The sequence below is a fragment of the Treponema succinifaciens DSM 2489 genome, from assembly GCF_000195275.1.
GTDB lineage: Bacteria > Spirochaetota > Spirochaetia > Treponematales > Treponemataceae > Treponema_D > Treponema_D succinifaciens.
On the sequence record NC_015385.1, the window covers coordinates 1132501 to 1247843 of the forward strand.

Annotated in this window: 105 protein-coding genes, 2 rRNA genes and 1 other RNA gene (2 of these 108 only partly in view); 50 read left to right on the forward strand and 58 right to left on the reverse strand. The window is 38.6% G+C overall.

Going from position 1 to position 115343, the window contains the following annotated elements:
- Together TRESU_RS05415 and rrf are read left to right on the forward strand one after the other, a co-directional pair.
- Nucleotides 1-1706: ribosomal RNA gene (locus tag TRESU_RS05415) — 23S ribosomal RNA — on the forward strand; it begins 1241 nt to the left of the window's first position.
- A gap of 46 nt (nucleotides 1707-1752) precedes the next feature.
- A 5S ribosomal RNA gene (rrf, locus tag TRESU_RS05420) occupies nucleotides 1753-1862 on the forward strand.
- Nucleotides 1863-1979: 117 nt separating this feature from the next.
- On the opposite strand, the gene TRESU_RS05425 is transcribed toward rrf, so the two are convergent.
- Together TRESU_RS05425 and lnt are read right to left on the reverse strand one after the other, a co-directional pair.
- On the reverse strand, nucleotides 1980-2516 hold the full coding sequence (locus TRESU_RS05425) for a hypothetical protein (RefSeq protein WP_013701273.1): 537 nt from the start codon (nucleotides 2514-2516) through the stop codon (nucleotides 1980-1982).
- Complete coding sequence (gene lnt / locus TRESU_RS05430) at nucleotides 2513-4330, reverse strand: apolipoprotein N-acyltransferase (protein WP_013701274.1); 1818 nt, start codon at nucleotides 4328-4330, stop codon at nucleotides 2513-2515. Before lnt ends, TRESU_RS05425 begins: the two co-directional genes overlap by 4 nt.
- A gap of 12 nt (nucleotides 4331-4342) precedes the next feature.
- On the opposite strand from lnt, the gene TRESU_RS05435 reads away from it, so the two are divergent.
- From TRESU_RS05435 to TRESU_RS05450, 4 genes are read left to right on the forward strand one after another with little or no spacing between them, the layout of a single operon-like run.
- Nucleotides 4343-5557, forward strand: a complete 1215-nt coding sequence (locus TRESU_RS05435) for a galactokinase (RefSeq protein WP_013701275.1) — start codon at nucleotides 4343-4345, stop codon at nucleotides 5555-5557.
- A complete protein-coding gene (surE, locus tag TRESU_RS05440; RefSeq protein ID WP_013701276.1) occupies nucleotides 5554-6360 on the forward strand; it encodes a 5'/3'-nucleotidase SurE in 807 nt (268 codons plus the stop codon). The genes TRESU_RS05435 and surE overlap by 4 nt, the downstream gene beginning before the upstream one ends.
- Before the next feature lie 11 nt (nucleotides 6361-6371).
- Entirely contained in the window at nucleotides 6372-7070 is a 699-nt protein-coding gene (locus tag TRESU_RS05445; protein WP_013701277.1) for a tetratricopeptide repeat protein, read from the forward strand.
- On the forward strand, nucleotides 7070-9118 hold the full coding sequence (locus tag TRESU_RS05450) for a hypothetical protein (RefSeq protein WP_013701278.1): 2049 nt from the start codon (nucleotides 7070-7072) through the stop codon (nucleotides 9116-9118). Before TRESU_RS05445 ends, TRESU_RS05450 begins: the two co-directional genes overlap by 1 nt.
- Here TRESU_RS05450 and dinB read toward each other — a convergent pair.
- Nucleotides 9069-10286 (reverse strand): DNA polymerase IV, encoded by a 1218-nt coding sequence (gene dinB, locus TRESU_RS05455; RefSeq protein ID WP_013701279.1) that lies wholly within the window; start codon nucleotides 10284-10286, stop codon nucleotides 9069-9071. The genes TRESU_RS05450 and dinB overlap by 50 nt on opposite strands.
- Nucleotides 10276-12267, reverse strand: coding sequence for a hypothetical protein (locus TRESU_RS05460; protein ID WP_013701280.1), 1992 nt, complete (start codon nucleotides 12265-12267; stop codon nucleotides 10276-10278). The genes dinB and TRESU_RS05460 overlap by 11 nt, the downstream gene beginning before the upstream one ends.
- 346 nt (nucleotides 12268-12613) lie before the next feature.
- Here TRESU_RS05460 and TRESU_RS05465 point away from each other — a divergent pair, with 346 nt between their 5' ends.
- Genes TRESU_RS05465 through ligA form a run of 4 tightly spaced genes read left to right on the forward strand, consistent with a single transcriptional unit; the run spans nucleotide 12614 to nucleotide 17125 of the window.
- Nucleotides 12614-13780, forward strand: a complete 1167-nt coding sequence (locus tag TRESU_RS05465; protein WP_013701281.1) for a DUF8084 family protein — start codon at nucleotides 12614-12616, stop codon at nucleotides 13778-13780.
- A 3-nt stretch (nucleotides 13781-13783) separates the two neighbouring features.
- The gene (locus tag TRESU_RS05470) at nucleotides 13784-14410 is read left to right on the forward strand and encodes a hypothetical protein (protein ID WP_013701282.1); all 627 of its coding nucleotides are present in this window, start codon (nucleotides 13784-13786) and stop codon (nucleotides 14408-14410) included.
- Nucleotides 14411-14433: 23 nt separating this feature from the next.
- Nucleotides 14434-15165 (forward strand): tRNA (guanosine(46)-N7)-methyltransferase TrmB, encoded by a 732-nt coding sequence (trmB, locus tag TRESU_RS05475; protein ID WP_013701283.1) that lies wholly within the window; start codon nucleotides 14434-14436, stop codon nucleotides 15163-15165.
- A 4-nt stretch (nucleotides 15166-15169) separates the two neighbouring features.
- Nucleotides 15170-17125: an NAD-dependent DNA ligase LigA gene (gene ligA, locus TRESU_RS05480; RefSeq protein WP_013701284.1), complete on the forward strand. Its 1956-nt coding sequence runs from the start codon at nucleotides 15170-15172 to the stop codon at nucleotides 17123-17125.
- On the opposite strand, the gene TRESU_RS05485 is transcribed toward ligA, so the two are convergent.
- Genes TRESU_RS05485 through TRESU_RS05495 form a run of 3 tightly spaced genes read right to left on the reverse strand, consistent with a single transcriptional unit; the run spans nucleotide 17122 to nucleotide 21622 of the window.
- The gene (locus tag TRESU_RS05485) at nucleotides 17122-18102 is read right to left on the reverse strand and encodes a M23 family metallopeptidase (RefSeq protein WP_013701285.1); all 981 of its coding nucleotides are present in this window, start codon (nucleotides 18100-18102) and stop codon (nucleotides 17122-17124) included. The two genes, ligA and TRESU_RS05485, sit on opposite strands and share 4 nt — an antisense overlap.
- A gap of 29 nt (nucleotides 18103-18131) precedes the next feature.
- A complete protein-coding gene (recJ, locus tag TRESU_RS05490; RefSeq protein WP_013701286.1) occupies nucleotides 18132-20297 on the reverse strand; it encodes a single-stranded-DNA-specific exonuclease RecJ in 2166 nt (721 codons plus the stop codon).
- Nucleotides 20297-21622: a thymidine phosphorylase gene (locus TRESU_RS05495; protein ID WP_013701287.1), complete on the reverse strand. Its 1326-nt coding sequence runs from the start codon at nucleotides 21620-21622 to the stop codon at nucleotides 20297-20299. Before TRESU_RS05495 ends, recJ begins: the two co-directional genes overlap by 1 nt.
- A gap of 353 nt (nucleotides 21623-21975) precedes the next feature.
- Here TRESU_RS05495 and TRESU_RS05500 point away from each other — a divergent pair, with 353 nt between their 5' ends.
- Complete coding sequence (locus tag TRESU_RS05500) at nucleotides 21976-22698, forward strand: DNA-binding domain-containing protein (protein ID WP_013701288.1); 723 nt, start codon at nucleotides 21976-21978, stop codon at nucleotides 22696-22698.
- A gap of 96 nt (nucleotides 22699-22794) precedes the next feature.
- On the opposite strand, the gene recO is transcribed toward TRESU_RS05500, so the two are convergent.
- Entirely contained in the window at nucleotides 22795-23568 is a 774-nt protein-coding gene (recO, locus tag TRESU_RS05505) for a DNA repair protein RecO (protein WP_081454764.1), read from the reverse strand.
- Between the two features lie 24 nt (nucleotides 23569-23592).
- On the opposite strand from recO, the gene TRESU_RS05510 reads away from it, so the two are divergent.
- Nucleotides 23593-23832 (forward strand): hypothetical protein, encoded by a 240-nt coding sequence (locus tag TRESU_RS05510; protein ID WP_041611996.1) that lies wholly within the window; start codon nucleotides 23593-23595, stop codon nucleotides 23830-23832.
- A 286-nt stretch (nucleotides 23833-24118) separates the two neighbouring features.
- On the opposite strand, the gene TRESU_RS05520 is transcribed toward TRESU_RS05510, so the two are convergent.
- The 20 genes from TRESU_RS05520 to TRESU_RS14910 all read right to left on the reverse strand — a co-directional run bounded on the left by TRESU_RS05520 (nucleotide 24119) and on the right by TRESU_RS14910 (nucleotide 43172).
- Nucleotides 24119-25276 (reverse strand): ISAs1 family transposase, encoded by a 1158-nt coding sequence (locus TRESU_RS05520; protein ID WP_245535669.1) that lies wholly within the window; start codon nucleotides 25274-25276, stop codon nucleotides 24119-24121.
- Nucleotides 25277-25375: 99 nt separating this feature from the next.
- Nucleotides 25376-26290, reverse strand: a complete 915-nt coding sequence (locus TRESU_RS05525; RefSeq protein ID WP_013701291.1) for a hypothetical protein — start codon at nucleotides 26288-26290, stop codon at nucleotides 25376-25378.
- Nucleotides 26291-26299: 9 nt separating this feature from the next.
- Nucleotides 26300-26929, reverse strand: a complete 630-nt coding sequence (locus tag TRESU_RS05530; RefSeq protein WP_013701292.1) for a TM1812 family CRISPR-associated protein — start codon at nucleotides 26927-26929, stop codon at nucleotides 26300-26302.
- 12 nt (nucleotides 26930-26941) lie between these two features.
- Complete coding sequence (locus tag TRESU_RS05535; RefSeq protein ID WP_013701293.1) at nucleotides 26942-27355, reverse strand: hypothetical protein; 414 nt, start codon at nucleotides 27353-27355, stop codon at nucleotides 26942-26944.
- A gap of 82 nt (nucleotides 27356-27437) precedes the next feature.
- Complete coding sequence (locus TRESU_RS05540) at nucleotides 27438-30809, reverse strand: type I restriction endonuclease subunit R (protein ID WP_013701294.1); 3372 nt, start codon at nucleotides 30807-30809, stop codon at nucleotides 27438-27440.
- Between the two features lie 18 nt (nucleotides 30810-30827).
- On the reverse strand, nucleotides 30828-31031 hold the full coding sequence (locus tag TRESU_RS05545; protein WP_013701295.1) for a DUF3791 domain-containing protein: 204 nt from the start codon (nucleotides 31029-31031) through the stop codon (nucleotides 30828-30830).
- A gap of 155 nt (nucleotides 31032-31186) precedes the next feature.
- The gene (locus TRESU_RS05550; RefSeq protein WP_013701296.1) at nucleotides 31187-31477 is read right to left on the reverse strand and encodes a hypothetical protein; all 291 of its coding nucleotides are present in this window, start codon (nucleotides 31475-31477) and stop codon (nucleotides 31187-31189) included.
- Complete coding sequence (locus tag TRESU_RS05555; RefSeq protein ID WP_013701297.1) at nucleotides 31450-32028, reverse strand: restriction endonuclease subunit S; 579 nt, start codon at nucleotides 32026-32028, stop codon at nucleotides 31450-31452. Before TRESU_RS05555 ends, TRESU_RS05550 begins: the two co-directional genes overlap by 28 nt.
- Nucleotides 32029-32031: 3 nt before the next feature.
- A complete protein-coding gene (xerA, locus tag TRESU_RS05560) occupies nucleotides 32032-33024 on the reverse strand; it encodes a site-specific tyrosine recombinase/integron integrase (protein WP_013701298.1) in 993 nt (330 codons plus the stop codon).
- A 46-nt stretch (nucleotides 33025-33070) separates the two neighbouring features.
- Complete coding sequence (locus TRESU_RS05565; RefSeq protein ID WP_013701299.1) at nucleotides 33071-33709, reverse strand: restriction endonuclease subunit S; 639 nt, start codon at nucleotides 33707-33709, stop codon at nucleotides 33071-33073.
- On the reverse strand, nucleotides 33706-34704 hold the full coding sequence (xerA, locus tag TRESU_RS05570; protein WP_013701300.1) for a site-specific tyrosine recombinase/integron integrase: 999 nt from the start codon (nucleotides 34702-34704) through the stop codon (nucleotides 33706-33708). Before xerA (TRESU_RS05570) ends, TRESU_RS05565 begins: the two co-directional genes overlap by 4 nt.
- Nucleotides 34705-34750: 46 nt before the next feature.
- The gene (locus TRESU_RS05575) at nucleotides 34751-35764 is read right to left on the reverse strand and encodes a restriction endonuclease subunit S (protein ID WP_013701301.1); all 1014 of its coding nucleotides are present in this window, start codon (nucleotides 35762-35764) and stop codon (nucleotides 34751-34753) included.
- On the reverse strand, nucleotides 35761-37182 hold the full coding sequence (locus TRESU_RS05580) for an ATP-binding protein (protein WP_013701302.1): 1422 nt from the start codon (nucleotides 37180-37182) through the stop codon (nucleotides 35761-35763). The genes TRESU_RS05575 and TRESU_RS05580 overlap by 4 nt, the downstream gene beginning before the upstream one ends.
- A 3-nt stretch (nucleotides 37183-37185) precedes the next feature.
- Complete coding sequence (locus TRESU_RS05585) at nucleotides 37186-38712, reverse strand: type I restriction-modification system subunit M (RefSeq protein WP_013701303.1); 1527 nt, start codon at nucleotides 38710-38712, stop codon at nucleotides 37186-37188.
- 45 nt (nucleotides 38713-38757) lie between these two features.
- Entirely contained in the window at nucleotides 38758-39162 is a 405-nt protein-coding gene (locus TRESU_RS05590; RefSeq protein ID WP_013701304.1) for a hypothetical protein, read from the reverse strand.
- Between the two features lie 372 nt (nucleotides 39163-39534).
- The gene (locus tag TRESU_RS05600) at nucleotides 39535-40896 is read right to left on the reverse strand and encodes a DNA recombination protein RmuC (RefSeq protein ID WP_013701305.1); all 1362 of its coding nucleotides are present in this window, start codon (nucleotides 40894-40896) and stop codon (nucleotides 39535-39537) included.
- A 92-nt stretch (nucleotides 40897-40988) separates the two neighbouring features.
- The gene (locus tag TRESU_RS05605) at nucleotides 40989-41447 is read right to left on the reverse strand and encodes a P-loop NTPase family protein (protein WP_013701306.1); all 459 of its coding nucleotides are present in this window, start codon (nucleotides 41445-41447) and stop codon (nucleotides 40989-40991) included.
- Nucleotides 41448-41491: 44 nt separating this feature from the next.
- Nucleotides 41492-41731 (reverse strand): hypothetical protein, encoded by a 240-nt coding sequence (locus tag TRESU_RS05610; protein ID WP_041611999.1) that lies wholly within the window; start codon nucleotides 41729-41731, stop codon nucleotides 41492-41494.
- Nucleotides 41732-42153: 422 nt separating this feature from the next.
- Nucleotides 42154-42345, reverse strand: coding sequence for a hypothetical protein (locus tag TRESU_RS05615; protein WP_013701307.1), 192 nt, complete (start codon nucleotides 42343-42345; stop codon nucleotides 42154-42156).
- Nucleotides 42346-43016: 671 nt separating this feature from the next.
- Nucleotides 43017-43172 carry a type II toxin -antitoxin system TacA 1-like antitoxin gene (locus tag TRESU_RS14910; RefSeq protein WP_013701308.1) on the reverse strand — a complete coding sequence of 52 codons (156 nt, stop codon included), beginning with the start codon at nucleotides 43170-43172 and terminating at the stop codon, nucleotides 43017-43019.
- Between the two features lie 138 nt (nucleotides 43173-43310).
- On the opposite strand from TRESU_RS14910, the gene TRESU_RS05620 reads away from it, so the two are divergent.
- Nucleotides 43311-43799 carry a restriction endonuclease subunit S gene (locus TRESU_RS05620; RefSeq protein ID WP_013701309.1) on the forward strand — a complete coding sequence of 163 codons (489 nt, stop codon included), beginning with the start codon at nucleotides 43311-43313 and terminating at the stop codon, nucleotides 43797-43799.
- On the opposite strand, the gene TRESU_RS05625 is transcribed toward TRESU_RS05620, so the two are convergent.
- From TRESU_RS05625 to TRESU_RS05635, 3 genes are read right to left on the reverse strand one after another with little or no spacing between them, the layout of a single operon-like run.
- Complete coding sequence (locus TRESU_RS05625) at nucleotides 43770-44327, reverse strand: restriction endonuclease subunit S (RefSeq protein ID WP_013701310.1); 558 nt, start codon at nucleotides 44325-44327, stop codon at nucleotides 43770-43772. The genes TRESU_RS05620 and TRESU_RS05625 overlap by 30 nt on opposite strands.
- A gap of 27 nt (nucleotides 44328-44354) precedes the next feature.
- The gene (locus tag TRESU_RS05630; RefSeq protein ID WP_013701311.1) at nucleotides 44355-44825 is read right to left on the reverse strand and encodes a hypothetical protein; all 471 of its coding nucleotides are present in this window, start codon (nucleotides 44823-44825) and stop codon (nucleotides 44355-44357) included.
- Nucleotides 44815-45966 carry an AAA family ATPase gene (locus tag TRESU_RS05635; RefSeq protein WP_013701312.1) on the reverse strand — a complete coding sequence of 384 codons (1152 nt, stop codon included), beginning with the start codon at nucleotides 45964-45966 and terminating at the stop codon, nucleotides 44815-44817. Before TRESU_RS05635 ends, TRESU_RS05630 begins: the two co-directional genes overlap by 11 nt.
- 101 nt (nucleotides 45967-46067) lie before the next feature.
- On the opposite strand from TRESU_RS05635, the gene TRESU_RS05640 reads away from it, so the two are divergent.
- Nucleotides 46068-46889 carry a tyrosine-type recombinase/integrase gene (locus TRESU_RS05640; protein ID WP_013701313.1) on the forward strand — a complete coding sequence of 274 codons (822 nt, stop codon included), beginning with the start codon at nucleotides 46068-46070 and terminating at the stop codon, nucleotides 46887-46889.
- A gap of 44 nt (nucleotides 46890-46933) precedes the next feature.
- Here the strand turns inward: TRESU_RS05640 and TRESU_RS05645 are convergent, their stop codons facing one another.
- The 6 genes from TRESU_RS05645 to TRESU_RS05675 all read right to left on the reverse strand — a co-directional run bounded on the left by TRESU_RS05645 (nucleotide 46934) and on the right by TRESU_RS05675 (nucleotide 54665).
- Nucleotides 46934-47152: a hypothetical protein gene (locus TRESU_RS05645; protein WP_013701314.1), complete on the reverse strand. Its 219-nt coding sequence runs from the start codon at nucleotides 47150-47152 to the stop codon at nucleotides 46934-46936.
- The gene (locus TRESU_RS05650; protein ID WP_013701315.1) at nucleotides 47145-48152 is read right to left on the reverse strand and encodes an SDH family Clp fold serine proteinase; all 1008 of its coding nucleotides are present in this window, start codon (nucleotides 48150-48152) and stop codon (nucleotides 47145-47147) included. The genes TRESU_RS05645 and TRESU_RS05650 overlap by 8 nt, the downstream gene beginning before the upstream one ends.
- Before the next feature lie 64 nt (nucleotides 48153-48216).
- Entirely contained in the window at nucleotides 48217-49689 is a 1473-nt protein-coding gene (locus tag TRESU_RS05655) for a restriction endonuclease subunit S (RefSeq protein ID WP_013701316.1), read from the reverse strand.
- Nucleotides 49690-49693: 4 nt separating this feature from the next.
- Nucleotides 49694-51136: a type I restriction-modification system subunit M gene (locus tag TRESU_RS05660; RefSeq protein ID WP_013701317.1), complete on the reverse strand. Its 1443-nt coding sequence runs from the start codon at nucleotides 51134-51136 to the stop codon at nucleotides 49694-49696.
- Between the two features lie 2 nt (nucleotides 51137-51138).
- The gene (locus TRESU_RS05665; protein WP_013701318.1) at nucleotides 51139-53946 is read right to left on the reverse strand and encodes a type I restriction endonuclease subunit R; all 2808 of its coding nucleotides are present in this window, start codon (nucleotides 53944-53946) and stop codon (nucleotides 51139-51141) included.
- A 533-nt stretch (nucleotides 53947-54479) separates the two neighbouring features.
- Nucleotides 54480-54665, reverse strand: a complete 186-nt coding sequence (locus TRESU_RS05675) for a hypothetical protein (RefSeq protein WP_041612002.1) — start codon at nucleotides 54663-54665, stop codon at nucleotides 54480-54482.
- On the opposite strand from TRESU_RS05675, the gene TRESU_RS14680 reads away from it, so the two are divergent.
- Nucleotides 54645-55085, forward strand: coding sequence for a formylglycine-generating enzyme family protein (locus TRESU_RS14680; RefSeq protein ID WP_245535726.1), 441 nt, complete (start codon nucleotides 54645-54647; stop codon nucleotides 55083-55085). The two genes, TRESU_RS05675 and TRESU_RS14680, sit on opposite strands and share 21 nt — an antisense overlap.
- Nucleotides 55086-55273: 188 nt before the next feature.
- On the opposite strand, the gene TRESU_RS05685 is transcribed toward TRESU_RS14680, so the two are convergent.
- The 3 genes from TRESU_RS05685 to TRESU_RS05690 form a co-directional block, all read right to left on the reverse strand.
- Nucleotides 55274-56458 carry a HipA domain-containing protein gene (locus TRESU_RS05685; protein ID WP_013701319.1) on the reverse strand — a complete coding sequence of 395 codons (1185 nt, stop codon included), beginning with the start codon at nucleotides 56456-56458 and terminating at the stop codon, nucleotides 55274-55276.
- Between the two features lie 64 nt (nucleotides 56459-56522).
- Nucleotides 56523-56714, reverse strand: coding sequence for a PD-(D/E)XK nuclease domain-containing protein (locus TRESU_RS15540; RefSeq protein ID WP_245535727.1), 192 nt, complete (start codon nucleotides 56712-56714; stop codon nucleotides 56523-56525).
- Nucleotides 56623-58071: an ATP-binding protein gene (locus TRESU_RS05690; RefSeq protein ID WP_052299540.1), complete on the reverse strand. Its 1449-nt coding sequence runs from the start codon at nucleotides 58069-58071 to the stop codon at nucleotides 56623-56625. The genes TRESU_RS15540 and TRESU_RS05690 overlap by 92 nt, the downstream gene beginning before the upstream one ends.
- A gap of 195 nt (nucleotides 58072-58266) precedes the next feature.
- On the opposite strand from TRESU_RS05690, the gene flgB reads away from it, so the two are divergent.
- The 8 genes from flgB (at nucleotide 58267) to fliJ (ending at nucleotide 65463) form a co-directional block, all read left to right on the forward strand.
- Nucleotides 58267-58686: a flagellar basal body rod protein FlgB gene (gene flgB / locus TRESU_RS05695; protein WP_013701320.1), complete on the forward strand. Its 420-nt coding sequence runs from the start codon at nucleotides 58267-58269 to the stop codon at nucleotides 58684-58686.
- Nucleotides 58687-58718: 32 nt separating this feature from the next.
- Nucleotides 58719-59180 carry a flagellar basal body rod protein FlgC gene (flgC, locus tag TRESU_RS05700; RefSeq protein WP_013701321.1) on the forward strand — a complete coding sequence of 154 codons (462 nt, stop codon included), beginning with the start codon at nucleotides 58719-58721 and terminating at the stop codon, nucleotides 59178-59180.
- A gap of 29 nt (nucleotides 59181-59209) precedes the next feature.
- Nucleotides 59210-59560 (forward strand): flagellar hook-basal body complex protein FliE, encoded by a 351-nt coding sequence (gene fliE / locus TRESU_RS05705; RefSeq protein ID WP_013701322.1) that lies wholly within the window; start codon nucleotides 59210-59212, stop codon nucleotides 59558-59560.
- A gap of 258 nt (nucleotides 59561-59818) precedes the next feature.
- Entirely contained in the window at nucleotides 59819-61525 is a 1707-nt protein-coding gene (fliF, locus tag TRESU_RS05710) for a flagellar basal-body MS-ring/collar protein FliF (RefSeq protein ID WP_013701323.1), read from the forward strand.
- 3 nt (nucleotides 61526-61528) lie between these two features.
- Complete coding sequence (gene fliG / locus TRESU_RS05715; RefSeq protein ID WP_013701324.1) at nucleotides 61529-62587, forward strand: flagellar motor switch protein FliG; 1059 nt, start codon at nucleotides 61529-61531, stop codon at nucleotides 62585-62587.
- Between the two features lie 20 nt (nucleotides 62588-62607).
- Nucleotides 62608-63540: a flagellar assembly protein FliH gene (gene fliH / locus TRESU_RS05720; protein ID WP_013701325.1), complete on the forward strand. Its 933-nt coding sequence runs from the start codon at nucleotides 62608-62610 to the stop codon at nucleotides 63538-63540.
- Between the two features lie 133 nt (nucleotides 63541-63673).
- On the forward strand, nucleotides 63674-65023 hold the full coding sequence (locus TRESU_RS05725; RefSeq protein WP_013701326.1) for a FliI/YscN family ATPase: 1350 nt from the start codon (nucleotides 63674-63676) through the stop codon (nucleotides 65021-65023).
- A gap of 11 nt (nucleotides 65024-65034) precedes the next feature.
- Complete coding sequence (gene fliJ, locus TRESU_RS05730) at nucleotides 65035-65463, forward strand: flagellar export protein FliJ (RefSeq protein ID WP_148228265.1); 429 nt, start codon at nucleotides 65035-65037, stop codon at nucleotides 65461-65463.
- Here the strand turns inward: fliJ and TRESU_RS05735 are convergent.
- The 3 genes from TRESU_RS05735 to TRESU_RS05745 all read right to left on the reverse strand — a co-directional run bounded on the left by TRESU_RS05735 (nucleotide 65460) and on the right by TRESU_RS05745 (nucleotide 70255).
- The gene (locus tag TRESU_RS05735; RefSeq protein WP_013701328.1) at nucleotides 65460-67112 is read right to left on the reverse strand and encodes a nucleoside kinase; all 1653 of its coding nucleotides are present in this window, start codon (nucleotides 67110-67112) and stop codon (nucleotides 65460-65462) included. The two genes, fliJ and TRESU_RS05735, sit on opposite strands and share 4 nt — an antisense overlap.
- 117 nt (nucleotides 67113-67229) lie before the next feature.
- Nucleotides 67230-67643 (reverse strand): ParB N-terminal domain-containing protein, encoded by a 414-nt coding sequence (locus TRESU_RS05740; protein ID WP_013701329.1) that lies wholly within the window; start codon nucleotides 67641-67643, stop codon nucleotides 67230-67232.
- A 29-nt stretch (nucleotides 67644-67672) separates the two neighbouring features.
- Nucleotides 67673-70255, reverse strand: coding sequence for a penicillin-binding protein 1A (locus TRESU_RS05745; RefSeq protein WP_013701330.1), 2583 nt, complete (start codon nucleotides 70253-70255; stop codon nucleotides 67673-67675).
- A gap of 222 nt (nucleotides 70256-70477) precedes the next feature.
- Here TRESU_RS05745 and ribD point away from each other — a divergent pair, with 222 nt between their 5' ends.
- The 4 genes from ribD to ribH are packed head-to-tail and all read left to right on the forward strand — an operon-like array spanning nucleotide 70478 to nucleotide 73968.
- The gene (gene ribD, locus TRESU_RS05750) at nucleotides 70478-71650 is read left to right on the forward strand and encodes a bifunctional diaminohydroxyphosphoribosylaminopyrimidine deaminase/5-amino-6-(5-phosphoribosylamino)uracil reductase RibD (protein ID WP_013701331.1); all 1173 of its coding nucleotides are present in this window, start codon (nucleotides 70478-70480) and stop codon (nucleotides 71648-71650) included.
- Between the two features lie 2 nt (nucleotides 71651-71652).
- On the forward strand, nucleotides 71653-72264 hold the full coding sequence (locus TRESU_RS05755; RefSeq protein WP_013701332.1) for a riboflavin synthase: 612 nt from the start codon (nucleotides 71653-71655) through the stop codon (nucleotides 72262-72264).
- Nucleotides 72254-73468, forward strand: coding sequence for a bifunctional 3,4-dihydroxy-2-butanone-4-phosphate synthase/GTP cyclohydrolase II (locus TRESU_RS05760; protein ID WP_013701333.1), 1215 nt, complete (start codon nucleotides 72254-72256; stop codon nucleotides 73466-73468). The genes TRESU_RS05755 and TRESU_RS05760 overlap by 11 nt, the downstream gene beginning before the upstream one ends.
- 29 nt (nucleotides 73469-73497) lie before the next feature.
- The gene (gene ribH, locus TRESU_RS05765) at nucleotides 73498-73968 is read left to right on the forward strand and encodes a 6,7-dimethyl-8-ribityllumazine synthase (protein WP_013701334.1); all 471 of its coding nucleotides are present in this window, start codon (nucleotides 73498-73500) and stop codon (nucleotides 73966-73968) included.
- A 178-nt stretch (nucleotides 73969-74146) separates the two neighbouring features.
- On the opposite strand, the gene hisS is transcribed toward ribH, so the two are convergent.
- On the reverse strand, nucleotides 74147-75448 hold the full coding sequence (hisS, locus tag TRESU_RS05770; RefSeq protein ID WP_013701335.1) for a histidine--tRNA ligase: 1302 nt from the start codon (nucleotides 75446-75448) through the stop codon (nucleotides 74147-74149).
- Between the two features lie 144 nt (nucleotides 75449-75592).
- Between hisS and TRESU_RS05775 the strand changes: the two genes are divergently transcribed.
- Nucleotides 75593-76405 (forward strand): type III pantothenate kinase, encoded by an 813-nt coding sequence (locus TRESU_RS05775; protein WP_245535716.1) that lies wholly within the window; start codon nucleotides 75593-75595, stop codon nucleotides 76403-76405.
- 11 nt (nucleotides 76406-76416) lie between these two features.
- On the opposite strand, the gene TRESU_RS05780 is transcribed toward TRESU_RS05775, so the two are convergent.
- Entirely contained in the window at nucleotides 76417-77574 is a 1158-nt protein-coding gene (locus tag TRESU_RS05780) for an N-acetylneuraminate synthase family protein (RefSeq protein ID WP_013701337.1), read from the reverse strand.
- A 560-nt stretch (nucleotides 77575-78134) separates the two neighbouring features.
- Between TRESU_RS05780 and ileS the strand changes: the two genes are divergently transcribed.
- From ileS to TRESU_RS05795, 3 genes are read left to right on the forward strand one after another with little or no spacing between them, the layout of a single operon-like run.
- The gene (gene ileS / locus TRESU_RS05785; protein ID WP_013701338.1) at nucleotides 78135-81317 is read left to right on the forward strand and encodes an isoleucine--tRNA ligase; all 3183 of its coding nucleotides are present in this window, start codon (nucleotides 78135-78137) and stop codon (nucleotides 81315-81317) included.
- A gap of 30 nt (nucleotides 81318-81347) precedes the next feature.
- On the forward strand, nucleotides 81348-82286 hold the full coding sequence (locus TRESU_RS05790) for a hypothetical protein (protein ID WP_013701339.1): 939 nt from the start codon (nucleotides 81348-81350) through the stop codon (nucleotides 82284-82286).
- Nucleotides 82283-82891 (forward strand): tetratricopeptide repeat protein, encoded by a 609-nt coding sequence (locus tag TRESU_RS05795; protein ID WP_013701340.1) that lies wholly within the window; start codon nucleotides 82283-82285, stop codon nucleotides 82889-82891. The genes TRESU_RS05790 and TRESU_RS05795 overlap by 4 nt, the downstream gene beginning before the upstream one ends.
- A gap of 6 nt (nucleotides 82892-82897) precedes the next feature.
- Here the strand turns inward: TRESU_RS05795 and TRESU_RS05800 are convergent, their stop codons facing one another.
- The 4 genes from TRESU_RS05800 to TRESU_RS05815 all read right to left on the reverse strand — a co-directional run bounded on the left by TRESU_RS05800 (nucleotide 82898) and on the right by TRESU_RS05815 (nucleotide 90349).
- Complete coding sequence (locus TRESU_RS05800; RefSeq protein ID WP_013701341.1) at nucleotides 82898-84241, reverse strand: hypothetical protein; 1344 nt, start codon at nucleotides 84239-84241, stop codon at nucleotides 82898-82900.
- 5 nt (nucleotides 84242-84246) lie between these two features.
- Nucleotides 84247-85734, reverse strand: coding sequence for a 6-hydroxymethylpterin diphosphokinase MptE-like protein (locus TRESU_RS05805; protein ID WP_013701342.1), 1488 nt, complete (start codon nucleotides 85732-85734; stop codon nucleotides 84247-84249).
- Nucleotides 85731-87236: a 6-hydroxymethylpterin diphosphokinase MptE-like protein gene (locus TRESU_RS05810; RefSeq protein WP_013701343.1), complete on the reverse strand. Its 1506-nt coding sequence runs from the start codon at nucleotides 87234-87236 to the stop codon at nucleotides 85731-85733. Before TRESU_RS05810 ends, TRESU_RS05805 begins: the two co-directional genes overlap by 4 nt.
- A gap of 89 nt (nucleotides 87237-87325) precedes the next feature.
- A complete protein-coding gene (locus tag TRESU_RS05815) occupies nucleotides 87326-90349 on the reverse strand; it encodes a midas domain-containing protein (protein ID WP_013701344.1) in 3024 nt (1007 codons plus the stop codon).
- 168 nt (nucleotides 90350-90517) lie between these two features.
- On the opposite strand from TRESU_RS05815, the gene TRESU_RS05820 reads away from it, so the two are divergent.
- Nucleotides 90518-91009 (forward strand): FtsB family cell division protein, encoded by a 492-nt coding sequence (locus tag TRESU_RS05820; RefSeq protein WP_041612005.1) that lies wholly within the window; start codon nucleotides 90518-90520, stop codon nucleotides 91007-91009.
- A complete protein-coding gene (locus TRESU_RS05825) occupies nucleotides 90996-91577 on the forward strand; it encodes an L-threonylcarbamoyladenylate synthase (protein WP_013701346.1) in 582 nt (193 codons plus the stop codon). Before TRESU_RS05820 ends, TRESU_RS05825 begins: the two co-directional genes overlap by 14 nt.
- Here the strand turns inward: TRESU_RS05825 and TRESU_RS05830 are convergent.
- Both TRESU_RS05830 and smpB read right to left on the reverse strand, forming a co-directional pair.
- A complete protein-coding gene (locus TRESU_RS05830) occupies nucleotides 91567-92406 on the reverse strand; it encodes a TP0183 family DNA metabolism protein (protein WP_013701347.1) in 840 nt (279 codons plus the stop codon). The two genes, TRESU_RS05825 and TRESU_RS05830, sit on opposite strands and share 11 nt — an antisense overlap.
- A gap of 12 nt (nucleotides 92407-92418) precedes the next feature.
- Nucleotides 92419-92883, reverse strand: coding sequence for an SsrA-binding protein SmpB (gene smpB / locus TRESU_RS05835; protein WP_013701348.1), 465 nt, complete (start codon nucleotides 92881-92883; stop codon nucleotides 92419-92421).
- A gap of 325 nt (nucleotides 92884-93208) precedes the next feature.
- Here smpB and lepB point away from each other — a divergent pair, with 325 nt between their 5' ends.
- From lepB to TRESU_RS05910, 15 genes are all read left to right on the forward strand, one after another.
- Nucleotides 93209-93904 (forward strand): signal peptidase I, encoded by a 696-nt coding sequence (gene lepB / locus TRESU_RS14200; protein ID WP_169309746.1) that lies wholly within the window; start codon nucleotides 93209-93211, stop codon nucleotides 93902-93904.
- A gap of 6 nt (nucleotides 93905-93910) precedes the next feature.
- Nucleotides 93911-95083, forward strand: coding sequence for a radical SAM family heme chaperone HemW (hemW, locus tag TRESU_RS05845; protein WP_013701350.1), 1173 nt, complete (start codon nucleotides 93911-93913; stop codon nucleotides 95081-95083).
- A gap of 284 nt (nucleotides 95084-95367) precedes the next feature.
- On the forward strand, nucleotides 95368-97287 hold the full coding sequence (gene dxs / locus TRESU_RS05850; RefSeq protein WP_013701351.1) for a 1-deoxy-D-xylulose-5-phosphate synthase: 1920 nt from the start codon (nucleotides 95368-95370) through the stop codon (nucleotides 97285-97287).
- Entirely contained in the window at nucleotides 97284-98114 is an 831-nt protein-coding gene (gene folP, locus TRESU_RS05855; protein ID WP_013701352.1) for a dihydropteroate synthase, read from the forward strand. Before dxs ends, folP begins: the two co-directional genes overlap by 4 nt.
- A complete protein-coding gene (gene cdaA / locus TRESU_RS05860) occupies nucleotides 98101-98928 on the forward strand; it encodes a diadenylate cyclase CdaA (protein WP_013701353.1) in 828 nt (275 codons plus the stop codon). The genes folP and cdaA overlap by 14 nt, the downstream gene beginning before the upstream one ends.
- Nucleotides 98894-99934 carry a CdaR family protein gene (locus TRESU_RS05865; RefSeq protein WP_013701354.1) on the forward strand — a complete coding sequence of 347 codons (1041 nt, stop codon included), beginning with the start codon at nucleotides 98894-98896 and terminating at the stop codon, nucleotides 99932-99934. The genes cdaA and TRESU_RS05865 overlap by 35 nt, the downstream gene beginning before the upstream one ends.
- Before the next feature lie 8 nt (nucleotides 99935-99942).
- Nucleotides 99943-100326: a holo-ACP synthase gene (acpS, locus tag TRESU_RS05870; protein WP_013701355.1), complete on the forward strand. Its 384-nt coding sequence runs from the start codon at nucleotides 99943-99945 to the stop codon at nucleotides 100324-100326.
- Between the two features lie 28 nt (nucleotides 100327-100354).
- Nucleotides 100355-101263, forward strand: coding sequence for a DUF2225 domain-containing protein (locus tag TRESU_RS05875; RefSeq protein WP_013701356.1), 909 nt, complete (start codon nucleotides 100355-100357; stop codon nucleotides 101261-101263).
- Nucleotides 101256-102041 (forward strand): tRNA pseudouridine(38-40) synthase TruA, encoded by a 786-nt coding sequence (gene truA, locus TRESU_RS05880; protein WP_013701357.1) that lies wholly within the window; start codon nucleotides 101256-101258, stop codon nucleotides 102039-102041. Before TRESU_RS05875 ends, truA begins: the two co-directional genes overlap by 8 nt.
- Nucleotides 102042-102091: 50 nt before the next feature.
- Nucleotides 102092-103306: an LIC_12708 family protein gene (locus TRESU_RS05885; RefSeq protein ID WP_013701358.1), complete on the forward strand. Its 1215-nt coding sequence runs from the start codon at nucleotides 102092-102094 to the stop codon at nucleotides 103304-103306.
- Nucleotides 103307-103321: 15 nt separating this feature from the next.
- Nucleotides 103322-103888, forward strand: coding sequence for a hypothetical protein (locus tag TRESU_RS05890; protein ID WP_013701359.1), 567 nt, complete (start codon nucleotides 103322-103324; stop codon nucleotides 103886-103888).
- A gap of 54 nt (nucleotides 103889-103942) precedes the next feature.
- Nucleotides 103943-104383 (forward strand): hypothetical protein, encoded by a 441-nt coding sequence (locus TRESU_RS05895; RefSeq protein WP_013701360.1) that lies wholly within the window; start codon nucleotides 103943-103945, stop codon nucleotides 104381-104383.
- 8 nt (nucleotides 104384-104391) lie between these two features.
- The gene (locus TRESU_RS05900; RefSeq protein ID WP_013701361.1) at nucleotides 104392-104811 is read left to right on the forward strand and encodes a (deoxy)nucleoside triphosphate pyrophosphohydrolase; all 420 of its coding nucleotides are present in this window, start codon (nucleotides 104392-104394) and stop codon (nucleotides 104809-104811) included.
- Nucleotides 104808-105194, forward strand: coding sequence for a hypothetical protein (locus TRESU_RS05905; protein WP_013701362.1), 387 nt, complete (start codon nucleotides 104808-104810; stop codon nucleotides 105192-105194). Before TRESU_RS05900 ends, TRESU_RS05905 begins: the two co-directional genes overlap by 4 nt.
- On the forward strand, nucleotides 105181-105510 hold the full coding sequence (locus TRESU_RS05910; protein WP_013701363.1) for a helix-turn-helix domain-containing protein: 330 nt from the start codon (nucleotides 105181-105183) through the stop codon (nucleotides 105508-105510). The genes TRESU_RS05905 and TRESU_RS05910 overlap by 14 nt, the downstream gene beginning before the upstream one ends.
- A 39-nt stretch (nucleotides 105511-105549) precedes the next feature.
- On the opposite strand, the gene ssrA is transcribed toward TRESU_RS05910, so the two are convergent.
- The 7 genes from ssrA to TRESU_RS05940 all read right to left on the reverse strand — a co-directional run bounded on the left by ssrA (nucleotide 105550) and on the right by TRESU_RS05940 (nucleotide 111826).
- Nucleotides 105550-105917, reverse strand: a transfer-messenger RNA (tmRNA) gene (gene ssrA, locus TRESU_RS14685).
- 51 nt (nucleotides 105918-105968) lie between these two features.
- Entirely contained in the window at nucleotides 105969-106520 is a 552-nt protein-coding gene (locus tag TRESU_RS05915; protein ID WP_013701364.1) for an ATP-binding protein, read from the reverse strand.
- A gap of 11 nt (nucleotides 106521-106531) precedes the next feature.
- On the reverse strand, nucleotides 106532-106870 hold the full coding sequence (locus TRESU_RS05920; protein ID WP_013701365.1) for an anti-sigma factor antagonist: 339 nt from the start codon (nucleotides 106868-106870) through the stop codon (nucleotides 106532-106534).
- A 29-nt stretch (nucleotides 106871-106899) separates the two neighbouring features.
- Nucleotides 106900-108627, reverse strand: a complete 1728-nt coding sequence (locus TRESU_RS05925; protein WP_148228269.1) for a GAF domain-containing SpoIIE family protein phosphatase — start codon at nucleotides 108625-108627, stop codon at nucleotides 106900-106902.
- Between the two features lie 163 nt (nucleotides 108628-108790).
- Nucleotides 108791-109711 (reverse strand): hypothetical protein, encoded by a 921-nt coding sequence (locus tag TRESU_RS05930; protein ID WP_013701367.1) that lies wholly within the window; start codon nucleotides 109709-109711, stop codon nucleotides 108791-108793.
- Complete coding sequence (locus tag TRESU_RS05935) at nucleotides 109686-110456, reverse strand: metallophosphoesterase family protein (RefSeq protein WP_013701368.1); 771 nt, start codon at nucleotides 110454-110456, stop codon at nucleotides 109686-109688. The genes TRESU_RS05930 and TRESU_RS05935 overlap by 26 nt, the downstream gene beginning before the upstream one ends.
- A complete protein-coding gene (locus TRESU_RS05940) occupies nucleotides 110453-111826 on the reverse strand; it encodes a tetratricopeptide repeat protein (RefSeq protein ID WP_013701369.1) in 1374 nt (457 codons plus the stop codon). The genes TRESU_RS05935 and TRESU_RS05940 overlap by 4 nt, the downstream gene beginning before the upstream one ends.
- Before the next feature lie 133 nt (nucleotides 111827-111959).
- Here TRESU_RS05940 and TRESU_RS14205 point away from each other — a divergent pair, with 133 nt between their 5' ends.
- Nucleotides 111960-113057, forward strand: coding sequence for a tetratricopeptide repeat protein (locus TRESU_RS14205; protein ID WP_013701370.1), 1098 nt, complete (start codon nucleotides 111960-111962; stop codon nucleotides 113055-113057).
- Nucleotides 113032-115343: the 5' portion of a tetratricopeptide repeat protein gene (locus TRESU_RS05950; RefSeq protein WP_013701371.1), read on the forward strand. Its footprint extends 1093 nt past the window's final position; the window shows 2312 of its 3405 coding nt (coding positions 1-2312); it begins with the start codon at nucleotides 113032-113034; its stop codon lies off the right edge, out of view. Before TRESU_RS14205 ends, TRESU_RS05950 begins: the two co-directional genes overlap by 26 nt.

The following is a 115343-nucleotide window of genomic DNA, read 5'->3' on the forward strand; positions in this document are numbered from 1 at the left end:
AGGGGAGCATTCCGCTGACCCATGAAGGCGCGCCCGCGAGGGGCGCTGGAGGAGGCGGAAGAGAGAATGCAGGCATAAGTAACGAAAAGACGGGTGCGATCCCCGTCCGCCGGAAGCCCGAGGTTTCCAGGGTAAAGGCAATCTGCCCTGGGTAAGCCGGCCCCTAAGGCGAGGGCGAAAGCCGTAGCCGATGGGAAATCGGTCCATAGTCCGATGCTTCCCCATGTTTCGAGGGCAGGACGCATGAGGCGAGGCCAGGCCGGAGAACGGTAGTTCCGGCCGGAGCGGCGAGGCGTCGAGGGCGGCAGGCAAATCCACCGCCCGAGCCGAGCCGTGAGCGAGCGGAGAGAAAGTCGAAGCGAAGCTGGCGCAGCCATGGTGCCGGGAAATACTGTCTAAGGCCAGGCATGGGGGAACCGTACCGCAAACCGACACAGGTGGGCAGGATGAGAAATCCGAGGCGCACGAGCGACCTCGCGTTAAGGAACTCGGCAAAATGCGCACGTAACTTCGGGAGAAGTGCGGCTCATGTTAGAGATGATAATGAGCGGCAGAAAGCAGGCCCAGGCGACTGTTTATCAAAAACACAGCCATCTGCGAACCAGCGATGGGACGTATAGGTGGTGACACCTGCCCGGTGCCGGAAGGTTAAGGGGAGCGGTCAGCCGCAAGGCGAAGCTGCGAACCGAAGCCCCGGTAAACGGCGGCCGTAACTATAACGGTCCTAAGGTAGCGAAATTCCTTGTCGGGTAAGTTCCGACCCGCATGAATGGTGTAACGATTCTGGGCGCTGTCTCAACGCGAGACTCGGTGAAATTTATGTTCCGGTAAAGAAGCCGGATACCCGCAATTAGACGGAAAGACCCCGTGAACCTTCACCGCAGCTTAGCGCTGGGACCCTATTCGGCATGTGTAGGATAGCTGGGAGCCTGCGAGGCGTGGCCGTCAGGCTGCGCGGAGGCGCCGGTGAAATACCAGCCCTGCCGGATGGGGTTTCTAACCCGGCCCCTTGAGCGGGGGCGGGGACAGGGCTAGGCGGGCGGTTTGACTGGGGCGGTCGCCTCCCAAACAGTAACGGAGGCGCGCGAAGGTCCCCTCACTCCGGTTGGGAATCGGAGCGCGAGTGTAAAGGCACAAGGGGGCTTGACTGCGAGGCAGACATGCCGGGCAGGTGCGAAAGCAGGTCTTAGTGATCTGGCGGTTCCGAGTGGAAGGGCCGTCACTTAACGGACAAAAGGTACTCCGGGGATAACAGGCTGATTTTCCCCAAGAGTTCACATCGACGGGAAAGTTTGGCACCTCGATGTCGGCTCATCGCATCCTGGGGCTGGAGCAGGTCCCAAGGGTTTGGCTGTTCGCCAATCAAAGCGGTACGTGAGCTGGGTTCAGAACGTCGCGAGACAGTTCGGTCCCTATCTGTTGCGGGCGTTGGACGCCTGAGTGGGGCTGCCTTTAGTACGAGAGGACCGAGGCGGACAGACCTCTGGCGTGCCGGTTATCCTGCCAAGGGTAGGCGCCGGGTAGCTAAGTCTGGAAGGGATAACCGCTGAAAGCATCTAAGCGGGAAGCCCGCCACGAGACTAGGCGTCCCTAGGGACGTGATCCCCCTGAAGGCCCCCGGGAGAATACCGGGTCGATAGGCCGCAGGTGCAGGCGCGGCGACGCGCACAGCCGAGCGGTACTAATAGGCCGTGAGGCTTGGCCATATTACCGTTTCCTCTGGACACCGCGTCCGTTTTCCTTTGTCTATACGCCGGCCGCCATGGCGGGGAGGACATGCCCGTTCCCATCCCGAACACGGAAGCCAAGCTCCCCTGCGCCGATGATACTGCCCATGGCGGGAAAGTAGGTAGCGGCCGGCTTTTATCTTATATATGCTTTCATGCCCCTCCGGAAGGGGCTTCTTTTTTTTCCCACGCAGTGTCTTGCATGGAAATCCCGTGTCGGACAGAAATGGCATCTTTGAACTGCTGTTCTTGTTATTTAAGTTTCTTTATGAGTTCTTCGATTTCTTTTTCAGTTTCTTTTGGTGGGAATAGAAGTGTGGCTAGTTTTGGACGGATTGCTATTGAGAAGATAATGATTCCAATGCATTTAAAAATGTCGGCGGACAAAAAATAAATCCAGTTAAGATTTTTATAGAATAAACTTTCAAAAAAATAGTAAATGCTGAATCCTGCAATGCATCCAAAAAATACTTTGAAAAATATTTGGGCTGAGAATTTTTTTTCAATTATAGATGGAGAGCCGGAAACAAACCCTGAAATAAATGTGCTTGTGAATATTGCTGTGAAATTTCCTACTTGTTCTAAAGAAAATCCGCTGAAAATAAATTGTGTGATTATAAAAATTCCTGCGCTGCCTGCTCCTTGGATTCCTCCCAAAATACAGCCTGAAAGAACTGCCGACGCAATTTGAATGTTCAGTTCTGGAAAAAATCCGCAGATAAAAATAATGGCGGCAAAGAAAATTGTTGTGCTTCCGCGGATAATTTTTAACTTTGCAATGGTTTTCATTTTAATTTCCTTATGGCTTTTTTCAGAAATTTTCTTATTTTCTTTTTGTTTATGAAAGAGATGTCTTTTACTGCGGAAAAAATTATGTATGAAAATACTGCGAAAATCAAAATGTGTGCAAACCAGTTTCCCAAAACTGAAAAAATTGTAATTTGCCGTTTGTAAATCGGAACGGAAATTCCCATGGAACTTTCTGTGAACAAAGGCAAGTCATATAGAATTTTTCCAGAGGGATTGACTGCTACGGAATATCCTGAATTTGCGCAGCGCAAAAGTGTTGTTCTGTATTCGATTGCAAGATAACTTGAAGCGATAAAGTGCTGCATTTCCGCGGAATTTGTTTTGCTCCAAGAGTCATTTGTGATGTTTATAAAAATTTCGCTTCCGAGCTTGAAAAGATTTGTGCAAACTGACGGAAATGAATCCTCAAAGCAAATCGGCGTGGAAAACTTCAAAAATGAAATTGGATTTTCCTGATTGTTTTCTGAAAATTTTATTCTTTCCTTTTGAATTGAATTTCCGTTTCCATCAAGCTTTATTTCCGCGAATTTTTCTCTGTTGAAGTCGAGCGGCGTTTCAAAGTCCTGATTTTCCTTTAGCGGAATTTTGAATAGCGCATATTGAAATCCTGGCACTAGGCTTGAATAAAATCCGACAACATTTCGCATAAAAAAAATCATTACTGGATTTTCCGCATAAGGAACTCGCTCTGCAAATGGAACAAGCTGAATTTTGCTGTAGAATCCTGAAAAAATTCCGTTTTTGTCAAAAAGAATCGCGCTGTTTGTTCTTTTTCTTTTTTTTCGATCTAATGAAACTCCGCCGCCGATTAAGAATGGAGTTTGCGTGCTGGCTATAAATTCCTTTAGGCTTTCATCTTCTGGAAAATGAGAGTAATAATTTGCTGCTTTTGGGAAATTTTTTGAAAGGACACCTTCGCTCCAAATTACAAGATCTGTTTCTTTTCCTTGCTCCGAAAGCTGCCTTATTCCTTTTTTTGTAAGTTTTTTTGAAATTTCAATTGACTTTTTGTCTCCGCCTTCCCATGGGTCTATGTTTTGCTGTACGATTACTGCGTTTAAAAGTTTTTCAGGCCAGCGTGGAATTGAAATTTGAATTATTCCATAAATTCCGCAGAGAGCAAAAACTGCTAGTGTGAATTTTGCGGCTTGCGCAAGCTGTTTGTTTATATTTTGGGCTTGCGTTTTGTCTAAGAAATATTCACGGCTCATTATTGTTTCCGCGGTGAGTGAAGAAAAAAGCGCGTATATAAAAGTTATTCCCCAAACGCCAGTTATATCGGCAATTTGTGTAAAAATTTTCCATTTGTAGGCCGCCATAAAAAGCGTCCCCCAAGGATAGCCGAGTGCGCCGGTCGATTTTATGTATTCATATAAAACCCAGCAGGCGCAAAACCATAGCATTCTTTTGAAAATTTGATACGGGCAAAGTCCGGCTTGTTCTTGAAGTTTTGCTTTTTTTGAAATTTTGCTTGGAAAGACGTGCATTATGATTCCGCAGAATCCGCCTTGAAATGCAGTTCCCAATGCGCTAGCTCCGAGTGTAAAAGCCGCAAATCCGTGGAAATTCGCCAGCCAATAACTTGAAAGCAAGTGAACGGTAAGTGTCTGCAGAAAAAAAAGCCAGAAAGTCTGTTTGTATGATTTTGATTTGTAGACTGCAATGTACAAGGGCGAAAGGCAAAAGAGCGCGGTCAGCGGAGAACCAAACGGAAGAATTTCATTTGAAATTGAAATAGATTCAGTTGCTCCAGAAAAGATTGCACAAAAAACTTGTAAAAACAGCTGATTCATTGTATTATTTTAATGTCATATATAGAAAAAATCAACACAAACGGGAAGGGAATCATGGAAAAAGTCAGAGAAGCGCACCGCAAAGAATATGGAGTGGAGCCGGACGTTATTGCGGTTGCTCCGGGCAGGTTCCATTTGGCTGGAGAACATACTTGGTTCTTCAAAGATAAAACTTTGTCCATGGCAGTCAATCTTCCTGTTTATGTTTCTGCGTCTTTAAGAGAAGACACTTCATTTAAATTTTATTTTGTTCAGCTTGAAGACGAAAAGCACACAAATCTTTCTTCGCTGAAATTAAAAAAAGAAGACAAATGGGCGAATTCAATAAAATCTATTTTGTATGGATTTTATAGCGGCGGATTTGAATTAAAGGGAATCGACTTTACTATTTATTCTGAAATTCTTCCTTCTGCCGGATTTGGAATAACAACCGCTGTAAAAGTTGCCTCTTGCTGGGCTATACGAGAACTTTGCGGCTTGAAGTGCAGTCAGGATCAGATTCTTCAGGTTATAGAACGGGCGAATAAAAATTTTCTTGGAACAGCAAATCATTCTGCGGACAGTTTTGCTGCGATTTTTTCAAAGGAAAATAATTTAGTTTTGACCGATTATGCGAAAAAATCCTGCGAGCTGGTTCCTTTCAACTTTAAAGAAAAGACAGTTTTGTTGACTGATGCTCTTGTTCCTAGAATTGTAACTTGGAACGAAGACAGCCTTATGCAGCCGGAAAATGTTTTGCTTTTAGGCGAGCTTAAGGAACGAAAGGCAAATGTTTTGGGCGGCTGGCAGTATGAGGAAGACAAGGCTGAAGTCAATGAAGTTCTAAGTGTTGTTTCAGAAGATACAAAGCGCCGGCTTTTATGCGTTATGAATGAGCATAAGTGTGTTCTTGACTGCGTTAATGCCATTCAGAAGTATGATTTTTCTTCTTTTGCGCGCTCTGTCAACCGGAGCCATCAGAATATGCGCGATTACGATATTTCCTGCCCTGAAATCGACTGGATTTTAAAAAGAGTCCATGAACTTGACGAAAATCCCGACGACTTAAGAAATCCTGTAAACTGCGGCCGAATAACAGGAAAAGGCTTTGGACGCGGAATCTATACAATCTTAAGAAACAGCGATGTTGGAAAATACAAGGAAAAACTGGAGGAATACGAAAAAATATTCGGCTTTTCCCCAAAATGCTATTCTGTAAAACCTGCAAATGGAGTCCGCCTTATATGAATATTCTGCTTACTAATGACGATGGAATTAATGCTGAAGGCTTAAATGTTCTTTCTGCGGCTCTTTCAAAAAAGCACAATGTTTTTATAGTTGCTCCAAAATTCAACAAATCTGGGGCTTCAAGCCAGATGAATGTTGCTGTTCCTTTGGAGCTAAAAAAGGTTGATAAAGAAAATTGCCGCCTTTCTTATCATTTGGAAGGTTCTCCTGTGGACTGTGTGCTTTCCGGGCTTAACGGAAGCTATATTTCAGAAAAAATTGATGTTATTGTTTCTGGTATAAATGACGGTCCGAATCTTGGAACTGATATTGTTTATTCTGGAACTTGCGGTGCGGCGCGTCAGGCTTGTCTTGCAGGAATTCCAGGAATCGCTCTTAGCATTGATTCAGATTCAAAAGATGAATCAGACAAAAACGGCTCTTTATATTTTGAAAATCTTGCCGACTTTGCCTGTAAAAATCTTGAAAAGCTTGTTTCTCTCTGCGGAAATCTTACAGTTTTAAATTCGGCGCATAAATATTACAGAAATTTTGTAAACGTAAATGCTCCTGCAATGAAAAATTACAAGGGAGCAAAACTTACCGTTCCTTGCATAAGGCGTTATTGGGAAACTGTGGAGCTTTGCGAATGTGAAAACGGTTGTCTGACTTCAAAATGCGGCGGCGACTATTATGTTCATTCTTACGGTGATGATTCAGCTGATTTCAAAGCCTGCGAGGAAGGTTTTGTTTCAGTCAGCGTTGTTGAAACCGAACCTAGCTATGCTGATATATCTTCTATAAAATTCGATTTTAATTTATAAAAGGCGGAAAAATGGCAGAAGAAAACTATATGAAAGAAGGAATCTCTTTATATAAAAAAGGAAATTATCCTGCTGCTTTGACATATTTTCTTTCACTTCCTGATGATTGCGGAGCGGATTCTGTGGAGCTTGCCTATTATTTGGGGCTTTGCTATTCAAAGTTAAAGCGTTACGATGATGCCTTGCTTTACCTTGAGCAGGTTGTTACGGCTTCTTATGATAAAGACAATAATCCGAATCAGGACAGAGTTTTGCAGTGCCGCTATCTTTTGGCAGTTATTTATTGCCTTAGCGGAAGAAAAAAACTTGCTGATTTTGAATTGAATAAACTTTTGGACACTGGATATAAGCCTGCTTCTGTTTATGCTTCTCTTGCTTACGTTGCATGGGAACAGGGAAAAGTTGATTTAAGCCTTGACTATTATGAAAAAGCGCTTGAAGACGACAGCGAAAATCCCACTGCTTTAAATGGATTGGGCTATGTTCTTGCTTGCGAAGGCGAGGATTTAACAAAAGCGTTAAGCTGCTGCAAAAAAGCACTGGATATTTTGCCGGAAAGCGCGGCATGTCTTGATAGCCTTGGCTGGGTTTATTACAAAATGGGACTTTATTCAGAATCAAAAAAGTTTTTAAATCGCGCTATGAAAGCCGACAGTTCAAATCCTATAATAGTGGAGCACCTTCAGGAAGTTAAGAAGGCGGAAGAATAATGAAAAAAATAATTTTTGTTTTTATAGCTTTTATATTTTCAGCCTTTGCGCAGACAAATCTCCAAGACACAGCTAGCACCGGAAATTTACGTTCTGCAAATTCTGGTTTTGCGGAAGAAGAATTCAGGCGTGGAGTTCAAAGCTATTACAGAGGCTCTTTTAATGAAAGTATTCTTGAATTTGAAAAGGCTCTTTCATATTTGCCTGGCGAACCTTTAGTTCTTGACTGGCTTGGAAAAGCATATTACCGCGCGGGAATAGAAGGAGCTGCGCTTCAGCAATGGAATTATGCCAAGGAAGCTGGTTATGGAGGACTTCTTATTCAGAATAGAATTGAAATTGTAAGTGACAGACGTGTTACCGACTATGACTATGGATTTACCCAGCGTTTTACGGAATCAGGCTCTTATCCAAATGTAAACGGAAGCAATCTCATTTACAGCCAGCCAGTTTCTTCCCTTTCAAATCATGATGGAAGTATCTGGGTTGTTTCCTATGGCACGAACGAGTTGCTTCAGTTTGACGTGAACGGAACTGTGGTAAGACGAAACAAAGGACCGATAAATGGATTTGACCGTCCAATGGATGTAATTCGCTTAAAGAACGGAAACTTGGCAGTTTCAGAAAGCGCGGGAGACAGAATTTCAATTCTTTCTGAAAACGGTTCGTTTATAAAATACTTTGGCGCGCGTGGCAGAGGGCAAGGACAGCTTGTGGGACCTCAGTATCTTGCAGAAGATGACTTTGGAAACATTTATGCCACGGATTTTGGAAATGCCCGTGTTGTTGTTTTTGATGCAGAAGGAAACGGGCTTTTGCATTTCGGTGAAAAAACTGAAGGCTTTGACGGTTTCAAGTCCCCAACTGGAATTGCGGTTTGCGGCGGAAGAATTTTTGTCGCGGACAGCGTGAAAGGCGGAATCTATGAATTTGACAAGGCCGGAAATTTCCTTGGAGTTCTTGTAAATGACGGAACTTTTTCGCGTCCTGAAAGTTTAAAGCAATGGGGCAGCGATTATCTTTTGCTTACAGACAGAAACAAAGTTTATGCGGTTGAGCTTTCTTCCGGGGCTGTTTTTGAAAATGCCATTACAGGAAAAGGAAAAAGCCTGATTACAAGCGCAGTTTCAGACCGGAATGGAAATATAATTGTAACTGATTTTAAGGCAAATGAAATTTATGTAATGTCAAAAATGACAGAACTTGTGGGTGGTTTTTTTGTTCAGTTTGAGCGTGTGATTTCTGATAATTTCCCGGAAGTTATTGTTGAAGTCCGTGTGGAAAATAGAAAGCGTCAGCCTGTTGTTGGCTTAAAACAGCAAAATTTTCTTATAACTGAAGGAAAAAAGCCAGTTGAAGATTTTGTGCTTTTGGGCGAGGCGAATAATAATGACTTTGCAGACATTGCAATTCTCATAGACCGTTCACTTTCAATGAAGAAATACGAAGAACAGCTTTCTGGTGCGGTTCGGGAGCTTGCCGCTTCAATGGACGGAAAAGGGCAAGTGTCGATTATTTCAGCTGGAAAAGTTCCTGTTACAGAATTTTCAGGAAATCCGTCTCAGCTTTCTGATTTTTCAGCAAAGGCTTTGAAGAATTCTTACACAGAAAATCCTGCGCTGGATCTTGCGGTACGACTTTCTGCAAACGGACTTGTCAACGCTGAAAAAAAGCGCGGAATAATTTATCTTTCGGCTGGAGATTCAGAAAATACATTTACGCAGTACGCGCTTTCTGATTTAACAGCTTATCTTAATAACAATGCGATTTCTTTTAGCACAGTTCTTTTGTCTCAAGCTTCTCCGTCGGAAGAAATTTCGTACATAACAAGAAACACAAACGGAACTTCCTACTATATATATCGTCCGGAAGGCTTGGGAACTGTCATAAAAGATATTGTTGACATTCCGTCTGGTTTGTATCAGTTTAGGTACACATCTTCTTTTGCGACCGAATATGGAAGAAAATATTTGCCTGTAGAAATTGAAACTTATCTTCTTAATCGTTCAGGTCGCGACGAAACAGGTTATTTTGCTCCGCTTCAGTAGATAAAAGTCGGGCTTTTCTGACTTTAAGCGAAGGATTTTTTCTTTCCATTTCAAAAAGGGTTTTTTCCAGTTTTGCTTTTTTTGAGTTTCCAAAGTCGAAAAGTTCCGCTTGCGTTGGTTTTTCGCTGGTTTCTATTCCAGAAAGTCCAATGCCCAAAAGCCTGATTCCTTTTCCTTTTTCATATTTTCTATTGAAAATTCTTAGGCAGCGTTCAAGCAAATCATCTGCATTTGAAACTGGAATTTCTGAAGATTCTTGTGCAGTTATAGTGTAAAAATCTTCGTATCTTATTCGGATATTTACGGTTTTTGCCTTGACATTTTCTGTGTGCATTCTCCAGATTAATTGCGCGGAAAGTTCCATGAATGCAGTTTCGATTGCATATTCATTTGCCACATCGAATTCAAAAGTCCGCTCTACGCTTATTGAGTGGCTTTTTGCTTCTTCGCCAAATGTGATTTCTTTTCCGCCGCGGACCGCATTATATAAAAAAGAGCCCATTCCGTTTCCGAAGACAGTAGTCAGCAAAGAAATTGACTTGCCATGAATATCCGCAGGTGAAAATATTCCAGCGTTTTTTAGCCGTTCCCGTGTTTTTTTTCCTATGCCCCAGATTTTCTCTATAGGAAGTGAAAGAATGAATTTTTCTTCTTCGCCTTTTTTTATGAATGTAATTCCGTCCGGCTTTTTATATCCCGATGCGATTTTTGCGACATACATTGTGCTTGCAATTCCGACGCTTACTGTAAGTCCTGTTTGCTCTTTTACCTTTGCCTTTATTTTTTTTGCGATTTCCAAAGGCGGACCGAAAAGTTTTTCAGTTCCAGTAAGATCAATAAATGCTTCGTCAATTGACATTTGAATTACTGACGGCGAAAATTCCTTGAAAATGCTCATTATTTTATGTGAAACTTCCGCATAACGCTTGTGGTTTCCGCGCAGAAAAATTGCGTTCGGGCAAAGCTCAACTGCTTTTGCCAAAGGAAGGGCAGAATGCACACCGTATTTTCTAGCTTCATAAGATGCCGTTGAAACTACAGCTCTTCTGTCTCCTGGAATTCCGCCGACAATTACAGGTTTTCCTTTGTATTCTGGATGATCGTGCTGCTCAACCGAAGCGAAAAACGCATCTAGGTCAACATGAAGAAAAACTTTTTCAAATTTCATTTGCATTTTTTCCTTCGTTTTTGATTTTTTCAGTAAAATGAAAAATTTGTCCATTTGCGTTCATCATAAAGAGCTCAATTTCCGCTTCTAGCTTAAGTTCATTTTCTGACATAAATAAAATTTTCAGTTCGTTTTCCGGGGCGTCGGGAATTTCAATAGAAACCTTGTTTTCCGAAATAAAATTGTAGTCAAAGTTGCATTCATAAAAGGGAAGTTCCTCTTTTGATTCAAAAGTTGCAAGGCATCTTAGTATTTTAAATCCACTTTCTGGAACGATTTGCAGTTTGTTTTCAAAAATATCGAATTTTGCTTTTCTTGACCGCAAAAATTTCGCCGGATGAATTTCTACATTTTCTGTGATTTGCGTTTGTTTTTTTTGATGAGCTGGAAAATTTCCCTGCACAAATTTTGCGGCTGCAAAAAATACTGCGCATATAATTCCCGCTCCTGCAACCGAAACAAGAATTCCTTGTAACAATAAAATTTTTTTGCTTGACTTGAATTCCTTTATGTGCGAAACCAAAATTAGTTTTATCCACTGAAAAATAAAAGGTAAAATGGCAAATGAAAAAATCAGGTTTTCAAAAAAAGTTGTGTCGGTAAGATTTGAAATTTTTCTTTGATTGATGTCAACAAAAACCGATGCCGCAATCCAAAGCAATGGAATTGTCATAAGAAAAATGCACGGAATGATAAAAAAAAGAGACTTCCGTTTTCTAAAAAGAAAAACAATCATATATTCAATGATAAATATGAACATTAAAGACAAATCCAATGCTGAAAAAATAAAGACATTCAGCGCAGTCAAAATAATTCCATGGAATCTGTTTGCGGAAAGCGAAATTCTAAAGTTGAACAAGATTTGCACAAAAACAAGCAGAAACATTGCAAGCAGTGTTGGAAAAATTTTCAGCCCAAAGTAAAGTACTCCGTTTTCTGCTGTGAAAAAAAACAATTTCTGGAACAAAGTTAAAAATGCCGCTGTTATAATTAAATAAGCGGGAATTGAAAACCATGTTCTTGACATGTCTTTTAGAATCGCCTCATTTTTTCCTGTGTATGTAAATGAGTAAAAACATATAAAAAAAAGAACTGAAATTGTAAAAAAAAGATATATTGCTGTTAATTGCGCTTCATTAAGCCAAAGACCGTAAATTCCAAGTGGAATAAAATTGTAATGCTTGTTCCAAGTCTGGCTTCTTGCGGAAATAAGGTTGTCCTGAATATCAGAAAGTATATTTGCGTCCTTTTGCGCATGACCCAAAGGAATTTCTGCTGCAGGAATGTCATTTTTTAGGAAAGCGGAAAGCCTTCTGTTGTTTTTGTAGTATTGCGGCTTGTAGATGTACAGCATGGAAGTTTTTACTCCCATTGGCTTTTGGTTTTGAAGACATGATTTTTTGAGCGTTTGAACAATCCATTGCGGCGAAGTTGTTCCTGCTCCTTCAGTGAAAATGAAAGGAGGCGCGTTTTTTTCATTTCGGATTAAAATTGCGCAGGCTGATTCCGATGAAAAAATACTTTTTGCCAGCTCCTCTGTTGCTGTTTTTGAGGCTTGAACGGAAGGCAAAGGAAATGATTCATTCTCCGCGGTAAATGAAATTATGCAATTGTATGGAAGCTTTTTTTTGTAAGTAGAATCGATAAAATCGGCAATAAATTCCTTTTTTTCTAAGAAAAATTCTTGGCTAAAGACAAAAAATACATCTGTGATTCCACTTTTATTTGTGTCGTCTTCCTTGCTGTTTTTGTCAGCAGGAATTTCAACGAGAATATTTTTAGGAAAAATTCCAGCGTTTTGCGGAGCAATGTCTTGGATTCCAAATGAAATCTTGCTTTGTGTTAAAAAATCTTCTATTTTTTGTGTTGTGTAAATATTTAAGTTTGTTTCGATGTTTTCCTGCGAAAAAAGATTCTGCGTAAAAGTTGCTGCAAAAAAAAAGAGAAAACACATTGCTTTCAGCAGAAAATTTTTTCCCATAGACAAAGTTTACTTGAATTTTTAATTTTCTACAATATAATATATCTAATATGTCAAGGGCAAACGCATTATAAATAATTTAAGTAAAGTTTGCGCTAAGAAACGGTTCGTGAGGGCAAGAACACTCTGATTGTTGCGACCGCGTGAGCGGGCAATTCTATAGCTACTTTGCAATAATCAGCTATTGCGCGATTTTGAAACAGGAAAACGTGACCGGGAGCCAGTTTTATGCTGAATACATTTATAATATGTTTGCTCTGTATAATATGTTTGCAAGTTAGGCAGCAATGTTGTATACTGTAAGCATTGTTAAAGTCATGTAAAGCAAAGGAGCTTTATCAAACGAATGTGTGCTGAAAAGAAAAAATTTATTTTGGATTTGCCTTTGAAAATTATTCTTACGGAAGAAGGTACATCGCATTTTTTAAGTCATAAAAAGCAGCTGCTCAATCTAAAACTCGCAGACAACCGTTCGGCTCATGGTGTAAGCATGACATCTTTTTCGCCTGGCTCTCTGCAGGACATGATTCTTTTGGGCTATATTTCCAAGATGGAAATTTCCATGCCGGAATTTGTTTCACATCGCCAAGATGTTATGGATTTGTCCAAGCTAATTGTTTTTTCAATTTTGTACAAGCAGTTTGACAGTGAAATTTATTCGGCGATTATAAAATGTGAATGCATAAGACATCATAACAGGCAAAATCCTTCATCGCTTATTGATGAAAAAACTGTGATTCCGGAAAAACAGCTTAGAATGACTCTTTCAATGAAAGATTCTACAATTCAGGCTGCAAAAAAGACAATTCTTGAGCCGGTTTGGAAAAGCATAATGTCCAATTCAGAGTATAGCCCTGAAGAAAAAAATGTTTATCTTCTTATGACTGAAAAATTTTTGAACAGGCTCACTTTGATGAACTGGTACATAATTGTGAAATTTTATAAAACTGACGGTTTTAATGAAATGCTTTCAATTTTGCGCCAGCAGCTCGCTTCGTACATGACAAAATCAAAAGTTGCGGAGTATATTTCGGTAATGGTCATGGAACTTGCCTTGAACAGCGAAAACAACAATGTAAAAAAGGCTGCAAAATATCTTTATCAGGGAATTGATAATTCCGATACGCTCATATTTGACCCGAAAATCCGCTCGGAAATCGTAAAAGAACTTCAGCGCAAGCACGAGCTTGTTTTTCTTTCCTGGACTTTGGGCGGTGGCTCTATGTCAATTGGAAAACAGGGACTTTTGCAAATTACATTGTACAATAAAGACGATGAATTTCAGGAAGTAAAAGAAAACATCGAAAGCAAAATGTCCGCTAACCTTAACAAAAAATCGCTGATTGACTTTTACCGCCAGATGCCGGATGGTCAGGAAGGAACGGACTTGGGACTTTACTATTTGTCTTATCTGGAAGATGCCTGTAAAAAAGTCAATATTAAATTTGAATCAATTGTAAATCAGTCTTCATCCAGCGATCTTACCGTTATAAACTTGAAATTCAATTTTTAAGTTATGCGGAAAACTTCTCTGTTTGTTTTTATTTTTTCAGTTCTCTTTTTTTCGTGCTCACAAGACAGCGCGCAAATTGCTTCTGCGGAATCTTCTGTGATTTTTGATTATAGTCAAAATCCGCCTGATATGCGCCTTTCTGTTTTTGTAAATTCTGAAAGCGATGTTAGGCTTGCCTCGAAAATTAAAATCGTGAATAAAAATTCCGGGCTTGAATGGAACTGCGATGAGCTTGTAAAGTTTGAAGATAAAAACAAAAATTCATGGACAGGCTGCGCGAATATAGTCGCCGCTTTTGGAATGAAAATTCCTGCTGGAGAATATGTCTTGACTTATTTTGACATGGCTGGCGATGAAGATGAAATTTTATTTTCCATCGATTATCCTGAAAATGTTTTGACATTAAAGAGTGAAGATTTTCCAGACGGATTTGATTATTCAGAAAAAAAATCCGCCATTTATACAAAAGATGGAGTTTTGCTTTATTATGGAGAAGAAAAAAAAGAATGGGAAAATAGAAATACCGTTCTTGTTGACTATAAAGATGCGGGGTTCATTAGAACCTGCTATACTTTAAAAAATGACTCTGTAATTTGCCTTATGCCTCCAGAAAACTTGGAGCAGCAATAAAATATAAAACAGCGAGGAAACTGATGCCTAGTAACGACGCCGATGGGAATATTCCCACTGACAATTTAGAAGACCACAGTATTTTTAGACGCCCGGTGCGCACTTATGTGATCCGCGCTGGACGCATGACCGAAAATGAGAAGCGCAGCTATGAAGAACTTCATCATGTTTGGTGCATTCCTTTTGAGCATAGAACGCTTAATTTTACAGATATTTTTAACAACACAAATCCTGTTACAATGGAAATTGGATTTGGAATGGGACACGCTACTGCTCAGATTGCGCAGGACAATCCGAACATGAATTATATAGGAAGCGAAGTCCATGTTCCTGGAGTTGGTCGTCTTCTTGGTGAAATAAAAAAAAGACAGCTGAAAAATCTTTATTTGATTGAATATGATGCGCTTGAAATCCTTGAAACTATGATTCCTGACAATTCTCTTGCAGGCTTTCATATTTTCTTTCCTGACCCTTGGCCGAAGAAAAAACACCACAAACGCCGTTTGCTTCAGCGTCCGCGCACAGATCTGCTTGTTTCAAAATTGTCTCCCGGCGGATATATTTATTTTGCAACTGACTGGGAAGAATATGCTTTAAGCGCAGTTGAAGAACTTTCCTGCACAGAAGGTATTCATAATAAATATGAAAAATTCGCGCCTCATCAGGAATGGCGGCCAAGGACAAAATTTGAGCAGAAAGGGCTTGATGCCGGGCGTGAAATTTTCGAGCTTGTTTTTGTAAAAGATGAGGAATAGCCCGATGGAGCTTTTTGATGTTGAGGAATGCAAAAAGGCAAACGACGAAGCCTTAAAAAAATCCTCTGTAAAAAGAATTTCTGAGCTTGAAAAACTTATAGAAAAATACCAGGCTTCGTATTATAACGGCGAGGCTGAAATCTCTGATGCGGAATTTGACAAGCTTTGGGACGAATTAAAATCGCTGGACAGCGCAAATCCTATTCTCCATAAAGTTGGCGCAGATTCCGGGAATTTTCAAAAATCTCCTCATGTAATGCCGATGGGCAGCCAGGAAAAAGCCGCGACTCCAGAAGAATTTCTTGACTGGGCGAAAAAGCACGACTATTCAGAATATCTTGTTGAATATAAGCTTGACGGAGCCTCCCTTGAACTTCAGTATTCAGATGGAATTTTCTTGCGTGCCGTTACAAGAGGAGACGGAACTGTAGGGGACGTCATTACAGCAAATGCAAAAAAAATGCAGGGTGTTGTTCAGGAATTAAAAGAAAAGTTTACAGGCGGAATCCGAGGCGAAGTCATAATGACTCATCAGGTTCACGAGAAATTTTTTTCTGACAAAGCTAACTGCCGCAATGCCGCTAACGGACTTATGAAACGAAAAGACGGTGAGGGCAGCGAGAATCTTACATTGATAACTTACGATGTCTGGGCTTCCGAAGGTAAACAGCCGTTCAATGATGAAGAAGGCAAACTTGATTTTTTGCAAAGAAACGGATTTAATGTTGTTCCACTTAAAATTTGCAAAAGCACGCAGGAAGTTATAGATTACCGTTCTTCTGTCATGGAGCTTAGAAAAAATCTTGACTATGACATTGACGGACTTGTTGTAAAAGAGCGTGCTGTGGATCACGAAGATGCTTTGCGCGACAGGCCTGACCGCCAGATTGCCTTTAAATTCAGCCTTGAAGAAGCTGTTTCCATTGTAAGAAATATTGAATGGAATGAAACCGGCGCAACTTATACTCCAGTCGCAGTTTTTGATCCTGTTGACTTGAACGGAACGACTGTAAAAAGAGCGAGTCTTGTAAATCCGAACCTTATACGCGCATTAAATGTAAAAATCGGAAGCCACGTTGTTGTTGTAAAGCGCGGTGAAATAATTCCAAAAATCGTGAGCGTGCTTCCAGAGCAAGAAAATCTTCCGTCTGTAAAGATTCCTGAAAAATGCGCTTGCTGCGGAACTTCTCTTATTGACGAAGGAACAAGGCTTTTTTGTCCGAATAAAAACTGTGAAAAGCGAATTCTCCATCAGCTTTTAAAGTGGATAAATGTGATTGACATCCGCGACTTGGGAGAAACTTTAATCACCAGTCTTTTTGAAACAAAAAAAGTCCGGTCAATTTCAGATTTGTATTCTTTGACTGCCAGTGATTTAGTTCCGTACTTTTTGAATTCGGAAAGCATGGAAAAAGAAAAAAAATCGCTTGGCGCGGAAAAGGTTTTTGCTTCGATCCAGTCAAGAAGAAAAATTCCACTTGCAAAATTTATTGCCGGCTTTGACATTGAAGGAATAGGTGAAACTGTTGTTGAAACTTTGATTGCAGGCGGCTTCAATACTTTGCAGAAAATTTTCGATGCGAAAGAAGAAGAAATTGCAGGCGTCTATCGTTTTGCAGAAACTTTGGCGCATACTCTTGTTGAAGGAATTCAAGAAAACCGTGAAGAAATGCAAAGCCTTGTCTCAAGCGGAACAATTTCTGTTATTGAAGGAGCCGCACAGGGAAAACTTGCAGGCAAGTCGTTTTGTTTTACAGGCGAGCTTGTTTCCATGAAGCGGCAGGATGCTCAGAATCTTGTAAAACAGAATGGCGGAGCCGTGAAGTCTTCTGTTGTAAAAGGCTTGAGTTTTCTTGTTACAAACGACACTTCTTCCGGCTCTTCAAAAAACAAAAAAGCAATGGAGCTTGGAATTCCTGTCATAGATGAAAAAGAATTCCTTGCTCTAATTAAAGATTAGTTTTTTCCAGAGAATGCAAAGTCCCCGGTAAAAAAGTCAGGATTAACAGCTTCCATGTTCAGCCGCATTTCCCAGTGAAGATGCGGACCTGTCGCAAGCCCGGTTGAACCGCTAAATCCTATTACTTGTCCGGCTTTTACAGTGTCGCCTTCTTTTACTTTTAGCTGGCTCATGTGGTAGTAAAGGCTATAAAGTCCAGGCAAATGTTCTATAACAACACTCCAGCCTGTTGTAACGCGGGTTTCTGCAAGAACAACCTTTCCTTCCGCGCAAGCAGAAACTTCCGAGCCCTCAGGAATTCCAAAGTCAATTCCGTAGTGCAGTCCTGTCGTTGATTTTCCATTTGTGTATTTGTATTCCCTGCGGTCTGCAAAAAAAGCTGTCCGTCTTGTTGCGTTTGTAGGAAGCAAAAACGGTGTTGTCTGGTAAACTGCGGAAGGATTTGCGGTTTCAAGAATTCCATTGAGCTTTTTTATCTGCTCCATTCTTTTTAAGCTTGAGTCTGCTTTTATATTTGAATTCGACTCGTCAAGATCAATCACTTCTGAAACAAATTCTTTTTTCTCCAGAGTAAAAGGCAGCTCGAATTCCATTTTTTTTGCGCCGTCAGTGCTGTAGATAATTTTCAAAAAGCATTTTGTGTCTTCCGTCCACCAAGTTGAAAGCGGAATGCCTGCAAGAAATGTCCTGCTGCTTTTTGTGTTTTTTGAAACTGTGAAAAAAGTGCTTTCCCTGCTTAGTTTGCCTTCCGCAAAAAACTGCAAGAAAGCATTTGCATTTGAAAACTCAAGCTTTGAAGATTTTCCTTTTTTTGTCGACTGAGAAAAGGTCATTTTTACAAAAACCGCATCGCCCGGAAAAGCCTTGTCGTTGTATTCCGCGGAAATGCAATAATCATCTCCTGTAAAAAAAGCTTCCCTTGCAAAAATAAAAGCCGACATAAAAATCAACGCTGAAGCTAAAATCTTTTTTTTCATTTTTTACTCCCAAAATATTTTTAATTTTTTTACTGAACTGATTTTTCTATTCCTAAAAGCATAAGCTGAAGCGTTTCTGCTCCGTTAAAAACATTCCTCTCGATGTTGAAAATTATATTAATTTTGTCTCCCACATCAAAGTCCCTGTGAAGCCGTTCTCCTTCGTTCCAGAAGATGCAGGGCCATTTGTTTTTTCCGCAGTCAACAGTGATTTTCAGATGCTGCTTTTCTGCCTTGCCCATTACAAGTCCGGAAACTATAGGCAGATTTTTTGCTAAGAAAACAAGCTTGGGATTTTCGTTTCCAGTCGGCTCGAATCTATCTATTATTTTTTTCAAATCCGGTGTCATGTAGGACGGCGGAAGCTCTGCGTCAATTTGAATCTCGTCATTTTTGTCAGAAAGATTTATTGTGCCTGAAAGCTCTTTTGTACGCCTTTTAAATTCCTCGAACTTTTCCTTTTCAAAACTGAATCCTGCGGCAAAGTTGTGTCCGCCGTAGCTTACAAACAAATCTTTCAGCTGATCAAGAAAAGCAGTTACGTCATATCCGCGGCAGCTTCTCATTGAGCCTACAACAAGGTTTCCCACGTAAGTCATCGCCATTGCAGGAACTCCAAGAGAAGAAACCAAGCGGCCTGCAAGAATTCCTGAAACACCTTTGTTTATTTTTTCATCAATTACAAAGCTTAGTTTTCCGTTGAAGTCATTCACGGAATTTCTTGCCTGTGTTCCGGCAATCGCTTCTGCTTCCTGAGTAAAGGCTTTTCTTTTTGTGTTAAGCTCGATTATTTTTTTTGCAAGCTGCTCACGGTATGAATCGTCTTTTGCTGTAAAAAGCTCAATGGCAATTCCTGCCTGGCCAAGTCTGCCTGCGGCATTTAAATTTGGAATCAGCGTCCAGCAAATGTCAGTTGAAGTAATGCGCTTTCCAAGAAGACCAAGGTTTGACATAAGCTCCTTTAGTCCCGGATGGACATTGTTTTCATTTATTGAATTTATTCCGCTGCGCACAAAAAGCCTGTTTTCATTTCTCATCGGCATTATGTCCGCCAAAGCCGCCAAAGCCACAAGCTGCAAGTCGTGCTTTTCTTTTTCTGAATCAGATGGAAAGTTTTTCTTTAAATCCTGCTGGACATAAGTTACAAATATATTGTAGAATCCGCCGATTTCTGTAGGAGCGTGGTCGCCGTACTTTGCGATTTTTGACATTTCCTTTACTATGGAAAGCGGAAGATTTTTTAGTGAAGGGTAAAGTTTTGCGGCTTCTGTTCTTATGTCCGCAATGTTAAACTGCGCGCTGTTTCCGAATGTTAGGTTTAATAAGCGTTCAACGTTGGCTTTGTCCCAGCAAAGAATTATCTGACCTGACAAGTACTGTGGAATCTTCGTGTCGTAAATTGATTTTTCGCCCGGCAAAATATGATCAACAAGCCTTGAGACTGGAACTAGATTTCTAAGCTTTATGCATTCAATTGCAATCTGCCCGTTCTCTTCTTCATGCGCATTGAGCAAAGCCTCGTCTGCCTTGTACCATTTGCTCTTGCTGAATCTTAACGCCGAAACAACTTTGTACACGACCGCGCAGCCTGAAATCTCTTCAAACGGATAGCCTGAGTCTGAAAGCTTCGCATTTAAAATAATCGCAGGAGAGGGAATGTTTTCTTTTGGATTGTGATGATCCAATACAATTACATCGATTCCAAGATCCGCCGCGTGCTCAATTTCCGCATTGTTTGAAATTCCGCAGTCAACCGTGATAATAAGCGATCCGTTCTGCTTTGCAAAATCATCTACAGCCTGAATCGAAAGTCCGTAGGCGTCATCTCCTTCAGGAACCCTGTACTGAACATCGATTCCCAATGAGCAAAGCTCGTCGTAAAGAACAGTTGTCGCCGTTACTCCGTCAACATCCTTGTCGCCGAAAATCAAAACCTTTTCATGCTCTTCCTTCGGACTGTCTTTTTCTGGAACTGCGGCAAGAATTCTATCAACTGCATCTTCCATTGAGTTGAACAGAAATGGATTATGCTGAAACCTTAAGTCATCTTCCATAAAATAAAGAATGTCTTTTCCGCTGGTGATTCCGCGCCGTGCGAAAATACTTGCTGTAAGGCTGTCCAGTGAAAACTTGTTTTTTAGCTTTTCAACTTCTTCCTTTGAAATTGCTTTTTTTACCCACTTTGATGATGACACTATTTTATTTCCTTTAAAACCAATTTCTTTTCTTCTGGCTTTTCTTCGCAAAAATCCAAGGCCGCCTCAAGCTGCTGTTTTCCGCTTTCAAGAGCGTCCGGGCTTTTTCCGTAGACTTCAAGAAGCTTTTCACCTTTCTTTACAAAGTCGCCCTGCCGCCTGCAAAAGATTATTCCAGAGTCCGCGTCCACTTTGTCTGACGACTTGTTTCTGCCCACGCCAAGATTTATGCAGGCGATTCCTGTCTTGTACGCGTCAACTGTTAAAAATCCGTCTTGCTTTGCGAAGAGTTCCGACTTGAACTTGGAGCGGCGTTTTCCCTGTTCGCCTAGAAGCTTGTCTGGATTTCCGCCCTGAGCCTTTACGTTTTCAAGGAATTTGCTTAATGCCTTTCCGCTTTTTACAGCTTCCTTGCACTTGGCTATTCCGTCTTCTGTGTCTTTTGCCATTCCGCCGAAGACAGCCATTCTTGAGGCAAGCGCGTAAGTAAGCTCCATTACGTCGGCAGGGCCTTTTCCTTGCAGGCACTCAAGAGTTTCTTCTATTTCAAGATAGTTTCCCACTTTGAATCCAAGGGGAGAGTCCATTCTGGTTAGAAGCGCGCATGAGCTTTTTCCCATTGCCTGGGCTGTCTTTACAAGGAATGACGCAAGCTGCCCTGCATCCGACTCGCTTTTCATAAACGCGCCTTTTCCGCATTTTACATCAAAAACAAGGGCATCGCTTCCTTCCGCGACTTTTTTTGAAAGAATGCTTGCCGTAATAAGCGGAACACTTTCAACAGTTCCTGTAACATCCCGAAGAGCGTACATTTTCTTGTCAGCCGGAACAATCTTTTCTGTCTGTCCCATCATGGCAAAGCCTGTTTTTTCAATAATCGAAGCGAACTGCTCCTCGTTAAGATTTACGTTGTAGTCTTCTATTGACTCAAGCTTGTCTAAAGTTCCGCCTGTGTGTCCAAGGCCTCTGCCGCTCATCATGGGGATTTTTACGCCAAGAGACGCCACTATAGGAGCAAGCGGTAGGCTGATTTTGTCTCCCACGCCGCCAGTGGAATGCTTGTCCACAAAAGGCCCTTTAAGCCCCTTGAGTTTTTCAAGGTCGATTGTGTCGCCGGACCTGAGCATGCAGCCTGTTAAAATTCCTGTCTCCCCGAATGTCATTCCGCTGAAATAAACGGCCATAAGAAAAGCCGACATCTGGTAATCAGGAATTGAACCGTCAACATAGCCGTTTACAAGAAATTCTATTTCCTCTTGCGAAAGCTCCTGTCCTTTTTGGTTTCCAGTTCCACGCTTTTTAATGATTATGTCCGCCGCACGCATTTTGACCTCCGCTGTTAAGTGTTGTTTGCAGATATTATTATATCCAAAAAAGAAAAAAAAGTCATTTGCCCTGCCTCTGCACAACTACTTGGGCGTCTATGAAATTAAGTTAAAATTAAAGTAAAATTAAGTTAAAAACAAAATGAAATCAAGTTAAAATTAAAACGAAATTAACTTAAAATCGAAATAAAATAAAGTTAAAATCAAAATGAAATTAAGTTGATTTTAGGATTGTTTTAACTTGATTTCTGAGTATTTTTAACTTAATATTATATTGTAATAAAATTAATTTCACGATTTCACAAGCAGTGGAGAATGTCATTGCAGGCAGTATGTAAGAGAGTGGAGGCACTATGATCAGCGTAAAGACAGTAGCTAACAACACAGGACACGGCAAGACCGGGTTCTGCTTTCTAAGCACATCGGACACAGACGCAGGAATTGAGGAAATCGTAAAGGAAATGGTCAGGTATAATTCCACTCTTACCGAGGCGGACACCCGCGCGGCTCTTTCTGTTCTGGATGCGGTTGTGGAGCGGCTTCTTCAGGAAGGGTGCAAGGTGCGGCTTCCCTGGGTGGACTTGCAGCTTGCGGCTCACGGAACTGCCGAATCCATTTCAGAGAAGTTTTATAATAATAGGGGCGACAACAGGTTTGTCCTCAAGGCTTTGGTCAACAAGAAATTCGAGGCTAAGGCGGTGGAAAAAGTGTTCTACAAGACAAAGTCGTCCGTGGCGGAAATGGATCCTTCGATTTTCCAGGTCTTTTCAATCACTAAGGATGCTTCTTATTCTGGTGAGCGCGTTGTAAAGGCTGGAATGTGCTTTAGAATCTACGGAAAGAACCTTGGCTTTGACTTTGAGGATGAAAAGCAGGGCGTGTTCCTTGCATTGAAAGGCGACAGGAAAAAAGCCGTCAGAATCACAAGCTTTATAAGGCGCACTCAAAGGACAATCGACGCAATCCTGCCGCAGAACATGGAAAAAGGTGTCTATACGGTTTCGTTTGTAAAGAAAAACGGCGAAGGCTCATATCCAGTTGCAAACACAACTGATGAAATAGAAGTGATTGAGTAACTAGGCTGAATGACTTGTTGCCTTGTCATTGCCGCGTTTGACATGGCAATCTATGTACATGGATTCCTGAATTCGCACTGGGAATGACAGTTTGCGCTACAGTATTCCGATTCCGCTTTTTAAGGTTTCAAGCTGCATTCCGCAGGCCTTTTCTATCATGCTGTACAAAAGACGCTTCATGTTGTATACGGATTCCGAGGGAACAAGCAGTTTTCTTACTTGTCCGGGCGGAAGCTCGTTTATTGCGGTAAGGTAGGTGAGCGAGTCAAGGTCGATTCTAAAGTTCCCTTGTGTTCTGTTTTCCGGGGCGAAAGAAATGCAGTCGGCGCAGACAAATCCGTTTTGCCTTTCTATATAAGAGGCGTTATGCTCATGGCTTAAAAGTGAAGAGCCGCAGCCGCAGCAGGTTCTTGGTTCAGGCTGAAGCCCCAAAAGTCCAAGGTATCTCCAGACAAAGCGCAGAATTCCAAGCCGGGCTTCGTTTTCATCCACGCTGTCTATTCCGTCAAGAAAGGCGCACAGAAGGACAAAGGCTTTTTCCGTTTCTCCGGCGCACTTTGTCTTTAGCACAAGCTCGCAGGCAAATGATGCCGCCCAGGATTTTAAAAGGCTTGTCCTGAACGAAAGGTGGCAGTTTTGCGCGTCAAAGTCGGTTATTTTTATTGAATTGCGGGATTCGTCGCTGTATATATAGAGAATTCCTGAATAAAACGGCTGGACAAGGGATTTTAGGCGGCTTTTAGGTCCTCCGTAGAGCATTGCGTTGAAAATTCCGTTTTCCGCAGAAATTACTTTTACAAGCCTGTTGTTTTCCCCGGATTCTTTTAGTGAAAGGATTACAGATTTCATTCTCTTGTTCCGCTCTGCCATGCGCCTATAATATCAGCGCGGGAAATGCTTGGCAAGACTTGTGAAAATGCGACGGATTTTCTGCAAAATCAGGGCAAATGCATTATAGCCTACTTCAACTTCTACAACACGGCGAGGTTTCATCAGTCGCTGGATTACAATGTACCTGATGAAATACATGATCCAGAGCATTATTTTTGTAAACAGGTTTTTGCAACTAATATCATAAAAAAAAGCAGGATAGCATTGACTATTCAAATTTTCGACCTTTATTTGATGAGTTAAGTCTGTATTTATAATATTCTCAGGCTAAATTATGCCACATCCCGAGCATTCATATTGATATTCCGTACAACATCAAAAATCCTGTTCTGAGCTTCTTTTCCAAAGAGTGTGAAGAACTTCGGACAGTCGAATGGGGCACGGCCTTTCATGAGGGCATCCATATTAATTTCGCCTTGTTCAACTATGATGTTAATTAGGCGTTGAACAAATTCAATCTGCATGCTGTTCATGCAGGGCAAACGCATGTAAAAACACTTTCTGATAAAATTACAGAAAGTGTGAAATTTTAAAGGAGCCTTAAAACCGTTTGGCGGAACTGGCGGTTTTCCCGAAACCAGATCGTGCGCTTGCTTAAACTGTCCTGTTTTTTATTCTCCGGTTTTTCTGCTTGGCGTAAGATATTTAATGCAAGCCGGCGCATAACTGTCATGTTTTCCGGACTATGATCCTTTCGGTGCCTTTTGTAGTCCTCATTGAAAGTCATATCAAGACACCAGTGAAGGCGGTTTTCAATTCCCCAGTGTAGTCGAATTGATTTTTTCACAAGTTCAATGTTATCAAGTGAAGTTAGAAAAAACCTGATGTCTGTGGAAGTTTTTCCATTTACAGTCCGTTCTTCCCGTGCCATGGCAACAGCCTTAAGTCCCGGCCACTCATCTTTATTCTCCAGCCACGACAGGTTCGTGCAGAGGTAATACTGCCTGTTTTCAATTCGTCCATGGTCAGGATTACATTCCTTTTCGCTTTTTATAACTCCGTATTTTGCAAGCTCCTTTTCATCCATAGAGAAAAAGTCTTTTACGGCTTCGTGTGTCGTGCTTTGATTTCCTTTCAAAGAAAGAACATAGTCTGCTTTTTTTTCCTTAATTTTCTCGCAGATTTTTTTCTGGCAGCCCATTGCATCGATTGTGATTATCATTCCCCTTATATCAATCAGTTCCAGAAGCTCAGGAATTGCAGTGATTTCATTTGACTTTTCATCTGTCTTTACCTGCCCAAGAATGAGGGACAGTTCATCTGCCCATGCACTTACAATGTGAATTCCCTTTGCTCCCGTGACCTTGTTTGAGCCGCACATCGTCTTTCCGTCGATGGCAACAATTGTTCTGTCCGGTTCAATTTTTACTTTCTCGTAAATTCCATGAGCCCACTTTATAAAAACTTTCTCGATTTTATCTGCGTTCACATTTCTGAAAACCCGGAGAATTGTGTCGGCACTTGGCGGACCGAACTCAAACTTCACCAGCCCCTTGATGGACTCTTCCGCTTCCTCCGCCCATTCAGCTATGTGCTCAATGTCCTTGATGCCGCTTAGCAGCCCGAACAAAACCAGCAGGAAAATATCAGCCAGTTCAAACTTCCTGCACCTTTTTACTCTAAAATCGTCTATTTCTTCCAGACTTTCTCTTAAAAGCATAATTCCACCCAAGGGGAAGTTCACCATTTTGTGCATTTTTTAAATAGTAGTTTAGAGATTTAAAACAAAAAATTTTTACATGCGTTTGCCCTGATAAGATGGTAATTATATTCGAAGTTGACACTTTTACTGCTCTTTAAGTTTTTCAATAAACCTTGTCAGTTTTACACTTGCTGCAGATTTCGTAATTCCATATTTCTGGCCAATATCCTGCTGAGTAGGAAGTATGAAGTTGATGTTATTGAAAAAAGAGTCAATCATATCTTTACAGACAAATTGAGGCAGTTTCAGAGTCTCAATTACAGTTTCTGATACTGTATTTTTCTTAAAATCCGTAAGAAGTTCTCTTGTTAGTAATTCTGAAAGAATTGGCCGTGCGTCTTCCTTTTGTTTTAACCATAGAGCATCTATCGCTTTGAATTGTTCTTGCAACTGTTCAATAGAATTTTGTATTTCTGCAGTATCGCTTGATTTTGAAGAATCGAGATATTTATCAACAACACAATATTCTTCATCATTTTTAGATTGCATAAAAAGTGAAACAGACTGTTTAGGAAATAAATACTCTTCCAAATCTTTATGGTCAAAACCTAGATAGGAAACTGCATATTCTATAAACTCATTTTTATCTTCATTCCTAAAAGTAATGAATTGTTTATATGCTTTATTGATAGTTTTTCTTTTTCTGTCTTCCGTGTCCGAGATATGCATTCCCGATTTCAATTCAAATGACTCTGTGTCAACATTTCCTTTTAATACCTTTATAATAGAAGAATATGTTAATTTACAGAAATCTTCTGAGGCTTTATTAGAGTAATTATTTAGACAGTACACAACTTTCTTTACAATGAGATCAGACTGTTCTTTCATTTCATCAGAAATAGATTTTGTTTTTTGGATAATACGCCAGAACTGGATGACTATTTTATCTTTTGTCTGTTCTATCAAAGAATCATTATTATCTTGAGAAAGAGCTTCTTTGTATGTCTCAAATAATTTTGCAGCTTTTGCAAAATCATTATCCAGATGATTTATATCCATAATATATTTTTAGTCCTTTAATAAAGCTTCAACAGATGCAATTGCTTTTTCACCATTTGTACATTCAATTGTGTTTGTAAAACTATTCAACATATACAAAGGTGTATAATCACAGATTAATTGTGTTCCTTCTACGAGGATATTGTTCTTAAATTCAGCTTTCATATAAATTACATTACCAATTGAGCAATCAAAGAATTTTTCTCCAAATTGCATAGCTGTAAAAATTAATAATGGTAATGATTTGGGGCCGAAAGTAATATCTGCAGAAACTTCAATATCGGGTTCGAGGTTTTTAATTAATTTTAAATAGATTTCATTTAAGCCCTTTTTAGAAACTAGAAAATCTGAAGGGATGATTTCATATGTTATTTTTGCTCCAATTGAATTGCTGGTGTTAATTTCATTAAGTTCATCCATAAATAGTTGAGCATTCTTTGTTCCAGCTTTATCTCCTGCTCTTGTTTCAAGTAAAACTACTTTGATTTCATCATCTTTTTTCATTGTTCTTGCAAGAACAGAATTGATTGCATAATAAAGTTCTCCAGGATATTCAATGAAAGAATTCCCATCTACAGGGTAGTGCCTTTTTAGCATATCATCTGCCAGCATCAATGTTACAAAAACAATCTTTTTCATATTTCAAGCTCCTTAAGCAGCGTAATAGTCTACGTATTTTCTGTTTTTATAGGATTCATAAGCTGGATCCATGTTATAGGCATTTCTTAACGAATGCTTCTTGGCATATTTCTTAGATTCTTCTGAAACCCAATCTTCAACAAATATGTTATCAGCAATTTCAGCCATATACATTCTTTGTTCCTGAACTGTTTCACAGGTGTAATAATGAATCTTATGATTCAGTTCTCTTCCTGCTTCAAAAATAATGCTATTTATTTCTGTTACCGAAAGAATAGCATCCTTCTGATCATGTTTTACTCTAGGGCGTTCACGCGCCAGGCGGGCAGCTTCTTTGCCATTATTAGCTTTAAAGAATAAAGTACCTTTGTAGTAATTATTATTTCCAACATGTCCACATTTTGCAGTTACCATAAAGTATTTCATAATCAAATCTCCTTTTATCTTTCGTTCTTGATATAAAGAAGATGGTGATTCTTGCAAAAGTTGACAAAATTAATAAAAAAAATTATGTCGCAATTGCTCCATGTAAATAAGAAACAAATTCCGTAACTGGAACTACATTTCCATCAAACAGTTCCGTAAAGTCCATAGATTTAAATGGGTCATCTTTAATAAGATTCTTAACTTCAATATCACCATTCTGAAGAACAAATGTTACAATCTGATGCAAGAATTCTTCCTGTGCAGGATTAAAGTTGTACTTTGAAAGATATTCGCTCAAGAGTTTTGTTACCGCTTCTGGATTCATTCCAACAATTCGGCGGACAAAAACTCCAAAAGACGCTCCTTCTGAAATAGCATCATAATCTGCTTGTGTACCAAGTTCTTCACAAAGAATATGCTGCAAATCCTGAATGTCTTTTTCATTCAATGGCTCAATATTCTTGATTTTGTTTACGGCTTCACAATCTGTTGTTTCTGCCAGATAATCAATTACTCTCTGCTTATAGTTCTTAAACTGAGGATTAATATGTTTTCCGTCTTTTTCTATCACTTCATCTTTGAAATTCGTTTCTACAGCTTTCTTTTTAGGACCATCAAGATACTTAATCAAATCTCTAACCTCAGAACGAACCAGTTCCAGTTTAGAAACAGTAACTTCTGCCCAAAATTCTGTTGAAAGGAAAGTTTTTAGAATTTCAGACTTGGCTTTGATTTCAGGTATAGTCTGCATATCAAGCAGTTGGGAAATAATTGTAGTAACTTTCTGAAGAGGTTTACTATAATCTTCTTCTCCCACCAAATGAGAAAGTTCAATATTAAACATCCAGACATCAAATACTTTTGCGCTGGATTCCCCACCAATCGGGTCAATCAGAGGAGTTATAACTTTTTTGATTTCTGCAAGCATCAATGGCGTAACATAATCCCATGTCTTGCTGTCGGAATATTTATCAACTTCTTTTAAGTTATAGCGGACATTGATGTGGTTTTTATCAAGATTCTGAATCAGAGAAATAAGCTCACCTTTCCATTTCTGATAGAACTTAACGTGCTCTTCATTTTCTTGATGTTCACGTTTCTGAAGTTCATAAACCATATCCAGTTTAAGTTCAAAGATTTTCTGAGAAAGATTCAGGCCTCCACCAGTAATCTTGCCCTTGGGATTTATGTCAAAGAAATCAAAATTGTCGCAGAAGTCAAATATGTAGAATCCCTGTTTTTCTGGATAAGGCTGGAGTTCTGCATTTGTAATACCTTCTTTTCCTTTTCCAAAGAATTCTTTTGAAGGGCTGAATACATTAAAATCCTTGCAGACACGAGTTCCACGACCAATCATCTGCCAGAACTTAATTACAGAATATACTCTCTTAAAAAAAACAAGATTCAAAACCTCAGGAACATCAATTCCTGTATCAAGCATATCTACTGAAACAGCAATTATTGGTTCTTTTTCTGGCATCTTAAAATCATCAATAATTGTTCCGGCCTTACTTACACTGTAATCTACAAGCTGGCAGTAATCATCTCCTTTGTCTGGATATACGTCCTTAAAAGTTTTTACGATTTTTTCTGCATGATCATGGTCTACAGCAAAGATAATAGACTTTCCAAGTCTTTCGCCATTATCTACACGGAGCCCTTCATTCATTAATGTTTCAAGAACAAGTTTGATTGTTGGGATGTTGATAATATTTTTGTAGAACTCATTACCCTGTTTTTCTTTTAGATTATCAGGTAAAGATCCTTCTTCTGCAAAAACTTCATCATATTCTTTCTTTTCAGCATCTGATAGTTCAGAATACTTAGCACCATTTTTAAGGCGTGCTGTTGTCTTATCAATAGCGGCATAATCTACAAGGAAGCCTTCTTGAACAGCGGTAGGGTAATCATAACTGAATGTCGGGTGACCAACTTCAAGTCCAAACAAAGAATATGTATCTTCCTGACCTTCCTGGTCTTTTGGAGTTGCGGTAAGGCCTAGAACAAGTGAATCAAAATAGTGGAAGATAGCCTGATATTTGTTGTAGCAGGAACGGTGACATTCATCGATGATGATTAAATCAAATCTGCCAATTCCAAATGTTTTTTCATCTGTATCAAGAAGGTTAAGCATTGTAGGATAAGTGCTTAAAATAACATTCGCATCAAAATCACGCTGACTTCCACTTACTTCTGAAATTGCACAAAGAGTAGCATTAGGAAGGTATTTTGCAAAAGCTTTCTTTGCCTGGTCTACAAGTTCTGTTCTGTCTGCAAGGAACAAGACATTTTTTACCCAGTCGTTACGCATTAAAATATCAACAAGGGAAATTGCAAAACGTGTCTTTCCAGTTCCTGTTGCCATAACATTTAATGCTTTTCGTTTAAAGCCAGAATATGCAGTACAAACGGCGGTACAAGCATTCTGAATAAAATAGCGGTCAGAGATTTCTTGATTTACACGGGTATCTTCAATTCCACCAAGTTTACGGCGAACAATAAGTGAATGGAGTTCTTTTAATGAGTAATAACCAAATACACGGCGAGCAGATCCTCCAACTCCATCAACCATATAAATCTGATAACCATTAGTATAGAAAATAACAGGCATTATGCCAAACTTATCTTTTAATGCTTCTGCATAAATCTTTGCCTGTTTAGCACCTGTATCTACATCCTTACAAGTTCGTTTTGCTTCAATAACGGCAAGCGGTTTACCATTCGTATCGTAAAGAACATAATCTGCGTAACCAACTCCAGTTGGAAAATCACTTGAAACCGGAATATTTGTAAGTTTTGTTTCTATACAGGCAGTCTCTGGTTTAACTGCTTCCTTAATATCACAAACAGTCCAGCCGGCTTCACGAAGATCCATATCGATGAGAGCTGCACGAGTTTCTGCCTCTGTATAATCGATGCTTGAAGTCATCTTTGTGTCTGTTGCAATTTTTGCTTTCTGTTCTGTAGTAAATGGTGATTTTTTTACTTTGATAATTATTTTCTTTTTTGTTTTTTCTGCTTCAATAGCGTTTGGAACAGCATCCGTTACAGCTTCTTTATCAAATGGGAGATAAGAAGAAATGATACCAAGGAATTTTAATATTTCACAAACAGAGTCATAAAGAGAATGCAGACAGAGCATGGCCATACGATTATTTATAGGCTCTGCATGGCTTGCCATATTTCCAAGTTTTCTAACATTATGAACAGCAGCTAACTGTGGTTCATCGAGATATGCCTTAAACTTATAATCTTCAATAAGACCAAAAAGGTCTGACATTTCTGAATACTGACCGTACTTAGTAATATAAAACAGTTTGATGGCACATTCCAAACCATTGCGGGCAGAACGCACTGATGCATCAGGAAACTGACTGACAAAAACTTCTGCCTGGTTGCAATAATTGTAAAGGTCTCTTAATTCAGGATTTTGTTTTAAAAAATCAAAGTTCATGGCAATTCTCTTATCCAGTTATTTGGACTTGGCTTCAATAAGTTTATCTATATCTGCAAAAGCGTTTTCAATTGCTTCGGAGTGATACATTTCGTACATCCCGAATACGTAATCAGTCAGGTTTAATTCATCAAGTTGATGAAGAACCTTGTCAGCTGTTGTATTTTTATAGCGCGCATACTGTTCCATAAGGAACGTAAAGAATTCCATTTCTTTTGACATTTATTCACCTATAAAAAGTCAGGAACAAATCTTCAGATTTGAGAGTGACTTTTTATGTGCAGTTGTAACGAAGTGAAACTGCACCGTTATATATGAAAGTTTGCAACGCAAACTTTAAAAGATAAAAACTCACGACATCTTAGTGAATTTTTATCTTAATCTCTCCTTAGATACAACGAATTACGAGGTTCTCCTGTAACAAGTTCAGCTTCCCACATATCAAAAATTCCTGCAGGACTGAATTCCCACATTTCAAGTTCTGGATTGCAAAGCATCTGGTAGGTATTAGAAAACAAGAACTTTCTGTAGGAATCCATAATTGGATATCCATATTTATTGCTTATAAGCAGAGATACTTCATTATCATAAAACTGAAGAATGTATGGTATACAGTCAGATATTTGAGGATTTGAAACTTCTACATTGCTACCGTGGTATAAAAGCATATTTTTCTCCATGATGTCATTATAACATATTTTTTGATAAATTGTAGTTGTTGTTGCAATACAAATTTCGATTTGTCGATTTTCTGGACGAAGGCGGCGAATTGGTTTTGGAGGTCGAGAGGAACATCAATTATCTGTTCATCATGGAATTCATTACGATTTAATGTTGGAACTCCTACGCCAGATTTAAATCGCTTCAAATCAAAAAACTCTAAAAGAAATTTTAAATAACAAATATTATTTCCATGTGTATCATTAGAAAATAAGGTTGTATTTAATGGCCAAAAGGGAGTTTCACACATATAAACCTCACCGATTGTACCGGAGCGACCAGTAATAATTCCTTTATCCATTTTTGCTAAGTTATGATTGCCGAGAATACCATTAGAACCAAATACAGGTATTTTTCCTTTACTATCTCTATCTTGTACTGGTAAATCATAACCTCGCTGCATTGTAACAACATCTATTACTTTCTTAGTTGGAAAGTTTTTTGAATTGTAAATTGGATTCCCAAACATCTCGACAAATTCGGATTTGAAAATATTCATACTTTAACCAATGTATTTTTTATGAGAGACTTTGACATTTTGCTGGTCAACCATGGCATATTCCATAGTTGTATCAATTTTTTGATGACCTAGAAGCCTTTGAACCTGTTCTATAGGCATCCCCTTGTCTATGGCTTGGGTTGCCAGGGTTCTACGGAATTTATGAGGGTGCACCTTTTGGATATTCAGGCTTCGGCCAAGCTTACGGAGGGTTATTTCAACACCACTAATTTGTAATCTATTGTGCGGTTCAAGCAGGCTTACAAAAAGAGCTGGATTATTATCTTTGCGCTCGTTCAAATAGTTTAGAAGATGAATTTTTGTTCGCGCATCAAAATACACAGGTCGTTCTTTGGAACCTTTGCCAAATACAACACATTCACGGTTTACAAAATCTACATCCTGTTTATTTAGGGTTACAAGTTCACTTACTCGCATTCCTGTGGAGGCAAGCATATCTATAATTGCAAGATCGCGGGTTGTTTTGCAATTATCGCGAAGTAATACCAGCGTTTCATCAGAATAAGTCTCTTTTATTAGCTTTGCAGTTTTGATTTTATGAATACGGCGAACAGGACTTTTTAGAATATAGTTTTCATCCTCAAGCCAGGTAAAGAATGTGGAAAGAATGCGCCTAACATTATCAATTGTCATTCGGCTTGCATTGTTGATTTTTTGATAATCAGATAAGTATTTGCGTAAATCTTCGGTTTCTATTTGATTAAATGGCTTATGAAGTATGGTGATTGCTTTCTGCAAAGTAGACTTATAATATTTTATAGAACGTTCAGAACAACCTTCTACATGTTTAGCAGCAAGAAAATTCTCCAGTAAAGTTGAATTGTCATTTTTAACATTGCTAGTGCACTCATTATTAGTTGTAATGGTTACATCATAAAGACAATACGTAAGGACTTCATGCAATTTTTGATTTTGTGCATTATTCAGGCTTGCACACATTTGCTGTTCAATGTTTTTGATTAGTGTTTCTTTCATAATAGACTCCTTAAAGCCCATTATGAAAGAAAATTATTTAAAGTCCTTATGAGAAGTATTCTTGCATTTTGCTATCTAGTAGTTCCTGTAAGTCTGTAATCTGTTGTTTTACTACAAATTTCGATTTGTCGATTTGTTGGACGAAGGCGGCAAATTGATTTTGGAGGTCGAGAGGGGGAACAGGGAGGTGTAAATTTGCTAATATCTGTTGATTCAGATTTTGAATATTTGCACCTTTTCCTTTTAGCTGTTCCCTTGTTAAGTCGGTTTTCAAAAAGTGTAAAAGAAAATCTGTATTAAGATTGTCAGTGCTTTTCCGAAACCTTATACAAAAACCGCTGAAAAGAACTTTGCAATCATTCGGATACAGCGCAACACAACGACCTACAAGTTTTTTATTCCCATTTGAGCGCACAAATACAATATCATCATTCTGTAAATAATATTCGCTCGACGGTTCTTCATTTAATGAAATCGATGACAAAGTTTTACAATCTTGAATTTTGTAATTATCTTTGAAATCGCTGACATTTAGACAAAGTATATCTACTCCATTTTCACTCGGAGAGTAGTTCATCCCATTTTTGAAAGTTCCACAATCCCCTAACTTCTTAACTTTCCATTTACCACTTTCAACTGGATTCTCTCCAAACATCTCGACAAATTCGGATTTGAAAATATTCATACTTTAACCAATGTATTTTTATGAGAGACTTTGACATTTTGCTGGTCAACCATGGCATATTCCATAGTTGTATCAATTTTTTGATGACCTAGAAGCCTTTGAACCTGTTCTATAGGCATCCCCTTGTCTATGGCTTGGGTTGCCAGGGTTCTACGGAATTTATGAGGGTGCACCTTTTGGATATTCAGGCTTCGGCCAAGCTTACGGAGGGTTATTTCAACACCACTAATTTGTAATCTATTGTGCGGTTCAAGCAGGCTTACAAAAAGAGCTGGATTATTATCTTTGCGCTCGTTCAAATAGTTTAGAAGATGAATTTTTGTTCGCGCATCAAAATACACAGGTCGTTCTTTGGAACCTTTGCCAAATACAACACATTCACGGTTTACAAAATCTACATCCTGTTTATTTAGGGTTACAAGTTCACTTACTCGCATTCCTGTGGAGGCAAGCATATCTATAATTGCAAGATCGCGGGTTGTTTTGCAATTATCGCGAAGTAATACCAGCGTTTCATCAGAATAAGTCTCTTTTATTAGCTTTGCAGTTTTGATTTTATGAATACGGCGAACAGGACTTTTTAGAATATAGTTTTCATCCTCAAGCCAGGTAAAGAATGTGGAAAGAATGCGCCTAACATTATCAATTGTCATTCGGCTTGCATTGTTGATTTTTTGATAATCAGATAAGTATTTGCGTAAATCTTCGGTTTCTATTTGATTAAATGGCTTATGAAGTATGGTGATTGCTTTCTGCAAAGTAGACTTATAATATTTTATAGAACGTTCAGAACAACCTTCTACATGTTTAGCAGCAAGAAAATTCTCCAGTAAAGTTGAATTGTCATTTTTAACATTGCTAGTGCACTCATTATTAGTTGTAATGGTTACATCATAAAGACAATACGTAAGGACTTCATGCAATTTTTGATTTTGTGCATTATTCAGGCTTGCACACATTTGCTGTTCAATGTTTTTGATTAGTGTTTCTTTCATAATAGACTCCTTAAAGCCCATTATGAAAGAAAATTATTTAAAGTCCTTATGAGAAGTATTCTTGCATTTTGCTATCTAGTAGTTCCTGTAAGTCTGTAATCTGTTGTTTTACTACAAATTTCGATTTGTCGATTTTCTGGACGAAGGCGGCGAATTGGTTTTGGAGGTCGAGAGGAACATCAATTATCTGTTCATCATGGAATTCATTACGATTTAATGTTGGAACTCCTACGCCAGATTTAAATCGCTTCAAATCAAAAAACTCTAAAAGAAATTTTAAATAACAAATATTATTTCCATGTGTATCATTAGAAAATAAGGTTGTATTTAATGGCCAAAAGGGAGTTTCACACATATAAACCTCACCGATTGTACCGGAGCGACCAGTAATAATTCCTTTATCCATTTTTGCTAAGTTATGATTGCCGAGAATACCATTAGAACCAAATACAGGTATTTTTCCTTTACTATCTCTATCTTGTACTGGTAAATCATAACCTCGCTGCATTGTAACAACATCTATTACTTTCTTAGTTGGAAAGTTTTTTGAATTGTAAATTGGATTCCCAAACATCTCGACAAATTCGGATTTGACAGCTTCATCTAGCAAGGAAAGCTGCTGTTTTTTGTTGTCGATTGCGGATTGGATTTTGTCGAGTTCTGCGGCGATTTTTTGTTGTTCTGAAAAAGATTTTTCTGTAAATTGTATTTCTTTTAAAAATTTAAAATGCCTTGCATATCCTTGACTTTCAATCGGTTTTGCCAAGATGTTGTAGTAAACATACCTAGGATCAAAGTCTTTATTGATGACTTTCAAAAGTTTTACACCATCAGCACCTATATAACAAGGTTCATCTACATACTTTACAACTCTTGTGTGATCTCCAAAAATAATGTATGGATAGTCAGTTACAACGCCTTGTTCATCATTTGAAAAACCTACAGAATATTCTTTTCCCTGGTCAAATATTCTGTACTTGCCCGCATCAAGATAATCCGATTGAGGAATTTTTATTGCAGTTTTTGTTACATCAGAAAGAATTTCATTATATGATTTCATTCCACAGCTCCTTGTGCAATTTCCCAGTAACCGCCTTTATCTGCTCCGACACGACGAATAAAACCTTCCGCTTGCATTGCAGTTAGCATCTTTTTTATTGTTGTGTGTCCTATACCCAAAAGATTTTCCAATTTTGCTATGGTTGTATTTTTATCCTGTTCTATAGCATCATATATTCGTTGACATTTTTCTGGCCACTTTTCTGGCCACTTTTCTGGCCACTTTATTGTTTTCTCCCTGGTTTTCTCTTTATCGGACATTTTGGGAGATAAAGGGAAATTTTCTGCCTCTTGATGTTCATTCATAAGAGCCAGATATTTATCAGAAGCAAAACAGCGGGCTGTAACACCTCCTAGAGAAAGGTCAATTACAGGAAGTTTAGCGTTTTCTTCTTCACAATATCTTGTAATTTTGCTGAAGCCTCGGGCCCAGCTTTCAATCATACCGCACTTAAAGAATACATTTGCAAGGTTAGGATTGCATGGTTTTGAAACATGTTCCTTAAACAAATCTTCAATAGGAACTTCCTTTGGAAGCGCGCCGTCATTCCAGAGACGGATTTTATCTTTATAAATACGAATCTGAATTGGTGTTGTAGAAAGGTAGTCCTTATGAATTACTGCATTTAAAAGAAGTTCACGGAATGCTGCACGAGGAAAAAAGAAAGTTTCTTTTCTATATATATCATCATAAGAAATAAGTGCTTTCATGTATTTTGAATAAATAAGGTCCATACTCTTTTCTACCTGCAGAATAAGCGGACCGTGTATTTCATCCTGATATAAAATATCAGCATCGTTTTCAAAATATGCGACTTTAATATATGCACCTGTTACCCATTTTTCTGGATCTGGATAAAAAGCAAGCATACATGCTCTAGTCAAATAGTCACCTTCAGTAAGATGAAGATTCTGAATAAGAGTTTCGTTTGTTACATCAAGAGCCGAATCATCTAAACGTCCTGATTCCTTTGCCTTTTTTTTAAAAAGTTTGATAGCGTCATTTTCCAAATCATCAACTGTAATGTGTGGAACTGGAACAGAATCCCAGGTGCGGCCTTGTACAGATAGAATCATTTTATCAAGTTCAACGCCACTTACTTCCTGCATTGTTGAACCGGTTCGCCTGTAATATTTTCCGTGATAACTTACAGGGAATGGGTATTTTTCAGTGATGATTTCAAAATAATCCAAATCATTTTTATTAAGAAGATTTACAGTACAGATTAATCCCATTGTATTTCGAATTTTGTTTGGAATATCTTCGCTAAGTTTATGAGCGTCCTCAATACCGCAGACATTACCATTATCATCAATGCCAATATAAAGCTTTCCGCCTTCAGTATTTGCAAAAACGCAAATCCATTTGAGGTATTCATCACGCCATGTTTTTTTATATTCTATGTTCTGACTTTCCATCTGCTAGATTTCTCCCTGCAACTCTTTCATAACCTTGGCAAACTGCTTTTCCAGTTCATTAATCGAAGCAAAGATTTCTTTTACAGGACGGTATTCTTTCTTTTCAACTTCTTTTTTCTGATACTTGTTGAAAGAGAAAACATAATCGTTATCTACAATTTCCTGTTTATCTACAAGGAAAGATTTTTCATAATGAGTTCGTTCGGCTTCTTTGTCACGGTTGTTCCAGCGGTTGATGATGTCGGGAATGTCGTTTGCTTCGATTGCATCGCGTTTCTGGTCAAGGCTGTAGCCGTCGTTTTCCATATTGTACATCCAGACTTTGTCGGTTCCGCCTGCATTTGTTTTTGTAAAAATGAGAATGCCTGTCTGAACTCCAGAATATGGATAGAATACTCCGCCTGGCATAAAGATTACGCCTTCGAGTTTCTGATTTTCTACCAATTCCTTGCGGAGCTTTGTGTACGCCTTATCGTTTGTGTTGTTCAAAACTCCAACAGGAATAATGCTTACACAACGGCCTCCAGTTTTAAGAAGACGAAGGAAGAGGCTCAAAAAAAGAAGTTCTGTTTTCTTTGTTCCACCGCTAATCTGATTCAACGATTTAGCAACTGTGCTTGGATCAAGGCTTCCGCTGAAGGGTGGATTTGCAAGGATGAGTGTATGTGAATCTTTTTCCTCGTAATCTTCTCCCAAAGAATTGTTGTATTTGATTACAGGGTTTTCTACACCATGCAAGGTCATATTCATACAGCCGATTCGGAGCATGTCGGTGTCGGTGTCAAAACCTGTGAACATTTTATTGTGGAAGTGCTGGTTGTTTGTTTTGTTTGTAAGTTCTTTTGCGAAATGTTCCTTAATGTATTTTGCACTTTCACTAAGAAATCCCGCAGTTCCCATGGCAGGATCAATGATTGTGTCTGTAAGGCCAGGCTTTGCGATTTCTACCATCATGTCGATTATATGGCGGGGAGTGCGGAACTGGCCATTGTCGCCACTGGTTGCCATTTTTGAAAGCAGGTATTCATAACAGTCGCCCATAATGTCTGTCTTGTTGAATCCAAGGTCAGGATCACTTAAGGCTTCAATCATTTTTCCCAGGATATATGGATTTGAAATCGCAAATTCTGCTTTTTCCATGTACTTAGCGAAAGAAGTCACTTTGTCGCCGTGGAGGTTTTTGATGAAAGGAAAAACATTGTTTTTGAGGTTGTCAAACTTTTTACCGTTGTCGCCCCAGGTGCTAAAAACACTCCAGCGGAGATCTGCATAGGAACAGTTAATTTTATCTTCTTCGTCGATATAAAAGCCGTCCTTAAAAATCAGGTCGTAGTCTTCAAGATTAACTTCTACGCCTGCTGCAACAAGGCTGTTTATTTTTCGTTCTATTTTAATCTGGTTGTCATCCAGCATTTTTATAAAAATGAGATATGTTATCTGCTGAATATCAATCCAAGGGTTTGTCATCTGATTAGACCACATTGCATCCCAAAGATTGTCTAATTTATTCTTGATTTCACCAGTAATCATTGTTTTCTTCCTTTCTATAATAATTAATCCATTATAGCACAAAATTTATGGTTTTGCTCCCTTTTCATCCAGCTTAGCTGCGTATTCTTCTGGAACTCCTATTGCTTTTAATGTTATCCCATCCGATGAGAGTGCGGTTATTTTCGCAAGAATAGGAATATGTGTCGGCGGCAAAAAACAGGCCAGCTTAGGAAGAAGCATATTCATTTCAATTTCTGAACCTTCTTTCACATGGTAAGTTTTTTTATACCGTTCCCCTGTCCATTCATTTTCGATAGCAAGTATGACAGTAAAATCTTCGTCTGTAGGTCTTATGGATTCAAGATTGCAAAAATTGGCTTCTGTTTCTTCTTCCGGCAAAAAAGATAATTCTTCTCCAATTTTTGAGGTTTCTTCTTCAAGATATTCCGGTTCGATGTAATCCTGGATGTTTGATTTGTAATTCTTCATTTTCCTAAATGCTTCTATGCAACAAACTTATCAACTAAATAAGATTCAGAACTATAAAGATTCTCTACCCGAAGAGAAATATTCACTCCCTCATTAAGAAAACGAATTCCTTCCAGAGAATGGTCTTTCTGCTCTACAAGATCAGAAGAATAATATCTTCCCAAGTTAGACGCAAAATGATTCTGAAGCTCAGCATCATCCAAACAATAAATCTTTTTTTTCCTTGTAGTTTCTCATAGGTTTTATCTCCTTTATTTCGTTCTTGATATAAAGAAGATGGTGGATTTATGAAAAGTTGACAAAAAAAATAAGATAAGCAAAAAAGTTTTTTTTTCTGCTTATCTTGTGTTTTTATTATAATAGTATGAAATGTTATTCTTCTGTCAAATCATCAAGCAAGGCCTGTGTATCAGATTCTGCTTCTGCTGTTGGAAGTGCATCCACATTCTTAAGCTTCTTTTCTATAGCTCTTGAACGTACTTCTGCTTTACCAATTTCTGTAGATGCTGCATCAAGTTTCTTTTTTGTTGCTGCAAGTACATCACCAAACTTGCCGAACTCAGTCTTTACAGAACCAAGTAAATCCCAAACCTTAGACGTCTCCTTCTGGATGGCGAGTGTACGGAATCCCATCTGTAAACTATTCAGAAATGCTCCAAGTGTTGTAGGGCCGGCAATCGTAACTTTGTATTCATCCTGAATCTGCTGAAAAAGACCAGGAACGCGCATTACTTCGGCAAACAAACCTTCAAATGGCAGGAACATAAGGCCAAAGTCTGTAGTATACGGAACTTCGATATACTTTTCCTTTATATCCTTTGCCATCTTTTTAATATCTGTAACCAAAGACTTCTTCTGAGATTCAATCTCATCTTTGTCAGCATTATCATATGCAAGAGTAAGCTTATCCCAAACAGCAGCCGGATATTTGGAATCAATTGGCAAAAGCACAAATTCATCATCTGCAGTTTTAGATGGAATTTTTACCGCAAACTCAACAACCTTCTTAGAGTTGTTTGGATTTGGATGTGCATTCTTAACAAACTGCTCTGGCGAAAGCATCTGGCTAAGAAGTGCTTCAAGCTGAATTTCTCCCATGCCTCCGGCCGTCTTAACATTTGTAAGTGCACGCTTCAATCCACCAACATCACTTGCAAGATTCTGCATCTCGCCAAGTCCCTTCTGAACTGCTTCAAGCTGTTTGGTAACAATTTCAAATGAACCTGTAAGACGTTTCTCAAGAGTCGACTGAAGTTTTTCATCAACAGTAACACGCATTTCTTCAAGTTTCTTTTCATTACTTTCCTGAATATTTTTTAAGCTTGATTGAACAGTTTGCTGCTGATAATTCAAAGTATCTTGGGTTGTCTTTGTAAGCGTATCCAGCCGAGTAGACAAAGCCTCCATAAACTTAGTTAGGCTGTTTGTCATAGAATCCTGCGTATTTTTTGTCAGAGTATCGAACTTGCCATTAATAGAATCCTGGAAATTCATTAAAGTTTCTGTATTTTCTTTGCGTGATGCTGCAGTAGATTCTGAAGTCTCTTTACGATTTAATGCAAATTCATCTTTGAGATTTTTCTCATATATCTCAAGTTTTTTTTCATAAATACCAAGCTTATCAGAAATTATGCCAGAATCAGAGTTCTTGCTTTTCTTAATAAGAACGATAGACAATACAATGCCAACCAACACCAAAACTGTAATAACTGAAAGAAAAATAATTGTTCCCATATATCTGGAATCTCCTTGTAATTTTAATCTTAATTATAAGAAGCAGGTACATTTTATAAAAGTTGACAATTTTTATAAAAAAATTATCTCTCTCATCCTCTTTCTCTCTGCGGTTTCCTCTCCGTTTTGTAAATCAGATCTTCCATGCTGATATAACGACCAAGGGTATCTCGAACTGCTGCAGCTCCCAGATGTGTTTTTCCAGTTCCTTTGGCTCCGGTCATTAGAAGAACTCCTTCATTGCCTTCCTGACTTACAAAATTACACACCTTCTGATAAATGTTTTTTTCAGTTTCTGTCCGGCATTCAAAGTTGAAGAATGAACATTCTGCAAATCTTGGCGGAACGCCACTTGAATTACTTTTGTTCCAGTTTTTAATGTTACTCAGATTTGCGGCTATTTTTTCACGTAAACTTTTTCTTTCGTACTCAAAAATCTCTTTTTGTCTTCCCTCAAGTTTATCATCTGGGGAATATCCGCATTTTTCCAATGCAAATCTTTCATCTGTATCAAAACGGTTTAATTCATCAATTAAGTTTTGTTCTCTCATGTTGTACTCCGCGTGTTGTAAAAGTTTAAGGGGACCATTTGGCACTAGAAGGGCAGGTTCGCCAAAGTCTCTTCTGACACTTCATCACAGCCAGATTTCTGAACGGCCGTGAGCCGCCTTACGCTTTTTGTAATTGGAGCAGGCTTTTCAATCTCCCTTAAAGCCCACTGCATTGAATTAAAATCAGACCTGGGATTTGCTCCCTTATCTGCTTTCCACTCACTGTAAAGCTCAATGGCTTTATCAGTCTGTTCTTTTGTGTGATTTTTCAGAAGATCTTCCATCTCGTTATCAGAAAGAAAAACATTCTGATTGGCACCGTAAGGTTTCTTTTGCTTTTGGGAAGGTTTTGTGATTCCAGACGGAGGGGAAGTTTCAGCCTGTACAGATATTTGATTTAAGCCGGACAGTTTTGAAAAATCAATCTTAGCCTGTGCAAAAATCTTTCTGAGTTCAACTTCCTTGTTCTGTTTTCTGATTAGTTCAACTTTGATAAGGCTCAGGGCTTTCAGTTCCTTAATCCAGTTTTCAACTGTCCGTAAACTAACTCTATGGTTTGCAGCGAAGTAAGCATTCTTCTGACTGCAAAATCCATAGGTTTAAGTGAGAAACAAAACTTCCCCGTAGAAAAGCTTTGCTCCTGCTGACAGTTTTTGCTCAAACAGAACTTCCAGCGGAATCTGGATGAAAATAATCAGGCTTTCTTTCAGGCTGATTTAGCATCCGTCACTCCAAGCTGCTTTTTTGAAGAAGCAACGTTGTGCCGTTCGCTGGTTGAAACCGTATAAAACTGAACTCGTCCGTCATGGTAGGTAAATGTGATGGAACATTCGCCGTGCTGAATCTGGTGATTGTTTAATTCCTGAAGTGCCTGGATAAAAACATTGTCGCCTAACATGCAGCACCTCCCACTGGAATTTTAACCCCTCCAGTTGAACGATGTACAAGAATGTAAGCTTCCAGATCTTTTTGAGAACGAAAAGTCTTTTTGACAATCTGACTTTGGGGAGTTCTGAGTCTGGAATAAGACTGTCTAAAGTTGACATGCCAATGTGCAGGATTGCTACAACCTGCTGTCGTGTTAGAAGTGCATCAGCCGGAATTTCTGGTCAGATGCTTGGGGTATTGTTTTTTACCATAATTGATTCCCCGGGCAGGCAATCAATCGATAATTAAAATATAACGAAGGACAGATACTTTCGTCAAGTTTTGTGTTCCTTCGGTTGTCACTAGCTGAAGTTAACTGAAGCATAAAATAAAAGATTTTTGAAATATTTTTTTGAGAATGCATATTTATATTAAAAATTCATATATATCTGAATTTATATATTTACTGTGCACATTTTTCGTGAGGGGACGGAAGGATTTTTCATGAGGTTTAGGAAATTTTCTTCAAGACTCCCCGAAAATAACTGCAGGAGAGTAGTACGCAGATTTGCGTTTAAATGATTTTTGGACGATGGATTTTTAGAAGAGATTTGAAAGATGTTTCAAAGAACTTTGAGGGTAAATGAAAAAGGCTTCCAGTCTGCATCTAACAAACTGAAAGCCTCTTAAAATTATTTCAGATTATTTTGTTTTAATATCTTTATTGTCTTTGTCTTGCTTCTCTTGAGTTGAAGCCTTAAGCAACTCCTTTAAAGATTCATTTGGTTCTGAAGGATTCTCTAGTTCGGTCATTACAAGATCTCTGTCTTGATTTGATAGTTTTAAAGTTTCTGACATTTTCAATTCCTTTTACTTCTGAATCCAGACATAAGCCGTTGCCGAACTAGCACCAACCTTTTCAATAAGGCTTTCCTTTACTAAATCGGCCAGGGCTCTTTCTACCGTCTTTGTACTGATATCAGACCTTATGAGAAGGTGGATACTTCTGAATTAGATTGGAGCCTACCAAATAATTGGTGTCTATGTCATTTTGGAGATATTGCCACTGTAATAAATGGAAAGAATCAATCAAAAGTAGAAAATCCAGATGGCAAATATCCTATTTATGGTAGCGGCGGGATAATGGGAAGAGCTGATGATTTTATTTGTCCTGCAAACTGTACAATCATTGGAAGAAAAGGCTCAATAAATAATCCGATTTTTGTTGAAGAAAAGTTTTGGAATGTAGATACAGCCTTTGGCTTATGTCCTTCGGAAGCAGTATTACCTAAGTTCTTATATTACTTCTGTGAATATTTTGATTTTACAACACTTGATTCAAGTACAACTCTACCAAGTCTTACAAAAACAAATATTCAACAGATTGTTTTAGCATTGCCACCAATAGATGAACAGAAACGAATTTTAGACAAAATCGTAGAATTATTTGGAATACTAGATGAGATTGTTTTGAATTTGATCTAGTTGGTAAAATAATTCAGATACTTTATCAACAATACGAGCTTGCTCATGCATTGGAGGAATCGCAATAGGAGAATTTGCCATTTCCTTTAGATAAAATCCCATTTGTGCAGTTCCGGTAGAATGTTCAATAACATAGGTCTGAAAGAAATTGCTGTCAAAAAAGTATTTCAAGAATTGATTGTTTATATTTGTATTTAAAACGGTAACACTTCGTTGAAAGCATATATTATAATCTCCAGAGTAGATGCAACTTCTGCCAATTGTTCCAACTGAAGTAAAGAAGATGTCTCCTTTTTCGGCTTTAGTACGATTGTTTTCAATCTTAAAAACTTCTTTTGATAAATACCTTACATTTTCTAAATCATCAAGCCTGTCATAATTAATATTTCTTGAAGAAGCCATTATATATTCGGTTTGTTCTTCTACACTTTTCGGTGGATTATGGTCACCATCTACAAGTTTGTTGCAAATACTTGTTAATTTCACCCATCTCCAAGAATCAGGAATCTCAAACGGTTCATCTTCCACCTTCTCATAAGGTCTGCATTAAGAAGTTCACTTTTTTGAAATATAAAACTTATGATAAAGATCTAGAAAAACAATATAAAAGACATCAGGATATAAATTAAACTTAGAAACGTCAGTTTTATCTATCATAAACCCTATAAGTCTTTGATCTCCTTCTAGTCTAAAACGAGCCCATTTAACACCAGCTGGAACATGATTAGGATGATGAAATTCGGATTTCGATGGAAAATCTTCATAAATTTCTAATACATTTCCATCTTTATTTCCAATTCGTTCATTTTCCCAATGTATTCTATTCTCATTTGAGTACCATTTTAGTTTTTCAATTATTTTAGAAAATTGTTCAACTGTAAGCTCTGAAAATCTTTGTCCCTGTTCAGAATCTAAGTATTTAAAATTAAATGATATTAAACCTTTAATTGTCTTATATGAAGTTTCTACACTTTCTTTTGGGAAATTTGCAAGTTTATTTTCTTTCTTAGAATTGTTATGCTTCAATTTTAGGATATCCTCCCAATAAATGTCTTTTATAAGGAGCAGAAACAGATCTGTCATTTCTCAAAATATTTGTTTCTGGTTCATCAAGTCTATAACAAAAACTTTCCCCATTTTCTTTTTCAAACAAGTAAGTTCTGTATTTACCAAGTATATCTAGAACATCTGGATTTAAACTTGTAAATATCATCTGTGCATTATTTGGATTTGAGTCTCGTTTTATAAAAAGATTTATCAAATGCGGTAAAATATCTGGATGAAGATTAATATCAAATTCATCCAAAATGAGAACGCCGCCAGATTTTAAATTTTCATAGTAATATAATAAGTTTATATAAAGAGCCCTGGTTCCTGTGGATTCTGAATCAATTCCTAATTTACTATTTGAATTATCAACGTCGTGGAAGAAAATCGGGAAATAAATTTTTTTATTTTTTTCATCTTCTCTAAACGAAATTGTAATATCAGATATACCTGTATCAAACTTTTTTATTAATTGCTTGCTGAAGTTTAATGCTTCTGGGGTATGAAAATAAACTTCTGAAATTGCTGGTACATCTCGTCTAATTTCGTATCTAAGGCCTGTGTAAGTTACATTAATAGTATGCTTATTAAAGAAATTGAAGACAGGTTCAATTTCCTGTATTGCATATTGATGAAGAGTGCTTATAATTGAGGCGTTTTTTCTTAAGATAATCTTTGATTCATTATCATAAAGATGATTTACTGATACTTCATTATTATCACGCTGTAATAAAATCTCCTCAACTGTACTTTTAATCAAGAATAGAGTTTCTTTTATTACATGATCTTTTTGTAAAACTGCTTCATAACGATATTCAAGTTCATCAGAATCTGTAAATTCCACATAAAACTCTGAAGGTTCGTTGTTGTTAAAGAAAGTGTCATACAAAATAAATGATTCAGGTGTATAAATGAAGCTATTTTTTATAAAATCTGCAATAAATGCAAAAACCTTTAATGCACTCGTTTTGCCAGATGCATTCGCTCCTTCGAATCCAAGAATTAACGAATAGTCTCTATTATCTGACACATCCTCAGGAACATAACCGTTTAACCTTAAATTGATATCAAGCCAATCCTTAAAACACCAACAGTTTTTTGCTCCATATCCTAATAACATATAAATACCTCAAATATATTATCGACCATATTAATGAAATCTTTAGACATTTGTCAATAATTGACAAATGTCTAAAGAAAAATTATTAATTGGAGGCTTTTATGATAAAGCAAATTGATCAACAAACACCTTTTGAGCAGCATTTACGAAAGCAAAATCTTTCGGAAAATACTGTCACTTCTTATCTGTGGACAATTAAGTATTACACAGAAAATTATGAAGATTTTTCAAAAGAAAATCTTCTAGCTTATAAAGGCTGGCTTTTAGAATACTTCAAGCCTAAGACTGTAAATCTTAGAATTCAGGCTATCAACAAGTATCTTGCTTTTACAGGAAAAGATAAAATGCAGCTTAAACAGGTAAAAGTTCAGCAGAAGAACTTTTTGGAAAATGTAATAAGCAATGCAGATTACCAATACTTCAAAGCTCAGCTTAAAGCTGACGGAAACATTGAATGGTACTTTGTGGTTTGGTTTCTTGGTGCTACTGGTGCCCGTGTAAGTGAACTTACTCAAATCAAAGTTGAACACGTAAACATTGGCTGGTTTGATTTGTATTCTAAAGGTGGCAAACTTCGCCGATTATATATTCCAAAACTCCTGAGAGAAGAAGCTCAAGCATGGCTTAAATCTATAGACAGAACTTTTGGATATGTATTTCTTAATCGTTTTGGTGAACGTATTACTACACGCGGAATTGCTACACAGCTTAAAACTTATGCTGCAAAATATGGCATAAGCACTAAGGTCGTCTATCCTCATTCTTTCCGGCATCGTTACGCTAAGAATTTTCTGGAAAAATTCAATGACATTTCTCTGCTTGCCGATTTAATGGGGCATGAAAGTATAGAGACTACGCGTATTTATTTAAGACGTACAGCTAGTGAGCAGCAGGAAATTGTTGATCAGATTGTAACTTGGTAAATAAAAAAAGTGCCTCGCATTAATGAGGCACTTTTATAGTTCAATTAAAGCATTATACTTTGTTGTATTACCATATTTTCCACAGGAAGAATAGGTTGAGGTTGTGTATCGATAATTAAGTTTTCGACATATACAATATCTGAGCGAACGATATTGGATAAAGCAGTAGGAACCACTGTGGTATCAATGGTGATAGGTGCCATATCTGTTGTTTGTTTTGCTAAATGGCTTATACCATTTGATGTTTGTAAAGAATTAATCATAGTGTTTCCATCCTTCGAATATTCTTTGATCCTGAATTGCAATTTGTTGCACAGGATTCTGTGGCATAGGTGGTATACTAACACGTGCAAAACGACCTTCCGAAACAAAGCAGTCTGTGCCTCCAGGAAGACTTTCTACAAGGGTTCGTTTTATAGAATATGTCCGTGCCCCATCATTGCCTATATATGCATCAGGATTAAAAGGACTTCTTAATTCAAGTTCTTCTCGTATAGAAATATATGTTTTGTTTATTAATTCATATAAATCTTGAGAAGGCTTCTCTATGTTTAAACCAAGTTCATTTTTTGCTTCGCGTCTATTGATTGTATAATCATGGCTTCCAGATTCACTGCAAAGAAAAGATATTATTTTCTTTATTTTTTCTTCATCTGTAACCTGATTTACAAGCAATTTTCTTGCTAACATCTGAATTTGTCCAATAGCTCTATAAACTTCACCCAAAACTAGAGGATGAACTTTATCAGCCAATACATTAAATATATCGGCAAGAGCACGCTCATCTTTTAGATTTAATTCATGTTTTGCAAGTTCCAGAAAACCTTTAATTGCTTCAACACTTACTGGAACTCTAGCCTGTGGACCAGCATTTGGAATTGTTGGATTTAATGGAGTGTTTACACTTGGATCTATAGGGCCCAGTGTAGCTTGTTTTGTCATTATTATTCTATTTGCACCAAGACACATTAATGTACCTGTACTTCGAGCCTTTCCTGGAACAATAATCTCAAAATCATCACAAAATTGACGTATTAAATTAACGATATTCCAGCCTGCGAGAGTATTACCACCATTTGTAAATAGGAATAAAGATATTTTTGGAACAACACCTATTTTATCAAGATGCTCTGTAATATAATCAGTAGCATCATTTGCAATTTGGGTTTCCCATCCAGCTTTATCTCCTGTTATATAAACAAGGAGTTTTGAGTTCCTTTCTTTTTCTATAGCTTCGTAGAGAGCTTTTCTTTCATCAGTCATTTTTAAAATTATAACACAAAATAATCATTTAGTGTAATTTTTTTATTGACCAATTATTATAAGATCATAATTGATTATTTATAATGGTCAAATTTCCATAAAGACATTCAATTTTTTCTACTATTCTGTTTTGTTCGGAATAAGGAGGTAGTGGAACAACAGCAGACAATAAATCACTTGCTGATAATGAAATTATTCCGACACCTTTCCCGTTTAGTATACCTTGCTGTTTATAAATCATTATTACATATAAGAAAAAGCTATTATTTATATTTTTGTTTTTTGGTCTTAATCTTGATACATGATTCTGATAACAAATATCGTAATCATAATTCCAAATTGCAGCACGTCCGACATCACCGCCATTACAAAGAATTAAATCTCCTTTCTTGATTGTACATTTCTCAAGTTCATCATCGGTAAAATACATTTCACGAACTTCTGTAAAATCAAAGGAATTCCAATACAGGTTTGATGTTGTTATGTACTTTCGTAAAGTTCCTTTATTATTTGTTTTCTTTAATGCTTTACCAGTTGTATGAGTATATATTTCTCCTAATGTACACCATGACCATGATTCAGGAATATCAAAAAGAGCTTCATCTTCATCTATCTTCTTGTAGGGTCTGTTATCACTTGTCGCGATGCGTTTTAGAAGTTCTTCTGCAGGCTCGTCGTTTGGATCTTGTGGGACGAGTTTACCGTGGATTGCGAGGTCGAGGATTTTGGATTTTGTTTGCTTGATAATTGTTTGTAAGTCGGATTTTTCTTGATCTAAATGTTCAATTTGCTCAAAGATATTTTCAATTGATGTAACAATACTGTTTTGTTCATTCAGCGGTGGTAATGGGAAAATAGCAGATAATAAATCATTCGCAGACAAAGAAGTTATTCCTACACCTTTACCATTTAGCATACCTTGCTCTTTATAGAACATCAAAAGATAAAGATATAGACTATTATTTATGCCTTCAATTTTTGGTCTCAGTCTTGAAACATGGTTTTGATAGCAAATATCTTCATTATAATTCCAAATAGCAGCTCGTCCGACATCTCCTCCATTACAAAGAACTAAATCTCCTTTTTTGATTGTACATTTATCCAGTTCATCATCTGTAAAATACATTTCTCGAACTTCTGTAAAATCAAATTTATTCCAGTAAAGATTTGAAGTTGTTATATATTTTCGTAAAGAACCTTTATTGTTCGATTTCTTCAGGGCTTTTCCAGTTGTATGATAAAACAATTCTCCCAATCTACACCAAGCCCACCCATCCGGCACCTCAAACGGAATCTCATCTTCAATGTCTTTTACAGTACCATCAGCGAACTGCTCATAATGCCGTTTATCACTTCCTACAAAGATAAAAGAATCCTTTTTGTCAGCTTTTAGTTCGCCTTTTTTGATTTTCTCTGCTTTTTCAGCTCTGATTTTTTCAAGCAATACAGTTGCGCTTTCATCATTCGGATTCTGAGGTACAAGTTTTCCGTGAATAGCAAGGTCTAATACTTTCTGTCGTAATGCTTTTGTATTCATCTAATTATTCCTCAATTCCTGAAAGTAAACCTGCAAGCTGATTGATTGCGTTATTAATATTCTTTCCTTTCTCTTGGATTGTAGAGAATAATTCTTTAAGAGTTACATCTTCCAAATCGTCTTTATCTTTTATCCATGAAATATCAAGACTGGTTTTATCTCTTTCAAGTAATTCATCAACATTATATTTACGCCAGCGGCCTGTAGGATTTTCTTCACTCCAGGTCTCTTTTCTGTCTTCCATGTGTCCGGCACAATAGCAGCTTACAAAGTCATCAAGGTCGCTTCTTTTAAGAGGCTTTGTTGCAAGAGTATGTTTAATTCCAGTGCGGTAGTCATAGTACCAGGTTTCTTTCGTAGGAGTTCCTTTTTCAAAGAACAATACATTTGCCTTTACGCCGTTTGCATAGAAAATACCTGTAGGCAAACGAAGAATTGTATGAAGGTTAAAATCTTTAAGCAGCTTCTTGCGAAGTTTTTCACCAGCACCATCAGCAAAAAGGACATTATCAGGAAGAACGATTCCGGCACGTCCACCGTCTTTAAGCATCAGCATCATGTGCTGCAAAAAGTTCAGCTGGTTGTTGCTTGTTGTAACAATCAGATCATTACGCATTGTTGTAATATCAACGCTTCCTGCAGGACGGGCACCAAAAGGTGGATTTGCAAGAATTACATCTACAAGATGTTCAGGCTCATGCTCAAGACTGTCTTCACATTTAATTGGAGTTGTATCAGTTCCGATGTCGTGAAGGTAAAGATTCATAGAAGCAAGTGTTACTACAAGAGGTGTGATATCATTTCCGCGTAAAGCTTTTGTTTGTAAGAATTCAACTTTATCCTGTTCATCGCTCTGCTTACGCATAAAGTCGTAAGCTGCAAGCAGGAAACCGCCAGTACCACAGGCAGGATCTGCAACTGTTTCTGTAATCTGTGGCTGAATAACATCAACCATAGCATTAATCAATGGTCGTGGAGTAAAGTATTGTCCAGCACCAGATTTTTTATCCTGTCCGTTCTTTTCAAGAATACTTTCATAGATTGCGCCTTTGAGGTCGCCTTCCATACTGAACCAGTTTTCTTCATCAATCATTCCGATTAACTTTTTAAGAAGAGCCGGCTTTGAAATCTTATTCTGCGCTTCTGTAAAGATAGCTCCGATAAGTCCGTCTTTAGCCTGTAAGGTTTCAAGAATCTTTTCATACTTTGCAAGCTGGTCTGGTCCATCAAGTTCTACAATGTCTTTCCATTTGCTGCCTTCAGGAAGAGCACTTCCTAATCCATATGATTCTTTTTCAGAATCCATTTTAAGAAACAAAAGATATGTTAACTGAATAATATAATCTGTAAATCCAACGCCTGCTGCGGCTAAGACATCAGCCATGTTCCAAACTTTTTTAGTTAAAGTCTGTTCTGGTTTTGCCTGAGTCCTTTCCTTTTTTGCCATTTTTATGCTGCCTTTCCATAGAATAAGTATTTAGATATTGTCTGCATTTCATTATTTAATTTGTCAGCTCCAAAGATTGGAATAGCTTTTACAAATAAATCATGTTTTGCTTTGTTTAGTTCAATGTTTGTTATACAACCATTCTGCACAATATATTCTGCAATCTGCTGTACAATTTCAACCTGTTCTGGTTTAAACTTACGCCAAGCCTGTCCACAATAAAGATTGAAGTAACTTCCGAATCTTCGTTTAAGTGAAACAAGTTCGTTGTCGATTTTATAACCATATCTTACAAGCGGAATAAGATTTGTTAAAACTCCAAGTTCTGTTTCTTTATTCAACGGTTTTACTTTTCCAGATTCACCGTTTAAAGTCTGATAGCAAGTCCACAAGAATTCAGATTTGAATTGATTATTATATGCAAGAAGCTTCTTCTCCAAATCTTTGAGCATAGAATAAGTAATAGCAACTTTTTTCTGGTTGTAAAGAATTCTTAGAGCTTCAACTTCATCTTTGTTTTCTTCAAGATACTTTTCAAAACTGTCTATATATTGTTTAGACTGTTCTTTAGAGAATCCAGCAGAAATTAATTTATCAGTTTCTTCAACTGCAATTTTAATAAAGCCCGCATTAACTTCCAGAAGTTTCTTTCTTGCTTTTACATTATTAATCAAAGCAGAAATCAAAGCCTTTCTTTCAGTATTTGGATCATTAATGTCTTTATATTCTGGGAAGGCTTTATTATCCGGGTCAATTGCGGCATATATATCAAGACAAATCTGTTTAATAGCTGTTGTCTTAATAAGTTCATTTAATTCTATTAAATCTTCAGGCTCTGCTTTTTTATTTACGTTAGAAAGATAACCAGCAAGAAGATTTAAGTTTTCATTAGAAACTTCGCCGTGAGCAAGATGCTCAAGAAGGTCTTTTAATGAAAGTACTTTTTTACGTCCTTCTCCTCCGTTTGGAGTAGGCATAGACTTTTCGTGTTCAGTTACTCCAACAGCATCTATAAGATAATAGAAATCTTTTGAGTTTGCGTTTGTTGTAACATTTCTAAGTTTATCATCATCAATAGTTCTACAACCACGTCCTTTCATCTGTGTGTATAGAACTTCTGAATTAATATCACGCATGAAAACAAGAACTTCAAGCGGTCTTACATCCGTACCAGTTGCAACAAGAGTTACAGTAATTGCGATACGGAAGTCTTTGTTGTTTCTAAAGTCACTAATCAGCTGATTCGAGTTTCCAGATTTACAAGTAATGAGCTGAGCAAAATGTTCCGGTAACTTTTTATCAGGAAATTCATCTTTAAACACTTTTTCGATTGCTTTCAAAATATCCTGAGCATGACTTTCTTTCTTAGCAAAAAATAAAGTCTTAGGAATCATATACCAGTTCTTTTCTCTTTCTGGATATAATGATTCATATATTGCGTCTTTATATGCTCTAACTACAGTTTCAATTTGAGAAGGAACAACAACGCTTCTATCAAGTTCAGTCTTGGTGTAATCCTTATCATATTTCTGTTTTTGATTTTGGCCTTTACCAGTTAAGTTCGAAACTTTAGTTACTTTTTCTCCCTCGTTAAGAGTTCCACCAGCTTCAGAGATTTCAGTTTTAATTCTGTATACCCGTGGAGGTACGTTTACACCGTCAGCAATAGATTTTTCAAGAGTATAATTTACAATGCGGTTTTTATTAAAGAAAGCCATTGCTTCAGGAGTTGGGGTCGCAGTAAGTCCAATAATCTTTGCATTATTAAAATAAGTAAGAACTTGCTGCCAGTCTCCATAAATAGAACGGTGGCATTCATCAATAATAATTACATCGAAGAAGTCTGATGGCAAAAGAACATTGCCAGTAAGTTGAACCTGTTTTCCTGGAGTATCTTCATCGTGCTCCATTTCTTCGTCATCATCAGGCTCATCAACTTCTTGACCTGTAAGAGCCGCAAAAAGTCTTTGGATTGTAGAAATTACAACACTGGCATTTCCAATTTTTTCAACACTTCGTAGACGATGAACAATATATTCATCAGAAAAAGCATTTCCAGTTTCTGTTAATTTATAAGTACCAAATTCACCTTCTGCTTGTTTTCCCAAATTGTTACGGTCTACAAGGAAAAGAACTCGTTTTGCGCCCATATAATTCAAGAGGCGGTAAGCAGCTGTACAAGCTGTAAAAGTTTTTCCTGCTCCTGTTGCCAAAACAATGAGAGCTTTTTTAAGACCTTGCTTAAAAGAAATTTCCAAGTTTGTGATAGCTTCAAACTGACATTCTCGTAAACCTTTTGGTCCAACAGGTGGAAGAGCCGGAAGTTTTGCAAATTGTGATTTAATATCATCACCAGCAAGATTTACAATTTCTTTAGGAGTAAACATTTTCTTAATAACTTTATAACTTGGCTTTGCTTCGCGCATATCCTTAAAAAGAAGCAAATCTCCATTACAAAGGAATATAAAAGGAAGAGGAGTTTTCCAGGCTTGTACCCAATCGGGAAGTATATTTCCATAATTCTGAGCTTGTTCAGCAACTTCAAGACCAAGTTTGTTTTCTTCTCTTTTAGCTTCAAGAACTGCAATAGCCTTTCCATCAAGATACAAAATGTAGTCAGCTTCAAGATTACCTTTCATAAGATTTTCTTCAACAGCCTGAGCATTTACTGCATCAGGAGTAAAGTCATCTCTAGGAACAACAGTCCAACCGGAATCTTTCAACATCTGGTCAATTTTTACACGAGCTTTCTGTTCTGGTAAAAGTGAATCTAAATCATATGTACTATGGTGTATCTTGTATTCAGCCATAATAATCTTCCCGTCTTCACATAATTAAATATTATAGGAAGATTATAACACATTTTCGTGATTTTGTGGGAATTAATCCAAGCCGAACTTGGTCGTGCTCCAACGATGAAACGTTGGGCCAAGTCCAGAAGTGAAACGTCTGGTCAATCCAACAGAATGTTGGCAGGGATGCAACGGCTGGGCGGGGAACGGAGATACAGCAGAGTGAAACGGGCTGTTGAAAATCGTAAAGCGGGGAAAGGGAAACTTTTCGCTTTTAAGATTTTCAGGGATAGGGTGCGGGAAAGGTTGCCTTTCCTGAGGGGTAATCCAAAAGGGGCTTTTTTGCCCATGTGGCGAATGGAGGGGTGATAGATTTTTATCATCCCGTAGTGAGTTACGGTTTGATAGAACCGTACATATCGCTTGCAGCGACAAACACTAGGGGTTTCTTCAAAAAACGGCTGATTTTCAGAAAGCGAAACCTTTCGCTAACAAAAATACTTGCCGAAGAGACAGCATCGATTGCAGAATCTTTTCAACAGGTATAATATTTAGCGGCTCATATCATAGTCAAGGCTTCGCGGACGGGCCTTTTCCCTCTGGTAGTCCTTCCAGTTATGAACCCGATACTTCTTGTAGCTGGTTCCAAGAGTTATAAGCTCATCTCCGTCATGGTTTTCCCATTCGGCTAACTGAGTGCTTTTTTCAATGTACGCATCAGTCAGGCCCTTGTTCACAAATATCTTGGATACGAACCAGTATACACAAGAGATGGAAGTTCTGTTACTTGGAATGAAAATGCGAATGGATTCCGATTACCTACAGTTGAAGAATGGCAGTATGCGGCAAAAGGAGGTCAAAAATTTAAATACAGCGGCAGCGACAATCTGGACGAAGTAGGCTGGTGCTACGACAACAGTGGAAAAAAGCCACATCCTGTTGCGCAGAAAAACCCTAACATCTATGGCTTGTATGATATGAGCAGTAACGTATGTGAATGGTGCTGGGATTCCCTCGGCGGTAACGGACACTATACCTGTGGTGGCAGTTGGTACGACTACTCCGGCAGCTGCGAGGTGGGCAACGGGCGCTGGAACATTGCTTACGGCAGGGGCGACGGCCGAGGCTTCCGCATTGTCCGCTCTACAGGCAAGTAAAAACGAGATGTGGCTGTGCAGTACCGGTGTAGCGCAGGCGGCAAGCCGTAGCGGAGCAGGTACGTAACAGCTGCAATCGAGCAGAAGATTCCTGACCGAGTTTACTGCGTAAACATCGCAGTGTTGTAGCACGGGAATGACAAATTAGCAAATCTATCGATACAAATGAATGCTAGAGAATCTTTATTCTAATTTTCAAAAAGCCTTTCAGTCTCTTTTATCCTTGAATCCAGCGTTTTGCATAAGATTTCCGCGCGCTCCGGCTCAATGTACGGATTTTGTGATATGAGCTTTCCGAAGAATTCTGAAACGCCTTCGAGCCTCCCAAAGTCCAAATCCGAGCAGTATTCCTTGAACGGAATTCTTTTCATCTGTTCTTTCTGGTTTGGGGCGAACGGCTTTGCTTTTATTTTTAAGGATTCGCGTAGGTATGGATTTTTTAGGTTATAAAGGATTTCATCATGGAACATTGAAGTTCCGCTGTCGAACACTGGAGCAAGTCCAATCCACTCAAGAGTGTCGGGATTCCTTAAAAATCCGAAGTTGTTGTAGTGCCTGTCGGTGTTTGCAATTATAAAGTCAACCGTGAGCATTCGGCAGATTCCCTGCTTTAATTTTTCTGTATCCTTGAATCCGAACTCCCTGCAGCAGTTTATCAGATGGTTGAAATTTGAAGTGCTGTTGTTCTTTTTTAAAGTATTCACAATGTGCCAGGCCGGAACAAGCTCTGTCTGCGGCGACACAAAGTCTGGGAATGATGAGTAAAAAGTTCCATCGTTTTTTATGATTTTGTATTCAACGTGTTCAATTCCAAGCCTGCCGCAGATTTCTGATGCAAGAACCTCATTGAAAGGTTCCTGCTGCCAAAGGCTTCCGGCTTTTAGAAGAATCCGCTCTCCATTGTTTATGATCCATTTTTTCTTGAGCCAGCCGTTAGTTGTGTTGTCCGGGGAAACAAGGTTCAATGTGTCGGCGCTGTCTGAATTCAAAACCCCGAAGAGGGCTTTTCCTACGTCATCAGAAAAATTGTTCTGAAAGAAATTCACGTCTTTCCAGGACAGGCTGCTTTTTAAAGGCTTTGCCCAGTAGTGGTCAGAAAGACTGAGTCCGTAGCTTTTTTCTATAAGATAATCCGTAGTGACATTTCCAAGCTGCTCAAGGGCTGTGTCAAGATTCTGGCGGCTTGCAGGAATTGAGCGGCTTTTCCACCAGGAGCGGAACTGGCTTTTTAAGGTTTTTCCTTTTTCATTGTCCGGCGATATTCCGATTGGAAGATGCTCCCTGCTGATTATTTCAGAGACTTCGGAGATTTCCTCATCCTCGGTTGAGAACCTTAAAACCGGAATATCTTTGTGGCAGAGAATGTAGTTCATCGCTCCTCCACAATTTTCCATTCAACAAGGTTTCTTTCCTTTGTGGAAAAACTTGCGCCTATTTTTATAATCCGTTTTCCGCTTGCCCTGTAAGGCCCCCCCCGGCGTATTTTGCATCTTCAATCTGATTCAATGCCTCGTCTGCCGTTTTATCCCGCTTGAACTCAAAGATGAATACATTGTTTCCGTTCAAAAGCACGCAGTCCGCCCTGCCGAACGAGGATGTCTCCTCGACAGTTGACCACTGGCCCAGCAGCGTGAACACAAGGTAGAACACATTCTGGAAATTCTGCTCTATGACACTGTCCTGTTTTTCCTTCCTTGCGGTTGTGTAGGGAAGAGTCGCAAAAAGAGACTTGAACCTTGCCATTACGCTTTCTATGTCGCCTTTTTTTTATGTCGCGGGCAAAGGAGACAACATCAAGCCCTGTGGAGCGGTTGTTGTTCAGGATTGCCGGAGCAAGAGAGTTTATGAACGCGTACTTCACCTCGTTGTTCGGGTATTTTAAAAGATAAACGCCGAATTCCCTGTCGTAGCCTTTGATTGTAAGGTAGCCGGTCTGGTAGAAAAGCGGAACCGGGTTAGGGTTGTCGCTCCTGTAGTCCTGGAGCTCCTGCGCGGTGGCCTCCACGCCGTTTGAAAGATCCATGTAGTTCATCGTGCTTTCCTGAAGTTTTTTTATAAGGAAAGTCGGTGTTCCTGTTGCAAACCAATAAAACGAGAAGTCCTTTGAGTAAAGAGCGTTCAGAAGACTGAACGGATTATAGACACCGTCAGCCTCATGATGGAAGTGGTAGCCATCATACATCTGTTCAAGTTGGTTTACACATTCTTCTTTTGAAAGCCCGTTATTTTCAGCGAATGCTTCTATTTCAGGGGCGAGACTTTCAAGCATCTCTTTTTCTGTGATTCCGCATGCTGTTGCATACTGGCTTGTGATTGATATGTCGTTCAGCTGGTTCAGGTCGCTGAATATGCTCACCTTGCTGAACTTTGTCACGCCTGTCAAAAATACGAATTTCAGGTCTTCGTCCAATGCTTTTAATGTTACGTAAAGCCCGCGAAGTGTTTCCCTGTTCTCGTTTACAAGACTTTCGTTGCTCTGCGCGTCAAGAAGAGGCTTGTCGTATTCGTCTATAAGAACTGCCGCCTGAAGACCTGTTTTTTTCCGCGCGGTCTGCACAATGTTTATAAAGCGGCCGGCAAAATTTGTCGGGTCCAAAGGGTCTTTGTAGTCAGCTTGTATTTCATATTTTTTTTCATATTCATTCAGCTGAAGATTTATAGTTTTTTCAAGAGAAACCTCTTTTGAAAAGCTGTTCTGCGCAAAATTCAGATAAATTACCGGATAAGCTTTCCAGGCGTCCGGATTGTCCTTTTCAAGCTGCTCAATCTTCAGTCCATTAAAAAGTTCCTTCTTGCCCTCAAAATATGCCTTTAAGGTTGAAAGAAAAAGACTTTTTCCAAAGCGGCGCGGGCGGCTAAGAAAATAAACCTTTCCTGAATGCACAAGAGTGTATATAAATTCCGTCTTGTCTATGTAAATGTAATTGTTTTTTCGTAAGTCTTCAAAACTCTGGATGCCAATCGGCAGTTTTCTGATATTTTGCATGGAACAATGATAGCATAGAAAAGGGGAAAAATAAATTACTATTTTTGATTACTCCAGTTAGTTTTTTAACTTTTTCCGATTCAAGAAACTTTATTTCATCAGAAGTGCACGCTATTGATTGTTGTCTTCTTATTGTCATAAAAACCATACAATTTATACTATAAACTTTTTTTCTGGAATGCCGATGAACAGAGTATGAACAGTTTTTCAAATTCTGTAGATTTGCTTCACCGTGCTCTTGATGTTGAAAGCCTCCGCTATCAGGTTACTGCAAACAATATTGCAAACAGCGAAGTTGCGAATTTCAAAAGACAGTCCGTAAATTTTGAAAGCGAGCTGAAAAAAGCCTTCGTTAGTCGTGACAACGAGCACAGCTCTTTCCGCATGGCGACAAATGACGCGCGCCATATTCAGAGCGAAGTTCCGCGCGACTGGCGTGATGTTGAGCCTAGACGTGTTTCTGACTACACGACTTCTTCAAAAGCTAACGGAAACAATGTTGATGCCGAACAGGAAGCAATGAATGTTGTTCAGATTCAGATGCAGTACCGCCTTTTGACCCAGCTTATGAATTTTGAGTTTTCACAGGTCAAGACGGCTATGAAGTCAATATAGTTTATTTTTACTATTGAGTTTTGGAGAAAAGTATGGGATTATTTACAAGCATAAACATAGCGGCAACAGGAATGAGCGTGGAGCGTCTGCGCACTGATGTCATTTCAAACAATATTGCGAATGCAACAACAACTCGTACTCAGGAAGGCGGAGCTTACCGCAAGCAGAGCGTGATTGTTGAGCCTATTGCTTCTTCAAATCCTCAGTGGAGATTTCCTTTTGTGGATTCAGAATTGGACAACGGACCTGGAAAAGGTGTTCGTGTGCGTGAAATCATAAAAGACAGCGAGCAGGGCAGAATGGTTTACGACCCGAGCCACCCGGATGCGATTCAGTCTGGACCGAACAAAGGCTACGTTGAATATCCTAACGTGAATATTGTAAATGAAATGGTTAACATGATAAGCGCGAACCGTGCTTATGAGGCCAACAGTTCTGTTATTCAAGGCAGCAAGGAAATGTTTGCCTCTGCTTTGGAAATCGCAAGCCGCTAGCCGCAGTTAATCAGTAAATGGGAGGAACTATGAATCTTTCTTTTGGCTCTATGGAGCTTAACAGGTCAAATGCGTCTCACCTTGGTACTTCAGCCATTGGAAACGTCAGCAAGGCTTTAAACGGAAAAGAAAACGCTTCTGTTAACGGAGCTGAAAAGAAAGAGTCGTTTAGAACTTACCTTCTTGAAGCTGTAAACGAAATGAACAGCCAGCAGCTCAATGTTTCTGCCCTTCAGGAAAAAGTCATAACAGATCCGGACAGCGTGGACATTCATGATGTTACAACTGCCATGGCAAAAGCCCAGATGTCGCTGGATCTTGCGCAGAATGTAATCGACCGTCTTGTAAAAGGCTGGAATGAGCTTTCTCAGAACAGATAGCGCGCTAGTTTGCTAAAAAGTTTTATTGTCAAATTCTGGAATTTGTGTTATACTGTCCTATCTTTTTATGCAAGAGGGACAGCGTAAAATAGAAATAAGGTTTTTTTAAAAACTCACTTTACAGTTCGTTTTTAGAAAAACCGCGAGTTTTAATTCGCTGTAATAGCACCGATTAAAACATCGCATTATTAGAGTTGCCTATAAAAACTGAAGTTTTTATAGGCTTCCATAAAATGAGTTCGTTCATGGGAGGGGAATATGAACGAATGGTTCAAGAAAAATTTAGAAACCATTAAAGAAAAATGGGCGAAGTGGACAACTCTCCAAAAAGCTATTGTGGCTGCCATCATTGTGGTTGCTATAGCGGTGATTGTTCTTATGGCTTCTATGTCGTCTCGCCCTTCCACAGTGCGCCTTTTTAACGGTCCTGTAAATGATGAAAAGGAACGGGAGCTTATTCTTTCCCGCCTTGATCAGGACAATGTAAAGGCCTATGTTTCATCTGACAATTATATTTCTGTTGAAAACAGTGATATAGCAAAAAAATACAGAAGCCGTCTCATCGCTGAAGGCTATGCTCCGTCGAGTCTTGATGCCTACAGCCTTTTTGATGTAACCCGTTGGTCAAGAACAGACTTTGATGATAAGGTGAACTGGCAGCGCGCAACAGAAACGGCTTTAAAGCAGCAGCTTGAGTCTTTGGACGGAATTCAGCGCGCGGAAGTAAATCTTGTGCTTCCTGATGAGGCTTTGTTCACAGAAAATCAGAATCCTACATCCGCAAGCATTGTTTTGTACGCCAAAGGAAACAGCGATGTTCTTACAGATAAGCGCAAAATCCGCGGAATCCAAAATCTCATAAAAGCCTGTGTGGAAGGTTTGCGCGATGAAAATATCGTAATCAACGACGGCGCTTCAAATGTTCAGATAAATGACTTTGAAGGCATGGCGGAAAGCGACCGCATTTCAAATATAGAAAAACAGCGCAAGCTTATTCTTAAGCAGGAAACTACATATACAGGTTTGGTTCTAAAAGCATTGAAGGGAACTTTCTCTGATGACCGTGTAAGAGTTGCTAACATCAAGATTGACATGAATATGTCTGAGCGAAAAACAACTTCAAAGGAATACACTGGAATTACAATCCGTCCTGACAACCCGAACACTCCTTATGACGACTCTGAAATTGTAAACAGCCTTACATTGTCGGAAGAAACTGTAAACAAGTCGTTTACTGGAACCGGCTACAATCCTGAAGGTCCTGCTGGAGTTGAAGGCCAGAATCCTCCTGTTTACAGCGATATGTCAAATGTTGTGGGAAAATCCACAGAAGAAGGCGTAAAACGCAACTATGCGCTGAATGAAAAAAATGTTTCTGAAATTACAAGCCCGCAGATTGACCGCATTACAGTTTCTGTAAACATCGACGGCCAGTGGCGCAAGGTTTATGATGAAAACAATCGTCCTATTCTTGAAAACGGACATTTAAAGCGCGAGTACATTCCTATTACTCCAGAGCAGCTTGTAAATACGACAAAACTTGTTCAGGATGCTGTCGGCTATAACAAATCCAGAGGAGACAGCGTTACAGTTACGAATATTCCGTTTGACAGAACAGAAGAGCAGGAAAAGGAAGATCTTGCTTATATTGCGCAGCTTAACAGAAACCGCACAATTATGTTCAGCCTGATTGGAATTGCTATAATTCTTATTGCGTTCATTGCGTTCCGTATTATCAGCAGAGAAATTGAACGCCGCCGCCGTCTTGCGGAGGAAGCTAGAATTCGTCAGCAGGAAGAAGAAAGGCAGAGAGCGCTTCTTGAGGCCCAGCAGCAGGGAATGGAAGTTACAATGTCTGTTGAAGAGCGCAAGCGGGCAGAGCTTCAGGAAAATGCGATTGCAATGGCAAAAGAGCATCCGGAAGACGTTGCAATGCTTATCCGCACTTGGCTTATGGAGGAATAGTTTATGGCAGAAGAACTTGTTGACGGCAAAAAAAGCAAGAAAAAAGGCGGAATCAAAGATTATAAGAATCTTACCGGCCGCCAAAAAGCCGCTATTTTCCTTGTTGCAATCGGAAGTGATGTAGCCTCTGATGTAATGAAGCACTTGCGCGAAGATGAAGTTGAAACTCTTACTTTTGAAATTGCGCGCCTTGATACAATTGACGCGGACTTTAAAGATCAGGTTCTTGAAGAATTTCAGGAACTTATGCAGGCGCAGAATTTTATTACAACTGGCGGTATTGACTTTGCCCGCGAGCTTCTTGAAAAATCCTTGGGAAGCCAAAAGGCGATTGATATTATCAACAGGCTTACAAGCTCTTTGCAGGTCCGCCCGTTTGATTTTATCCGACGAACAGATCCGGCTCATCTTTTGAACTTTGTTCAGCAGGAATATCCGCAGACAATTTCGCTTATTCTTGCGTACCTTGAGCCTCAGAAAGCCGCCACAATTCTTCAGAATCTTCCTGCGGAAATTCAGCCGGAAGTTTCAAAGCGTCTTGCCACAATGGACCGAACAAGCCCGGAAGTTCTGCGCGAAGTTGAGCGTGTTCTTGAAAAGAAACTTTCAACTCTTTCCAGCGAAGACTACACTGCTGCCGGTGGAGTTGATTCAATCGTTGAGATTCTTAACCTTGTTGACCGTTCTTCTGAAAAAGCAATTATTGAAACTCTTGAAGAAGACGATCCTGAGCTTGCGGAAGAAATCAAGAAGAGAATGTTTGTTTTCGAAGATATTGTTATGCTTGATGACCGCGCGATTCAGAAAGTTCTCCGTGAAGTTGATACACAGGAACTTGCAAAGGCTTTGAAATCAGTTGATACAGAAGTTCAGGACAAGATTTTCCGCAATATGTCAAAGCGTGCCGCTTCAATGCTTAAAGAAGACATGGAATACATGGGACCTGTCCGCTTGAAGGATGTTGAAGAAAGCCAGCAGAAGATTGTTAGTGTAATACGCCGTCTTGAAGATTCTGGTGAAATTGTTATTGCTCGTTCTAGCGATGATGAAATGGTAGTCTGATTTGACTGGAGGCATTTAGCATGGCACAAACTGTATTCAGACCGGCAGAAGTTAACAATACTAAGGGCGAAGTTGTCCTTCAGTTTACAAAAAATTTTACGCCACCTGTGGAAGAAAAAGTTGAGGAAGTTCCAAAATACACAGGACCTACAGCAGATGACTTGCGCAAGGAAGCTGAGGCTTTTAAACTTCAGTGGGAAGATGAAAAAGCCAAGATGCTTGCAAAGGCACAGGCAGATGCGGACCAGATTGTAAAAAATGCGGAAGATGCGGCGTTTGCACAAATAAAGCATCACAGTGATCAGGCGGCTGTAATAAAATCCCAGGCGCAAAAAGAAGCGCAGGACATTGTTGAAAAGGCAAAGGCAGAAGCTCAGGATATTATTTCCAATGCAAAAGTAGAAGAAAACTCTATCTTTGAAAAGTCAAAGAGCGATGGATTTAAAGCCGGACATGAAGAAGGTTATAAGGCAGGAAATGAAGAAGCCCAGCGTCTTGTTGAACGCATTCACAAAATGATTGAAGCTGTTCAGGCTAAAAGGCAGGAGATTCTTGACAATACAGAGCAGCAGATTGTGAATCTTGTAATTTTGATATCGCGCAAAGTTGTAAAAATTATGAGTGAAAATCAAAAAAGCGTTATAATGTCGAATGTGCTTCAAGCTTTGAAAAAAGTAAAAGGCTCTGGAGATGTAACATTGCGGGTAAATCTTGCGGATGTAAAGCTTACAACCGAGCATATAAAGGACTTTATCCATCAGGTCGAAAATATCAAGAATATTTCTGTTGTTGAAGACAGTTCCGTTGAAAAAGGCGGCTGCATTGTTGAAACGGACTTCGGTGCAATTGATGCACGCATTTCAAGCCAGCTTAATGAGCTTGAAACTCAGATTTTGAATATTTCGCCAATAAAAACTGTGGGCAAGTCAGAAGTTATAAATCCCGACAGTTGATTTATTCGTTTGTTTTCTTTACCAGTGCCTGACCTGCTCCGGCAATCTATTTTTGTGCTTGTAGAAGAGAAGAATGACAGTTTGCTGAAAAATCTGCAATGTATTCCTTGTGCTTGCTGTGGGATAGTTTAAAATGGAAAATTTTTTTGATAAATACATTCATAGCATAGAACGGATTGAACCCATAAAATATACCGGCTCTGTCATAGGAGTAAAAGGTCTTATGATAGAAAGCAAAGGTCCTCGTTCTGTAATTGGCGAAATCTGCACAATACATATTCCAAGCATTCAAAGTTCCGTTCTTGCGGAAGTTGTTGGTCTTGAAGATTCTTCTGTACGTCTTATGGCTTACGGAGAGACAAAGGGAATTGAAGTTGGCTGTGAAGTTGTTGCTTCAGGGCACGTTTTGGAAGTACCTGTTGGATTATCGCTTTTGGGACGCGTAATAGACGCAACTGGAAAGCCTTATGACGGAAAAGGCGAGATTTTCCCTGAGGCATATTACCCGGCTCTTGCATCTCCTCCGAATCCAATGGAACGCAAGCCGATTGACAAGCGCATTGTTACTGGAGTTCGCGCTATTGATGGAATTCTCACAGTTGGAAAAGGCCAGCGTCTTGGAATTTTTGCAGGCTCAGGAGTTGGAAAATCAACGCTTCTTTCAATGATTGCGCGGAATACAAATGCTGATATAAACGTAATTGGTCTTATCGGAGAACGTGGACGCGAAGTCATGGACTTTATAAAGCGCGACTTGGGAGAAGAAGGACTTAAACGTTCTGTTCTTGTTGTTGCAACTAGCGATCAGCCTTCCATTTCAAGATTGAGAGCCGCTTATGTTACAACTGCCATAGCTGAATATTTCCGCGACCAAGGGAAGGACGTTATGCTGATGTTTGACAGCGTAACTCGTTTTGCCCATGCGCAAAGAGAAATTGGTCTTGCAACCGGCGAGCCTCCTGCGCAAAGAGGTTATCCTCCGAGCGTTTTTGATATGCTGCCTAAGCTTCTTGAGCGCACAGGAACAAATGATAAAGGAAGCATTACCGCCTTTTATACAGTCCTTGTTGACGGCGACGATATGGATGAGCCTATTGCTGATAAAGTGCGCGGAACTTTAGACGGACATATTGTTTTGCAGCGTTCCCTTGCAGCGCGTCAGCATTATCCTGCAATCGATATGCTTACAAGCATCAGCCGTCTTTCAAAGCGCGTTTCTGGAACTTGCACAAAAAAAGCAGTGCAGCGTGTGCGCCGTTGGATTTCTGTTTATTCAGAGCAGGAAGAAATGATAAATGCCGGTGTTTACCAAAAAGGTTCTTCCCCGGAAATTGATGAAGCCATTGACCATCATCAGGCTGTTGAAGAGTTTTTGTGCCAGGAAGAAAACTGCCATATTACAATTGAAGACACGTTGAAGTCTCTTTCTGAATTAAGTGGAATTGAAATTCCTGAAGCCGAATATTCAGAGTCTCCTGCTTGATTTTTATCTTTATGAAGAAATTTTCTTTTTCAATGCAGAAAATTCTTGACCTCAGAATCTTTGAGAAGCGTCAGGCAGAAATGGAGCTTGGCAAGGCAAATGCTGAAGTCGCAAGAATTCAGGGCGAGCTTGAATCTATTGCAAAGCGAAAAGTTTCCACAATAAAAAATTTCGACACAAATACAGATTTTCTTATTCAGGCTGAAATCCAGTCTTTTTTTTTCATGCTTGAGCAGAAGAAAGAAAAATTTTTGGAAGAGCTTGCCACGGCGCAGATTGCCGCGGATGAAAAACGCGAAGTTGTTCGTCAGGCAATGCAAAAAGTCAAGGTTCTTGAAAAGCTAAAGGAGAATAAATTCCGTCAGTGGAAGAAGGACAGCTTAAAAGCAGAGGAACTGGCAGCCGATGATATTGTGACTGCCAGAAAAAATTTGCTTTAGTATTTAAATGCGCTTCCGCCGATAAATTCCCTGATTATAGACTGCGTTGGAACTGAAGTTGCAGGAATTGTAGAGAAGCAGTTTAAGAATTGAAGCAGTCTGTTTGCTTCTGCATATTCTTTTTGGAGCGGACTTACACATCTTAAAAGCGGTTCTGCATAAACTTTCAAAACTGGAAGCTCATAGTCCAAAGCAGTGTTAAGCATCGCATCAGCATTGTTCTGGAACGGAAATATGTGAAGCTGCTCGCCTTTCTGAACGCTTTCCCACATTGCGATTGTGTCTGCCGCGCTTTTTCCTCTGTAGCGGGAATCTCTTACAATTCTTCTTATAAGCCTGTTGTCGCTTGTTGAAATTCTATTGTGGTCATCAAGATTCAACTGGGTCAATGCAGAAATGTAGATTTTAAACTTTTTATCAGCTGGAACTAAAGGTGTAAGCTTGTCATTGAGTCCGTGAATTCCTTCCATGATTAAAATATCGCTTTCTTCCAAAGTCATTGTGCCGCCTTTGAAATAGCTTACTCCGGCATGAAAATCATAAGACGGCAGTTTGATTTGTTTTCCGGCAAACAAGTCAACAAGATTCTGGTTTAAAAGCTCAATGTTCAAGGCTTCTAGGCATTCGTAGTCGTAGTTTCCGTTTTCATCTTTTGGAGTTTGCGCGCGTCCAAGATAATAGCTGTCAAGGCTTATAACTTTTGGCTTGTACCCGATTGCTTCAAGCTGCAATGCAAGTTTTTTGCTGGTTGTTGTTTTTCCGGAAGAAGATGGACCTGCTATAAGGACAATTCTTGCTGACTTTTTCTTGAGAATTTCATCTGCGATTGTAGAAATTCTTTTTGTCTGAAGAGTTTCTGTTATGTCGATAAATTCAGATTCTTTTCTGTCGTGAATCAGCTGGTTTAAACTTGCCGCGGATGTTACATTCAGTCTTTTTCCCCAGAGCTTGTATGACTTGTAAATTTCAAAGAGCTTCGGCTGGTCAACAAATTCTGTGAGTTTTTCAGGATGGCCTTTTTTAGGGAATCGCAAAAGAAATCCGTCGCTATATGGAAGCAAGTCAAAAACATTTAAAATACCTGTCGTTCCAACTAGCGGTCCAAAATACAAATCAGAAAAGCCTTCAAGCCTGTTAATCTGGACGCGGGAAGGACATCTGTAGTTCAGCTGCTTTCTGGTTTCTGTAAGTCCGAGCTCTTCAAAAAGCGAGCAGGCTTCTGAATACGAAATGAAGTCGGTCTCAATTATTTTGTCATATTTTATAATTTGCTCCATTTCATTTTTTAGCTTTAAAATATTTTCTTTTGTAAGTGGAGTTCCGAGTTCAAGCGTGTAGTAGTAGCCGTAGCCCAAGCTATGTCCGACTAAAAGTCTTTTTCCCGGGAAAATTTTGTGTGCTGCCGCCGCTAGAACAAAGCAAAGTGATCTTCTGTAGATTGAGCTTCCGTCTTTTGAGTCTGAAAAAACCGGCTCTATGCTTGAAGTTATGTTTACAGGACTGTCCAATGAGCAGATTTCATTGTTTACTTTTACTGCGACAATTTTTTTATTTTGTGCGTTGAATTTTTCAAGGAAAAGAATAGGGCGGATTTCATTTTCTGCTTCTATAAATGAATTGTCTGGAAATGTGATTTTTATTTTTTTCATGTTGTGTGCCTCCAAAATGCTTTGCTGAATTTTTAAACATGATATTTTTTATCATTTAATTATAAGGCACAAAATGCTGAAATGCAAAGAGAAATTATAGAAAGCTTATAAAAATTGTTATTTTTTTCCAAAAAGCGATTTTATAAACTCTGCGATTTTTATAAAGATATTGGCGATGAATTTTAAGATTCGCATAATCAGCGGAGGATTTTTTAATTTTTCAAGCCGTTTGTATCCTTCCATAAGTTCTTCGTCTGTAAATTCCTTGCGCTGATTGTTTTCTTCAAGCTCCATTTCAAGCTGGCGGATATTGTCAACATTTGAGTCAAGGATATTTGCATTGATTCTTTCCCAGCCTAAAGACTTTGCGGCTTCAAGTCTGCGTTCTCCTGCCACAAGCTCATAGTTGGAATTCAGCGTGATTGGATTCATAAGACCGTAACGATGCATGCTATCTTTTAATGCGGTCAAATCTCCTAAATCACGGCGAACTCTTTTTTTTACTTTTATGTCTTCAATTTTTACAAGCATTTAATTAAAAAATAGGCAATCTTTGTTTTTTAGTCAAGAAGCCAGTTTGAAAAATCATCGGAATTTCTCTGCGGCTGCAAGAGTTCATACTCGGATTCTTCCTGCCTTGTTTCAGAAGAAAGTTTTCCGCTCTTAAGAAAGCTCAAGTCAACCATCAGCGGACTGTCGTCAATTCCTTCGTCAAAATTATAGCCTGCTTTGATTCTTGCTTTTTTAAGTCTTGCGGCTCCTAAATTTCTTCCAGAATCGTCAGTATGCTTTTTGCAAGGCTCTGTCGGTTCTGTTCCTGGATAATAATATGCAGTGATTCTATTGCTTCCGCATTCAGGAGTCAGGATTCCGCCGCTTCTTGTGCAGACTTCAAGTTGAATCAAGTCTTTTGGTTTTTCGTCATAGAACGGCTTGTACGGCTTGTCTTTGTTCGCCGCATTCATAAAGTCGCCCCAGGCAACGCCAGCCAAAGTTGATCCGGTAATTGAAAGTCCTAAAGATTGTCCCGGCTTGTCGAATCCGAACCAGAAAACAGAAGTGTAATATGGCGTAAATCCTGCCGCCCAGGCATCTGCCCAGTTTTGAGTTGTTCCTGTTTTTCCTGCTACAGGCATTTGGAATGTTTTTCCGTTTGAATTTACAAAGTTGAATTTGTTTCCGCGGCCTTTTCTTTTTCCTGTAACCCAATATGTTGAGTCCCAGTCAGAGCCATATCTTAAAGTTCCGCTTGCAACAGTATTCTTCATAATTTCCTGCATTATAAATGCTGTTTCTTCTGTAAGAATCTGCTTTGATCCGTTTTTGGATTTTTGCGCGTCTGCCTGTTCTTTTCCCGGATTGAAAATTATGTTTCCGTTTTTGTCTTCAACTGAAAGAATTGCAATCGGCTTTACTTCTTTTCCGCGGTTTGCGATTGTTGCGTAGGCTTTTGCAACTTCAATTGGACGCACTGAACAGACTCCAAGACCAAACGGATAAACTGGCTCAAAGTGCCTTGCTTCAAATTCGTTTGACGGAATTCCTAGCAATGCAGAAGTTCTTTTTATTGCAGAGTCAAATCCGATTGTGTCCAAAACTTTTATTGAAGGCACATTCATGGAGTGGGCTAAAGCATACCAGAATTCAACATCGCCTTCCCACTGGCCTTTAAAGTCCTGCGGAATATAAGGAGTTCCGTCTTCTTTATGGAAAACCTGCGGCGTGTCGCTTATAATTGTTGTCATTGTAAATTTCTGGCTTTCAATTGCTTCGGAATAATAAAGCGGCTTGAAAGTTGAGCCAGGCTGAAGCTTTGCCTGCACCGCACGGATAAACTGGTTTGTCTTGTCATATTTTGAGCCGCCGACAAGCGCATCTATGTATCCTGTTGAATTTTCAATGGCAATCATTGTTCCTTCAATCGTTGTTTTTTCCGCCTTTTGCTGAATCAAGGAATTTCCTTTGTTGACGATTTCAGTCTTTAAGGATTCGATTCCGCAGACCATGGACATTACATCGATTATAGGATTTATTTCATCGCGGTAGTGATTCATTGCTGTTGCCTGGTTTCTTTGCTCGCCAAGTTTCAAGTCCGGCAAGTTGAATACAAGGCTGAAAAGTTCTGTGAGCGGAATATATTTGCTGAATGTCGCACGCTCGTGGGAATTCATTGTCCGCTGGTAAATTCTGTTTGCCGCATGGATATAATCCTGCATTACTTCTTCCGCGGCTTTTTGGTGCGAAAGATTCAATGTTGTGTTTACGGTGAATCCGCTTGTGTAAATGTCTTCTGTTCCGTAAATCATTCCGCTTAAATTTCTTCTTACATATTCACTGAACCAAGGAGCTTCGTCATTTTGCATTGCGTGCGCGGAAGCGTTTGTTCTTGTGTAGTCAAAGTTTGCCCAGTATGTGTCAAAACTGTCGTCCGCCTGCTGCTGGGAAATGTAGCCGGAATTCACCATCGCTTCAAGAACATCTTTCTGTCTTGCCATTGCCCGGTTTGGATGTTCGAATGGATTATAAAAAGAAGGATTTGAAAGCTGGATTACGAGAATTGCGGATTCCGCTGGAGTTATTTCTGTTGCATCGTGCCCAAAGTAATATTTGCTTGCCGCGTTGACTCCGTAAGTTCCGCCGCCAAAATATATTTTATTAAGGTAAAGCTCTAAGATTTCATCCTTTGAATATCTGCGCTCCATTTGGATTGCCCACCAAAGTTCCTTGAGTTTTCGCTTGACTGAATATTCCTGACGGTCGCAATACAAAGTCCCTGCGATTTGCTGGGAAAGTGTTGAGCCGCCGCCAAGCGAGTTTCTTGTAAGAACTCCGACAACTGCCCTGAACAAAGCTTTTACGCTGAATCCGTGGTGGCTGTAAAAAATGCGGTCTTCTCGTGTAAGTAATGCGTCAATCATGTGCTGCGGAAGATTTTTTAGCGCGATTATTTCACGCCGCTCATCGCTTGCAAATTCAGTTATAAGCTCGCCGTTTATGTCCAAAAGCCTTGTTGGAAGAGAAGTTTCAAAGTCTGTGAAATTTTCAGTGTTTATTGTATTCCTTGTAGCTGCAAGTCCCGCTCCAAGAAGAGAGCCAAAGACAAGCGCAAAAAAAAGCAATGCTCCGCTAATAATGAGTGGCATAGTCCCGCATTTTTTCATAACAATATATAATAGATAAAAATGTTTCTATTGTCAAACGAGCAAAATCAGGGCTAAACGCATTATAAATGTATTCATCATAAAACTGGCTCCCAGGAACCATTCCTTCGCGCAAACTTTACTTAAATTATTTATAATGCGTAAGCTACGAGCATAAGTGGCTTGTATTGACAATGTTTTTAGTTTGATATAAAACTTTCTTGTATGGAAGCTTTTTCAGAAGAGAAAAACGATGTTTTTGTTCCTCAGAAAATTTTTATGCAGCGTGCAATTGAGCTTGCGAAAAGAGGTGGCGGAAAAGTTCATCCGAATCCTCTTGTGGGCGCTGTGATTGAAAAAGACGGAAAAATCATTGCGGAAGGTTTTCATCACGAATACGGAAATCTTCATGCGGAGCGGGACGCTTTAAAAAATGCGGCTGAAAAAAATGCTTGTGTCCGCGGAGCAAATCTTTACGTTACATTGGAGCCTTGCTGCCACACAGGAAAACAGCCTCCATGTACTCAGGCAATCATAGATGCCGGCATAAAAAATGTCGTGATTGGAAGCCGCGATCCGAATTCTCTCGTAAACGGAAAAGGGGTTGCTCAGCTTGAAAATGCTGGAATAAAAATTTTCCGGGATTTTATGAAAGCTGAATGTGATTCTCTGAATGAAATTTTCTTCTATTATATAACTGCTAAGCGTCCTTTTGTGATTGTAAAATATGCACAAAGCGCGGACGGAAAAACTTCACTTTCTTCAGGCGAAAGCAAATGGATTACAAACGAAAGTTCCCGTGAATATGTTCATTATTTGCGCGGAACAACTGCGGCCGTTATGTGCGGAATTCAAACTGTTCTAAAAGATGATCCGCTTTTGACTTGCAGAATTAAAGGCGAAGAATTGAATCAGCCTGTTCGTATTGTCCTTGATACAGAGTTGAAAATTCCGCTTGAAAGCAATCTTGTAAAAACCGCGAATGAAGTTCCGCTTATAATTTTTACTTGCTCTGATTCTGCAAAAAAATCCGCCCTTGAAGAAAAAGGCGCAAAAGTAATTCAGATTGAAAAAAAAGATTCTCATATCGACATTTTGCAAGTGCTAAAAAAACTTGGCGAGTTTTCAATTGACAGCGTTCTTGTTGAATCCGGCGGCTCTCTTAATTCAAGCCTGTTTTTTTATGGCAAAGAAAAAAAATGCCTTGTAAACAAAGTTCTTTGCTTTGTCGCTCCTAAAATTTTAGGCGGAATAAATGGAACTGTGCATTCTCCGGTGCAGGGGATAGAATGCTCAAGCCTTTTGTCTTGCGTGAATCTTGCGCTGAAGAATGTAAAAACTTTTTCTGGTGATTTGCTTTTGGAATACGATTTTAAAGAGCCGTGTTTGGAGGAATAATTTTGTTCACGGGAATTATAGAAAGCCTTGGCACTGTAAAAAATATTGTGAGAGCCAGCCATTCTTTTTCGATTGAGATTCAGTCTGATTTTAATGAAAAGCTTGTGCTTGGCGAAAGCATTGCCGTGAATGGGGTTTGCCTGACTGTCGCTGAATTTTCAGGCTCTGTTTTTAAGGCTGATGTTACACCGGAAACTTTTAGCCGCACTTCCTTAAAAATTCTTCGCCCCGGAAGTTTTGTAAATCTTGAGCGCGCAATGAAGGCTGACGGAAGATTTGGCGGGCATATTGTTTCTGGTCATATTGACGGAACAGGAAGAATTCTTGCTTTTTCAAAAAATGAAAATGCCGTGAACATTCAGTTTTCAATGGAAAAAAAACTCGGCGATTTTATGATTGAAAAAGGCTCTGTTGCAATTGACGGAATCAGTCTGACTGTTGCTTCTCTAAAATGGAGCGGCTCAACTTGTGTTATTTTCGCGGCGGTTATTCCGCATACTTGGAGCAACACCGTTTTAAGCAAAAAAAAGCCAGGCGACCTGGTAAACATTGAATGCGACATTGTTGGAAAATATATAAGGCATTTTACTTTGGAGGAAAAAAATGAAGGCTGAAAAATTCGCTCTTATAGAAAAAGCTTTGCAGGATTTGCGCGGCGGAAAAATTATAATGGTTACTGATGACGAGTCGCGCGAGAATGAAGGCGACTTGATTTGCGCGGCAAGATTTGCTACAGGCGAAAATATAAATTTCATGGCGCGGAATGCGTGCGGACTTATCTGTATGCCAGTAAGCTCTGAAATTGCAAAGAAATTCAATTTTTATCCGATGACGTTTCAAAATCAGGACAACCACGAAACTGCCTTTACAGTTTCCGTGGACCATGTTTCAACGACAACAGGAATCAGCGCATTTGAAAGAAGCACTACAGCAATTGCGCTTGTAAATCCTGAAACAAGGTCTGAAGATTTCCGTCGCCCTGGACATATGTTTCCTTTGGTTGCAAAAGACAAGGGAATTTTTGAACGCCAGGGACATACAGAGGCGACTGTTGATTTGTGCCGTCTTGCAGGTCTTGAGCCTGCTGGACTTTGCTGCGAGATTATGAGCGCAGACGGACACATGGCGCGCCGCCCTGAACTTGAAGAAAAAGCAAAAGAATGGAATTTGACTCTTATAACGATTGCCGATTTGATTGAATATAGAAAGTCAACTGAGAAATTCATTGAGCGTGTTGCAGAAGCGAATCTTCCCACAAAATATGGCGACTTTAGGCTTTACGGATTTTTGGACACAATCACGGGCGAGCATCACGAGGCTTTGGTTATGGGAAATGTTTCCGACGGAAAAAGTGTTTTGTGCCGTGTCCACAGCGAATGTCTTACAGGCGACACTTTCGGTTCAAGAAAATGCGATTGCGGCGAGCAGTTTGATCTTGCGATGAAAAAAATTTCTCAGGAAGGAAGGGGAGTTCTTGTTTATCTTTCTCAGGAAGGAAGAGGAATCGGAATCCTTAACAAGATAAAGGCTTACAGTCTTCAGGACAAAGGCATGGACACCGTGGATGCTAATCTTGCGCTTGGTCTTCCAGAAGATGCCCGGGACTATTCGTGTGGAATTCAAATTCTTAAAAACCTCGGAGTTTCAAAACTTCGCCTTATGACAAACAATCCGCAGAAAATTGACGCCATGAACTGCAAGGAAAATGGAATTGAAATCGAAGAGCGTATTCCGCTTGAAATTCCGGTTCAAAAATATGATGAATTTTATTTGAGAACAAAGGCAAAACGGATGGGGCATCTGCTTTCTAACGTTTAGCGATTTCTAAAAATATTTTGGAGGAAAAAATGAAAGTTATTGAAGGAAAAGTTGTTTCTGGAAGTGCTGGCAAAATCAAAGTTGGAATTGTCGCCGCAAGGTTCAATGAGTTTATTGTTTCAAAACTTGTCGCGGGCGCAAAAGACGGACTTGTCCGTCACGATGTTGAAGATGATGACATAACTCTTTGCTGGGTTCCTGGCGCTTTTGAGATTCCTGTTGCTGCGAAAAAAATGGCTGAAAGCAAAAAATATGATGCTATTATTTGCCTTGGTGCTGTAATCCGTGGAGCTACAAGCCACTATGACTATGTTTGCGCTGAAGTTTCAAAGGGAATTGCCCAAGTTAGCTTGCAGACTGGACTTCCTGTTATGTTCGGGGTTCTTACAACTGACACGATTGACCAGGCGATTGAACGCGCTGGAACAAAAGCCGGAAATAAAGGCTACGACTGCGCCCTTGGAGCAATTGAAATGGTAAATTTGCTCAAGCAGATGTAAAATGTCATCTTAGGGCTTGCCCCTGCGATGTTTCTGAAAGAAACTCGGTTGATAATCTATTTAAAATTTCCAACAGATTCCTGACCGAGTTTACTGCGTAAACATCGCAGTGTCGTAGCACGGGAATGACACTTAAATTACTGTTCTTATCAAAACTTGACATTTGGGCTAATAAAACTTAGTCTTTGATTTTACTTGCAGCATCTTCAATTGAAATAGATTCAAAGATTTCCCTTGTCTTTAAGTTCTTGAGTGTGATTGTATTCGCAGTTTCGCTGTTGCTTGAAAGCATGATTCCCCAGGGAATTTGTTTTTTATCTGTTACAGAATACTGTTTGTTGATTTTTACAGTGTCTGGGAATACTTCCACGGAAATTCCTTCTTTGCGGAGTTTTGCCGCCACTTCCTGATATTGAACATTCAGATTTTCATCAGTGTTGAATATTTCCACATCAAGGTAGCTGCCTTTTGCATTTGTAATTCCAAGCTCAGAAAGCCCCGCAATCAGCCTGTCCAAACCAATGCTTGAACCTACGCCTGGCAGTTTTTCCTTCATGTAAAGACCTGCAAGGTTGTCATACCTTCCGCCGGAACAAACAGAGCCTATTGACGGAAGTTTCTCAAGGAAAGTTTCGTAAACAATGCCTGTGTAATAGTCAAGTCCGCGTGTGATTGCAGGATCAAGCATATAAGTGCCTTCAATTCCCGCTGCTTTCATCATGCTGAAGATTGTTTTCATGCGTTTTGAGTCTTCATCTTCGCCGCCGGCAAGCTCTTCTATGTGTGAAAGTGTCTCTTCAAAAGAAGAAAGGGGCTTTATGTAGTCAATAATCTTTGCGCTTGAATCCGCGTTTCCTGTAATTTCTTCAAGTTCCGCTGAAACTTTTTCTTCGCCAACTTTGGCAATCTTGTCTACTGCTCTCAAAATATCTTCCGACTTTTCTGAAAGGCCAAGTTTCTTTAAAAAGCGGTTGAAAATTCCTCTGTGGTTTACGTGAATCTTTATTTCGTCAACGCCAATTGCAGAAAGGGCTGCTTTCATAAGGCTTAGTGTCTCAAAGTCCGATACTGCGCTGTCGCTTCCTACTGTGTCAAAGTCGCACTGTACAAATTCTCTGTATCTTCCTACCTGAGGCTTTTCTCCGCGCCATACTTTTGAAATGTGGTATCTTTTGAATGGAAAGTAAAGTTCTTCTTTGTGCTGTGCAGTGAATCTTGCGAAAGGAACTGTCAAGTCAAATCTCATTGCGACATCTCTTCCGCCGTTGTCTTCAAAGCGGAACATCTGCTTTTCTGTTTCGCCGTTGCTTTTTCTGAGCAAAATTTCTGTATATTCAAGAACAGGAGTGTCTATAGGAACGAATCCGTAAGAGCGGAATGTCTTTGTGAGTTTTTCAATTAAATCAGAACGCAAAATTTCATCCTGAGGAAGAAAGTCTCTGAATCCTTTTAAGATTTTTGGTTGAATAAATGTTTCCATAATAAAATATACTATAATATAAATAGAATTTGCTCAATGAGTATGAGTATTTTGGCAATTGTTGGCTTCATTTATATTTTTGCCTTGCTTGAAAAAAAAATGCAAATGCAATATTTTTAATAAAATGGAACGTATTGCTGGAGGATGAAATTGCTTTTTGCGGTGGATATTGGAAACACAAATATTGTCGCAGCTATCTTTGATGGCGATAAAATTGCTGTTCAGTGGCGCATTGCAACTGATTCAAGACGTACAGGAGATGAATATACTTCTATTTTGCTTACGCTTTGCAGGGAAGCCGGGATCCAGATAAAGTTTCTTGAAAAAAGCATTATAAGTTCTGTTGTTCCTGCCTTGATTGGGCCTTTTGTTATTGTATGCCAGCATCTGTGCGGAAAAAATCCGTTTATCTTGTCTTCTGACCTTGCCTATAGCGGACGTCTTCCTGTCAGGCTTGATTCAGCTTCGCCTCATACAAATATTGGAACAGATTTGCTTTGCAATGCGGTGAGCGCCTGGAATTTATTTGAAGGAAAAGGTCCTGTTATTGCGGTTGACTTTGGGACGGCTCTGACTTTAACTGTCGCTGATTCAGGCGGAACAATCCGTGGTGTTACTATTTCTCCTGGGTTGGGAACTGCTATAAAAGCCTTGGCGACCAATGCGGCCCAGCTTCCGTTTGTTTCTTTGGAAGCTCCGTCTTCAAGCCTTGGAATGAATACAGAAACTGCAATTCAGGCAGGTGTTGTTCTTGGATACAAGGGTCTTGTTGAATATCTGGTTCTCCAAGTTAAGGCTGACCTTGAAAAACTTACAGGCGACAAGGCTGAAACTGTAAAAGTTGTTGCAACAGGCGGACTTAACAAAGTTCTAAAGCCAATTACAGATGTGTTTACTGTTGTTGACAAAGATTTGACAATCCGCGGACTTAAGATTATTTCTGATTTGGTGTTGTAGAAATCTGTTTTTTACCTTTGGATAAAGTCTTCCCACTTGACTCCATCGCCTGAGCGCACCTCTTTTTCCAGTATAGAGCCTTCTATTGTGGAGAAATATTCAGGGCTTATTCCGGGTGAAAGAATTTTTTCTGTCCGCAGTACGGAAATGTCGTCCGGCTGTATTCTGCTTCCTTTTTTTAGTGAACGCATATAGTGAAGGGAGCGGTTTGTTCTTCCGTAGTTTTCTTCTTCTGCCGGAGCAAGTCTTTTTATTCCTGTTCCCAACGCCGCTGTGATTTTTTCACTTGGAAATTCGTATTCAAGCTGTTTAAGAATCTCCTTTTCAGCTGCATTTTCTAAGTTTTCTTTTACGGCTTTTCCTTCTTTTTTATAGCGTTCTTGTATTGAAATCGCCTGCTTGACAGAATGAACCATTACAGCAAACTGCTCAGGTTCAAGAGCCACAGGATCGTCTAGTCCGCTGTCTTTTTTGCTTAGCGTAATGTGCTTTTCAATTATGCTTCCTCCCATAAGAACTGTAAGAACAGGGACTAAAACTGGATCAAGGCTGTGGTCGCTTATTCCTGTTGGAATCCCAAATATTTGGCGTAGAGTTTTTACACATTTTATGTTGTATTGTTCTTCTGGCGCAGGATAGAAAGTTATGCAGTGAAGCAAAGTTAAGTCTGGAAAGGATTTTTCATTTGCGCAAGGTTCTTTTTTATTTTGGATTATTTGAATTGCTTTTTCTATGTCGCCCAGCTTGGAAACTCCGCTTGAAATGATAATTGGAATTTTCTGATAATAATCTGCGCATTTGTGTAAAAGCGGAAAATGATTCAGTTCTGGACTTGCGATTTTTATCGCGTCTGGATTAAGTTTTGCAAGCTCTTCAAAAGATTTTGTTCCGAAAGGTGAGCAGGCGAATAAAAGTCCTTTTTTATGTGAATATTCAAGGCATTTTTTGTAGAAATCGGAAGAGCATTCAAGTTGCTTGAATGTGTCATAAAGCCGGGTTTTTCCTCCAGGCAAATTTACAAATCCTGTGTCTGGATGCAAAATCTCATCGGCATAAACCCATTGGAATTTTACGCAGTCTGCACCTGCAAAAGCGGCCGCGTCAATAAGTTCATGTGCTTTATCTAAAGAACCTGCGTGCGCAGTTCCAATCTCAGCGATTATCTTCATGCCTTTGATTATAATTGTTCAGCATTTGAAATTCAACAGAATGAAATTTAAAGCAAAAAGGGGATGTCTAATAAGTTCTAAATGTCATTGTCGTACCTGATACTTCGATGTTTGCATAGCAAACTCGGTTAACAATCTCTAAATGATTGCAATATATGCATTTAGATTTTCGGGTCAGGCTCGAAAATGACAAAAAGGATACTTTTGGGACATCCCCATAGTGGAGCTGTTGTCTGGACAGCTAAAAAAGGATTTTCCTCCGTTTAGATTTCCACTGTAAAAAGTTTATATTTGGAATTCCAATTCCGACATATAGAAATTAACTGGAATTAAAAAGATATTTGTGTTTTTGGTTGAAATTATCTGCTAAAAAACTATTTTTGAATTTTTCTTGTTTTATAGATTATTTTGATTCAATTTGATATAATGAAACGAGTTTTAAAATTCGTCTGATTTTTGAAACTTCTTCATATATTCTTTTTGGTTCTGTTGTTTTTGCATTCAGGCTAAAGAATTTTGTGCTAAAATTTATTTATAATTTTATAAAAGGACGGAATGTGATGTACAATCCTGTAGATTCAAAAGCTGATTTTCCGAAGCAGGAAGAAAAAATCTTAAAATTCTGGGAAGAAAACGAAACTTTTAAAAAGTCTGTTTCGCAGAGAGAAGGTGCGGAGGAATATGTTTTTTATGACGGACCTCCTTTTGCAACTGGACTTCCTCATTTTGGTCATTTTATTCCGTCTACAATAAAAGATATAATTCCGCGTTATCAGACAATGAAAGGAAAGAAAGTTGAGCGCAGGTTCGGCTGGGACTGCCATGGTCTTCCTGTTGAAAATCTGATAGAAAAAGAGCTTGGAATAAACTCTAAGCACGAGATTGAAGCTTACGGTGTTGCAAATTTCAATGAAAAATGCCGCGCTTCTGTTTTGAAATACACTTCAGAATGGCGCAAGACGATTACCCGAATGGGACGCTGGGTTGATTTTGACAATGACTACAAGACAATGGATCCTGACTTTATGGAGTCAATTTGGTGGGTTGCAAAATCTCTTTGGGACAAAGGCATGGTTTATGAGGGAAAGTACATCCTTCCTTATTGTCCAAGATGCGCGACTGTTCTTTCTACGCATGAACTTGCCCAAGGCTACAAAGAAAAGCAGGATCCGGCGATTACAATCCGTTTTAGAGTAACAAAAGCTCCGGTTACATTTGAAGATTCAGAAATGGAAAACGGAAACACTTATTTTCTTGCCTGGACAACAACTCCATGGACGCTTCCTTCTAACGAGGGGCTTTGCATGGGTCCTGATATCGAGTATGTGAAAATAAAAGACAAGGAAAGCGGGGACTTTTATATTTTGGCAGAAAGCCGCCTTTCAGCATATTACAAGAATGAAGCTGATTATGAAGTTATTTATAGGAAAAGCGGAAAAGATTTTCTTGGCGCAAAGTACGAGCCTCTTTTTCCGTATTTCAAGGACTTGGATGTAAAGGAAGACGGAAGTGATGGTGCTTTCAGAATGTTTAATGCCGACTATGTTTCAACGGAAGACGGAACTGGAATTGTACATATTGCTCCTGCGTTCGGTGAAGAAGACTCTAAGGTTTTCAAGGGAACCGGAATTCCTTCTGTTGAGCCGATGGATGCTGAATGTAAATTTACAAAAGAAGTTACAGATTATGCAGGACGCTTTGTAAAAGACTGTGACAAAGACATAATGGATCGCTTGAAGAAAGAAGGCAAGCTTGTCAAGCGCGATACAGTTGTTCACCAGTATCCGCATTGCTGGAGATGCGGTTCTCCTTTAATTTACAGAGGAATCGGTTCTTGGTTTGTAAAGGTTGCTGATGAACATGAACGCCTTTTAAAGGCAAATTCCCAGATAAAATGGCAGCCGGCGCACATAAAAGAAGGCCGTTTTGGAAAATGGCTTGCTGGTGCTAGAGACTGGGCAATCAGCCGAAACCGCTACTGGGGAAATCCTATCCCAATTTGGAAATGTTCTGACTGTAACGATGCTTTGTGTGTAGGCTCAAGAAAAGAACTTGAAGAGCTTAGCGGAGTTTATCCTGAAGATTTGCATAAGCAGTTTGTTGATAAAATAACCATCCCTTGCAAAAAATGCGGCGGAACAATGAAACGCATTCCAGAAGTTTTTGACTGCTGGTTTGAATCTGGTTCAATGCCTTATGCGCAGCAGCATTATCCTTTTGAAAACAAGGAATATTTTGAAAGTCATTTCCCGGCTGATTTTATAAGCGAAGGTCTTGATCAGACACGCGGATGGTTCTATACACTTACTGTTCTTGCTTCAAATCTTTTTGACAAGCCGGCGTTTAAAAACTGCATTGTAAATGGAATTGTTCTTGCAAGCGACGGAAGAAAAATGTCCAAGAGCTTGCGCAATTATACAGATCCTAATGAAGCTATTAATAAGCTGAGCGCGGATGCAATCCGTCTTTTCCTTATGCATTCAGCAGTTGTAAAAGCTGATGAAATCCGTTATTCGGATGAAGGTGTACGTGATGTAATAAAAAGCATAATTCTTCCGCTTTGGAATTCCTATTCATTCTTTGTTCAGTATGCGAATATCGATGGAGTTACTTGCACTGGGCATGAGTTTGATTATAAGATTCCTGAAAATCCTCTTGACCGCTGGATTCTTTCGGTTGCTCAGAAAATGGTAAAAGATGTTTCTTCTGCGTTGGATGATTATGACCTTAGCGCGGCAATTGATCCTATGCTTTCTTTTATTGATCAGATTAACAACTGGTACATCCGCAGAAACAGAAGGCGTTTCTGGAAGGCTGGAAGCGATGCTGACAAACTTGAGGCTTACGGTGCTCTTTATTCCGCTTTGAAAACATTTGCGCTTGTTGCCGCTCCGTTTATTCCGTTCCTTTCCGAAGAACTGTGGCAGAACTTAAAAACTTCTGAAGACAAAGAATCTGTTCATTTAATGGATTATCCTGTTTACAATGAAAAATTCCGCGATGAAGATCTTGAGTTTAAAATGGCTAGCGTTCAAAAAGCTGTTTCAATGGGAAGAAGCCTTCGCAATCAGTTTAACTTGAAGAACCGCCAGCCGCTTGCAAGTGTGGCTCTTGTTACACGCAATGCTGAAGAGAAAAAAGTTCTTTCAGATATGCAGAATACAATCGCCGAAGAATTGAATGTTAAGAATGTAATTTTCCATGAGCGCGAGGATGAGCTTGTTGAATACAAGGCAAAGGCAAATTTCAGAGTTCTTGGAAAACAGCTTGGCGGAAAAATGAAGGCTGCCGCTGCTGAAATTTCAAGGCTTTCAACTGAACAGATTGAGCAGATTCTTGACGGAAAAACTGTTGCTATAAAAGTTGACGGCGAAGATGTTTCTTTGAATCAGGAAAATGTTCTTGTTGAGCGTTTTGAAAAAGAAGATTTAAAAGTTATAAATGACGGAACTTTGACAGTCGGACTTGATACAAAAATTACTGACGAGCTAAAGAAAGAAGGCTACGTGCGTGATTTAATTCGTGGAATTCAGAATCTTAGAAAAGAAAGCGGCTTTGAAGTTACAGACCGGATTGCTCTTTCTGTTGGCGGCTCTGAAGTTTTGAAATCCGCATTTGAAATGTTCAAGGATTTTATATCCGGAGAAACTCTTGCGTCTTCTGCTGTTTGGAGTGAAAATATTTTTGGAACTGAAATTGACTGCGAAGATGCAAGGTGGACTGTTTCTGTAAAGAAAATTTAAATTCGTTCTTGTTGAAAATTGGAGGCTGATTTGAAAAAGAAACTTGTTCCTGTTCTTATTGCGGTGCTGCTTTTCGTTGGATGCAAATCTTCTAAAGTAGAGATTGAAGTTCAAAATGTTGATCCGCTTTCTTTGCTTGAAGAAAATTCCAGCATTTATATGAGCGTTCCTGCAAGCAAAAATCAGGAGCTTGTTTCAAAAATTCTTTGCTCCAAAATTTCGGGGCTTGCAGAAAAAGACGCAAGAGCCATTGCTGCAAGAACAGAAATTTTATATGCCGGGCTTGGAACTGTGGATGACCGCTCTCGTCTTCAGATTGTATCAGAAACATCAATTCCCCGCATTGTTGTTCAGTCGTCGCTTTCAAAGAAAAATGGCTGGGAAAAATCTTTTGTCTCTTATTATGAAAAAGTATTTGAAAAGTTTACTCATGCGTCGGACGGATTTCAGGCTTCGTTTCCTTCTTCAAATTTGGTTTGCGCATCTCAAAATGTTGATTTGCTTCTAAAAAAATTTGCAGAAAATAATCCTGCTCCAGAAACAGCTTGGAAAAATTGGATTGCACAAGATTTGTCTCAAGGTGAAATTCTTTTTTACATAACAAAGCCTGGTCAATATTTAAGAAGCCTGATAGGGCAGAGCATAAATGTTGGAACTGATGCTATTTTCGGCTCTCTTTGTTATTTTCCTGATAAAAAAGATTCCGCTAAATATTCTGGAAAATATGAGCTTTCTTTCAGCATTCATTTACTGGATAAAAGAAGTGTAGTTGCATTGCGTTCTTTGCTTGGACTTTCTTTTGCAATGACGGGTGGCGCAGTTGAACAGACTGATGACTTTACTTTGAGAATTTCCGGAATTGAAATTTCAGAAAACAAAATTGAAGAATTGTTTTTGCGAGATCCGATTACTGGAAAACATTATAAAGTTGTAGATGACAAAGTTATTGAAGAATCTGTAAAAAAATGAAAATTCAAAGTTTTCTTTTTTTGATGCTCTCGTTTGTCTTTTGCAGATGCGCAACTTCCATTCCTTGTGAAAAAAAAGTCATAGAAAGAAATCTTTTTGAAGAGTATTTTTCAATAGCTGAAAATTATAAAAACTTGGAAAATTACAGCAAAGCCATTGAGTATTATAAAAAAACTTTGACATCAGATTCTTTGAATGACTATGCTTTTTATGAAATTGCGCTTTGCAATGTTTACTTAAAAAACTGGGATGAAGCGCAGTCTTCTTTTGAACAGCTTTTGCAAAATGATTTAGAAAACACGACTTTGAAAACTTCTTTGGCTTATATAGAAGCTATGCGCGGCAATTTAGAAGAAGCTGAAAATTTGTATTCCTATCTTTATGAAAATAATTCAGATGATTCTTCAATTCTAAAAAATCTTATCGCAGTTCTTGTCTCTGAAAAAAAATATGAAGAGGCGAATGAAAAATTTAAAATATTTGAAGAAAAGTTCCCAGATGAAGAATCTATTCCAGCTATAAAGAAAAAACTGGAAGAACTTTTGCCAGTGCAAAATGCTGAATATGAACAAGAAGCATCTTCTGTTGAAGAAGAAATGGAATAATTTCTTTTATTCTTCCTGTTTGTTCTCTGTGCTTTCGTTTTCTCCTTTTTGTTCAGAAGATGCTGTTGCTTCTTCTTGAAATGATTCAGACGCTAGAAAATCTTTATATCTTTCAGGATTAACTCTAAATGCAATTATAGGTGAATCTGCATCGGCTCTGTTCAAGGCTTCTTCGCTTTCGTTTGCAAGCCGTGTTGCAGAAATCAGACGTAATGTCCGTGATGAAATTCCAATTCCCACAAAACGCTGCTCATTGTATTTTGAAAGAACTGATGTTATTTCTGTATGAAGATCTCCTGCAATCACAAGCGATTTATCTGTGTTCTGATTCTGGAAAATTGCGCTTGCTCCGTCTTCTTTATAATTGAAAACAAGGTCATTGAATTTTACTTTTTCAAGAATCGTTTTGCTGATTTCTTTTCCACATTCAGAATCCCAGTCAATGTTCTTGATTTTTATTGTAAACAGTGACAAGTCCTGGTCACTTGAAGCAGATCTTATAAGCTCGCTGTCAAGGCGTGTGAGCATATATTGTTCCCAGCCAAATCCTGTGCTAGGACAGAAAAGTCCTGCTGGCTCTTCCGCGAAATCTTCATGTTTGTCTTCTAAAAGTTCAGGCTCGCTGTTTGTTTCTTTTTCTGGCTCAGAATTTAAAAATGCCAAAACATCTTCTTCTTGCTCTTGCGGAGCTTCTTCTTGTTCTATGATATTTTCTGAAGTTTCCCCGTTTTCATCATTTGTTTTTTCTTCAGCATTTTGTTCTTCTTTTTCTTCTGAAAAATCATCGTAGGATTCTATTTCTGGATATTCAGTTTGCTCCAAATCATCGTTTTCTGATTCTTTTGGAAAAGTTCCATTCTTTATGAAGAATGCAAGATGTGCTGCTGTTGCTAACGTTGCAATTATTACAACTATAAAAGCGATTCGGCCTTTGTAAAAAATTGAGACAGGCTTGAGCAAATATATAGAAGCTGTGAGCGAAAGCGGAATTCCATTTTCAGTGAAAACTGTTGTTGAATAAATTTTTACAAGTGAAGAATTTATTTTTTCAAATTCCGACATTTTTCCAGGATAAGAAAAAATCAGCTCTTCGCCATATTTAATTTGAAGCCCTGCTATGTCTGAAATATTTCCGAGTGAAGCTAGAAATTCATCGTAAAACTTTTTGCTTTGCGGTGCGTAGTTTTTGCTGATTCTGCTTAAATCCCTTGTAATCGAATTGAATCTATTCTGGGAATTAAAAGCTCCCTGCTTATATTCTGCGGCTAACGCAATAATAAAAAACAGCAATGACAAAATGTATACGGCGCAAATTGTTGTTATAAAAATCGAATTTCTTTTTGCTCTCATAATCTTCAATTATATCGTAGAGCCTGATTGTATGCAAGTTTTAAATTGTCAAAAAGTGTGTTGTTTTTAAAAAAAGCAAGAATCGGTAAAATTGAAAGCCCCCAGTCGCTTTTCAAAATTACTTCCGGTTCAGGATTTTTTAAAAGTTCTTTTATTTTGTTTGTAAACTCTCTGTGAAAATCTGAATAATTGAAATTATTTTTTGTATTGAAATTTTCTGTTTCTATTTTTTTTTCTGAAATATAAATTCCATTTTTAAATTTAAATGAATTTTTTTCAGCCCATTCTTCAAGTGACTTTTTGTACCGCTTTAAAACTTCTGTTGTGAAAGAATTTTTTTGTCCTTGTATTTTTTCTAGTTCTGTTCTGAACATTAAAGCTATGTGTTTTTCTTCCGCGGAAATTAATCTATTTGATTTTGAAAAAAATTGTTTTTCAAGATAAGTTCCTTTTGTATATGGTTTGCCAAAGTTGTATGAAAAATCAGCTCCAAAGAATTTCAGCTTTTGAAATCCGCAGCTTTTTGCCCAGTCAGCCGCCGCAATTGTTACAGTTCCCGCTCCCGATTCAATTTTTTTTACATACATATTTTTCGTGGCAATAAGCGAAAGCGGATGCTGGTTTATACAAAACTGAATTTTGTTTTTTTTATTGTAGATGAAATATACAGATTCAGGATTTGAACATAAGTCAAAGACAAAAGTTGTTCTTGTTTCTTCGCCTGTGCAAAAAAAATGCTCGGAAGAAATGTGCTGCGCGTCAATGTTTATAACGACATCTGGAATTATTGAATTTTGAAGAAGCGTGCCAAATGCAGTGTCAGTTGAAATTACAAAAAAATCTCCATGCTTTATTTCTTCTATTGAAAAATCAAGCGTTGGACCTGCGGCCACTATTGCCGCTGTTTTTTTTATTTTGCCTTTTTTAATATTTGCTGAAAAAAAATTTTCATTCTTATGTTTTGAAATAAACTTTAAGTTTAACAAAATATTTCTTTGCCAGATTTTTCCAAGGTGCGCCTGAACAGAGTAATCCGCAGAAACTTTTTCAAGAAAGTTTTTTACAGTTGAAGAAATCTCTTGAGCTATTTGAGGGTTTTCATTTTTCCATGCTCTATGAAAAACTAGCGTTAGGTTTTTATAAAGCGCAGGAAAGTATTTCGTGCAAAGAATTTTTTCAAGATCCGATTTGTCGCATAGTATTGCCTTGTTGCATTCTGATATTTTTTTTACGGAAGAAAATTGCTTGCAAAATTCTAAGCTTTCAGAATCTGCTTCAACTGCAATTATAAGAGAAATGTTTTTTTCATTAAGAAGTTTTTCTATATGAAATCCGCCTGCGATTCCCGCGACTATGATGCAACCTTGCGTAGAAGATTCAAATAAAATTTGTTCTGCGTCAGGATTGTATTTTGAATTTGCAGGCTTTCCGTTTTTAAATAATGGAATTTTACTTCCGTTTTTTGCTTCGGCTATTTCTTTTGAATAAATCATATTGCAACATTTCTTCCTAGGGCTTTCATTATATCACAAAAAAATTTTTTCATTCCTTCTTGAATTCTTTTTTCAATTTTTTCTTTTTCGCACAAGTTTTTGCATCTTTCCAAAGCTATGGCTTCGGCGGGCAATGCATTTTTTATCCATTCTGGATTTGAAATATTTCTTATCACAATGTCGCGTAAAAAATTTATCCGTTGCTCTTTGTTGAAAATATTTTGTGTTTCAATTATTTGAGGTTTTGTTTTACTTTTGAAATCAAAAGTTTGTTTTTCAAAAAAAGTCCAGTCAACATCTTTTATTTTTCCAAGTTCAGAATCATATTTAAAATTGTCGCTTAGCCTGAAAATTCGTCCGAAAAAATCATTTGAAGAAAACCAGTTTTTGTAAATGTTAATGGAAACTGTATTTATTTCAGAAGAAAAATTACGAGTTTCGCTTGTGTGTGTTCTATTATCAAAAATTGAATTTCGTTTTTCAAGTTCATTCGGCTGTGTGTGTGAAAATCCTTTTGAAAATGAAAGGTCAAGTCCGCAGTAAAAGATTTTTCCGCTTGTAATCGACAACGAAAAATAAGCCGCGGTTCCACTTACGCTGCCATTTCTAAATGCTGAATGTCCGCTGTAGCCAGAAGCTTTTAAAATTTCTTCTGAACATCCGTCTCCATAAAATATCGGAATTATTTCAGTGTTTTCTAATATCGATGCAAAGCATGAGGCTTCTCCTGGTAATGCGAGCGGAATTTTTTTTGAATTACATAATGGGACAAGATGAAGTTTTGCCCAATATCCGCCGTCAGTTGAAATGCACAAATCCGGTGTGATTCCATTGAAAATGAGCGGAGAAAGAGATGATGAAACTGCTATTAAAAAAAATCTTTTCCTGTATTTTTTTAAAAATGGAATATCTGATTTTAAGCTTAATCCGCTTGCGCATACAACAATGTCTGATGTTCCGTTTTTTATCAGCGCAGTATTTTTACAGAACATTGAAAATCTAAGCGCATTTTTTGCCCATCTTTTGCTGAAAAAGGTTCTTGTCGCAAGCACGCTTCTGCCTTTTAAAACTGTTTTTTTTATTTCCTCCCATGAAAATTCGTAAAGCTCTTTAAATGGATTTTCACTTGGCTTCCATGAGAGAAAAAGACACGCTGAAATTCCTTCGTCTCCCATGAAGTTGAAAATTTCTTCTTCAAGAAGCGGATTTGTTTTTTGTGATTTTCCGTAGGCGTAAAAAATTTTATCCCAGCTTGAATTTGTGCTTTCAAATTCTTTTGAAAATCTTATGCAGCATAATATTGCATTGCTGAATTTTTTTTTAAGAAATGGAACACAGTAGGAAAGGGCAGGCTCTGTTACGAGCACATAACGTGGATGGAAAGAACAATCTACTGTGTTGCAAAAACGTTCGGCTTCTTTTGATGGATTGTAGGAAGAGTGCAGACGGAAACCATTTTCAGTGCAAGTTGTTTCACCGTTTGTTGCTGTTGAAAATTCCATCAATCTTTTTCTCCGTGTTTTATAAAAGCAGAGCCACATTTCCGACTGGAAACATGGCTCTTTTCAATCATATTCTTGATTTTTTTTTATTATGAAAGTCCAAGTTCTGCAAAAAGTTTTTTGTAAGTTTCAAACTGCTCTGACTGCGCAAATTCAGCAATCTTGTCTTCTGGAAGATTTTCCAAAAGCTGATCCATGTATGCAAGCACAGATTTTATTTCTGCTTTCATATCAGCCGGAATTTCATTTGAGCGGTCTTTGATTTCTGCTGGAGCTTCAGAAGAATTTTCTTGTGAAGTCTGAATTTCTGTTTCAGGTTCTGGAGCGGCTTCCCAATTTGTGAACACATTTTCTACTGGATGCTCGCTGATTCCTGTTTCAAGATTTTCATCTTCTGTTTCAGTTTCTTCTTCACGAAGTTCTTCAGGCACTTCACTTGTAAGATATTCAATGTTGTCTTCTGTGAGCGGCTCGTCTTCTATTTCAGTATTCTGAATGTTCAGCGATTCCAAAGTTGGCGAAGGAATATCTTCATCTGTTATGGTTGCTTTTTGGTTTTCTTGCTGAGCTGATTCTTCTGGTTGGTCTGCATTTTCTGGTTCCGAAACTTCTGATGATGTGTCTAGCTCTGGCTCAGCGATTTCTTCTGGCTCTGATGGCTCTGAAATTTCAGGCTCGGCGAAATCTTCTGTTGCGGCAGGAACTGTGATTTCTTCTTCCGGCTGTCCTTCTGGAATTTCTTTTTCTTCTGCTTCAACAGGCTCTTCAATTTCTTCAGTTGGCTCATTTGCTTCTTCTGTTTCAGTGTCGATTGTTTCTGCGTCATGCGAAGTGAATTCTGCTGAATTAAGAATGTTGCTAAGCTCATCTCCGCTCAACGCAATTGTGTCGTCTTCATCTGTATCATTGAAGAACCCTGTGTCTTCTTTTTCTGCTGCGGAAGGTTGTTTTGGTTCTGTAATTTCTTCTGCCGGCTGTTCTTCCGCTGGAATTTCTGTTTCTTCTATATTTTGAATTTCAGATGCCTTTTCAGAGGAAACTCCATTTTTCTTGAGCTCTTCAAATTCGTCTTTTAATCCGTTTATTTCAGATTTTAAAGAAGCAAGCTCTTCCGCAATTTTATTTAAGATTGCAGAATTGTCAATTTTTTCTTCATTCTGAAAATCTTCTGTCTGCATATTTTCCTCCAGTGGCTGCTCATTTTCATTTTGCTGAATTTCAGGGATTTCTTGAGCAGTTTCTTCTATTATATTTGTGTTTGAATTGTCTTTATAAGCAAATACGCTGTACGTCTGCTTTTCTTCTTCTGTTTCAGGATTTTCTGCTGAAAGTTCATCTGAAAGGGAAGCGGCCTCTTCTTCAAATGTGTCAGGAACTGCTGGTTCGGCTGGAGCTTCGGAAATGTTTTCCAAATCCTCTGGCGTTACAGTTACATCTGTCATGTCATAGTCAGGAGCTTCATCCAAATAAGAACTTACATCCAAATCATCTTTTTCTGCTTCTTGCTGCGGAATTTCTTCATCTGAATCTGCGATTTCTGGAGCTTCAAAAATATCTGGCTCTGGAAAATCTTCAACTGAAGTTTCATCTGCAATCTCCTGTTCTTCTGCGACTTCAGGTTCTTCTGCGACCGGCTCTTTTTTTTCTTCGCGCTGAATCAAAGTTCCGTCTTCATTGTAAGGACCTGTAACACCCGGACCTCCGTCTGTAAAGCCTTCTTCGCCCATAAAATCGTCCAGAGAAATTTCAGTGTCAGATGATTCTGGGGAAACGTTTTCTTCTTGCGGTTCTTCTAAGGCTTTTTCCGGCTGCTCAATTTCTGGTTCCGGCTCTTGAAAAGTTTCTGTTGCTGGAAAAACATCCGTGCTTTGTTCTGATGGAATTTCTTCAGCGACATCTGGTTCTTTTGCTTCTTTAGGAGTTTCGTTTGCTGAAAAATCTACAGTCTCTCCGTTTTCGTCTTCAATATTGTTAAAAATAGAATCAATGTCAAAGTTGTCATCTGGCGAAGAAAGGTCTGTTTCCTGTTCCTTTTGAACTGCTTTTTCTGAATCCTGAGAAATGTCAACTTGAATGTCGTCATCGTCAGAAGATTCCGCGGCGGATGCTTCTGTTTTTTCAGGCTTAGTTTCATTGTCGTCTTCAATGTCAACATTCATTTCGTAGTCAACTGGACCTGCAGGCTCTTTTTTCTCTTTTTCATCGCCTAAAACAGGATTCAAGTTTTCTGAATTATCTTCAAATCCAAAGTCCGAAAGGTCAATTTCTTCTGAATCAGTTGTTGAAGCCGCCGCAGGGGAAGGTGAAGTTTCTGGTTCTGTTTCCGGAAGTTCTGGCAACTCTGGAGATTCATCAGATAAATTTTCAAAAAGGGAATCAAAATCTTCTGAGTTATCTTCGGCTTCATTTTCTTTGGATTCTGTCTCGCTTCCATCAAGAACCGGCTCTTCAAAATCTAGGTCAATGTCAAGTGGATCTGCTTCTTCAATTTCTGCCTGTTCTTCTTTTTCGCCTTCAAAAGATGCTCCGTCCATAAAAGCGTCAAGGTCAATGTCGCCGTCTCCAAAGTCTGGTGAGCTTTTTGAATCTCCTCCCATGAATGCGCTTAAATCAACTTCGCCGTCTTGTGTTGGGGTGTCCGAACTGCTGTCCAAAAATGAATCTAAGTCTATTTCGCCATCTGGAATTTCTGTCGCTGGCTCTGGAACTTTTTCAGTTTCTTCTGTTTTTGTCTCTGCTGGTGTTTCTTCTACAGCAGGAACTTCTTCTGTTCCAGCTGGCTTTGGTTCTTCTGGAAGGGCGGTTTCAAAATCGTCAAAGCTGTTTAATTTGGAAATTTCATCTGCAATGGCTGCTTCTTCGTTGTTCGGAAGTTCTATGTCTTCAACAGCTGGAATTTCTTCTTGTTCTATGTCCACGGATTTTTCTAGGTCTTCTCCGATGCTCTGTTCAAGGGGAATTTCTGGAATTTCTATGTTTTCTAGTGAAAAATCGTCTGGCAGTTCTACAGGTTCCTGCGTTTGTGTTTCGTCTGTTTTTTCAACTGGCGCAGGGCTTTTTATCCATACACCGTATTCATCGAGTTCACTTTTGTTTTCTGGTGTTTCGCTCATGTAGAATCCCCTTTTAAAAATTGCATTTAAAAAAATTCTTATTAAATTATCGGCTTTATTATTATAAATCAGCACTCATATTTTACTATATATTGAAAAAAAATTCCACAGAAAAAAATTATATGTGCTGTTCAGTTTTGCGTTAAAACTGCCGAAATTCAATTCATAATGGAAAGATTCAGAATGCTTTCGGCATTTTTCATAGGTACTTTTTTTTATACCGTCATGGCTTTTATAGGCGGAAGCGACGGAATTTGGGCTATGAAACAGCTTCAGGAGCAGAAACAACTTTTGAGCGCGCATACGGCTGCAATTGAAAAAACTTACGATGAGCTTTCCCTTGAGCAGATTGCGCTTCAAAAAGACCTTGATGTTATTGCCTCTTACGCAAAAAAACTGGGATATGTCTCTGAGAATGAAAAGCTTGTAAAAATTTCAGGGCTTGCTTCCCGGGAAACTCATATTTTTGATCCTGGAACTTTTGTCCGCCACCATGAAGTAAAATATATTCCAGAATGGCTTTGCAAATCATCTGCGTTGACTATAATGGTTCTGGCTTATTTTGTTTTGTTTTTAGCTGACTTGCAGAAAGGCTTCATTCATTTTTCTTCAAGAAAAAAATTCTCAAGCGGCGGGATTGCGGTTTATGATATGCAATAAAAATGAAGAGTCTGCGCGTATTGCGGCGGATTTTTTGAAGTGCGGAAAAATTTGTGTTCTTCCAACGGACACGGTTTACGGATTCAGCGGAATTGCTGAAAATTCATTGCAGGCAAAATTCGGCACAGACGCAAAAATAAGAAAAATAAAGGGCAGGGAAGAAAAAAAGCCTTTTATTCAGCTTGTTTCTTCTCCAGATGAAATATCAAAATATTCTGACTTTAAAATTCCAGAACAGCTTGCTCAAAAATGGCCCGGGGCTTTGACCGTTATAGTTCCGCTGAAATTTCCTTTTTCTGAAAAAAATGCAACAGTTGCATTCCGTTGTCCGGGAGACTTGTGGCTTAGAAATGTAATTGCAGAATGTGGATTTCCTATTTACAGCACAAGTGTGAACCGGAGCGGCAGTCCTGTGTTGGATTCAGTCTGCAAAATTGAAAAAGAATTTTCAAATGAAGTTGACTTGATTGTTGATGACGGCGACAAAAAAGGTTCTTTGCCTTCTACGATTGTGCTTTTGAAAAATGACGGTTGGAAAGTTTTAAGGCAGGGAAGTGTTATCGTTTAGTCCAGCTGACTTCAATTTCTCCCTGCGAAATTCCTTCCGGGGAATTTTTGTTTTCTACAAGGGTTGTCTTTTTCCCAGAAAGCGTGTTGCCTGAAAGTGTCATGTTCCATTCAACCGGAGCTGCGGTTGCTGCGTTTTTCAATGCTTCTTGCCGCGGAATTTCTGGGAAAAAGGAAGCGTTTGGCTTTCCATTTTGCCTTATTTTTATAGAATTTCCCTGAACTGTAATTGAAATATTCATGCTTGCGCCGTTTTTAAAGATAACAAATCCGCGTCCGCCTCTTAAAATCAAAATCTTTTCAATTAGCGGCTCGCCTGTCCAGGTTCCAGCGATTGCTTCTATTGAATTTTCATTTGCATAGGAAGTCTGTTGCTCTCTGTTTTCCTGATTCTGCGTTTCCTGCGATGAAGGAAGCTGAATGTTCCCCGAAAGATTCTTCAGAAGATTTTCCAGCGAAGGCTTTGCGTCAAGAAGAATTTTATAGTATGTATCGTATTTCTTTGTTGAGCTTACATTTTGCTTGCCGTCAGCTTTTATTGCATTCAGTGTGCATAGCCAGCCGCCGTCCGTGTCTTCCTGGATTTCCGCGTAAAATGAAATATTGCGGGTTTCTGCGCTTGGATTGTAGTTTTCGTTTCTTCTGTCATTCACGGAATATCCGTCTACAGCTTGAAACTGTGCGAAAAAAAGATCCGTTGTCATTTTTATCATGTTGGAATCTTTTGAAGATGATACGGTCGCAAAAAAGTCCACGGTTTCTGCAGACAATGCAAAAACTGCTAAAAAGAGTATTATTGTTTTTAATGCAGGATTTTTTTTGCTCTGCAATTATTTCTCCCTTTATCCGTCCAGCCTGTTTCTGAATTCTCTTGCAATGTCGCGCTTTACATCTCTGTCTTTTATTGCGGCCCTCTTGTCAAATTCTTTTTTTCCTTTGCAAAGTCCGAGATTTATTTTTACAAGCCCCTTTTTTAGGTAAACTTCAAGCGGAACAAGAGTGAATCCTTTTTCTTCTGTTTTTCTCTGAAGTCTTTTGATTTCGTCTTTGTGAAGAAGTAATTTTTTCTTTCTGTCTGGCTCATGGTTGAACACCGAAGAAAATGAATACTCCGAAATATGAAAGTTCTGAAGCCAAACTTCTCCGTTTTCTATAAAAGCAAAGCTGTCGCCAAATGAAATGTTTCCGGCTTTTATGGATTTTACTTCTGAGCCTTCAAGCGCGATTCCGCATTCAATAGAGTCAGTTACAATGTAGTTGAAATGTGCCTTTCTGTTTTGTGCGACAGTTTTCCGTGCTTCTTCCATATCTATAGTATAGTATATTTTTTTTCAAATAGTTTCAACAATAGTTTTTTTTGAAACAGAGCAAACGCATTATAAATAATTTAAGTAAGGTTTGCGCGAAGGAACTGTTCCTGAGGCAAAACCACTCTGATTGTTGCGACCGCATGAGAGCTCAATTCTATAGTCACTTTGCAACAATCAGCATGTAGCGCATTATTGCGCGATTTTGAACCAGAAAACCGTGACTGGAAGCCAGTTTTATGCTGAATACATTTATAATGCGTTTGCCCTGCTGCTTAAAACTATGTTGCTTGATAATAAAGTTCTTTTTTGCTATTGTTTGTGCATGAAACAGAATGTCGGAGATTATTCATTTGAATATAAGAAAAAGCAGCAGGTCAAGTTCATGCACGCTGTTGTCTTTATGGTTTCAGTCTTTGTTTTTATTTCAGTTTTTTTGAACTGCATTTTATTTTCAGTTTTTATAAATTCATCATCAATGGAAACTGATGTATCCAAGGGCGGAATTGTCTTTGTATGTCCGTTTTTGCGAAGCCCTTCACGTGGGCAGGTTGTGTATCTTTCGCGCATGGACGGTGAAAAACTTTCGGCTGGGCAGAAATCCTTAAATGCCGCGGTTAAATTTTTTACATTGCAAAAGTATTCTCCGTTTGGAAGAAATTCGCGTATGACTGGAAAAGACACTGTAAGGCGTGTTTTGGCTCTTCCGGGAGATTCATACTACATGAAAGACTTTGTGCTTTATGTTAAGCCTGCAGGACAATCGCATTATCTTACTGAATTTGAACTTGCTTCAAAGCCTTATAATATAAGCATTTATTCTGTTCCTGTTGAGTGGGATGGAATGGGCTGCTCGGGCCAGATGGAAGAAGCTACCTTGGGAAAAAACGAGTATTTTGTGCTTGCCGACAACCGCATAGAAGGCTTGGATTCCCGCGTATACGGAAAAATTCCTTCGTCAAGGATAAAAGGACGCGTAATCTGGCAGTGCTTTCCGTTTGGAAAAATGCGGCTCTACTGATTTTTAATGAACAGCGCGGCTTTATATGTCCATATTCCGTTCTGCTTAAAGAAATGCAGTTACTGCGACTTTTTCAGTGTGGAAAATTCCGGACGCATAGACAACTTGTACCTTGAATGCTTGAAAAATGAAGCCGTTTTTTATGCGGAAAAATACAAAATCGACTTTTGGCGCACAATTTATATTGGAGGCGGCACTCCAAGCCTTTTGTCTGCCAGCCAGATTGAAAAACTTGCAATTTACTTAAAAAATTCCTGCCTGTGTAAAAATATTACGCCTTTGGAATTTACAATCGAAATGAACCCAGAGTCAGTTTCAAAAGAAAAACTTGATTCCGCCTGGAAAAACGGCATTACGCGCCTTTCGCTTGGAATTCAGTCGTTAAATGAAAATGCGTTGAGAGCTGTTGAGCGTCATTGCAACGTGGAAACTGCAATTTCAGCTTTGGAAACTGTAAAATCCTGCTGGAAGGGCGAGCTTAGCCTTGATGCGATTGCGGGGCTTCCTTGCCAGTCTGAAAAAGAATTTCTTTTGTCGCTTGAAAAAATCATTTCATACAATCCGGGGCATATTTCGCTTTATACGCTTACAGTTGAAGAAAAAACTCCGCTTGCAAGGAATATTTCTTCTGGAAAAATAAATTTTGATTTTGACGAGGCTGATTCCCAGTGGCTTTCCGGACGTGATTTGCTTTTAAAAAACGGTTTTTTTCAGTATGAAGTTTCAAACTTTTGTCAAAATGGAAAAAAAAGCATTCACAACAGTTCTTACTGGGCGCAAAAAGATTATGTTGGCATTGGGTGTTCTGCCTGCGGAACTTTTTATGGAAACAAGAGCTTTCGCTGGACAAATACGGAAAACATTTTGGAGTACGAAAATTTCTGGAGCAAGCCGTTTCCTCTTGAATCTGAAATTCCAAGAAGCATAGAAGAATTCAGCCTTGAAACGCGGGAATTTGAGTTCTTGATGATGGGACTCAGGACTTTTGAAGGCTTGAATTCAGCCCGATATAGAAAAAATTTCCGTTTCGTTGAGCCGTGGAATGGCGACTTGGAAAAACGCCTTGAGCCTGTAAGAGAATTCGGCGTTAAAACTACGGAAAACCCGGACGGCTCTAAAAATTTTTCACTTACAGAAGATGCAATCTTGTTTTTGAATAAAATTCTGCTTGAGCTTTAGCAATAATTGATATTTTCTCTTGACTTAAAATATGAAATTCCGCATAATAAGAGAACTTATTATAGTAAGGAGTTCTACTGTGCCTTGTGGAAAGAAAAGAAAGCGCGCAAAGATAGCGACACATAAGCGTAAGAAGAAGCTTAGAAGAAATCGCCATAAGAGTAAGTAAGATAGCTTTGTAATTTTTTGCAAGGTTATTGGATTATTTCAAAAGGCCTTTTTTCATGAAGACCGCGGTTATTTTTATTTGACTGCGGTCTTTTTTGTGTTTTTGGAGCTTTAACTTGATTTTAAATGATATTCATTCGCCTGAAGATTTAAAGCTTATTCCAAAAAAGCTTCTTCCTTCACTGGCAAAAGAAATCCGCAGTAAGATTATAGAAGTTGTAGGGCATAACGGCGGACATCTTGCAAGCAACCTTGGCGTTGTGGAGCTTTCTATTGCCTTGCACAGAAGTTTTTCTAGTCCGCAGGATGCCATTATCTGGGATGTAAGCCATCAGTGTTATCCTCATAAAATTCTTACCGGCCGCTATGATTTGTTTTCATCAATAAGAATGAAAGACGGAATTTCTGGCTTTACAAAAATTAAGGAAAGTCCTCACGATTATTTTGACGCTGGACACGCTTCCTCTTCCATTTCATCTGCGCTGGGACTTTTGTCCGCATGGGAGCTTGAAGGAAGAAAAGACAAGGTTGTTGTTGTAATCGGCGATGGCGCTCTTACCGGAGGAATGGCTTTTGAAGGCTTGAGCCACGCAGGTCAGCTTGCAAAAAATTTAATCGTTGTTGTTAATGACAACCAGATGTCAATTGACAAGAATGTAGGTTCTATTTCACGCTATCTTTCAAGTCTTGCTTTTTCTGACAGTTACCACGGGTTCCGCTATAAAGTTGACCGTCTTATCGATAAAATTCCTTATTTTAACCGCTGGCTTGGAAAACTTGTTTTCAGGCTGAAACGTGGGATTAAAGGTCTTTTTTTTACAAACAATCTTTTTATTGACTTTGGATTTGAATATACAGGTCCTTTGAACGGACACAGCATTGATGAGATGGAGCGTGTCTTTAACCGTGCGAAAAAAATTCCGCGGCCGGTTGTAATTCACGTTGTTACAAAAAAAGGAAAAGGATACAGCCCTGCTGAAAACAACCCCTCTGTCTTTCATGGAGTCGGACCTTTTAATATAAGCGATGGAATTGTTGAAAAATTTGACAATTTGAGCTTTACAGAAAATTTCAGCAATAAGATTGTAGAAATGGCTCAGGCGGACAGTAGAATTGTTGCAATTACTGCGGCAATGTCAAAAGGAACTGGTCTTGACGCTTTTTCAAGAAAATTTAAAGACAGATTTTTTGATGTTGGAATTGCAGAGGAGCATGCTGTAACGTTTGCAGGCGGAATTGCGGCTGGCGGTTTAATTCCTGTTGTCGCAATTTATTCAACTTTTATTCAAAGAAGCGTTGATCAAATTATAGAAGACATTGCGTTGCAGAACAGGCACGTTGTAATTGTCCTTGACCGGGCAGGAGCAGTTCCTTCTGACGGTGAAACTCATCAGGGGATTTTTGATATTGCGCTTTTCAGATCTGTTCCGAACCTTTCTATAATTTCCGTAGCAGGAAAAAAAGACATGGATCTTTGTCTTGATTGGGCAGTGAATAAATCTCAAGGTCCTGTTGTAATCCGCTGGCCAAAAATGGCTTGTCCTTCTGAACTTGAGCCGTTTTCTGTTCCTGTAGAGCCCGGAAAAGGCGTTCTTTTGCAGGCTACGGATTTTGCGCCGTCTATTTCTTCTTTTGGGCAAGGAGAGGATTCTTGGAGAAAAAAAGTGCTTTTGGTTTGCACTGGAAGTATTTTTTCAGAGACATTGAGAGCTGCCCGTGCGCTTGTCTTGGACGGAATTGACGCTGATATTTATTCGCTTAGATTTATAAAGCCTTTTGATGAAAAGTATTTTGCTGGCATTGCAAAGCTTTATTGCGGAATTGTTTTTATAGAAGACGGCGTAAAAATGGGCGGAATTTCAGAATGGCTTGAAAGTTTTGTGCATGGTTCTACTGAAACTTCATTTTTGAAAACTGCGCTTCTAGCTTTTCCTGACAGATTTGTTGCAAACGGAAACCGCGAGCAGATTCTGGAAGAAGCCGGACTTTCTTCTGAAAAAATTGTAAATGCTGCTAAGGAGCTAATGAGAATATGAAAACTTTAAATTTGGCTTCAAGAAAAATTTCAACAGATTTTCCGGCGTTTGTGATGGGAATTGTAAACTGCACTCCAGACAGTTTTTTCAGCGGAAGCAGAGGAGGCGCAGAACGTGCCTTTGAGCTGATTGGTGAAGGCGCAGACATTCTTGATTTGGGCGGAGAATCTACTCGTCCCGGTTCAGATTACGTGAGCGCGGAAGAAGAAATAAAACGCATTGTTCCCGTTATAGAAAAAATCCGCAGAAAAAGCGATATTCCGATTTCGGTTGACACAAGAAAAAAATCCGTGATGCAGGCTGCGTTCAATTCTGGTGCGGACATTTTAAATGATATTTCAGCGTTGGAAGATGAGCCTGAACTGGCTTTTTTTGCCGCGGAAAAGAAAATTCCTGTGATTTTGATGCATAAACGTGGAATTCCTTCTACGATGCAGGCGGACACGGAATACAAAAATATTTTCAATGAAGTCAGTTCGTATCTTGAGCAAAGGGCGGAATTTGCCATAAAAAACGGAATTGAAAAAGAAAAAATAATTGTAGATCCTGGAATTGGATTTGGAAAAAATCTTGAAGGAAATTTGAATCTTATTTCAAACTGCGGCTCTCTTTGCGGCGGAAAATTTCCTGTGCTTATGGCTCTTTCAAGAAAATCCTGCATAGGTCAGGTTACGGGGAGGAAAGTTCAAGACAGGCTTTTTGGAACTCTTGCCGCTGATTTGATTTCAGTTTTAAAAGGAGCTTTTATGGTTCGCGTGCATGATATTGCTCCTTGTAAAGATACACTTGCTGTGTTAAAATCGCTTTTAAAGTATGAATCAGTTTGAAACTTTAATAAAAATATATGATTTTATCAGGCCTGTGCTTGATATAGGAATTATTACATTTCTTCTGTACAAGGCTTACCAGCTTATAACAAAAACCAATGCGATTCAACTTATAAGGGCTGCGGTTGTTGTTGTTCTTTCTTATGCGGTTGCAGTTATTCTTCAGCTTAGAACTTTGCTTTGGATTTTTTCGGTGATTGCTCCTGGACTTATGATGGCTTTTGCGATTGTTTTTCAGCCGGAATTAAGAAAAGTTTTCCTTAAGCTTGGACAGGCTGAATGGTTTACTTTCGGAAGCAGAGCAAAGCATTCTTATGTGGATTCTGTTCTTATTGCCGCTGAAATGCTTTCAAAGCAGAAGCGCGGAATGCTTGCTGTTTTTATGCGGCGCACAAAACTTGATAATATTCTTTCCACAGGAACAAGACTTAATGCAGACCTTTCTTCAAGTTTGCTTGTAACGATTTTCGGGCATAATACGCCTTTGCATGACGGAGCTTGTTTTATTCAGGGCGGGAAAATTCTTGCGGCGGGTTGTTTTCTTCCGGTGAGTGAGCAGTATGACATAAAAAAGACTTTTGGAACGCGTCATAGGGCGGCTTTGGGACTTTGCGAGGTAAGCGACTGCGTTGTGCTTGTTGTAAGTGAAGAAACCGGCGCGTACAGTCTTGCTTATGACTCAAAACTTCATTATGACCTTACAATGGATCAGGTTACAAGAATTCTTGAACGTCAGCTGGATATTACTCCAGATCAGCAGATTATAGAGGATACAATTGATGAGCATAAACCAATTACTGGCAAAGATAACTAAAAACTGGCCTGTAAAAGCAATCTGCTTTGTTCTGGCTGCGATGATTTATTTCTTTCATCAGATTTCACTTCTTGATGTAAAAACTTTTTCTGTGCCTCTTGAAGTCCGGGCTGAAGGAAACATGATTCCTGTTTCCGGGCTTGAGCAGGTAAAATACATAAGGGTAAAAGTCAGAACAAAACGAGACCAGATTGCTTCTATAATGGAAAAGGATTTGACTGCGTTTATAGATGTTTCGTCCCAGACAAAAGAAGGTATTTACGATTTTCCTGTTTATGTTGATCTTGATGAAAAAATTGTGCAGCTTGATTTGGAGCCGCTTGAAATTTACAATCAGCCTGACAATGTGAAGATTCAGATTCAAAAGAAAACAACAAAAGCAGTTCCTCTTTATGCCTCTGTTTTGGGAAAGCCTGCGCATGGATACAAGGCGCTGTCTGCTGAACTTGAGCCTTCATTTGTAACTTTGTGCGGACCTGCGTCGATGCTGGATTCAATAAATAAGATGCCGGTTGGAGCTGTTTCGGTTGAAGGTGCGGAGGGAAGCATTTCAAAAATTGTAAGTCCTGTAAATACAAATTCATATATTTCAATTCTTGGAGAAAAAAATTCTATTAGAGTTTCTGTTCCGATTGTGATTGAAGGAACTGCAAAAGAATTCAAGAATGTTCCTGTTGTGCTTGTAAATCTTTCGCAAAGCCTTGCAGTTTCTGGAGACGCTGTTGAAATTGATTTTTCTGTGGAAGGAAATTTGCTTGATATTGAAAAAGTTTCCCCGGCAAACTTTAATGTTTTTGCCGACTGCGCTTTTATTACGGAGCCTGGAATTTATGAAGTACCGGTTCAAATTGACGCTCCTGGAAATCTGACTATTACTTCGCAAAGTTTCAGCGTTTTTGTTCTGAACGTTGTAAAATCAGAACAGGAAGAAGAAATTCCTATAGAAGAGCCGGAGCCTGAAAAAAAATCAACAAGCTCAGTTTTTAAAGTTCCGGTTTTGTCATAAAGGTTTGCATGATTTTTGGTGTTGGCTGCGATATAGCAAAAGTTTCTCGGTTTGAAAAATGGGTTTTATCCAAAGATATGATAAGCCGGTTTTACAACGAAAATGAGCATGTTTCAGAAAATGCAGGACTTCAGCGTAAATGCGAATTTTATGCGAGTCGTTTTGCAGCAAAAGAAGCGTTTTCAAAGGCGCTTGGAACTGGAATTCGCGGATTTAATTTGAATGAAGTTTTTATTTCAAAAGACGATAATGAAAAGCCTGAAATAAAAGTTCTAGGAAATGCAAAAAAAATGCTTGAAGAAAAATGTGGTGAAAAATATAAAATCCATGTTTCACTTAGCCATGAAAAAGAATATGCTTTGGCGTTCGTTGTAATCGAAATAATTGCATAATTGGAAAATAAATTTTGCGGAGGAAAAAATGGCAACGCAATTTAATAGAAAAACTTTCTTAACAGAAGCTGAAAAAAAGCCCTCGGTTTCTTATTGGGCAAAAGAAGATGCTTTGTGTCCAGTTTGCCGCAAAAAATTCAGGCAAGAGCTTATGCATCAAGGCGGCGGCCGTACTATCGCAGGAAATCTTACTGATGAGCTTCATAGAAATTACGAGCCTTCAAAAAAATACGGAAGAGTTTATCCTCTTATTTATGAAATTGGCTGTTGTCCTCATTGCCACACAGCTTTGTTTTGGAAAGATTTCAAGGACATAAAAGATCCAGAAACTTTTGATAGAATCATGCAGGATGAGCAGCATAGAATAAAAGAAGTTGAAGCGATTTTTCCGCATTATGATTTAAATGACGAGCGGACTTTGTATGACGGAACTGCAATGTATTATCTTGCGCTTCTTTGCTATGAAAAGGCGGATATTGCTTATGCTCCGACTTTTAAACGCGCTGAAATTTCTTTGCGGCTTGCCTGGCTTTGCAATGAAATTGAACGAGTTTGCCCGGAGCATAATTATGGCTATATCGCTCAGGTTTTTTACAGAAAAGCTTTGTTCTTTTATCAGCAGACTTTGATTAATGAAACTGGACGAATTGAGTCAATAGAATCTGTTGCAAACTTTGGTCCTGATACTGATAAAAATTACGGCTATGACGGCGTGATTTATTTAAGCGGACTTTTGGAATACAAATACGGCCAGCGCGAAAATCAAGAGCTTAGACTGAAAAAACTTGATGAAAGCAAAAAGGCAATTGCAAGAATTTTCGGCTTAGGAAAATCCAGCAAGGCAAAGCCAGGTCCTCTTCTTGAAGTTGCAAAATCGCTTTACGACAAAATGACTTCCGAGCTTTCCTCTAACAATATTTTCAGCGAAGATGACTAATATTCTTCTTACAGTTTCTTATGACGGAACTGATTTTTGCGGCTGGCAAAGACAGGACAAATCTGACAACGGAAGTCCGGTCCGTACAGTTCAGGGCGAAATTGAAAACGCGCTTTTTAAAATGCTGAAAGTTCCTGTAAAACTTTCTGGCAGCGGAAGAACTGACAGCGGAGTTCATGCGGCGGGGCAGGCTGCAAATTTTGAATCTCCAATCGATACAATTCCTTGCGAAAACTATGTTAGGGCTTTAAATGGAATTCTTCCGCAGGACATAAGAATCTTAAAAGCCCGGAAAGTTGAAAAAGATTTCAGCTCAAGATTTTGCGCGACTTCAAGATTATACAGATATTTTATCCAGACAAAAAATCCGCCCTTTGCAAGTGAAAGCCGTTACAGATGGTTTATTTCGTTTCGTCCGGAAATTGATTTATTGAATGAAATGTGTTCTTGTCTTCGCGGTGAAATTGACTGCGCTTCTTTTGCCGCTTCTGGAGATTCAAGCCTTTCTACAAAAAGATATATTGACAATGCGTTTTTTTTCTGGAACAAGGAAAATCCTGATTTGCTTGTTTTTCAAATTGAAGCAAATGCTTTTCTTTGGAAAATGGTCAGATCCATTACAGGCACTCTTATCCAGCTTGCGCAGAAAAAATGCAGCCCCAATGAATTTAAAAAAATTCTTGAAAGCCGCGACAGAACTAAGGCTGGAATTACAGCGCCGCCAACCGGACTTTTTTTGTGGGAAGTAAAATTTGATGGAATCCGCCGCCATGTTTAATTGTGTTGCTTCTTGATGAAATTTGCTAAATCTTTTATTCTTTTTGTACTATGAAATTTTTTAAAAATCTTCTGGTTGCTTTTGCTTTTATTTCTGTTTTTTGTGGATGCAGAAAAGGAAAAATAGTTTCTTCTGTTGAAAAAGAAAATCTTTTTGAATTGAATTACGGAACTTTTGAAGACGAGCTTAATGTTTTTAATATGTCATCGGCTGGAAATATCAACACTTCAATTTCTATGCAGGATGGATTTTTTTATATTTTGAACGGAGAATCAAAAAAAATAATGGAAATGAACAGCTACGGAGATTTGCTTGCCTTGTATTATAATCCTCAGGAAAATCCGCGTCCTTCATTTTCTGAAAATGCAAGCGACATTAATTCTACGCGCACGGCAGTTCCGTATTCATTTAACGAAGTTTCAAAAATCGCTGTTGATTCAAGAAAATATCTTTACGCGGTTGACAAGCTTCCATTAAATCGTCAGGAAACAGATCCAAAAACAAATCAAGTTTTGAGCCAGATTATTGTAAGGTTTGATGATTCAAAAAAATACATGAACTATATAGGACAGCAAGGCCCTGGAGGAACTCCGTTTCCGTATATAAAAAATATTTTTACGACGGACAAAAATGAGCTTGTTGTTTTATGCACGACTTCATCTGGCGCGGTTGTCTATTGGTTTTCGATGGACGGATTTTTAATGTACACAATTCCAATTGAAAAAGAAAATGTCCCGAATCCTTTTGCAGAGGAAAAAGCTGAAACTTTTTTTTCACTAGAAAATATTGTTCCTGATTACAAAGACCGCAAGTTGTATTTAAAAGTTGACTATTTTACAAGCTATATCGATGAGTCAAGCCGCGTTCAGTCTGGCGTGGAATATATAACTACGCTGATTCATCCTTTTGATGTTGAAAATAATTTATATGATTTTCCCATAACTGTTCCACCTTATGACGAGCCTATTTCTGAAGGATTCTCGAAAGAAACTTTTGAAATTCCTTATGATTTCTTGGGAATTACAGATAGTGGCTGGCTTTATTTTATTGTAAGCACTGATGATGGATTTAGTTTGCAAATGGTTCAGTCTAACGGACAAAGAATTCTAAAGCGAAAAATTTCACTTGATAGGGAATCCTGCCTTTATTATTCTTTTAATTTGAGCCGCGAAGGAATAATTTCCGCATTGATTGTAAAAAAAGAAAAAGCTTATGTTTGCTGGTGGCGAATCGATTCTTTGATTCAGGCTGTTATAAAAAACTGAGTTTGGAATTATAATATGGAAATTTTTGACGATGAAAACCAGCCTGAAATTCGATACGACGAAAACGATTTAGTTTTTCATTACAAAAGAGGTTCGTTCCGCCGGCATGAACAGGCGATTTACCGTGATCTTGCAACTGGAAAAAACGCTCCTAAAAAAGGTCTTATAAAAGTTCTTTTTTCAACAAAGGGAAATAAGATTGCGTTTTTCACAATGGTGATGTGCATTGTTTTGTTTTTTGTTCTTGGAATTGTAAATGGCGGCGCAGACAAAAATTCAATTGCAGGAATGACAGCGAAAATCTCTGCATTTTCATTTGACGAAAAAATTTATGCTTCTGTTGAATTTTCCAACTTAAAAAAAATGGAAAACATTGATTCTGTTCCGCTAAAAGTTACGTTTGAATGCCTGAATGCGGAAGGCTCTGTTGCTGATAAATTTGAAACGGATTTTAATTTCGCTCCAAGATTTCCAAAGCCGGTTTACGCAGTTTTCAACGATTATGATTTGGTTTCTGTAAAATGCCGCTTAATCTATGAAAGTGAATCGGCTGTTTTGGAATGCAAGATTTCAAATAGATAAATTTACCATTTACAATTTTCAAATTTTCATTTATTCTTTTATAGAGGAATAATTATGGCTCAATTTTATTTTCTTTCCGTTTTGCTAAATATTCTTGCCGGACTGATTTTGATTTATGGGAAAAATCTTGTTGGCTTAAAGTCTTCTGATAATGATTCTGAATCTGCTCAAAAAATTTCTTTTGGCGGACTGAATTTTGACAGCCCGGGATTTAGGCTTGTTGTTGGCGTTTTGTGCGTTTTTGTAGCAGTTATGAAAATTCTTTCTGTTTTTAGAAATGATATTCCGGTAATTGGAGATTTGTTTCCTGTTGTCGCCGGCTTTCTTTCTGGCGCTTCAATTCTTTTGGAATATTATATTTTCACCAGTTCAGAAAGCGATTCTGTTCCTCCTGCGGTTTATAAAGTTTTTATTGAGTCAAGAAAATATATTGGAATTATCTGCATACTGGCTGGCATATTGCATTTTGTATTTCCTCAAGTCATGCTTTTATAGAGGTTTTTATGTCAAAAGTTTCCATAGCCTGTATAGCTTTGTTAAACGGAAAAATTCTTGTTGCCCACAGAAATCCTACAGGACAAATGGGAGGACGCTGGGAATTTCCAGGCGGAAAAGTTGAGCCGGGAGAAACAGACAAAGAAGCTGTTGTTCGTGAAATAAAAGAAGAATTTGGCATTACAGTAGTATATGTTGGCAAGAAAATCGCAGAAACTTCTTTTATTCATAATGAAGAAAAAGTTCTTTTGCATGCATACAGAATTTATGTTCCGCATGATGGAATTGAAAAAAAATATACTTTAACAGAGCACACAGAATATAACTGGATTCCAGTTGAAGATGTTGCAAAACTAAATTTTGTGGACAGCGACCTTCTTCTTTATCCAAAGGTAAAATCTTATATTCTTGAGGAACTGAAAAAATGAAAAGCTTTTTTGCAGTTCTTGTTGTTTTTTTTGCTGTATTTTTTTCTGGATGTGTGCAAAAAAAAATTGATTTGAATTTTCAAGATGAATCTTTTATTGCTCCAGATCAGGAATGGCTTGTTGTAACGGTTCCCTATGCGGCTTTTAGAGTTTCCGCTGATTTTTCAAGTGAAATTTGCTTCCATGCAAGAAGCGGAGATGTTTTTCTAATCTGCGGAAAACAAAAAGTTCAAGTAATCAATCCAGAAGAAAAAAAATCTAGCAAAGATTATTTAGTATGGTATAAGGTGGAGCAGGGCTGGATAGATGGCTCGCTTGTGGCTGTTTACGATACTAGATTGAAAGCAGAGGCGGCTGCAAAAAGTTCGTATGAAAAAAACTGAAAGAAATATTGCTGCTACATTTGCAAGAAATTTAAAGTTTTTTAGGCAAAAGTGCAATTACTCACAGGAAAAACTTGCTGAGCTTATAGATGTTTCTCCTGCTACAATTTCAAATTATGAAACTGGAGAAATGTGGCCTTCTCGTCAAAATTTAGCAAATCTTGTTGAAGTTCTAAAAGTTCATCCTTATCAGCTTTTTATAGATTTTTCCAAAGATCTTGACTTCTTAAAACTTGATATTATTGAAAGAGTTGAAATTGCCTTTGATGCACCGGAAGAAGGTTTTTCTACATCTGCAAAAAGAGTTAGAAAATAAAAAAAGCACCCGAAACTAAAAAAAAAAGTTTCCAAGTGCTTTTGGAGATGGCGGGAGTTGAACCCGCGTCCATGCAAGCAAACCAAGCATCTCTACAGGTTTATTGAAGCGAGGTAGTTGTCGGGAAAAGGTAGCGGCTTCAAAGGCGTCTCTTCCGTATCTTGATAAAAGTCTCGAACTAATCTCAAGAAATTAGTCCAACAAGTCCCTGTCAGCAACAGAACATTTCAGCATTAGGAACAGCATACTAAAAGTTCCGGCACTGCTTAAGCAGCAAGTGCAAACTGTTCGTTTTCAGACTGTTCGTCTTCTCTACGTTTTGCAGTTATTTTTTTGTCAGTTTAAGGCACCTTCACACCTACCTGCAACACAAGATTTCTCTTGCTTGTCGAAACCGGTACATCCCCGGTTCTCATAGGAGGCTGGAAATCTCAACCTCTTATAATATAATCAAAAAATTATTCTCCGTCTACAGCAACACCATGGCGTTTCTGCTGGAATCTCTTAAGCATTGCAACGCCATTACGTTTGTCATTGTATACGAATCCGCCGTTCCAGTATTCCAAAGCTGCGAAGAGTGCGTTTCCGCCGTCCTGTTCATCAGATTTTTTTGTACGGAATGAAACATAGTTTGAAAGCTCTTCAAAATTTGAATTATGAAGACAATCTAACCGCTTTTTGTTAAATTCATTCCATTTTTCCAAGTCTTTAAATCCTTCGCCTTCATCTTCAACAATAATGTGAGCATGTGTCGGGCTAAAAGAATACCAAACGTGAACTTGTTTATTTAAATCGCAGTTATTTCCATGTTTTACTGCGTTTTTTATAACTTCGCTTATCTGCTGTTCAAGAAGGTTTATTTCCTTGATTTCAAGAGGAGCTGACTGCACAATCAAAAGTGTAAAGTAGCGGATCTGCCTAAAGTTTGACGGAAATGCCTTGTAAAGCATATTTGTTTTGTCAAATAATGGGTCATTGCCATCAGAACGAAGCTCTTTGAATTCTTCCATTAAGGTACTCCTTATTCGTTAATCATAAGCAATGCTTCTTCAACGCTATTTGCAATAGGGAAGTAGCCCATCAACTTGGTGAGTTCAATAACTTTTTTTACAGAACCATGAACATTTGAAATATAGAGCTTCAAATTCATCTTTTTAATTGTAGAACAGATGTAAATTAGGGCTCCAATTCCAGACGAGTCGATATAATCAACCTGCTCAAGATTGATTACAAACGATTTTACATTTTTCTCAAGCATCTTCATTACAAGTTCCTTGAGTTTGTAAGAATTGTACAAGTCCATTTCACCATTTACATCAATGATGTAGACTTCTCCATTCTTCCTTATTTTAAGTTCCATAAGTTTGTCTCCTTACTGCTCAAATTTACTTAAAATTTTATTACTAGCAACGACTGGTCATCATGAAGACTACTGTTGCCTATAAACTTCTTAATATCAGACTTTACAAGATTTGCAATATCTTTTCCAGTTGAATTTGCATTTGAAGAAACTATTTTTAGCAAAGATTCCTTAGGATATTGAGTTCCCTGCTCATTTAACGCTTCAACAAGTCCGTCTGTATATGTAATAAGAATATCACCAGTTTTAATATCTTGCAAGATGTCTTTATACTGAGATTCTTTGTCAACTCCAATTGGCTCGCTCGGTGTTGAAATCTGCTTTATCTCATTTTTTTCCTTGCTGTAGTAGAAAACTGGAGTTGTTCCGCCTGTTGCAATTTCAGCGACCTTTTTAATTGGATCATAGTTTATGAGTGCGCAAGATGCAAAGTGGTCTGTACTGAAACTTTCAGCCGCAATCCCATGGTTTACCCATTCAAGAATTGTTCCTGCTGTTTTCTTTGTATTTACAACAAGCCTAATCATTGCATGTAGCATTGACATGACAATTACGCTGTTGATTCCTTTTCCTGCGACATCGCTCATTACAAATGAAACCCTGTCTCTTCTGGAAACAATTACATCATAATAATCACCGCAAACACCTTCTTCTGGATTCCAGATTGTTCCAAGTTGAATTCCTGGAAGGGCAGGGAGTTTTGCAGGATGAAGCATTTCCTGAATCTTTGAAGCAATTTCAGCTTCTTTTATAAGGTCGTTATGTTCTATAATATCCTTTACTGAAACAACGCTCTTTATAGAAGTTGCCGCAAAATCTGTAATCATTGATGCAGTCTTTAAATTTTCTTCAGTAAATACAGGATTCTGCTTTGTTCTTGCAAATGCCGCAACGCCAATTACTGAATCCTGAATTTTTATAGGAATCATTATATAGCTTCCGCATTCAAGGAATTCTTCAGGTCCGTTCTGATAAATTCTTGCGTCGTTTTCAGGCTTTGTAATAAGCTCTGGCTTTCCTGCTGTTGCTATTTCGCCAAATATGTTTTCTCTAAGCGGAAATGATGCGAATTTGAAATTTGTGGCAATTCGGATAGGCTTGTGAGGCATATCGCTTGGAAGTTTGTATGGAGGCGGAAAGTCTCCGTCAAATGAACGGACTGTAATCACGTCTTCAAAGTCATCAATCATGAGGATTGCGCCGCCGTCAGCATTTATCTCTTCTCTTATGGTTTTATTTACGTAGTCAAGAAGCGCATTCATTCCGTTTTTTTCGGAAAATGCTTCTGATGCTTTTTCGGCAAAAGAATAGCTTATTTCAAGTGCTCTTGATTCATTTTCATCAGGCTGGATTGTTTTTTGCTGCTGTAATGAAGTCTGCTGAAGTGCCTGTGCGTAAGATTTTTCTTCCGCCACATTTACATAATGCGGAACGAGCTTTTCTATTTTCTTTGGCTCAAAAGTGTACAAAATTATGCAGTATGGAATCAAAATTAACGCTGCGATTGAAGCCGCAACTGCAAAATATACAAAAGAATTTCCTTCGCCAGTTATTTCTTTTACTGCCGCGATAAGGCTTCCTGCTCCAAGAATCAAGTCTGAAAGAAGAGCTATAAAACTTACTCTGGCAGTTTTTTTCTTGCGGATTAAAAGAAATAGCACGAATAAAAATGCGCAAATCACAGAAACCGCGAAAAGAGGAATGTATGCAAATTTGTCATCTAAAATCAAGGTGTCTGCTCCTTGTACAACTTTCAATTTTAACTAAATAATTTTAACTCTTTTGCCGAATATAAAAATAGACCGCAAAGCATTTTTATCATTTTAGCATTGAAATATTGTACCGTCAAGTTTTTCATTAAATATTATCGGTATAAAACTGCAAAATTAATAGTCAAAAATCTGCAAAACAGGCTTGATTTCAGTTGTTTTTTAAATCTTTTTTCATTTTTGATCTTGCTAGGAAATTTTTTAACCGCCGGTAAAGAGAAAGTTTTCTGTATTTTTTTGAAAAGTCTTCCGCGGCGTCTTCCAGCGGAAAGTCGTTCCCAAATCGTTGCTTCAATTCGTCCCAGTATTTTATAAGAAAAACGTAAAGGTCGGACAAAGTTCTGCCTTTGAAGCTTTTTAGGATTTTGCGGCTTTCGATTGCCCTGATTACAGGAAGATAAACGTTGTTGAACCAGGAAAGAATCGCTTCTTCCATAGAAATTTCTTCTTTTTTTCCGGAATTTATGTAGTATTTGTGGCAGAGAATGTGATTGTAAATGAGATCGTACTGGCCAGGTGTACTGAAATTCAGGCACCAATAGTCAGTTATGTCGCCAAAACAGGTTTCCGCGTAAAACACACGCTTTTCGTATTCGATTACCTGCTTTTCCATCTGCTCTTTTGTGCTTCCGGGCTTAAGTTTGATTTCACTTTGAAGGCTTACAACTTCAGCGTCGATATTTTCTATGCCTTTCATTTTTGCAACAGAAACGCGGTGATTTCCGTCTCTTACAAAATAAAGTCCTCCAAGCTCGTAAAGACTTACCGGCGGAAGCGTGATGTCCTGATAATGCGCCATATCAACGTGTTCCCAGCGGGATTTTAGAAAATTGTTTTTTGGCAAAAAATGATTGTCAAAGTCTTTATAGCGTCCTTCGCTGCCAACAATCAGCTTGATTGGAACAACTTGCATTCCTTTATAAACTTCGTTGCTTGGCTTGAGCATTTTTTTTATGTCGGTAAATGAAATAAGTTTTGCTTCCTCTGGATTCAAAAGATGCTGAATTTCGTTGAAAAAGGCTTTATTCCGTGCTTTTGAGAAATCTTCATCTGTCTGCGAGGATAGAAACATCTGCTCCAAAATTTGCTCCTTTTTTTAGGTTTGGCTCGAATTCGATTACGATGTGGCTGTACGCATTTATGACTGTTGTGTTTTCTGATATAGTGCATCTTGTAGCCTGAAGATCGTACAAATGTATATGACCGTGAATCATAAGCCCCGGTGAAAATTTTTTGATAAACCAGTTAAAACAGTCAAATCCTTTGTGGCACTGGTCTTCTTTGTCATGTATATGTCTTGGAGATGCGTGCGTTAAAAAAATATCGCAGTATCTTCCATATCTTATTTTGTTCCAAACCAGACCCGGAATCATCGCTATGAGCTGTCTTTTCATTTGCTTGTCAGTGAATTGGGCCTGACCGTTGTTGTATCTTATGCTTCCTGTAACTCCAGAAATAAGAAGCGGCGTTGTTTTTCCGTCTGGGGTTTTAAATGTAAGATTTTTGCATCTGATATTTTTGTTGCTTGCGTAGTCTGCTCCGTGTGCATGTTCGACTCCGGTTCCTTCAAATATAAACATTGAGCTGGAAAATAATGAATCAGAAAACATTTTGTTTTTATAATATTTGTATTCCTTTAAATCATGGTTTCCGAAGACGAAAAAAGTCGGTTTTCCCAGTGCGTCTACTATAAAATCAACATATTCCATAGAAAGATCGCCGGCGCAAAAAACAGCATCAACATCTCCGTATCTTTCTTTTACTGTGGAAGAGTAGACTAAAGGGTCTATTTGGTCAGAAACGCAAAGGAATTTCATTGAATGCCAGCCTTTCTAAAAAGCGATTCAAGCGTGTCTTTTGGAATTAATGCGAGCGGACGGCTATCTGCAAAAACTTGGGCTGCGTGTGAAAAATCAGAGCTTGCAAAAAGAAGCCCTTTTACATAGCCTTTTGTTTTTATTGTATCAGCGAGTTTTCTAACTGGAGTTTCTTCTATTGTATCTGTGGAACGGTAGAACTGCGCAAGGAAAAACTGCTGCTTTGCATTTAAGAATGCTTCCTGTTTTTTTTCTGTGGCAAGAATCTGGCATCCGTAAGGAGTAAAATCAGTTTTTTGACTTTGAAGATTGTATCCTGCTAATAGAATTCTTTTGCAAAGCTCCACGAACTGCTGGTTGTTTGCTGTTAGATATTCTTTTATTCCGTCATTTGTTTCAAGTTCTTTATACTGATTTAATTTCGATACCACATCTTTGAATTTGCTGTTGCATTTGTAGACTGTTTCCCACTGTTCGATTGCTTTTTCAATTTTTCTGCTTTTTTCGTAGCAGATTCCTAGGAAATATCTTGCGTACAAGGTTTCCTGCGAATTTGGAACTTTTGCATTTGCAACTGCGCGTTCAAAGGCATCTGTTGCTTTTTCAAGTTGATCCGCCATCATAAGGCAAGTTCCTTTTTCCACAAGAGCTTTTTGCCTGTATTCCTGCGAGCGTTCAGCTTTTTCCAGGAGTTTTACAGCTGTGGACAAATCCTTGTTTTCCTTGCAGACTTTTCCAAGGTAATAATAGTTTTCGTAAGATTCTGGATTCAGTTTTATTGAAGTTTCCAAGGCTTGCTTTGCCTGCGTGTAATTTTTTGCTCTAAGAAGCAATCGCCCGATTGAAGTGTAGGCTTTTGGATTTCGTTTGTTTAAGAGAATAGTTTTTTGGTAAAATCCCATCGCAAGTTTTGCATTTCCCTGTGTTTCAAGAATTTCCGCGGCTTTAAATGTGTTTTCTGGATTATTCGGCTCAAGTTTTGTCAGCAAGAGATATTCTTTCAATGCTTTATCAGGCTGATTAAAGCGTTTGTAAAGTTCAGCCATTTCTTTTCTGAACTCAGCTTCTGGAATTTCCCCATTAAAAAGCGCGTTTTGGTTTACTGTTTTGTATTCTATGTAGGCAAGCTCCTGTTTTCCGTCTTTTAGATAAGCTTCTCCCAAAAAATAGTGCGCCAGATAGTTCCGCGGATTTTTTGAAATTACGGACTTTGCGCATCTTTGAGCAGCTTGAAATCTTCCGTCCTTTATAAGTTTTGGAATTCCGTCAATTTTTGAAGGAGCTATGATGTTTTTTATTATAAAAATCAACGCTGTAGCGACAAATGCGATTAAAATACCTATTATAATTACATATGCCAGTGAACCCATTGAAATTCCGCCTGTTTGTTTAGTTTTTTATAAAAAAAGGTTACCTTTTTTCACTGAATATGTCAATTTATATGGAAGACTTAAAAATTTTGCTGTTTTCCTAAGAAATTTGCTGAAATCTACAGATAATAAAATGATGTTTATTTATAGAAAATATAGAAAATTTAAGAAATTTTTTTGTTTCTCTTTTTTGATTTTTGCGTTCAGTGCTTTTGCGCAGAATGACGATTTTTTGCAAGGTGAGAATCTGTTCAAGGAAAACCGTGTTGAAGAAGCTGTTCCGTTTTTAAAGTCAGCCATCAGCACTGGAAAATTTCCGAAAGCTTACAATTACCTTGCGCTTTGCTATGAAAAAATGGGGCTTCTAAAGGAAAGTCTTGAAGTTTGCACTGAAGGAATGAAAATTTCTGGAACGGACAAAAAAGTTCTTGCTTTTAACGCTGGAAATGTCTGCTTCGCAATGGAAGATTTTTATTCAGCCGAAAAATGGTATTCGCTTGCAATCGCCGCAAACAGGCTTTATGCTCCGCCAGTTTTAAACCGCGCAAATGCCGAGCTTAAGCAGGAAAAATATATTGCAAGCCTTGAGGACTACAAGCTTTATCTTGATTTATCGCCGAATGACAGGCAGAAGCCGGAAATCGAGCAGTTGATTTCTTTGCTTGAAGGTTTTAAAAAAGCGGAAGAAGATCGCCTTGCTGAAGAAAAACGTTTAAAGGAAGAAGCTGCTTTGATTCATGCGGCGCAGGAACAGCAGATTTTTGCAGAACAACAGGCCGCGGCTCAAAAGCAAATTCAGGATGGAAAAGACAAGGCTGCGGAATTGGAAGCGAAAATGGCTGAGCAACAGGCGCTTCTTGAGCAGCAACGTGCGGAAATTGAGCGGATTTCAAAGGAAAAACAGCTTGTTGAAGAGCAAGCCGCCGCAGAAAAGAAAGCTAGAGATGAAGACAAGGCTGCGGAACTTGAGGCTAAGATGGCAGAGCAGGAAGCTAGACTTGAACAGCAGCGCGCGGAAATTGAACGAATGCTTCAAGAACAAAAAGCTTATCAGGAAGCGGCTTTAAAAGCTCAAAGAGAAGAGTCTGCAAAAAAAGCGGAAGAAGATGCCGCAAGAAGAAGAAAATTGCTTGAAGATGTGGCGGCTTCGCTGCAGAATTCAGAAACATCAAATATGACTGCTGGTGCAGAAGGAACGGTTGACTATGGCTACGAATCAGAACTCGAATAAAGATTTAGATAAAGAAAAAAATGCTGCGGCTAAGAAAACTTCAAGTGCAGGAAAAATGACTGTTTCCTCTACGGAAACAAAATCAACAGTAAAAAAAACTACGGTTTCTTCTGCGGAAAAAAAGCCTGTAGCAAAAAAAAGTACTGCTTCTTCAGAAAAAGCAAAAACAACTGCAGTTGCAAAAACTGCCGCTTCAAAAAAAACAGTAGAAACAAAGACTTCTACCGCAAAAAAAAATTCAGGACTTTTAGAAAAATCAAAAGCTGTAAGAGGTTCATCTGCTTCTGTAAAATCAACTGAACCTAAAGTTGGTGTGAAAAAAACTTCAGTTGAAAAAAAATCATCTTTGCCAGAAACTAAAAAAGCAGTTGTCTCTTCTGCGGAAACAAAAGCAACTGTAAGAAAAAGTTCAGTTCCTTCTATAGAAAAAAAGCCAGTTGCAAGAAAAACAGTTTCTTCTTCTGCAGAAGAAAAGTCTGCGGTACGAAAAAGTTCCGTTGTTTCAGAAAAAACAAAAACTTCTTCAGTTGCGAGAACTTCCGCCGTGAAAAAATCTGTTGAGCCAAAAGTTTTTACAGAAGAAAAAAAATTGGAATCGCAGAAAACTCCTTTGCAAAAAACTGTCGCCGTTTCTAGTTTGCCTCCCAAAAATTCTTTACCTGAAAAAAAAGAAGAAACTGGAGGAGTTGCAATAAAAAAAACAGAGCCGGTTTTGGCTTCAAGTTTTGAATTGGAAAAAAAATCAGCGCAAAAAAATATTGAGCCTGAAAAAATGAAAGATAAAAAATCAAATAAAAAAGTAGCGGCTTTACTGATTTTCCTGCTTGCTGTTTTAGCTGGCGGCGGATTTTTTGTTTTAAATAATCAAAATTTTTTTGGCTCTAAAGATAATGCTGTTTCTGAATTGAGCGTTGAAGAAAAACTTGCATTGGCTCAAAAACTGATTGAGCAGGGTAATTATGAAGAGGCTTTGAAAATTCTTTTGGGAATTGATGCTTCTGGAAACAGCGAGGCTGCAAAAGAACTTAGAAATAAAATTTCCGCTTTAATAAATGAAGCATTTTCCAAGGCTTTTGAAAATGGACGTGAACAGGAAATATTGGATTTTATTCAGTCGCTTATTGATAATGATGAAATAAAATCTGCTTTGAAAGTTTTAAACGCAATAAAGGCAGATCCGGACAGTCCTTTAAAAGAAAGACTGGAGAGTTTGAAAAAATCTGCTGTTGATAAAGCTATTGCGGATGGAAAAACTTCTGAGCTTTTGTCTTTGATTCAGCAGATGATAGATGATGGAAATTTTTCAGAAGCGCTTGAACTTTTGAATACAATTTCTATAGATGGCGATGATGAAATTTCTGATATGCTGAAAAATAAAATTGAGCGCATGAAAAAGCAGGCTCAAGTTTTGCAGACGACCGAAAATCTTTCTGATGAAGAAAAACTTGCGCTTGCACAAAGACTTATTGACGAGGGGAAATTTGAAGAAGCTCTTATTCTTTTGAACACTTTAAATCCAAATGAAAAAAATCAAGATAAAATCAAGGCTCTGAAAAAAGAAGCTGTAGAAAAAGCAACACAGGCTGGAATTGATTTAGGCGAGTTTGGCTTTGATGAAAACGGAAATCCAATTCTTTCTGAAGAGGAAATTCTTCGTCATAGAAATGAAGCAAAAAATAAGCGTGAAATAGAAGCGCAGAAAATTCAAGATGCAAAAAATGAAGCCGAACGAAAAGCTCTTGAAGAAAAGAAAGCAAGAGAACAAAAAGCTTTAGAAGCAGAAAGACAAAAAAAAGCTGCCGCTGCAAAGAAAGCTCAAGAAGAAAAATTGGCAAGAGAAGCTGCGGCTAAAAAAGCAGAAGCTGAAAGAAAGGCGAAGGAAAAAGCCCTTGCAGAACAAAAGGCAAAAGAGGCGGCGATTGCCCGTAAAAAGCAACTTGTTGAAAATTATATTTCACATGGAAAACAGCTCTTGTCTGAAAATAAAAATAAAGAAGCGGTCGCAGAATTTTATAATGCTGAAAAAAATCTTCCTGCCGAAGAAAATACTTTTGCAGGAAAAAAACTTGGGGAATCAGCGAGTGCTCTGTTTGACAGTTCTGAAAAAAAATCTGGAACTGAAAAGGAATTTCTTCATGACGAGGCTGTGAAATTTGCAGAAAAATCCTTTGAAAAATCTAAAGAAGAACCTAACGTTATGTTTATTCTTGGAATGGATGCTCTTGAAAAACATAATTATGCTTCCGCAGAAAATTTTTTACGCAATGCCACAAAGAAAGAGCCTGG

Coding starts and splice junctions, on each gene's coding strand:
- TRESU_RS05425 (WP_013701273.1), bottom strand. CDS start 2,516: ATGAAAACCATTGCAAAGTTAAAAATTATCCGCGGAAGCACAACAATT.
- lnt (WP_013701274.1), bottom strand. CDS start 4,330: ATGAATCAGCTGTTTTTACAAGTTTTTTGTGCAATCTTTTCTGGAGCA.
- TRESU_RS05435 (WP_013701275.1), top strand. CDS start 4,343: ATGTCATATATAGAAAAAATCAACACAAACGGGAAGGGAATCATGGAA.
- surE (WP_013701276.1), top strand. CDS start 5,554: ATGAATATTCTGCTTACTAATGACGATGGAATTAATGCTGAAGGCTTA.
- TRESU_RS05445 (WP_013701277.1), top strand. CDS start 6,372: ATGGCAGAAGAAAACTATATGAAAGAAGGAATCTCTTTATATAAAAAA.
- TRESU_RS05450 (WP_013701278.1), top strand. CDS start 7,070: ATGAAAAAAATAATTTTTGTTTTTATAGCTTTTATATTTTCAGCCTTT.
- dinB (WP_013701279.1), bottom strand. CDS start 10,286: ATGAAATTTGAAAAAGTTTTTCTTCATGTTGACCTAGATGCGTTTTTC.
- TRESU_RS05460 (WP_013701280.1), bottom strand. CDS start 12,267: ATGGGAAAAAATTTTCTGCTGAAAGCAATGTGTTTTCTCTTTTTTTTT.
- TRESU_RS05465 (WP_013701281.1), top strand. CDS start 12,614: ATGTGTGCTGAAAAGAAAAAATTTATTTTGGATTTGCCTTTGAAAATT.
- TRESU_RS05470 (WP_013701282.1), top strand. CDS start 13,784: ATGCGGAAAACTTCTCTGTTTGTTTTTATTTTTTCAGTTCTCTTTTTT.
- trmB (WP_013701283.1), top strand. CDS start 14,434: ATGCCTAGTAACGACGCCGATGGGAATATTCCCACTGACAATTTAGAA.
- ligA (WP_013701284.1), top strand. CDS start 15,170: ATGGAGCTTTTTGATGTTGAGGAATGCAAAAAGGCAAACGACGAAGCC.
- TRESU_RS05485 (WP_013701285.1), bottom strand. CDS start 18,102: ATGAAAAAAAAGATTTTAGCTTCAGCGTTGATTTTTATGTCGGCTTTT.
- TRESU_RS05495 (WP_013701287.1), bottom strand. CDS start 21,622: ATGCGTGCGGCGGACATAATCATTAAAAAGCGTGGAACTGGAAACCAA.
- TRESU_RS05500 (WP_013701288.1), top strand. CDS start 21,976: ATGATCAGCGTAAAGACAGTAGCTAACAACACAGGACACGGCAAGACC.
- recO (WP_081454764.1), bottom strand. CDS start 23,568: ATGGCAGAGCGGAACAAGAGAATGAAATCTGTAATCCTTTCACTAAAA.
- TRESU_RS05510 (WP_041611996.1), top strand. CDS start 23,593: ATGCTTGGCAAGACTTGTGAAAATGCGACGGATTTTCTGCAAAATCAG.
- TRESU_RS05520 (WP_245535669.1), bottom strand. CDS start 25,276: ATGGTGAACTTCCCCTTGGGTGGAATTATGCTTTTAAGAGAAAGTCTG.
- TRESU_RS05525 (WP_013701291.1), bottom strand. CDS start 26,290: ATGGATATAAATCATCTGGATAATGATTTTGCAAAAGCTGCAAAATTA.
- TRESU_RS05530 (WP_013701292.1), bottom strand. CDS start 26,929: ATGAAAAAGATTGTTTTTGTAACATTGATGCTGGCAGATGATATGCTA.
- TRESU_RS05535 (WP_013701293.1), bottom strand. CDS start 27,355: ATGAAATACTTTATGGTAACTGCAAAATGTGGACATGTTGGAAATAAT.
- TRESU_RS05540 (WP_013701294.1), bottom strand. CDS start 30,809: ATGAACTTTGATTTTTTAAAACAAAATCCTGAATTAAGAGACCTTTAC.
- TRESU_RS05545 (WP_013701295.1), bottom strand. CDS start 31,031: ATGTCAAAAGAAATGGAATTCTTTACGTTCCTTATGGAACAGTATGCG.
- TRESU_RS05550 (WP_013701296.1), bottom strand. CDS start 31,477: ATGCTTTTATACCACGGTAGCAATGTAGAAGTTTCAAATCCTCAAATA.
- TRESU_RS05555 (WP_013701297.1), bottom strand. CDS start 32,028: ATGAATATTTTCAAATCCGAATTTGTCGAGATGTTTGGGAATCCAATT.
- xerA (WP_013701298.1), bottom strand. CDS start 33,024: ATGAAAGAAACACTAATCAAAAACATTGAACAGCAAATGTGTGCAAGC.
- TRESU_RS05565 (WP_013701299.1), bottom strand. CDS start 33,709: ATGAATATTTTCAAATCCGAATTTGTCGAGATGTTTGGAGAGAATCCA.
- xerA (WP_013701300.1), bottom strand. CDS start 34,704: ATGAAAGAAACACTAATCAAAAACATTGAACAGCAAATGTGTGCAAGC.
- TRESU_RS05575 (WP_013701301.1), bottom strand. CDS start 35,764: ATGAAATCATATAATGAAATTCTTTCTGATGTAACAAAAACTGCAATA.
- TRESU_RS05580 (WP_013701302.1), bottom strand. CDS start 37,182: ATGGAAAGTCAGAACATAGAATATAAAAAAACATGGCGTGATGAATAC.
- TRESU_RS05585 (WP_013701303.1), bottom strand. CDS start 38,712: ATGATTACTGGTGAAATCAAGAATAAATTAGACAATCTTTGGGATGCA.
- TRESU_RS05590 (WP_013701304.1), bottom strand. CDS start 39,162: ATGAAGAATTACAAATCAAACATCCAGGATTACATCGAACCGGAATAT.
- TRESU_RS05600 (WP_013701305.1), bottom strand. CDS start 40,896: ATGGGAACAATTATTTTTCTTTCAGTTATTACAGTTTTGGTGTTGGTT.
- TRESU_RS05605 (WP_013701306.1), bottom strand. CDS start 41,447: ATGAGAGAACAAAACTTAATTGATGAATTAAACCGTTTTGATACAGAT.
- TRESU_RS05610 (WP_041611999.1), bottom strand. CDS start 41,731: ATGGAAGATCTTCTGAAAAATCACACAAAAGAACAGACTGATAAAGCC.
- TRESU_RS05615 (WP_013701307.1), bottom strand. CDS start 42,345: ATGTTAGGCGACAATGTTTTTATCCAGGCACTTCAGGAATTAAACAAT.
- TRESU_RS14910 (WP_013701308.1), bottom strand. CDS start 43,172: ATGTCAGAAACTTTAAAACTATCAAATCAAGACAGAGATCTTGTAATG.
- TRESU_RS05635 (WP_013701312.1), bottom strand. CDS start 45,966: ATGTTATTAGGATATGGAGCAAAAAACTGTTGGTGTTTTAAGGATTGG.
- TRESU_RS05640 (WP_013701313.1), top strand. CDS start 46,068: ATGATAAAGCAAATTGATCAACAAACACCTTTTGAGCAGCATTTACGA.
- TRESU_RS05645 (WP_013701314.1), bottom strand. CDS start 47,152: ATGATTAATTCTTTACAAACATCAAATGGTATAAGCCATTTAGCAAAA.
- TRESU_RS05650 (WP_013701315.1), bottom strand. CDS start 48,152: ATGACTGATGAAAGAAAAGCTCTCTACGAAGCTATAGAAAAAGAAAGG.
- TRESU_RS05655 (WP_013701316.1), bottom strand. CDS start 49,689: ATGAATACAAAAGCATTACGACAGAAAGTATTAGACCTTGCTATTCAC.
- TRESU_RS05660 (WP_013701317.1), bottom strand. CDS start 51,136: ATGGCAAAAAAGGAAAGGACTCAGGCAAAACCAGAACAGACTTTAACT.
- TRESU_RS05665 (WP_013701318.1), bottom strand. CDS start 53,946: ATGGCTGAATACAAGATACACCATAGTACATATGATTTAGATTCACTT.
- TRESU_RS05685 (WP_013701319.1), bottom strand. CDS start 56,458: ATGAACTACATTCTCTGCCACAAAGATATTCCGGTTTTAAGGTTCTCA.
- TRESU_RS05690 (WP_052299540.1), bottom strand. CDS start 58,071: ATGCAAAATATCAGAAAACTGCCGATTGGCATCCAGAGTTTTGAAGAC.
- flgB (WP_013701320.1), top strand. CDS start 58,267: ATGAACAGTTTTTCAAATTCTGTAGATTTGCTTCACCGTGCTCTTGAT.
- flgC (WP_013701321.1), top strand. CDS start 58,719: ATGGGATTATTTACAAGCATAAACATAGCGGCAACAGGAATGAGCGTG.
- fliE (WP_013701322.1), top strand. CDS start 59,210: ATGAATCTTTCTTTTGGCTCTATGGAGCTTAACAGGTCAAATGCGTCT.
- fliF (WP_013701323.1), top strand. CDS start 59,819: ATGAACGAATGGTTCAAGAAAAATTTAGAAACCATTAAAGAAAAATGG.
- fliG (WP_013701324.1), top strand. CDS start 61,529: ATGGCAGAAGAACTTGTTGACGGCAAAAAAAGCAAGAAAAAAGGCGGA.
- fliH (WP_013701325.1), top strand. CDS start 62,608: ATGGCACAAACTGTATTCAGACCGGCAGAAGTTAACAATACTAAGGGC.
- TRESU_RS05725 (WP_013701326.1), top strand. CDS start 63,674: ATGGAAAATTTTTTTGATAAATACATTCATAGCATAGAACGGATTGAA.
- fliJ (WP_148228265.1), top strand. CDS start 65,035: ATGAAGAAATTTTCTTTTTCAATGCAGAAAATTCTTGACCTCAGAATC.
- TRESU_RS05735 (WP_013701328.1), bottom strand. CDS start 67,112: ATGAAAAAAATAAAAATCACATTTCCAGACAATTCATTTATAGAAGCA.
- TRESU_RS05740 (WP_013701329.1), bottom strand. CDS start 67,643: ATGCTTGTAAAAATTGAAGACATAAAAGTAAAAAAAAGAGTTCGCCGT.
- TRESU_RS05745 (WP_013701330.1), bottom strand. CDS start 70,255: ATGCCACTCATTATTAGCGGAGCATTGCTTTTTTTTGCGCTTGTCTTT.
- ribD (WP_013701331.1), top strand. CDS start 70,478: ATGGAAGCTTTTTCAGAAGAGAAAAACGATGTTTTTGTTCCTCAGAAA.
- TRESU_RS05760 (WP_013701333.1), top strand. CDS start 72,254: ATGAAGGCTGAAAAATTCGCTCTTATAGAAAAAGCTTTGCAGGATTTG.
- ribH (WP_013701334.1), top strand. CDS start 73,498: ATGAAAGTTATTGAAGGAAAAGTTGTTTCTGGAAGTGCTGGCAAAATC.
- hisS (WP_013701335.1), bottom strand. CDS start 75,448: ATGGAAACATTTATTCAACCAAAAATCTTAAAAGGATTCAGAGACTTT.
- TRESU_RS05775 (WP_245535716.1), top strand. CDS start 75,593: ATGAAATTGCTTTTTGCGGTGGATATTGGAAACACAAATATTGTCGCA.
- TRESU_RS05780 (WP_013701337.1), bottom strand. CDS start 77,574: ATGAAGATAATCGCTGAGATTGGAACTGCGCACGCAGGTTCTTTAGAT.
- ileS (WP_013701338.1), top strand. CDS start 78,135: ATGTACAATCCTGTAGATTCAAAAGCTGATTTTCCGAAGCAGGAAGAA.
- TRESU_RS05795 (WP_013701340.1), top strand. CDS start 82,283: ATGAAAATTCAAAGTTTTCTTTTTTTGATGCTCTCGTTTGTCTTTTGC.
- TRESU_RS05800 (WP_013701341.1), bottom strand. CDS start 84,241: ATGAGAGCAAAAAGAAATTCGATTTTTATAACAACAATTTGCGCCGTA.
- TRESU_RS05805 (WP_013701342.1), bottom strand. CDS start 85,734: ATGATTTATTCAAAAGAAATAGCCGAAGCAAAAAACGGAAGTAAAATT.
- TRESU_RS05810 (WP_013701343.1), bottom strand. CDS start 87,236: ATGGAATTTTCAACAGCAACAAACGGTGAAACAACTTGCACTGAAAAT.
- TRESU_RS05815 (WP_013701344.1), bottom strand. CDS start 90,349: ATGAGCGAAACACCAGAAAACAAAAGTGAACTCGATGAATACGGTGTA.
- TRESU_RS05820 (WP_041612005.1), top strand. CDS start 90,518: ATGGAAAGATTCAGAATGCTTTCGGCATTTTTCATAGGTACTTTTTTT.
- TRESU_RS05825 (WP_013701346.1), top strand. CDS start 90,996: ATGATATGCAATAAAAATGAAGAGTCTGCGCGTATTGCGGCGGATTTT.
- smpB (WP_013701348.1), bottom strand. CDS start 92,883: ATGGAAGAAGCACGGAAAACTGTCGCACAAAACAGAAAGGCACATTTC.
- lepB (WP_169309746.1), top strand. CDS start 93,209: ATGAAACAGAATGTCGGAGATTATTCATTTGAATATAAGAAAAAGCAG.
- hemW (WP_013701350.1), top strand. CDS start 93,911: ATGAACAGCGCGGCTTTATATGTCCATATTCCGTTCTGCTTAAAGAAA.
- folP (WP_013701352.1), top strand. CDS start 97,284: ATGAAAACTTTAAATTTGGCTTCAAGAAAAATTTCAACAGATTTTCCG.
- cdaA (WP_013701353.1), top strand. CDS start 98,101: ATGAATCAGTTTGAAACTTTAATAAAAATATATGATTTTATCAGGCCT.
- TRESU_RS05865 (WP_013701354.1), top strand. CDS start 98,894: ATGAGCATAAACCAATTACTGGCAAAGATAACTAAAAACTGGCCTGTA.
- acpS (WP_013701355.1), top strand. CDS start 99,943: ATGATTTTTGGTGTTGGCTGCGATATAGCAAAAGTTTCTCGGTTTGAA.
- TRESU_RS05875 (WP_013701356.1), top strand. CDS start 100,355: ATGGCAACGCAATTTAATAGAAAAACTTTCTTAACAGAAGCTGAAAAA.
- truA (WP_013701357.1), top strand. CDS start 101,256: ATGACTAATATTCTTCTTACAGTTTCTTATGACGGAACTGATTTTTGC.
- TRESU_RS05885 (WP_013701358.1), top strand. CDS start 102,092: ATGAAATTTTTTAAAAATCTTCTGGTTGCTTTTGCTTTTATTTCTGTT.
- TRESU_RS05890 (WP_013701359.1), top strand. CDS start 103,322: ATGGAAATTTTTGACGATGAAAACCAGCCTGAAATTCGATACGACGAA.
- TRESU_RS05895 (WP_013701360.1), top strand. CDS start 103,943: ATGGCTCAATTTTATTTTCTTTCCGTTTTGCTAAATATTCTTGCCGGA.
- TRESU_RS05900 (WP_013701361.1), top strand. CDS start 104,392: ATGTCAAAAGTTTCCATAGCCTGTATAGCTTTGTTAAACGGAAAAATT.
- TRESU_RS05905 (WP_013701362.1), top strand. CDS start 104,808: ATGAAAAGCTTTTTTGCAGTTCTTGTTGTTTTTTTTGCTGTATTTTTT.
- TRESU_RS05910 (WP_013701363.1), top strand. CDS start 105,181: ATGAAAAAAACTGAAAGAAATATTGCTGCTACATTTGCAAGAAATTTA.
- TRESU_RS05915 (WP_013701364.1), bottom strand. CDS start 106,520: ATGGAAGAATTCAAAGAGCTTCGTTCTGATGGCAATGACCCATTATTT.
- TRESU_RS05920 (WP_013701365.1), bottom strand. CDS start 106,870: ATGGAACTTAAAATAAGGAAGAATGGAGAAGTCTACATCATTGATGTA.
- TRESU_RS05930 (WP_013701367.1), bottom strand. CDS start 109,711: ATGTTTCTATCCTCGCAGACAGATGAAGATTTCTCAAAAGCACGGAAT.
- TRESU_RS05935 (WP_013701368.1), bottom strand. CDS start 110,456: ATGAAATTCCTTTGCGTTTCTGACCAAATAGACCCTTTAGTCTACTCT.
- TRESU_RS05940 (WP_013701369.1), bottom strand. CDS start 111,826: ATGGGTTCACTGGCATATGTAATTATAATAGGTATTTTAATCGCATTT.
- TRESU_RS14205 (WP_013701370.1), top strand. CDS start 111,960: ATGATGTTTATTTATAGAAAATATAGAAAATTTAAGAAATTTTTTTGT.